The sequence below is a fragment of the Methanocella arvoryzae MRE50 genome (assembly GCF_000063445.1).
Classification (GTDB): domain Archaea; phylum Halobacteriota; class Methanocellia; order Methanocellales; family Methanocellaceae; genus Methanocella_A; species Methanocella_A arvoryzae.
The window spans coordinates 2,448,355-2,563,697 of sequence record NC_009464.1 but is presented as its reverse complement, the minus strand read 5'-3'; the positions used below and the strand labels follow the sequence as shown (position 1 = coordinate 2,563,697).

Below are 115,343 nucleotides of genomic sequence, written 5' to 3'. Positions count from 1 at the left end.
GGAGCATAAAAAGTGTTAGACACCGATCTTCTATTGCTGATACTGCTGGCACTGGCCGGCGGTAAAATCCTGGGGATGATCTCCGAACGGTTAGGCTTCCCCTCCATCATCGGCGAGCTGACAGTGGGCATCGTCATGGTGCTCCTCCTGCCGGGCATGGTACACGAATATGAAACAGACCTCGAGTTCATGGCGAACCTGGGCGTCATGTTTATGATGTTCATCATGGGCCTGTCCATCAACATCGAGACTGTGATGAAGGCGAACGCCAGGAGCGCCACTGCGATCACCCTGATAGGCGCGTCGCTGGTCTTCGTGACGGCCGCGTTCTTCACCCTCGTCACAGGCCTGGCCATGGGTCAGGAGTTCTACTATTCGCTGGCGCAGGCATGCATCATAGGCATCGCGCTGACCTCCACATCCACCGTCATCGGCTTCAGGTACCTGACAGCCATCGGCGACCGGTTCTCCAACGTCTTCAAAACCCTCGTGGCTGTCGAAGTGACCGACGGCATCTTCTCGATAGTGCTCCTGGCTGTATTCCTCTCCGTCATCGGCGTCTACACGACTATGGTGGCCGGTGGCGGAGCGGACTTAGGAAAGCTGCTGTCGGAGATCGGCTGGTCTTCGTTCAAGCTGCTCCTCCTCATCCTCGGCTTCATGATCCTTGTGATCAAGTTCGGGGGCAAAGTCGCCAACTGGATGCTGGGCATCACCCGCAAAGAAGGCGAGAACGACACGATCATCACCCTGTCGCTGGTCCTCCTCTTCGGGGTAGCCTGGCTGAGCGAGTGGCTCCAGCTTACGCCCGTGATCGGCGCGTTCCTCGCGGGCGCCATCCTGGCCGGATCGCCGTTCTCAGAGACCGTCATCGCCCCGAAGATCAAGGCAGTCGGCTACGGGCTGTTCATCCCCATCTTCTTCGCCTTCATAGGCATGAAGATGGACTTCGGAGCCATCTTCGGCGGAGCCTCGCTGAACGTGCTGGGAATCGGCATACCGTACTACTTCCTGCTCTTCCTGCTGCTCCTGGGAGGCGTGCTCGTATCCAAGTACGCAGGAGCAATCATAGGCTGTGCCTACGCCGGGGGATTCAAGCCCTTCGAGGCCGGCAAGATCGGCAGCTCGGCAGTCTGCGTCGGGGAAGACACCCTGGTGATCGCCCAGATCGGCTCCACCGTGCTCTTCGCCGCCGGCACGGCAGAAGGCCAGCCCCTCGTGACGAGCCAGCTATTCTCAGTACTGGGACTCCTCATCATAGCCACCTCGATCATCACGCCATTCCTCCTGAACGTCACGTTCAGCAAGAGCAGATCACAGACACCCCCCATCCGCAGCAGGCACAGACACCGGACCAGAGGCGGAGGCCTGTAAGCACATTTTAGAGTTGAGAGGTCCGATCCCGGGGCGAAAATATTATATCTGATAAGTGCATTTAGGACTCTGCATCACACAGAAATGCGATGCGCCGGTAGTGTAGTGGTTATCACTGTAGCTTGCCAAGCTATAGACTCGGGTTCAATTCCCGACCGGCGCACCACCAAAAAATTAGATTTTAGAAAAATGGCCTTTGTGCCTTAAAAAACGTTATACCGCAATGCGCCGGTAGTGTAGTGGTTATCACTGTAGCTTGCCAAGCTATAGACTCGGGTTCAATTCCCGACCGGCGCATAGAATAGTTTTAGAAAGGCTGTCGGAAAACCTTTTTTAAAAGGTTTTCCTGACTCTCGACACACGATCAAGCCCGAAGGGCATTTTAAAGTGATGTTTTTGAGGGGGCGCAGGGGGAACTTTTTACAAAAAGTTCCCCCGTACGCTAAATATAGAATGGGCTTTGAATGGAGATAATATTTATACAGATCGACGGTCGCCTGACGGCTTCTTACAATAAAACCAATAAACAGCATAATAATAAACCATAGCGGGTCGACGGTCGCCTGACGGCGCCCTACTACGGTTTTTCGGGTGCTACGCCGTCGGGGCCGCGCTCGCACCCTCGGAGGTCCGACCTGGCAGCGCCTTCGGCAGCGCCAGTCGAACCTCCTTCGCAAGCGCTAAGCGATCATCAAGCGCTCGACCCTTCGGTCGCGTAGCCGCCTTTCGGCAGGTGTCCATTGCCCCGCCGCCTCAGCATCCTGCCCTGACGGGCAGGACAAGCCCGAAAAACCTCCGTCGACCGCTAACACCAGTTTCTCTACTATAGTCTTATGAAAAATGTGTTATATCGACTATAGTTATAAGGCCGCCAAGCTCGCCAAGAAGCCAAGCTCGCCAAGGGCTTTATCGATCAGGATCACCAAGAATAGCAAAAAATCTTGGCGTTCCATGAAAAATATCTCTTGGCGAGCTTGGCACCCTGGCGGTCTTGGCGGTATTTTCGACTCACACAGGGCCAACTTTCAATTTTTAATAGACTCTATACGGATATCCCAAGGTCAAGAGATCAGAGAAGAGGATAGTGAGGGGCCAGAGACCCCTCAGGATTGAATGGAAAATATTCAAAAAGTAACAATAACAACTATAATCTAATCATCCTGAGTTCTCTGGTTTTTAACTGCATGATCTGAAGGGATCGTGGTTCTGTTTGTGTTTCTGGTGCCATAATCCTTAAATATTTTATGCGCTTAAATAAGCGCATATGAAGAGTAGTGTGAGGGTTAAACGGATCAACGGTAAGGAGTACCTGTACGAGGACACGCCATACTATGATAAGGAGAAAAAACAGATCCGGCATCGCTCACGCTATCTTGGTAAAAACGTTGATGGTAAACCGGTTAAGAAGGTTAAGGCTCCGAGGAACACGTATCATTACGGTGAGTTTTTACCGTTGCTCGATACGGTGAAGAAACTGGGATTGGAAGAGATCCTCTCCGAGTACCTCAGTGATGAGAAGGCCAGAATGCTTTTAGCGTTGAGCTTTAACCGGGTGGTCCGTCCCTTGCCGTTCTACCAGGCAGCGTCATGGTATGAGACTACATGGCTCCAGAATGAATGGGGACTGGACCTCTCGGGGCCACGGATCAGCGAACTCTTGTCTATGATCGGGGAGAGCAGCATACCAGATAAATTCGCCCGGAGATTGATTGAGAGGGATGCACCCCAGGGCTCTTTAATCTATGATATTACCAGCATATCCAGCTACTCCCGGCAGATCGGGTTGTTAGAGCATGGGTATAACCGGGAACATACTGGTATCAGACAAGTGAACATGGGCCTGGTTATAGATAAAGAGAAGACGATACCTCTGCTGTATGACGTCTACCCTGGAAGTATTACAGATGTGTCCACTCTTCTTAACACTGTTAAGAAGATGAGGGCGATGGGTGTTCAGGATTGTACTCTCATTCTTGACCGGGGGTTCTTCAGCACTGGCAATATCGACGAGCTCATGAAAAGCACTTTAAAATTCGTGGTTCCGGCCACATATCAACTGAAAACTGTCAAACAACTGGTATCCAAGATGCATCGTAGTATCAATGATCCTAACAATCTTCACATGTACGGTAAAGAAACCCTGTTCGTTAAAAGCGTAGAGTTGGATGTGGGAGAACACTGTTTGAAAGGCTATTGTTACTATAGTCTACGGAAAGAGCATGGCGACGAGGACTCGTTCTACAGGAAGCTGCATGACCTGAAAGCACGCCTGGAACGCTTCGAACTGAAAAAATGGATGAAACCCTACCACGTATTCCAGGAGACCTGCGCAGGGTACACGCAATACTTCACATGGAAACTGGTTGAGGGACGGTTCCAGGTAAAAATTAAGAAGAATGCTGTGGCTCAACGGGTAAACAAGATGGGATTGTACATCCTTTTCACTAATGATACCCTGTCATGGGATGAATGTCTCAGCACATATAAAAGCCGTGACCTGGTCGAAAAAGGATTCGACATCCTTAAGAACGACCTGGAAGCCAGACCCCTGAACATACAGAAAGAGAGCACGCTTAAAGGACTCCTGTTCGTAAATTTCCTGAGCCTCATCCTGAAAATGAGACTGCTCCGTATGATGAAAGACACCGGCCTCCACGAAAAATACACTATCGACTCATTGCTGTTCGAACTGGAAAAGATCAAGAAAATAGAACTTGAAGACGGCACCCAGGTGACCACCGAATTGACGAAAAAACACAAAGAACTCCTGAAACCACTAGGATTATGCGCCTAAAACCACGAGAACTCAGGATCATAGCTTGATCTGAATCGCACTCGCCACGATCTCTGGCTCCCCATTATATTCTTGCTCTTTACCGGTAATGAGAAGTATAGCCCCTGGCTCCACTTTTGACGCAGTGCTATAGCAATCGCTGTTGGCAGGGATAAATACCGCTATTGGGCCGTCGATAGTTTTGACCGTCATGAGCACATGCTTGCCCGTGTAAGTGGTCTCTTTGTGGAGCAGTGTTCCCTCTATGGTCACAGATCCATCGTGGCTGGTCTTAGCCGAGGGGATCAGGGAGGAAGGGGTTGCTGCCAGGTATACGAACCCGACTGCGAGGGTGGAGAGCAGAAGCAGGAGTATGACTGCGAGTTCAGATTTTTGCAATTCCATGAATATAAGTTTTGTAACCGGTAATATAAGGGTTTGCATGGTAAAAAATAAAGAAAAAGCCCGGGCAGTAATGCACGCTCGCAACCCACCCCGATACTCTTACTGCCGATCGGCAGAGAAGTCGTAGTCGAAGTCGGTGATCTTCTTAATATTCTTCGCCCACTGGTAGAATTCGGCCTTGCAGGATATGAGGAAGGCGAATACGATGGACTGTACCAGCCCCTGCAGCAGCATGATAGCAAGGAGCGATGGGGCGCTGAAGCTGATGGTTTGCAGGGCAGCCGTGGTGGAGTTGACAGTCTCGTTTAGGAGAGTGGAATTAACCGTACCATTGTCGTAGTAGGTGAGGTTTGCCGCGATGATGGAGATGCCTTTCAGCAGGTAGGCGGTCAGCAGCGGCAGCTGCACCAGCGTTTTTAGTGCCACGACAATGATAAAGAAGGGTATGACGATGGCCACGTGTTTTCTGACAAAGCCGATGCTCTCCCCGAAAGACCTGATGAAGTCCACTTTGCCGGCCACGATGGAGATGTCGTAGAACTCGATGAACATGAGGCCGAAGAACAGGGCGGCGCCGCCGATGAGGACGAGGAGAAACATGAAAAGCGGAGATGCGGAGCCCATGATGATAAGGACTATCATTAGGAGGGACAGGAAATAGTAGACCAGCCAGGCGGCGATGCCTGCCATCAGCATGTTCAGGTAGTGCTTTCTGCCGGTCTCGAAAAAGAGGCCCCAGCTTGCCTTGCCACCCGTAGATTGAGCTACCGCGCAACCGAGAGCGCCGCCGAGGATAAAAGGCATGGCGAACATGGGCAGTACAGTGGAAACTCCGAGGACGAGGATAGTCTCGATTAAATCTGGCTGAGTCGAGTTGACGACGCTGTTCAGGGGGCCGTACTGGATCAGGGTAACTGCCATTACCAGGCCGGAAAGCAGGCCTGCCACTATAAGCACCGGGCTTTTCACGGTGCCCGAAAGCCCTCTACGAAGGGCCGAGGTAAAGTCGTCCATACTGGTTAAACTTCAAGCTTTTCAAGAATATATGGATTTTGGATATACCCCGGGTACGCGAGTGAATAGAAATAGTTATATCCTTAGAAGACAATAGTCCATTAATCATTCGTATGTATACGAATGAATTTGCGCAGACAGGTGATAGGTATGCTCAACGAGTACAAATGCGAAAAGTGCGGCTTCGTAAACAAGGCTGCAATAAGGCCGCATCTCTGCAGGAAGTGCGGCGCTCCGAGGAAGTTTTTGCACAGTGTGACGGTAGACAGATCGCCTGCTGCCATACAGGGAGGAAAGTAACATGAGCAAGCTCACTAATATTATGGAAGCAACGTTTAAGGGAGAGACAATGGAAGTAGGCCTGTACCTAGCTATGGCGAAGAAAGCAGAGCTGGAAGGCCGGGCGGATATCGCCATGTACCTGAAACAGCTGGCCTGGGAAGAGGCGGGGCACGCCTGCGAAGTGGCGACGATGCTGGGCAAGATCGGCGACACAAAGGCCAACCTGGAGATGATGCACCAGGGCGAGACTATGGCTACCAAAGAAAAAGCCGACGCCGCGAGGATCGCCAGGGAAGAGGGAAACCAGGAGGCCGCCACGTTCTTCGATGCCGCGTCGAGAGACGAGAACAGGCACAGGTCTGGCCTTGAGGGTTTCCTCAAAAGCATCTGAAGCCTGATTCGGCTTTAAGACTTTTTAAGAAAGTGGAGGGGCTTTACAGCCCCTTAAAGTGGCTTAACAGCCCCTTAAAGGGGTTTAACAGCCCCTTAAGCATGCATCCGCTTCTTTTGCGATCCGGCAGAGCCGGCGCCCGCCGGCAGCTCGATCTTGAACTTCTCAGACAGCAGCTTGTACGTATTCTCTGAGACATCGCTAAGCACCTGAGTGCTGGCGTTGAGCTCTTCCACAGCCGCAGTCTGCTCTTCGATGGCGGCGCTCGTCTCTTCGGACGACGAGGCGGTCTCTTCTGCGGTAGCAGCGGCCGATTCTATGCTCTTCGCGATAGAATCAAGCGCAGCACTGCCCTTCTTCACGTCGTCCGAGACCTCCGAGCTAACAGCGTTAATCAGGTCGACCGATGCCACGACATCCTGGATCTTCGTCATCGCGCCGGTGATCACCTGCTCGCCTTCGGACGATTCGGCAGTGACCTTGTCGATGGACTGCATGACCCGGTCGGTCTCATGCTGCACATTCTCGATCAGGTTGTTGATGCGCTCCGTGCTCTTTCTGGACTCGTCGGCAAGCTTGCGGACCTCTTCGGCCACGACGGCAAAGCCTCTGCCATGCTCTCCCGCCCTCGCGGCCTCGATGGCGGCGTTCAAGGCGAGCAGGTTCGTCTGGTCGGCGATGCTCTTGATCGTGTCGGTGACTTTTCCGATCTCCTTGACGGCGTTGTTAAGGCCTGAGACGACCTCGGTGGTCTCGCTGACAGCAATGCGTATGTTCTTCATGCCGCTGGAGACGTTAGCGGCCTCGTTGCCCACTTCCTTGGCTTTCTTTGCCCCTTCGTTCGCCAGGGAGGCGGATTTAGTGGCGTTATCCGTGAGCTTCTTGAAGAGCAGGTTAGTTTCCCTCACTCTCTGGGATGCCTCTTCAGACAGCCTGGCGAGGTTCTCCGAGCCCTGCGAGATCTCGTTGGATGCGGCGGCCACCTGCTGAATGCTGGTGCTCATCTGCTCGGCGCTGTCCGCAATTTCCTTAGCCTTAATCCTCGTCTCGTCGGCGTTTGCTTTTACCTCGAGGATCAGCGCCTTCAGATCGTTGACCAGGTGGTTATAGGCGTCTATGGTCCGGCCGAAATCGTCGTCCCGCTCTTTAGCCAGGACTACATTCAGGTCGCCGCTGGCGATCGCCTCGATGCCGCTGATGAGCCGGGCGGACATCCGGCTGTTGTACTCAAGCTGGGCCTTGATCTCGTTTTCCTTATCCTTGAGAGCCTGAATATTCTGGATGAGCTCGATGCCGCCGATGTAGTTGCCCTTTGCGTCCTTCACAGGGATAGCGGAGATGAGGACTGGCTGGAACTGGCCTTTGCCGGTCGGTATCTTGCGCTCCTCGTTTAGGACGCTCTTATGAGTATCGATGACGATGTCCAGCACAGTATCAGACTTGACACCCAGCACGTCTTTGATCTTCTTGCCGATCATCTCATCGACGCTCTTGCCGGTAAAGGCCGAGAAGCCATTGCTGGCGTGGGTGACCACGTGGTTGTTGTCAGAGATGATGAGGCTGGCCGGGATCTCCTTGATGAGATTCCTGATATGCTCGGCCTGCTCTTTGGCAGCAAGTTCCTCTTTCCGCTGGGCAGTGGTGTCTCTGATGATCTCCATGCCGCCGACAAAGTTGCCTTTATCATCCGTCATCACGATGGCGGTGAGCTGGCCATACATGACATCGCCGTGGGCATTTTTGAGCTTGACGTCCTGAATCACTTCTTTCTGGCCGGAGCGGTAGGCTTTTTCTATCGGGCAGCTGGAATCGCAGTACCCTGCAGGGATATTGTTACACATGAAACGGTCGCACTTGAACCCTTCGTGTTCCCCCCTGCCGGTAAGCGCAAAAGCAGCTTTGTTCGCGTAAATGATGTTCCGATCTGCATCCCTGACCATGATAGGATCGGGGATGTAGGAAAGGATCTTTTCATAGTAGGCGCTATTCATCCTGCCAGCGCCATTACGGCTTATGCCGCCTGTCATTATTGCCATGATAGAGGTTAACATTGCCCATACATCCTGTTCCTCCCATATCCAGCCAATGGGAGCCAACGAAATTTAACCGATAATCTCTAATTGCCAGATAATTAACTTTCTGTTTCAAAAAAATAAGCAAATTATGCATTAATTCTTTAAAAAGACTGTAAATATGGCTTACAAATTTGTTAATACTAAGCCGAAAGTAGCCGGCAGAGTGCATGCGGAGGGCTAACGTCCGCAGTACGAGGAAGATGAGCTGACATAACAACTCTGATCGCCATTAGCGCAGCACACCTACAAACCCTTTTATACTATAGGGTAAAGTTTATAGGCTGCCCACTGATCATCTTTTGAATACAGGCGTGGCAATGGCCGCTGGCCCCGAGGGATCGCATGCAGGCGTCGCAAACTCAGACGACAGTACACCCGGAACCTGAAGATTCAGGCAAGGTAAGGGACATTAAAGTATCGGTCATCATACCCACGATGAATGAGCCCGCCATCAGCAAGGTCGTGAACGAGACCAGGCAGGCGCTGAAACACTATGTCACTGAAATCATCGTAGTGGATAAGTCCACTGACGATACGCCCAAGAAAGCACGTAAAGCCGGCGCAAGAGTGATCACCCAGGAACAGATCGGCTACGGCAACGCATACCTCCTCGGTTTCAGGCACGTCAGCCCTGATGCTGATATCGTCGTCATGATGGACGGCGACTACACTTACGATCCTTACGAAATACCCCTCCTCATCGACCCGATCGTGGACGGCTACGCGGACATAGTCCTTGGCAACCGGTTCGGCCACATGGAAGAAGGGGCAATGAACGTCCGCAACAGGATGGGAAACGGCCTGATCACCGCTACGATCAACGTGCTCTACAAACTGAGGCTGCGCGACTCCCAGTCAGGTTTCAGGGCCATGAGCCGCACTGCCATGGAAATGATGGAGATCACATCCGAAGGCATGCCGTTCGCCAGCGAGATGATCATTGACGCAAGGAAAAAGTCCATCCGCATCGCAGAAGTGCCTATCAGATACAGGCAGCGCGTCGGAGTTCCGAAGCTCAAGGCATACAAAGACGGATCGCTGATCCTGGGCCTGGTTATCCGGATGGTCCGGGACTACAACCCGCTCACCATTTTCCTGCCGATCGGCGGACTGCTGATGCTCGGCGGCGTGATCGCCTGGGCCTTCGTCGTGCAGGAGTGGCTGCAGACGGGCATCATCAGCAGGTTCGCCTCAGTAGTAGGCGGCACCATGCTATTCCTCGCAGGGCTGCAGATAGTGTTTTTCGGGCTGCTGGCCGACATCATTCTCGTAGCGCTGCGGTCCAGACGATAGGGTAAAGGAGCCGGGAGGATGAAGATCGTCTTCGTCAGCGACGTCATCTACCCGTACGTCAAGGGCGGCGCTGAGAAGCGCATTTACGAGATAGCCCGGCGCCTGGTGGCCAGAGGCCACGAGGTACACGTTTTTGGGGTGAAGTGGTGGGACGGCGGAGCTGTCCAGAATATCGGCGGGATCACTTATCACGGCGTCTGCGGGAAGAAAGACCTGTACGTCGGCGGTCGTCGGTCGATATTTGAGGCGATCTGGTTCGCCATCTGCCTGTCTGTACCTCTCGCCAGAGAGCGGTTTGACGTGATCGACTGCAACCAGCACCCATATTTTCCGCTGTTCGTCTGCAAAGCTATAGCTGTGATCAAAGGGAAGCGCTTTCTGGCCACCTGGCACGAGTACTGGGGGGATTACTGGTACGAGTACCTATGGGGAGTAAAAGGCTTTGTGGGGCGAACGATCGAGAAGTGGGGTGCCCGGATGCCCGATCGCATAATTGCCGTATCGGACCGGACTGCTCATGCGCTGAGATCATCGGGACTGCCCGGCCAGAAAGTTTTAGTCGTTTCCAACGGTATCCCCTATCGGCACATCCGGGAAATACCGCCTGCGGCAGAGAAGTGTGACGTACTGTTCGCCGGCCGGCTCATCAAGGACAAGCATATAGACGTGCTGCTCCGGGCCTGCAGCCTGGCTGGAAAACCTATCAGGCTCTCGATCCTGGGAGACGGGCCGGAGAGAGACAGCCTTGAGAAGCTGGCCAGAGAGCTCGGAATTGAAGCCACAACGGAGTTTGCGGGCTTCCTTGAAGAGGGAGAACTGATGGCCCGGATGAAAGCTGCCCGGTTATTCGTGTTACCCTCGTCCCGGGAGGGGTTCAGCATCACGACGCTGGAGGCCATGGCCTGCGGCCTGCCGGTGATCACAGTAGACTGCGAGAAGAACTATGCGACTGACCTGATTGCGGAAGGACAGACAGGCCTCGTGGTCAGGCTCGACGCAAAGGAAATCTCCGAAGCGATCGTATCACTTCTGGACGATGAGCCGGGGAGGAGCAGGATGTCGGTGGAGTGCGTCACCGCAACTGCAGCCTACGACTGGGATCTGCTCGTCGGGAAGCTGGAGCAGGCCTACGAAGGAAAACCGGCATGCGACGGTATTGCCAGTGATCATTATAAATAGAAGAGAGGAAAATAATCACCACACCCGAGGTATCACTTTGATCAGCGTCATCGTCCCCGCGTACAACGAAGAAGACCGGATCGAGAAGACTCTCGCAGACTATAGCGAGGGCTTGAAGTCTGCCGGGGATTTTGAGATTATCGTCGTATGCGACGGGTGCAAGGACAGGACGCCGGAGATCGCCGCTAAGTACGCTAAAGTTCTGACTTTCCCGAACCGGTTAGGTAAGGGCGGCGGGGTGCTTGAGGGGTTCAAGGTCGCCCGGGGCGACATTGTCGGGTTTACGGATGCGGATAACTCGCTGAAGGTAGACCAGTTCCTCAAGCTGATCGAGGAGATGAAGAAGACGGGCGCCGGCTGCGTGATCGCCGATCGGAAGTCGAAAGAGGCGATTATTGTGGAGAGCCAGTACCTGATCAGGAGGCTGGCCAGCGAGTCTTTTAATACTCTGTTTCCGAGGCTGCTGTTCGGGTTGAAGATTAAGGACTCCCAGTGCGGCGGGAAGATTTTCAAGAGGGAGTACGTCGAGAAAGTGGCGCCGCTGATGGTTTGTAGTGGATTCGAGTTCGACGTGGAGCTGCTCTGGCGGATGAAGAATGCCGGGTGTGTTATCAGGGAAGTGCCGGTTGTCTGGAAGGACGATAAGGGGAGCAAGTTTAGTTTTAAGTATATTCCGGCGATGGGTGTTAATTTAATTAAGACACGGTTTGGGATAATGAAGAAAAAATAGCAATCCAAATTTTGACTGAACCTGATAAAAAATTAAAATGAAGCTTATTCTTCCCGGGCCCTGACTTTCGTCCTCCGGACAAGCTCGCTCGCGCGGTAGAGGGACTCAAAGGTGCCCGCATCACTCCAGTAGCCGTCGAGGATCGAGTAGCTCAGTTCGCCCATATGCAGGTACTTGTTGTTGACGTCGGTGATCTCCAGCTCGCCGCGGCCGGAGGGCTTGAGGTTCCTCACGATGTCGAAGACCCGGCTATCGTAGATGTACAGGCCGGTGACAGCATAGTCTGACTTTGGATTCTTCGGCTTTTCCTCAATGCCAAGCACCTTGCCAGTCTTCTGGTCTACCTCAGCTACACCGAAACGCTGTGCATCAGGGACCGGCTTAAGGAAGATCCGTGCACCCTTGCTAAAGCTCTGGACGGCCTCCCGTACGTTATCTTCGTAGATGTTGTCGCCGAGGATGACGGTCATGTTGTCGCCGTTGACGAAGCTTTCGCAGAGGCTCAGCGCCTGTGCGATGCCGCCGGCTTCCTTCTGGATCTCGTAGGATAGCCGAACCCCGAACTCTGAGCCGGAGCCCAGCAGCTCTAAGAAGTGGCCGACATGGCCCTTGCCGGAGACGATCATGATATCCTTGATGCCGGCGTTGATCAGAGTCTTGAGCGGATAGTAGATCATCGGCTCGTCGTAGACTGGCAGTAAGTGTTTGTTAGTCACTTTAGTGAGCGGGAAAAGCCGGGAGCCAGTGCCACCTGCAAGAATAATACCTTTCATTCGAATCCACCTTTTTCATGACAGATAATCGCGTAACGCGTCTTTCCAGTGCCTCAGCGGAGACGTCTTCGTATTCACCAGGACCGAATACCTGGGCCGCTTCGCCTTCCGGGGAAATTCGGCCGTAGTGCAAGGCACCGCGTTATCGATGAAAGCGGAGGCGAACTCGAACCACGAGCATACGCCTTCGTTTGAGATATGATAAATGCCTGCCGGTAACGTAATAAGCTCTTTGGTCTTTTCTGCCAGATCAACAGTATAGGTGGGCTTACCCACCTGATCGTTCACCACTTTGACCGTCGGCATCTGCTTTGAGAGGGAGAGGATCGTATCGACGAAATTTTTCCCGTGCCTGCCAAAGAGCCAGGACGTACGAACAATACGGTAATCGTCCATGTTATACTGGACGTTCTTTTCACCGGCGAGCTTGGACTTACCGTAGACACTGATAGGGTTTGTCGCGTCTGACTCCCGGTACTCCGGCCGGCTGCCGTCAAACACGTAATCAGTGCTGTAGTGTACCAGAGTCGCTCCGACTTCTTTACACGCTTCAGCCAGGTAAGCTGGTCCCAGTCCGTTAATCGCGTAAGCTTTTTCCTGCTCGTCCTCGCAGCCGTCTACATTGGTATAGGCTGCGGCGTTGATCACGGCATCGGGGGCTGCCTTGCGGATGGCTCTCATGACCGCTTCGCGGTCGGTAATGTCCATATCCTTGTGAGTTATCGCCAAAGCGTCTGGAAAGGCTGCACGCAGGTCTGTCCCCAGCATGCCGCCGGCCCCGACGATTACCGTTTTAATTTTTCCCACCACCAGCGGTTATCGACGTACCATTTAACTGTGGCTTCCAGAGCGTCCTCGAACCTGTAGGACGGGGACCACCCGAGCCTCTTCAGCTTAGAGATGTCCAGCGAATAGCGGAAGTCGTGGCCAGGCCGGTCTCTGACGTACTCGATCATGCTCTCGTCTTTTTCGAGAAGCCTGAGGATCATGCGAGTGATCTCCAGGTTAGTCTTCTCTTCCCCGCCGCCGATATTGTAGATCTCACCATCGGTGCCGTTCTGCAGGATGAAGTCGATGGCGCTGCAGTGGTCGAGAACGTACAGCCAGTCCCGGATGTTCTTCCCGGTGCCGTAAACCGGTACTCTCTTGCCCTGCATCAGGTTGGTGACAAACAGGGGGATCAGCTTTTCCGGGAACTGGTAAGGCCCGTAGTTGTTGGTACACCGGGTGACGATCACGGGCAGCTTGTAAGTGTTGTGATAGGCAAGAGCCAGGAGGTCTGAGCCGGCTTTGCTGGCCGAGTACGGGCTGGATGGCTCGAGGATATCGGTCTCTTTGAACGAGCCCTGCATGATGCTGCCGTAGACCTCATCGGTGGACACGTGGATGAAGCGCTTAATCTTATGTTCCAGCGCTGCTTTCAGGAGAGTATGCGTGCCGAGCACGTTAGTAGTGACAAAGGCGTCACCATCCAGGATAGAGCGGTCGACGTGGCTTTCTGCCGCAAAGTGGACGACAGTGTCGACGTTCTTCATGACGTTGTTTACTATGGAGGCATCGCAGATGTCGCCCCGCACGAACCCGTAGCAGGGATGGTCCTCGAGATCACGGAGGTTGTCAGGGTTGCCTGCATATGTGAGCTTGTCAAGGTTCAAAATGTTGATATTCGGGTGTTTTTCGAGCATGTGGCGGATGAAGTTGCTGCCGATGAAGCCGCAGCCGCCGGTAACCAGTACATTTTTCATCATGATAGCTCCTTTAGCCGTGTTTTAAGCCAGGTAGTAAGCCCCAGTCGTAAGGAATCTCTTTAGAGTCCGGGGGCAGGCGGTATTCGTCCGGCTCAGCATAATTATAGGGTAATGTCGGCACGCTCAGGAAGTAAGCGGTTTCAGTGCCGATGCCCTTGAAGCCGTGGTAGACTCCGGGAGGGACCGAGATAAGGATGGGGTTCTTCTCGCCAACGAAGAGTTCCATCAGGTTACCCCTGGTGGGAGAGCCTTCTCTGGCATCGTAGAGCGCGACCTTCATCATGCCATGGATACAGGTGAAGTTGTCAGTCTGTTTCTTGTGATAATGCCAGCCTTTTACGACGCCGGGATAAGCCGTGGTCACATAGACCTGGCCAAACTGCTTGAACATCGGATCATCACAGCGCAGGATCTCCATAAGCCATCCACGCTCGTCGGGGATTACCCTGAGCTTTTTTATTACAACGCCTTCGATGTCAGCCATGTTAAAATCTTCCTGAGTTATACAGAATAGAGGTAATGGTATTATTTAATAGTATTTGTATTAAGCTATAAAGGCGATATGAACGATAAAGAAGACGATTTCGGGCAGTACGGCGAATCGACAGGCTTATTTTGTGTTGCAGCCTTTACTGTTTTATTCCAAGCATATTTGGCGGATATCGAGAGATTACCATGACCAAGAAGAGCGCGCTCATCACAGGGATCACCGGTCAGGACGGCTCATACCTGGCGGAACTGTTACTCACAAAGGGTTACGAAGTCCACGGCCTCGTCAGGAGGACAAGTTCGATCAACACCGCGAGGATCGAGCACATCCTTGATAAGATTCAGCTAGTGCAGGGGGACCTGACCGATGAAAGCTCGCTGGTTTCGGCGATCAGGCAGACGAAGCCTGATGAGATTTACAACCTGGCCGCTCAGTCATTTGTCGGCTCTTCGTGGAGCCAGCCGATCTTCACCGCAGAGACCACTGCGATCGGAGTGACCCGGCTTCTCGAGGCGATCAGGACTACAGGAAGCGATGCTAAGTTTTATCAGGCATCTTCCAGCGAGATGTTCGGCAAGGTACAGGCGACGCCTCAAAATGAAAAAACTCCGTTTTACCCCAGGAGCCCGTATGCAGTCGCAAAGCTCTACGGCCACTGGATTACAGTTAATTACAGGGAAAGTTTCGGCATGTATGCGTGCAGCGGCATCCTGTTCAACCACGAGTCTCCCCGCCGCGGTATAGAGTTCGTGACCAGGAAGATTTCGGACGGCGTGGCGAGAATTTATCACGGCCTGCAGGACGAGCTCAGGCTTGGAAATCTGGACTCCAAGCGTGACTGGGGCTTTGCAGGCGACTATGTAGAGGCGATGTGGCTCATGCTCCAGCAGGAGAAGCCTGATGACTATGTCGTGGGGTCGGGCGAGACTCACTCGGTCAGGGAGTTCTGCGAGCTGGCGTTCGGGGCGGCAGGCCTGGACTGGGAGAAGTATGTGAAGATAGATCCGAGATTCGTGAGGCCGGCTGAAGTAGATCTGTTACTGGGGGATGCCTCGAAGGCAAAGAAGGTCCTGGGCTGGAAGCCGAAAGTCACGTTCCCTGAGCTAGTTAAGATGATGGTTGAGAGCGATATCGAGCTCGTGGCCGGGGAGATGAAGAGGAAGGGCAAGATACCCCGGAGCAATTGATCGGTTCGGGTGTACGTAAGATGTCATGGTCCGGAAAGAGAGTACTGGTCACAGGTGCGAAAGGCTTCATTGGACGCTACCTGGTCGATGCCCTGCTGAATGAAGGAGCTGAAGTCACTGCGCTGTCCACGGACGGAGCAGGCCCGGAGAAAGAAGGCCTCCGCTGGGCTGGAGGAGATATCACTAAGCCCGTCTCGATAGAAGGCCTCTGTAAAGAGGTAGATATCGTCTATCATCTGGCTGCAATTTCTAATGTCGATGCCTCGATCAGGAACCCTATAAGGACGTTTGAAACAAATGCTATGGGTACTGCCAATGTACTGGAAGAGGCCCGGAAAGCCGGCGTGAAAAAGTTCGTTTATGTAAGTAGCGCTCATGTATATGGTGTTCCGCAATACCTGCCTATCGACGAGAAGCACCCGGTAGTGCCGAGAGAGGCGTATGCTGCCAGTAAGATTGCAGCTGAGAATATCGTTCAGGCTTATGGGAATAGCTATGGGATTGAGTATGCGATTTTGAGGCCGTTCAACATCTTTGGTCCTGGGCAGGACCCGTCGTTTCTGATTCCGGGCGTGATTAAGCAGGCGCTGGAGAATGGTGTTATTAAAGTGGGTAATACAGAGCCGACGAGGGACTTTCTTTACATTGAGGATGCTGTGAGAGTGATGTTATTAGCAGGCGAAAAGGGAACAGGTATTTTTAATATTGGATCAGGACAGCAAACAAAAATATTGGATATTGTACAGAGGATTAGAGATGAGATTGATCCGGCGATACCGATTGTGAGCGATCAGGATCGGATGAGAGCAGGGAAAATTGAGATACCGTACATGTACGCTAATGTATTGAGGATTGAAGCGATCGGGTGGCACAACTCGATTAGCTTAGATGATGGCCTTTCTAAGACCATAATAAGCACGAAGTCAGCCACGTTTAAATGATACTAAGGTTGGAAAAGAGTGTTACATAAAAGCGCAGAACTACTCACCAAATATAAAAACATAATAAAAATTAGCATTTCTCTGCTGTTTTTTTATGTATTATTCGTGAAAGTCATAAACGTGGAAGAACTGTTATTAGCAGTATCGGGAATTAGATACGAACTGTTAATATTGTGTCTATTTATAGCGATTGTATCGTTGTTACTGAGGTCAGTTCGATGGAAATATATGATATCTCAGTCATACACAGTTAAATATCTTGATCTTACGCGATTGTATTTCATAGGGCAATATTATGGATCTATTACACCGGGAAAAGCAGGAGAATTCATCCGCGGTTATCAATTGCAATCGCTGACAGGTATGACAAAAACTGAAGGTTTGATTAGTGTATTCTTTGAGAGATTGTATGATATTGTCATACCAATAATATTCATTTTTACAGCGATATGTTTTAAAACTTCTCTCACAGTGACATTTTGTATAACATTAATACTAGGGGTAATAAGCATAATATCATTATACACCATATATAACAGATTCGTGGTAAAAAGATTCAGATCTCTGCAAACGGCGGCGGGTTCGGTCCGGACGATTGTAATTGCCTCAGCACTTACCATTGGCGTATGGTTGTGTTATGATATAATTGCCTATATTATATTATATTCGCTTAACCAGAACATAGTATTTGATCTGGTCGTATTTTCGGTTTTTGCGGCGACGCTTATTAGCTTAGTGCCGATAACGATTGGAGGATGGGGACTTCGCGAAGGATCGTATATTATGCTGCTGACAAGCGTTGATCCGACAATAGCGGTGATATTTTCTATCATTTTCGCACTACTCAGCACATATTTTTTGGGCTTAATTGGGATGATTATTGAGTGGCTTCATGTAGGAGGACAAAGAGAATATGAGAGTGATGGTGTTAAACCCGCCAAGCCGGGTCATTAAGAATGTCGTCAGAGACTTGATCTATGGGTGCTGGTGTAGTGGTAAGCGAATTGGGGGAGCATCTACTCCCCCGCTGAACCTACTGTATATTGCCACAGTATTGAAGTCAGCAGGCCATGAGGTGACACTGCTGGATGCTATCGGGGAAGGAAGAACACTTGAATATGTAAAAAGTAAAATCTGCAACTATGACTGCTTGATTATATCTACTTCAACTATGAGTTTCCATGAAGATGCAGATATTTTAAAAGAACTAAAATCAGCTAATCCATTGCTGACAACGATTATATTCGGATCACATCCAACCTTCATGCCTGGACATTGCCTATCTGAGGAGTCAGTCGATGTCACAGTAATTAACGAACCAGAGATTACGATAAGAGAGTTAGTCGAACAGATTGGGCAAGGAGATGATAGGTGGAAATCAGTAAAAGGCATAGGGTACACTTACAATGGTAGACCGATCATTAATGAATCCCGCCCGTTTATAGAAAACTTGGACGAATTGCCGTTTCCAGACAGGACACTACTACCGCAATCTATCGATTATTTCCACCCGCTAGTTCGAAAGATGCCGTATGCTACAATGATGACCTCGAGAGGATGCCCAGGTAGCTGTAATTTTTGTACAGTCGGAAGGTTTTACGGGAAAAAGATCCGATCCAGATCAACTGGAAACATCATCTCCGAGATCGAAATCATCCATTCTCAGGGTTATCGTGAGATATTTTTCCGTGATGAAACATTTACATTCTTCAAAGATAGAAATAAAAAATTTTGTGAGGAGCTAATCAATCGTAAGTATAATTTAAGCTGGATAGCTAATGCTCGTGTAGGCACCATAGATTATGAGACAGCCCGATTGATGAAACAAGCCGGATGCCATACGATCAAGATCGGAGTCGAATCCGGAGTACAAAGGATATTAAATAATATCAAGAAGGGCATCACGGTCGAAAACACGAAGAAAACATTCAAAATATTAAAAGAAGCCGGCATTGATACTCATGCGCATATGATGATAGGATGCCCAGGGGAAACCCGTGAAACGATTGATGAAACGCTTAAGTTTATTAAGGAAATCTGCCCTACAACGGTGACTATGGCGATTTGTACACCTTATCCTGGCACCGAACTATTTGATATTATCATGAGGGAACACCCGGAAATAGGAGACGGCAGCGATAGAAAACTTTCTAATGTACACGTGTCCGGATACTATAACCAATACTTTACAGATCTGAGCAACGAAGATATCGAGAAGTACCTGAAGAGAGTATACCAGTCGTTTTATTTAAGGCCGGCTTACTGGATGAAGTGGATGGGAAAAATTCGGAACGCAGATGATGCAAAAAGGATTATGCTGGCAGGTTTAAATGTGTTTAATTTTGCTCTGGAAAGATGATAGTATCGCTAATATCTTGAAATAATTGCTTGGAGACGTGTTCAGAAAATTTTTAATTGATTCAGAGGGTAGTATATGAAGAGGATAGCCTGCATGCATGAGTCGCCATATATTTCTATAATTGTACCTGTGCTAAATGAAGAGGGAAGTGTCCGTGAACTATATGGTGAAATAAAAACGGTCCTCCAAGAACTTGATGTCAGTTACGAAATAATTTTTATCGATGATGGATCTACGGACAGTACAAAGGATATACTAGACGAAATAAAAACGGTAGATAACGGGTTGCAGGTAATATCCCTTCAAAAAAATTATGGTAAAGCGGCCGCCCTTTCCTGCGGTTTTACCCTAGCTAAGGGTAATATCGTTATAACCATGGACGGAGATTTACAAGATGACCCGAAAGAAATACCGCGGTTTATCGAAGCCTTAAAACAATATGATATGGTGTCTGGTTGGAAACAAAAAAGACAGGACCCTCTGACAAAGACTTTACCTTCGAGCGTATTTAACTTGCTTACAAGATGGTTAACTAATGTCGAAATACATGATTTTAACTGTGGTTTTAAGGGCTATAGGAGCGGCGTTGTAAAATCTATAAACCTCTATGGCGAATTACACCGGTATATCCCTGCCCTTGCCCGTATCGCTGGATACAAAGTAGGTGAGATATCAGTAAACCATAGGCAGCGGGTTCATGGTAAGTCAAAATATGGCGCAAAAAGGATCGTCAGAGGATTTATAGATCTGATCACAGTTAAATTTCTAATGTCATATAGTCAGAAGCCCCTACATTTTTTTGGCGGTATCGGCTCAATATTTGGTATAACGGGATGCGCAGTTTTAACGTTCCTTGTATACCAGTGGTTAAATGGAATAAGGATAGGCGACAGACCTCTGCTTAATCTAGGGATTCTGATGATCATTATCGGGATGCAGTTTGTTGCGATAGGATTAATTGGTGAACTGATTGTAAATTTGATGCCTAGAAAATACTGGATAATAAAACATGAATAAGAAACCATGAATAAGTATAGATAAGCCAAGAACACATTTATTTTTTCTTGCATAACACAACGATCCAAGGGAACGGCGTTTTTACATCGACGATCTCAAAATAAGGCTCGATAAGACGACACAAATCGGTACGACCCCATTTCTGAAGATGTTCAACATCATTACCAAGCCGGGAGATATTTTTCCCCCGTAGAAGGTTCATCATACAAAAAAATGGCTCGTTAGGTACACTAACTATGCAATACTTTTTAGTCACCCTTTTTAGTTCCCGGAGTGCATTTTCAGGTGCATACAGATGTTCGAGAGTTTCGATTGATAAAATAAGATCAAAACTTTCGTCTTTAAAAGGCAGCGAATATAATGTTCCACAAAATACGTTTGAGCCAGGGTTCATCTCTTTGGCTAACGCAATTGCCTTTGTGGAGATATCTATGCCACAGAGATTTCGGCCATGGAGGCTTTTCATTATAATCCCTTCTCCACACCCAGCATCAAGGATATAATCTACATCTAAAGAATATATGTACGCATGTATACTTTTAATAAACTTTTTTATTAAAATCTGAAGCAGCGGATTTTTATTCCGATACTTACGCAAATTACCACTTTCTTCTGGCATAAAGATAAACCTCAAAGACAGACGTATCAGCACATCGGGCTCTAAGTTTGTAAGTTTGGTAACTGCAATATAGATTGTGGTAATGAGGGTGATAGTTGTGATATTTTGCTTATACAGTACGTTAAGGTAAGTATATAGAGAAAGGTCAATTTTGAGTGACGATAAAATATCTTAAACAGTTTTTCTCGATGACATGATCATTATTAACCCGTCGATATACTACATTACAAATGGGCTGCCTATAGCCCATAATGCCATCAAATAGCACTGGACAATAATCAGTAATGCGGTGAGTATCATATCAGTGTATTTATTTTTTGTAAGTTTAGCCATGATAATATAGAGTGGAAATACTGCCAAAAAGTATCGAGGCATGGATGCTATGCCAGAGGAGAGAGGGATAATAATGGAATATACACCTACAAGAAGATACGAAGGCCTGATTAAACTACTTCCTGCTATCAGTAGAACCGTAAAAACCACAGTAAAGAATGCCCAGAAGAACTCTTCCGCATGATTACTAAATAACCCATGTAATAAATAATTTAGCGGATTATCAAGATGCCTGCCCCATGCGGATTGTATATGAATAAAAGCAAAAAAATCCCCAGTAAAGTAAAAGTTATATACCGAGAAAATTGCGAGGCCCACTGGAATAAGTAGTAAATACAATACATTAGACTTTACCTTAGTTACTTTATAATCTCTTATGGCAAGATACTCTAACAACATGGGAAAAATGACAAAAACACCGAGTGATCGGGTAAGCGAAAGAAATAAGCCGAGTAGTCCTACGATATGCCACTGTTCTTTTCTCGCATAGTAAAAACACATAATAAGTAAAGCCAGATAAAGTGATTCAGTAAATACCCCAGAATAAATGAATGCTACAGGGAAAAGAAAAGTGTATTTTATAGCTTTTTTTGCTATTGTCGGGTCGTTCTCGATGAGGATAAGTTTATAGAGGAAAAAGCATGCGATTAATAATGTTATATTCGAAATGATAAGTCCAGCAATAAATGTGCTGCCAATAATACTTCCTATAAGCTTCATCAGTAAAGGGTATAGAGGAAAGAAAGCATAATTACCCTGATTCAACGTTGTTGGATAAGTAGATAGATGGCTAGAGTACCAATTATTAGCTATACTCACATACCAACCCGAATCATATACACCCCAGACGTTAAGCCATATAAAATCGGTAAAGTGAAAAAAATCACTACCACAATATCTGAGTCGAGAGTAACAACCGATGATTATAAGTATGAACCTTGAAAGAATGAAGAGTAATAAGATATATCTAATCTCTTCAGGAACCATCTTACTCAAATTATTATATGCACTTTTTAGATTATTACCAAAAAGGCTATACACATATCTATTAAAATAGCCTCAAGTATTTATACCATTTCGTAAACTTCTTTCGTAACGATAAGAAAATATAAAGATTAATGTATATTTCTATTTTTTATTGGTAAATATAAATAATATAGATTCCTTTATAATATTCAACTTAATTACCCAGTCATAGACTAATTAGCAGTGACTTTCGCGTAAGTCGAGAGCAAGTATAAGGGTATTGCAGCCATTGGCATTTTTATGAATAGTAAAAACGTTGTTACAGGCTGGTATATGCTCGTTTATTGCTTCGATTGACATAGAAAATTCTTTCTGACGTGTGTCTCGTAATGCTGGAGGCAGTTGACTATCAGCGTTTCCAGTACCTTGAGAAAAATAATAAGATGGGCAGACCTCCCCAGTATAGTCGGATCGCCTTGCTACGAGCAATTCCCCATATGGAGCTGGCAAATTTACCGAGCGTTCGCGAACTGGTAAGAATGCTCCGCAGTGACACATATAAAATGTGGATTCTCGGCTTCGACCATCTGCCGAGTGAAGCACGATCATCATTTGGAAAAATCTCCTATTCATCATATCGAATACGAGTTTTTAGAATGGATATGTTTAAATATCAATAGCTAAAAGAACACACAGGTACTATAAAAATGCATAGTCAAATTAATAGAAAAAATTTAATAATAGTAACGGTGCTATTTTCCATTGCACTTCTGATTCGGTTATTTCTAGTATCCAAGTATTTAGACGAATGGGACAGCGTTCAATATGCTCTGAGTTTACACGAATTTAACTTAGAGATTCATCAACCACATCCTCCAGGATACCCGAGTTATGTATTCCTTGCCACAGTAATAAATTGGATACTTCAAAACGATACGCTAACATTAAATATGCTTAGCGTGTTTTCTGGAGCTTTATCAGTTGTTTTTACATATCTCCTAGGAAAAGAGATGTATAATGAAAAAGTTGGGATCATATCAGCTATCATTATTTCTCTTACTCCGGCCCATCTTGTATTCAGTATCATAGCAATGACTGATATTGTATTTTTAATGTTTTTAACTGCATCAGTATATTGTTTGTATATCGGCTTGAGATCTAACAAATTATTATATATAGGGGCGTTTCTAGCAACATATGCAGTTGGAATTAGGCCACAAAATTTTATTCTGGTAGCCATACTACTAATAGCATTTCTGTACTGGAAAAAAGAGATAGTACCAATAATAAAATCAATAATTTTTGCTGCAATAGGGGGCTTGATTTGGTTTGTACCGGCTTCACTGCTAAGTGGGGGAGTTATAAATTACCTACGTCTGGCAAGGACACAAATCGATGCTATAGAAAGATTCGTATATACAGTAAAAACGATAGAAAATTATTTTACTATATTACTGGATGGATGGACTATCAGTATACTGATATTCGCAGCTATTGTGATTATGGCTGGAGTAATCGCCATAAGAAAGAATGTAATAACTATTAAACATATAGAAAAGAATAGTACGTTATTAATACTATGGATAGTAATAGCATCATTAGTATATATTTCCATATATCAGCTTTATATTTCCAGATATCTCCTCCCGATATTCGCACCACTTTCAATTATATTTGGTGCATCAATAGTATGGTTAACTGACAACATAAGATATAGTAACATAAAGAAAATTATATATGTGTGCGCTTCGATCGCAGTTATTATCATGGCATACCAAGCGCTCAGCCATGCATATTTGCTTTCAAATATTACACCCGCGCCAATTCAAGCTTGTGATTATATAAAATACAATTATTCGCCACATGATACAATGTTAGTTGCCACAGATTCATACAGACATTTCCAATACTACCTGCCAAATTTTAACGCACATTATAATTTACCGAAGTATGCCAATATTTTAAATAAGAATACTTCTACTATTGTTAGTGACATCCCCCTATCGATCGCAGATCCAGTAGTAGTCCAGAAATATCATCGTTCATATGATATTTACCAAAAACATGATAATGTCAGCCTTTATCAGACAAATTTATATCTTGAGCCATTTGCGAGTACAGGTTTTTATTACCCAGAATATGATGGTAATTTTTTCCGGTGGATGACCAATGATTCGGAAATTTGGATTTATTCACCTACCGAATGTCAGGGCGTATTTTGCTTTGAGATACGATCGATAAACAAACCTCGGCATTTGTTCGTAGAATTAAATAATGCCACAGTATATGAATCGATAGTAAGCCCAGAGTATTCTGTTATTACCATACCAGTAAACCTGGTCCCGGGTGATAATACCATCAAGATGTTTTCAAATGAAGACAATATACGACCCTGCGATGTTGAGGGAACAGTTAGTAACGATGACCGTCAGTTAGCATTTGCGATTAGAGGTACTTCTTTTATTGAAGCTAATAAAACATTATATATAGATATTGGAAAATACAAGTATAGTCCATGTCTGCGTACTGGATTTTCGTCTCCGGAGAAGTGGTCCGACGAACTTGATATTGTTTGGTCATCGGGCAATCAATCAGAGTTATTTATTGTATCGACACAGTTTTTGGACAATTCATCCCAGACTATAACGCTAACTATGAAATGTTTACCATTCCTGTATGACTCTTCGAACAGGATGATTGAGATATATGTGAATAACAATTACGTCGGTCAGATAAGTATAACAGAAGGATGGAATCAGTATACGGTAGAAATATCTCGTGAATACATTGTGGAAAATGGGTATAACACAATCACTTTTAAATATGGTGATACCACGTCCCCCAGAGAAGCAGGAGTTAGCGATGACCCGAGACCCATTGCCATTGCCTGGGATTGGGTAGAACTTAAGTAGATAGGAATTACTGTATCAAAGGATACCTTTTTAAAAAGCTGCTGTGATGAGTAAAAAGTTTAAATGCAATTTTTTGAGATGTTCACATACCGTTTACCATTATACCCTAAGGCTGCCCGGACAGGCTCATTTGTAGTAAATAATTCTATACAGGCAACCGCCTCAAAAGCATCTTCATAATAAAGGCCGCAGTTACCTGAACGGCACAAACCTTTCAGCGTACTGTCATCCGCAGGAACAAGGAGCGGAATACTTTTAGATAGAGCGTAATCCAATGTACTCATATCCTGGATATCTCCGACTACCCAGAAGAATTTTGAATTTTCGATCTGATCAGCCTGAAGCCAGCTGCTCATTACGATGAAAAATGTTTGATCATTATCATCTGTGGAGAGCATTTGAATTGCATTCAGAGAGTGAGAGTTCAGACGTTTTCCGCAGCAGGCGAATATCGAGAAACGGTTATCGACGGAAGCAGAATGATGAGATATGCGATCATATAACTCTACAATTTTAGAGACCTGACGCTCGGTTGTGTTGCTGACAATCTTAGCGTATGCATTTTCACCAAAGTTGCATATTTTCCCGGGGTCCTTGATAAACTCCGCCATTTTCTGGGATAGATCCGCTGCATCGCCAGTCTTAAATAGATATCCGGTCACCCCATCATCTATTAATTCAGAAACACCCCCGTTGTTTGAGGCAATGACAGGGATCCTGCCAGCCATCGCTTCGGTTATAGTGACCGGTTGATTCTCCGGCCATATAGAGGGCAGGATGAAAACATCGGTTTCCCGGTATGCATCATCGATATTATCAACCCGGCCCCAAAATTTGACTGTGTTAACCAAGCCCATCGTAGCCACCTGCCGCTTTAGAAGGTCCATTTGATCGCCACTTCCTACTAGGTTAACAAAAAATTTGTTAGTATCTTTGAGGTATCCAAGCGCCTCGATCAAGGTGTTGATGCCTTTATGGTGTCCAAAGTAACCAATAAAAGTAAACCTGATGCGGCCTTTACACGGTATTTTTTGTAGCCGGTAGAAACGCTCGACATCGATTCCATTCCAGATAACATTAAATTTTTCTCGGGGTAAACCCGCCTCAATGTACCGGCTGGCAAGATAGTTGCTGGGAGATATGAACGCATCGATATCGTGCATCTGCAGCCTGATGAAGTCTTTTCTCATCCTGATCGGAATATTTTCATGGTTTTCACCAGGTATTATAGGCATACATTCTTCACAGCGTGAATAATCTGTACATATCGTTGAATTGCGTTTAATAATCGTATTTTTAAAGCAGAAGCCCCAGTGATCGTGAAGGGTTAAAACAGTTTTAGCACCCTTTTGCTTGGCGATGTGAATGATACCTACAGAGAGCCCGATAAGGTTATGGAAGTGTACTATATCCGGCCTGAAGTCATCCATCAGGGTTTTAAAATATTCATCGACTTTTGGATGAGAAAAGTTGACGAATTCGTTATTGTAGTCCTGAGGAGTCAGGTGTATACGGTAGACTGTGAGACCGTCGTACACCTCTTTCCGTAGAGACTGCCTCTCGCCGCAGGTTTTTGTGTCACCGGTAAAAACGATTACATCGTTTCCCATTTTTACCAGCGCTTTTGCCTGTTGATGTGCAACAAGCTCAGCCCCGCCAATAAAATTTGGGGGATACGCATTACAGCATATTATAATTTTTTTTCCCATGAAGACTATCTCCCATTATTGGGACTACTTGAACAGACTCTGGGTTTTCAGGTGTTCAAAAACACCGCTCGAAGACTGGTTGATACATAGCGGCTGTTGTCGAATGGCAGGTTTCAGATAGGCCAGTGCCAGCCCTCCCCACATTTCCCCTCTTGAAGCAGGGTCAGCCTCGATAACTCGACCAGGGATAAAGTCGATGTCAACCCACTCCACGTACGGTGATTTATCCCATGGAGCTTCTATCATACCCCTGCGGCACTCTGGGTTGAAGCTGTCGTGCATCATGACAAACAAGGGTTTCTTGGGAACGTATGCCAGCACAGATTCGATATCCCTTTTAATGCCTTCAGCAGAGTGATCACCATCAATCAGGATAAAGTCTACAGGTAAGTTTTCCTCGTCCAGGCACTTTAACAGTGCGGGCAGAAGTACCGATGATGGCCCCGTCAGGAATCGCACATTGTCAAAGTACCCAAATTTTTCAGGGATACCCGGATCGATGTCTATAGAGAAGACAATGTCAGAGTATTGCGAGATGAGCGATAAGCTACCTCCTTTATACGTTCCGACTTCAATACAGCAGGTCGGTTTAATGCGCGATAGAACTCCGAGGATAGCTAATCGTTCGGAGTGGTTCATCTGCCAGTTGTCGCACAAACAATTCTCGTAGAGAATGTTTTCCCAGCTTTTACTTACCATAACATCTCTCATTTTTTTACCATTGACATTCAACATAACCGTCCGTGAGTCGAGAATCGAGAGGAATTGTTGTACATACTGATCCCATGTTTTTACTTTACGCTGTAAAGCTTCCTGCGACAGCCTTGCACGCAGGCTGGAGTCGGTTGCAAGCCGGTATAGATCACGGGAGAGGACTTCCGGGTTAGTAACATCCGTCGTAAGGCATCCCCCTTCGCTCGCAAGCTCTGCCATCACTCCGCCGTTCGAGCAAATACACGGCCGCCCATACCAGATGCTCTCGATAATGGGCATACCAAAGCCTTCGACGATTGAGGGGTATACGGTAAACGTCGCTTCAGCATACAGTCGGTCAAGCGTCGCATCGTCGACAATTCCGAGCCACTTGATCCGGGGATTTGTCGCTGCAACCCGTTGTACATATTCAGCAATATCATAAGCTCCTGCATACCTGTTGCCAACGAGGGTAAGCTGCCAGTTTAGCTCTGGATGATTTTTCTCCATAAGCAGACATGCCTCGATTAGCATACGATGATTCTTTCTCGGCTCAAGGGTCGATACACACAGCATTTTTACTGTTCCCTGACATGCTTTTGGCTCCGCCGGCCTTTTAGAGCCGCCAAACTCACCGGGCAACAGATCAGAGATTATGGGACATCCTTTGACATGGTGATCTTCCCAGAAGGTTTTCAGGCAGGTGGCAGAAAAACCAGATATTGGAATTACAACATCGCATTGTGCAAGGCCCAGCATGTAATCACTGTGATTTTCACGTACAAGAGTATCCTTACAAAGTTCAGGGTGTTGTATCGGAATCGAGTCGTAGAAAATTGCGGCAAGCTTAATACCATTATCTCTGGCCCACTTCCGGATCATTCGGCCGGAAGATTCCATTACCGTTTCAGGCAGCAATAGCCAGCGCGAAGAATTCAGGCCACCCATGAGATAGTCGCTTAGCAGCGTTCTCTTTCCTGGCTGAGAAACAGCATCCGGATTCGCCAGTACCGGTCCGTTGAATTTACCCAATGTTTCATATTCTTGCCGGTTTAATAAAACATAGCTGTCTTGTTCATTGTCCCATGTAACGAAAATCGGGTTCAGGTACGCCTGTAAGGTTCGGCTTAGCCGTCGCGTAACCCGGATTACGCCCGAGTTTGCGGGATCCCGGCTGGCGTTGGTTACATCGATGATAATAGACAGCGGCTGCTGCTTTATGCTATAATGCGTCCTGGCAAGTTCGATAAACTTTTCGTGATATTTTCCGACGGTCGTGCACCACTTGAAAGATTCATGGAACTTTAACAGGGATTGGGCTTTAGTGACAGAGTCCAGATCATTACCAATAAGAATATCACATGCTTTGCCAGCCATATCCGTAGTGTTTTCACAAAGATACCAGGGATGGAGGATAACTTCGGGATGTGCGCCTATGTTGAAAGCGAGTACAGGTTTTCCTATCCATTGCATTTCCGCTATTGGCAGGTTAAACCCTTCCCAGAGCGAAACAGATATCCCTAAATCGACCTGCTCCATCAGATTTTGCAGTTCTGTGTCATCTGGGTAACCAATCGGTATAAGGTAGCCTTCGAGTTCAGCCGGCACATTTACGCTTTCCCGATCACCAAGGACCAGTACTGCAATATTATTTACACGGCTCCTGATCAATGGCAATAGCTCAAGAATAGCTTCCGAGTTTTTATAGCAGCCAGGCTCCCACCGTCCCAGGAAAAGAATTAGTTTTGTGCCATTCTTCTGCAGGTTACGGACAGTGTCCTCGGAATACCGGGAGGCATTATCGATGCGTAGCTGCAGTTTTGGCCAGATTTTCATATCCATATGGTCTGCACCGTTCAGGATGTATGAAATATCCACCTCGCTGCCAGCATCCGGAAGGCTTTGCGACCGGACAATAAAATCACTTACGCCGATGATGGCCGAGCATTGGCTGGTGTAGGCTTTTCTAAGGCGCTTAAGTTCCTGTAGCACAGAAAGGTGATACCCCGAGTAGCCGTCCATGGGGCACATACCGTGATCGGAGAATACAACGATACACCCCTTCTCGCGGAAGAACGGGATGGAGGAAAAGAATGGCCAGCCACCAAACAGCACTATGTCAGGCGTATCGTCCTTGAAATACTTATCCCAGTTAGCCTTCAGCCACTCGAGCGTGAAATCGTTTCCATTTCGATATTCTTTATCTGTCGGTACAGTAATGATTTTTGATGCAAACGTCTCGACAATCTCCCGATCGAAGTGGTTTCCCATGACCGATACAGTGTAGCCAAGTTCATTCAGCCCTTTACCAAGGATCAGTAGTACCCTATCAACTCCGTATCGGAAGAGAAACCGTTCATTGCAGATTAGAATTTTCATACTAAAAGTACCCCTGGTATCATCCTATCCCATTTACATCCGAACCTTTGAGCTTCAACAATGCGATCGATCATTCTAATCACTTTATACTGATAACAGCATAATCACGGTATCCGAACAGAAGTTTATTCAAGATGTCGACATTGTAGTTGAAGTGTTCGATCACAGATCTTTGTTCATCGCTAACCGTGATATTACTCAGATCGATCTTTTTCAACTGGACACTTTCGGACACAGGCTGATAATACCGGTCCTCGAGGTTTTTGAAGTCGTTGCTTTGTAGCAGGAACTTTAGTACTTCCGGATGTAGATGAGTCTTGTGTGTCGGGTCCAAGTAAAAGAGATTAGTAGACACAAGCATGCTGGTGATATTCGGCATGGCAATTACCAGATGTCCTCCGGGCTGTAGTTTCATATAGCTCAGCTTGATAAGCTCGTCAAGGCTTTTAATGGGTAAATGTTCGACGACCTGCGAGATAAATATCCCGCCTAGAGAATTGTCTTTGAGAGATTTTAAATGGCTTATCGCATCTACACAGATAACCCTCAAGCCCAGAGAATTACAATATGATACATAACTTTCACAGACATCGATACCATACCCATCGATGCCATTTTGTCGTAGTTTTTCCAGGAATTGGCCTGTGCCTGATCCGATATCCAGAACATTATTCGATTTCTTAAACAGCTTAACCGAATCATCGAATATGTTAGAGCTAACTGGAGGATAGCCGCCGATTTGTAGCCAGGCTTTGCCAATCTCGTCGCTGAAGGAAGGATAGTCAAGCGAAGAAAAACCTTCGTCGATGTTGTAGGGGTTTTGTTGAGCGGCTCCCCGGGTACCGTGGCCATCCAGTAAATTCAATAACCACTGTTTATTGTTAATCTCTTTATCTATTATTGCGAGTGAATCATGAATACTCTTAGCAACCTCGCGATTAGCTTCTGTTTTTATATATTTTAAACGCTCTGTCTTTTCCTGGTTAAGCGTTTGTGCCAAGGCAGTCAACTTTTCATCTGTACTGATGATTCTGCGTTCTAAGATAGAGAATTTTTCCTCGAGATCATTATACAGCTCGTGGCGAAGCTCATCCCTTGCCGTCGACTGGTTCGCTTCGATTGCTCTGACGAGGCTATTTAAATAGCCAACTACGAGGTTATTAAATACCGTCTGTTTCTGGACGATTGGATCGACGTAGCGGGCTACTTCCCCGTTCACGATCTGCCGGGCCTTTTTAAGAAAAATTCCAACAATCTTTCGGTGGGAGGTAATCCGGTAGGAGTCATTTTTTATATCGCTGCTGATTCGGAGGTTATCGGTGTCAGGATACTTAACTGAGGCAAGTGTGCAAGAACTTTGAAAAATACGCTTTGAGTATCTACCTTCTTTTTTATATTTTTTAATGTCAGACCTGATCTGAGACATTATCTCGTCAACGTTGATTTTAGAAGCGTCATCCATCCTAACACCTATTCATTTTTATTTTTAAACGGATAATGTATTGATTTAGTAATTTATAACTAGTAGAATATTACCAATACCCGTATCGATATATTGTTAAGTACTAGATGATTGGTTATAAATATTTTTTGATATCTAAACTTTTGCCCCGAGGCTTTTTCGATGACACTGCTACCCTATTGATGCCCATGCCTACGAAAAGAGTATTTAGACAATAATCCACTCGCTTTTAATATTGGTCATTCCAATCTTACGCCCGGTATTGATCACCGTGAAATAGTACTTTTTATCAAGCCAGTCGTAAGTCACATTATTTTTCGAGTGGGCTGCAACTGTGATGTAGAATTTACCATTCAGCAATGGCATGAAGGGTATGACTATATCGATCGATCCATTACCTGATACTGTACCCAGATCTAAGCCTTCGATATCAGTATTAGTCCCATAGCAAAGAATATCATTGTCTGATGAGATAATTATGCCGAATACAGGTTCCTGAATTGGTTCATGTGCAGTATAGTGAATCTTAATCGTAAGGGAGTCACCAGTGCTAATTTTATTATTCTGATGGCCGTATTTATCGAAGAGTTGTACATCACTAATGACAATTTTGTGGTTACCCCATCGGCCATCTACCTCCATTTGTTTTTTATCAGTTTCCTGCTGCAGACCAGAGGCTATGGAATTACCCGGGGCGTCGCTTTCCTTATGAGTGATGTTTTCAGGTGCGATCTCTTCAGTTTTAGCCCCGTACACGTATTTATCGATGATCTCGCTCGTTTTACCGAACGCTACCACCTTACCGTTCTTTAACAAGAGGGTTTTGTCACAGAAACGCCGGACTGCACTTAGATCGTGAGATACGAACACCATCGTAATGCCTTGCTTTTTATAGTTGGTAAATATGTCAAGGCATTTTTGCTGGAAATCGATATCTCCGACCGCCAGGACTTCATCTACCAGCAAGATGTCAGGAGTTGACTGGATGGCGGTTGCAAATGCCAGTCTTACTTGCATACCTGATGAAAAATTTTTTAGTTTCGTATCCCTGAATTTTGACATGCCAGCAAAGTCAAGTACATTATCTATGTTTTTTGCGATGTCTTTCCGGGAGATGCCCATTATCGTACTGTAAACTTCTATATTTTCTTTGGCGGTGAGGTCTGGCTGAAACCCCACACCAAGCTCTAAGAAGGGAGTTATTTTACCGTTGACTTCAACGCTACCGGTTGTAGGCCTGAGAATTTTTGCGATGATTTTAAGAAGCGTGCTTTTACCGCTACCATTATCACCGATGATACCAACAGATTCCCCACGCTCAACGACAAAGTCCACATTTTTCAGCGCAGTGAACTTCTCATAGGAAGGAGGGCTAAATATACCCTTGATATTCTCGAATAAGGTCGTCCTTTTTTCATGAGGTATCACAAATTCCTTACTGACGTTTCTTACGACAATAGCAGGTGTCTCATCGGTCCGATTTATTTTACCAGTAAGCATTGTTAAACCTCTTCAGCAAATTCTGGCTCGATCTTGTTAAAGATCAGCCACCCTGCTCCAAGCACGATCAAACATACAAGAACAACAAACCATATCAGATTGAGGCTAACCGTGTTGTTTATCCCATAGATCAGCGAGTCTCTCATCAATTCCATTAGTACGCCGATCGGATTCGATGCCAGAATCCAGGCATACTGGCTATCTTTAAAGATGTCGATAGAGTACATAATAGGCGTGGCAAAGAAGCCTGCCTGCATGATGACGCCCCAGATCCACTGGACATCACGATACTTCACGTTTAGCGAAGCTATCCCTAGAGAAATTCCTAGCACTATAAAAAACTCGATCAGCAAGAGCACAGGGAACAAGAGTATACTAATACCAGGCGAAATAATCGTCTGCCGGATACACATATATGCAACCATAAAGCCGCCAAACACGACAAACTCGATTGCAGACATCATCAGCGCTGTTAAACATGCGCTGATTACCAGGACCTCTCTAGGGAAATATATCTTTTTTATGAGGTTACCCTTACTGACAATACTGTTCAGGCTAAATCCAGTGCCTTTATCCAGAAATCCCCAGGACACTATACCTAAAAGTAAGTATAGAGGGTAATATTGGATCTGGTTATCCTTGAAGATAGTTGAAAAGACAAAGAATAATATGAGGAACATCAGTAATGGCTGGAGCAAAGACCAGAACAGGCCAAATACCGAGTTTTTATATCTGAGCTTTAGATCTGTAACGGCAATCTTACAGATCAGGCCCCTGTATTCCCAAATATCAAACATGTTTATACCTTTATTGCAAAAGCATTTATCGGGATGACGATTTCAATAACTATGGCTTAGTTGTAAGACCGTCAAGCAGCGATATATATTTTTTCCCCACTACATCGCACGAATAATTCTCATTAACATATGCAATACCCAGCAATGACATTCTCTGCCTTAAGTCAGCATCATTTATCAGCCGATCCATAGAGCTTTTAAAATCCTCGTATGAAAAAAACGTCATTCCGCCACCGCTTTTCTCACAGTGCCCTTTCAGCACAGCACATTCACCATTCACAAGTACTGGTGTACTGCAAGCCATAGATTCAATAACAGATATTGAATAGCTCTCATAGCGAGAGGGCTGTACGGTGGCGAGAGCCGCATGCATAATACCAAATTTATCAGCTTCAGGTATGAAACCCAGTTGATATATCTTTTCAGAAGAGGGAATTTTGAGCGGACCGCTGCCACAGAGAACAAGACTTAGCTCTGAGTCGCTTTCGGACGCATAGCGGTTAAAGTATTTCACCAGCGTATCCACGCCCTTCATGACATCGATTCTGCCAATATATGCGATGAAGTTTCCTGTTATACCATATTTTTCTACAGCGCTCCGGGAGTCTCCGAGGCATTCGCCTATCGGCACTCCGATGACTGATAATCGGTCGTCTCGGAGCCTGAAATTTTTCTTGACAAGCACCAATTCTTCATCGGTCAAGCACACTACATGCCGGCTGCTTCCGAAAGTCTCCTGGAAGAACCTGAACCTGATAAACGGCTCATCGTGGGCGGTCGGTACGAGTAAATAACGGCCTTTAACTTTTTTCGAACCGTAGTAGGTTGTCCCGTACATGTAGGTCATGAAGATGAAAGCTTGATAGTTATCAGCAGCTGCATCAAGATAGTTTAAAAAATCTGAGGAATAAGGCCCCTGCATCCTCATCCACAGCTCTTCCATCCACCTGGTGTGAGGCACCTTTAGCATCAGCGCATTATAGATATTAAACCACTTACTCCGCTGCCGGTCCACTTTAAACCGCAAAACCCTGACCGGCCCATCCATAGACTCTCCGGCGGGAAACTCATTTTTCCAGGTAACATAGTCCTTCGCACACGTCGTGAGCACATCGATATCATATACGTCGGACAGCAGATGAGCCAGTGATCTGGCCAGGCTCTCCGAGCCCCCAAGGACTTCAGGCCCATACCGCTGAACAACGATAGCGATCCTCTTACGTGCCATTTTCGCCCACCGCCTGCTTCACGATACTCGTGAAGTTGTCCGCCATCCTCGCCGGCGCATACCGTTGTACCATCTCAGCGCTCGCCCCGGAGCCGGCGGGTTCCGTCGTCAGATACTTCACAAGCGCATCTTTAAACTCAGACCTGTTCCATGCGAGCGTACCATATGCCACCACTTCAGGATGAGAGCAATTATTGAAAGACACCACCGGTTTACCCGCATACTGCGCCTCGATCACGGGCCGGTCCTGACCTTCCCACCGGGAGCAAGTCGCATAAACACTCGCCCCCGCATAATAAGGCCAGATATCCGGCACGAACCCCATAATATGAACATTGCCCGCCCTGGCCGCCTTCTGCTTTAGAATCTCCATATAACGAGGCTCCCCGAGCCCGATCGTCACCAGGTGTACATCGTCGCCGATCTCTTTTCTGGCTTCGGCAAAGATGTCGATCAAATCGTGAACGCTTTTGTAATGCGTATGCCTTCCCACGTACAGCACGTACTTCTCGAACGGAAGGTCAACCGGCTGCGGAACATGCTCAGGAAAATCAATGCAGTACGGCAGAATCTCTGTTCTGCCCCGGTACAGATATTTTTTCCTGAACTCGGCTGCAAGGTACTGCGATATGGGCAGTACGACCCGGGCTTTTCTGGCAGAGATGATCCTTGCAGTGTTAACCAGCGACCACAAGTATACATCGGAGGGTTTCCTCGTCGTCGTTACCGGAGGCACCCCGGGGTCATGCAGGAAATGAGGCGTCCGGCAAAGCGATGCCACCATGTCGAACGGAGTATAATGCGTCGAGATCAGATCGAACTTCTGCTGATCGATGTCTGCCGCGATTTGCCTCATTTTACCAGGCCGGTTAGCAGGTAAACGCTGAACATTAAGGTCTTTGATGCTATCGCTGGCATCGACGGCCAGCACTTTAACATTGTGCTTGCGTGCGAGTTCTTTGGCGAACTGTATGACAGATACGTCGATGCCATTACCCTCAAACAGCTTGTACGTAGCCACACAGATGTTCATCGTTTCCATAAGTTTCACTCAAGCCTGTTAATAGCCTCTCGGCATGCACATATAAATTTTGACGTGTCATACGCTTCGCTGCGTTTCTTGCATTCGTCCTGCGACCACGTCCAGCCCCTGCCTGCATCTTTGACCGAGCGCACGATATCCTCGGGGATGCATTCAATAAACTTTCCGGTTACACCATCTGCGATAGTCTCAAGATAACCGCCTTCAGCTACAGCGATTACTGGCTTTCCCGCTGCCATCGCTTCTATTACAGTCATACCGAAATCCTCATCAGCTGCTGTGATAATCAGCCCCCGGCACCGCCCGTAGTAGTCGATCAACTGCTCCTCCGCCACATCGCTGATCACCGTGACATTCGGTGGCAGATCCTTCTTCAATCCTGCCGCATATTCCACAGAGTGATCCCCCACCCCGCAATTGCCGATGATGACCAGCTTTTCCTCCGGCATCCTTCTGAAAGCCTCTATCTGCACCTCGATCCGCTTCTCGGGATAGAGCCGGTTTACCGAGAGCCAGAAGCCATCGTCGCAGATATACCTGTACCTCGAAGTATCCACCGGAGGATAAATCACCGTGGCATCCCTGCTGAGATACTTTTTAATCCGCCCTGCCGTATTCTGGCTGTTGCAGGCAATCCGGTCGACCCTGCGGACAGATCTCCTGTCCAGCCAGCTATGGGCTGCCGTCCACCCCAGAAACGCTATTCTGGCGACAGGATTCATAGACTTCGCCATCGTATCCCGCTGATCATAGAAAGCCCTCACAGGAGTATGACAGTAGAACAGGTTTGGCTTATGCTTGTTAGAGGCGTGGTGCGCCCAGTTGCCGCTGAAGATGAAGAAGTCATACTGCTTCCGAAAGTCGCACGATGCAAACTTGATCGTCGACTGGATCTGCCGCAGCGGCGGAGTGCGACACAACCGCCCGAGGCTGATCACCTTCACGTCCCCGAACCCCATTAGCTCGATCAGCCGGCGGTCGACGTCCGTAGAGATGACGTCTGCGCCAAGATGCCTGGCCATAGTGAGCACGAGCTTCTCCCCTCCGCCTATGAAGGAGAAATGGTCGTGAAATATGGCGATCTTCATGGCACTGGCACCTTTATCGATGATAATGCCTGATGATATAAACACTTATTGTTGAGTTAAAAGAAGAGTAAGCGCAGGATTAGCCCTGCGCTGTCGGCTTACTGCGACGGCCCCCACTGCTTTAACGCGCCCGCCAGCTCCTTATGCGTCTTTGCATACTCCTCGAGCGTCTTCTGCTGCTGCCACGCCTCCACGGCCTGGAACATAGCCTTAACACCCACGGTCGTCCCTTCCGGATGACCGTGAATCCCGCCGCCCGCCTGCAATATAACATCGATGCCGTAGCAGTCCAGGTTCTCCCTGACCTTCTGCGGGTACAGACCGCCGGACGATACGGGCCATACGCGCTTATACCCGGCCCAGGGCTTCCTTAAGATATCCCTCGACGCGTCGATCTCGCAGACGTTGCGCTCCATCTTGCCCGCATAAGTACCGGTATGCAGGTTAGTGCCGCCGCACATCCTCGTCAGCTTTGAGATGACAGGCATGGCGATGCCGTATTTGCCTCTCGTCAGGGCCCCGTGCATGGTTCTATGAATGTGAATGGGCACCCCGATTTTCTCGTCGGTCAGCGCCTGCACTGCAGAAAAGCCCGCGGTCAGGATGTCTACCATCACCATGTTGGCGCCGAGCTCGACCGCTCTCTCCGCCCGCTCCACGATCATGTCTGCGCCGCAGGTGACGTTCACCGCATAAAAACACGGTTTGCCGATCCTGTCCTCGACTTTGTGGAGCCTGTCCATGACCATGGTCAGCCGCTCCTCCAGCGGGCAGAATTTCTGGTCGGTCAGCGTCTCGTCATCTTTTATAAGGTCCAGTCCGCCCAGCGCCGCCTGTTCAGCGACCTCGGCGGTGCGCTTCGGGCTGAGTCCGACTTTGGGCTTGATAATGGTGCCGACCAGCGGCCGGTCGTAGACGCCGAGGATCTTCCGCACTTCCTCGATGCCGAACTCCGGGCCGTTATAATATTTTGTCAGCGGGCCGAAGTCGACGTCCATCAGACGGCAGGCCTTCAGGCCTCCGAGGCCGAAGAGGTTGCCTGCGACTACGGAGAGTATCTGGGGCACGTTGTCTGGCTCGAAGATCTCAACAGGAAAGTCGATCACCACGGTGTTGCCCTCTGCGCTCACCACGTGGGCGCCGAGTTTCTCGTGGACTTCTTTCTCCGCGGCCACTTCCGTCCATGTGCCTGTAGACTGTTCGGCGGCGATCTCCTTCGCCACCTTCGCTATGGGAGCGTCAGCCTCCACATAGTAAGTCGTGCGTACCATAGTCATGATATTGATCAAGGTTAGAGGGACTTGAATTATTAAATCCTTGTCGCCATGTATAGCCAATCAAATATCCGAAACCATTTGCCCCGCTCCTACCGCTCGCCCGGTCAGGGGAAGTCTGCTTTTCCGCGGAAAATGGCAGGCGGCTTTACTGCGTAGCATGCAGGATATGTCATGGGCTGGGGTAGCAGGACAGTTGACAGTATAATTATCTGGCAGTGATAGTATTACCGGATGGAATAATCTGACATGTTAGATGAACATTTGACGGAAGAATTTATAACGATTAAACGTGTAATACATATCAGGATAAAAATGAGAATGATGAGGGCATCAGCCCACACATGGATGGGATAGACATGAGATCGATTCTGGTAAGTTCAACAGAACTCTATTCAGGCAAAAGCGCCCTCTGTATGGCGCTCGCAATGAAGCTAAAGGAAAACGAGCTCAAGGTAGGCTACATGAAGCCGGTAGGTAACATCATAGTGGACGTGAACGGCGAGCTCGTGGATGACGACGCGCTGAACATGAAGAAGATGCTGGGCCTTGACGAGAGCCTCGACGAGATCTCGCCCATCCTGTTCACCCACCAGCTCCTTGAAGACGTGCTTGAGGGCAAGGATAAGCAGTTAGTTCCGAAGCTCGAGAAGACGTTCAAGCACGTGAGCAGGAATAAGGATGTAGTCATCCTCGAGGGAGCAGGCGACGTGAGCGGCAGTTCCGTCCTGGGCCTCTCGGACTCGGAAGTTGCCCGGATCACAGGGAGCAAGATCCTGCTGGTCTCCAAGTACTGCGACGAGTTCACGGTAGACCGGATCACCACTTACATGAAGCTGCTCTCCAAAGATGTGGAAGTGCTGGGCATTATATTCAACAACACCAGCATGGAGCGGATGAACTTTGTTAAGGAGAAGGTCGTCCCCTACTTCGACCGCAAGGGCATCAAAGTCCTGGGCGTCCTGCCAAGGAACAGGGCTCTCCAGACCATCTCGGCCAGAGAGATCGCAGAAGGCCTCAATGGCGAAGTGCTCGCCGGCAAGAACAACATGGACGTCACCGTCGACGGCATCGTAGTAGGCGCCCTGGCAGCAGACAGCGCCATCAAGGTCTTCAGGAGGAAGCACAACCGCGCCGTAATCACGGGCGGCGACCGTGCCGACCTGCAGATCGCAGCGCTGGAAGCCCGGATGAGAATCATGATCCTCTCCGGCAACCTGTACCCGCCCAGCCAGGTGCTCGGCAGGGCAGAAGAGCTCGGCGTGCCAGTCATCCTGACCAGTGACGACACCACCACCCTCGTAGACAGGATGGAACAGCTCCTCCGCACGGTCAGGGTCAAGAACGTCCAGAAGATAGACCTCATGAAAAACATGTTCGACGAGAACGTCGACACTGACCGCATCCTCAAATCTTTAAGCGAATAAGAAACCAGCGTACAGGGCGTCCTTAAACACCGGACGCCTTTTAACTATTTTTTCACTTTCGCCCTTTTCACTACAGAGACACACAGAGATACTATTTTACCACAGAGGCACAGAGACTCACAGAGGTTCACAGAGTACTGGTTACCACAGAGGCACAGAGACTCACAGAGGCTTACTCGCTAAGGGATTGCTATTTTATTATTTTTAGAAAAATCTCTGTGCGTCTCTGTGCCCTCTGTGCCTCTGTGGTAAAATATCTGTGCGTCCCTGTGCCCTCTGTGCCTCTGTGGTTAATCGTTCTCCGTGCACCCTGTGGTGAAAACTCAGGTCTTACTTGCTGGTCTCCATGTCAAGGCTAAAGTCGAGCCACTTCGCATCTCGGGTCAGCGCCCCGAGGGAGATAACGTCGACGCCTGCCCGGGCATAGTCACCGATATTATTCATCGTTATGCCGCCGGAAGCTTCGACGATGACGCGGGGGTTGATCTTCTTGACTCTGGCCACGCCTTCGGCGATCCTGTCGGGGGCCATGTTGTCGAACATGATGATGTCGGCGCCGAGGGAGGCGGCCTTTTCGCCGTCTTCCACGGACTCGACCTCGATCTCGATCTTCTTGGTGAAGCTGGCCGCCTTTTTGGCTGCCGCTATCGCTCCTTCTATGCCCATGATCGCGATGTGGTTGTCCTTGATCATGACGGCGGCGGAAAGGTCATAGCGGTGGGTGTCTCCTCCGCCGAGCTTGACTGCCTTTTTCTCGAATGACCTGAACCCGGGCGTAGTCTTCCGGGTTGCGGCGATCCTGGCGTTGCCTGCTCTCGATACACAACGCCGGGTAAGGGTGGCGATGCCGCTCATCCGGCCGAGGAAGTTCAGCGCGAGGCGCTCGCCCCGAAGGATGTCGGCGGCGTCGCCAGTGATGGTCATGATGACGTCGCCTGCCTTAATGGGGTTGCCGTCAGCATAATGGGATTCGAGGCTCAGCCCGAAGTACTCGAAGACCTGGAGGGCTTCGTCGAGCCCTGCAAGCACGCCATCTTCCTTGCATACGATGTTAGCACTGGCCGCCACGGGCGGGACGATCCCGGTGGAGTCGTCGTCTTCGCCGAGGTCTTCCAGTATGAAGCGCTCGAGTTCAACAGTGAGCATACATGCACCGTAAATCATTTTAGCAATAAAAGTATATGAGACCTGCGAGGAACATGTTCAGGATCGGTATAGTTGGCGCGGGGGCGATTGGCAAGGAAATCGCCCGGGCTATCGACAATGGCACGGTCCCCGCTAAGCTCGAGGCGATCTACGACAGGGATACTGCGGAGGCAACCAGCTTTGCCGCGTCCCTGAAGTCGAAGCCCAGAGTCCTGCCGCTCGAAGAGCTGGTCGAGGCTTCCAACTTCGTCGTGGAAGCAGCAGCGCAGTCGGCCGTCAGGGAAGTGGCGATCGCGGCGCTCTCCAGGTCCAGAAGCGTCATGATCATGAGCGTGGGAGCACTGGCAGACAAAGAGCTGCTGGAAACGATCCGGACTATGGCAAAGGAGCACTGCTGTAGCATTTACCTGCCTTCCGGGGCGATCGGAGGGCTGGACGCCGTCAAGGCGGCATCCATCTGCAAGATAGACAGTGTCACCATCACCACCCGGAAGCCCAGGGATGGGCTGCGGGGCGCCCCGTTTATCGTCAGGAACAACATCGACGTCGACAGCATGGACGAGCCCACGGAGATCTTCAGCGGGCCTGCCGCCGTCGCAATCAAGGAATTTCCGGCCAACGTCAATGTGGCAGCCTCGCTGAGCCTCGTAGGCATCGGCTTCGAGAGAACGCTGGTCCGGGTCGTGGTAGACCCCACGATCAAGCGCAACATCCACGAGATCTCCGTCCGCGGCGAATTTGGAGAATTGCACACGGTCGTTGAGAACGTGCCTGCCCGGTCCAACCCGAAAACGAGCTTCCTGGCCGCCCTTTCGGCAATAGCCACCCTGCGGCAGGTTTGCGAGCCGCTGAAGATCGGCACTTGAGCCACTATACCTGTGCCGATCAATTAGTACATTATTTAGCCTCCGACGCTGCCAGATATGGCGATAACATCCATATCTTCTATTAAGAGACCCATTTTGCTATTATCGTGAGCACAATTTATATACTTATATAAAAATCTCTTAATAAAAATTTAGTCGTAATTTAATTGCTTTCTAAGGAGGAGAATAAATGAAGAGTGGATACATTGCAATCGCCGTGGTGGCGATGATCACAGCGGTCACGCTGCTCAGCGGGTGCACTAGCGGGCCTGCGATGAACGCTACAGTTACACCGACAGTCATGGCGACTGTGGCGCCGACCGCCGAAGTGGACGGGCCCATGACCAGCGTAGATGCACAGAATGTCAGCATGGCTGGCACCGTTACCCCCTGGCCGGATGTTCTTAGCGGCAACAACACCAGCATCATCAACACTTCCGAGGGCATGAGAGAAATACCTAACGAAATGCTGGCAGGAGTTGCCGGCGTAGCCGATGTCGCCAACGACACCACTATGGGCGATGACATAGCCGCATCGCCAGTCGTATCGCCTACAGCAATGCCGTAAGCAGGCCCGATAATCTGAAACTCATATAAAAGCAGAATATCGCCCTTACGGGCGATCTTTTTTATCAGTCCGGTTCAGAAATTATTAAGCTTAAGCCCAGAACCTGCGGGTCCGGACGTAGTCTCTCTCGGCCTTCAGGATATCCCGGTAGAAGTCCTCTTCATCCTCGCGCTGTCTGCCGATCACCCGTGAGGCGGACTCGGGGCCGAGGCCTCTGGATGCCAGTGCGATGACGGCGACGCGGCCGTGAGAGAGCACCAGGTTGCCATTACGGTAGACTCGTTTTACCTTGACCATTTCGGGCTCGGCAAGCTTATTCTTTGCCGCCTTCTTCACCAGGTCGGCCTCTTCCTTCTCCCACGGCTTGAGCGCCGCTATAAGCCTCGAATTACATAGAGGACAGACAGGCCGCTCCTCGACATCCTTTACTTTTCGTTTGGATGAAAACTGCTTGCAGTTCAGGCAGAAGAGGATCACGTGGTCGTTCATGATCCGCTCCTTCAGCGCCAGCACTATAGACCGGTCGGCCGATTCGGGCGCCATCAGCTCTCTGCCCCCGGTGAAGCCGGCGTCTCCGATTGGGCTGAGCCTGCCGGTGAGCACCTTGATCTCCCCGGAGCGGATCTTCTCCAGCACTTTGATGGCATTATCGATGTCCAGCTTGTCGTGCAGGATCTCGTTAACCGCTTCCTCGTACATGGGCGTGCCTTCAAAGACGTTCAGCAGCTTCTCCATGCTGATGCGCTCGTAGTCCACGTCTCTCGACAGGGCGCCGAACTTCCGGGCCACGTGGACCATCTTCCACTTGAGCAGCAGCGTGTTCTTGAGCGTCTTCTCGATGATCGGCTCCACGAAGATCGGCTCGAGGTCGGCGATCATCTTCGCCACGTCAGCGGCCCGAATGCGCTTCGGCAGCTCCAGCTTGATCCGGTACGGATCGATCTCCATGGCCACACCGCCTCCGAACCGGGAGGCAAGCAGGGCGGTGACGACTCTGCCCAGGGTCTCGTTTACCTTGTGGCCGAAGCACGCGTTGATCATGATCGTCCGCTCTTCTTCCTCTACTGTAACCAGCTGATCGGAAGGAACAGGGTAATTGCCGGCCACCTGCTTTTTCACGTACCGTACGTAAGACCTCGCGGTAGCCTCGTCCGTAGGATATGCTGAAGTCAAGTACCTGACAATGTCGGCTTCCGGCGAACCTGCCATCTCTGCCACAGTTCTCCGGATGGCGCCCACTTCCATGGCTACCGAGAAGGGAACAGGGATTTCTTCCCCAGTCCAGGAGGGAACCTCTCCCTGCGGGTTCTCGATAGGCTCGACCCGGACCCGGTCTTCGGTGACTTCCACGATCCGCCACATCTCGCCCTTGGTGATGAAGATGGCGCCCACGTCGGCGAAGTTGACGACGAAGGCTTCGTCCAGCGTGCCGATCATCCGCCCGGTGATCACGTCGTACACGTCGAAGCGCTTCTCGTCCGGGATCATGGAGAGGTTCTCGTACATGTATGTGCGGGTCTTCGCCTTTCTGCCGATGAGCCCTTCGGGGCTTAAAAAGATCAGGCGTTCTTCGACAAGCTGCTGTAGTACCCGGTCGAACTCTTTCCGGGATAGCTGCGCATAGGGGTAAGCCTTGCATACGGTCTCGTAGACGTAGGTAGCGCTGATATCGCCGTACTCCAGAGCCATGGCACAGATCTGGTTGGCCAGCGCGTCGTACGATTTTTTATACAGGTTGATGTTCTCGATCTGGCCTGCTGAAGCCCTGCGGCAGATGGCCCATGCCTCAGCCGAGTCGTCTTCGTTGATGGTGATGATTGTGCCGCTGGATGTCTCCCCAATGCTGTGGCCGGCACGGCCGACACGCTGCAGCAGCCGGGAAACTTCACGGGGCGACATGTACTGGATGACGTGGTCGATGTCGCCGATGTCGATGCCCAGCTCCATGGACGAGGTGCAAACCAGAGCGTTGACTTTGCCGTCCTTGAACGAGTCCTCTGCCTCGATACGGGCCTCTTTGGATAAGGAGCCGTGGTGGACCGCTATGGCCTGGTCGAGCTTCCTGAAACGGGCGCCGATAGCCTCGGCGGACTGCCGGGTGTTGACGAACATCAGGGTGGAGCGGTTCCTCTTGATCAGGTCTATCATGGTCCGGATCTGGGCGGCGATATCCGGGTCGGTGAGGAGCTTCTTAGACAGAGGCTTGTCGCTGTCGATGGTCTCCGGGTAGGTCACGTGAAAATCGAGAGATTTAGCCAGTTTGACCTCGACGATCTGCGCTTCCCGGCCGGTGCCTGCCAGAAATTTGGCCACTTCCCCGGGCGTGCCCACAGTGGCAGACAGGCCGATCCTCCGGAACTCAGTGTATCGGCCCAGCCGCTCCAGTGCGATGGCCATCTGGGTGCCCCTTTTGGAGGAGGCCAGCTCGTGCACTTCGTCGACAATCACCATGGCGAGGCTTTTGAGGTTCTCCCGCATCCGGCTGCCCATCAGCATAGCCTGCACAGTCTCCGGAGTGGTGATCAGGATGTCGGGCGGCTTCAGCGCCTGCCTCCGCCGCTCGTGAGTGGTGGTATCGCCGTGCCTCACGTCTATGTTCAGATCGAGGCGCCCCGCCCACCACCTCATACGCTTCATCATGTCCCTGTTCAGCGCCCGCAGCGGAGTAATGTACAGGACCTTGATGCCTTCCCGCTCCTCAGAGCTCATCCGCATCAGCAGATCAAACGCCGGCAGCAGGGCGGACTCCGTCTTGCCCGTGCCCGTCGGCGCAATCAAAAGAACGTGGCCCCCGCTCAGAATGGCAGGAATAGCCTTCTGTTGCGTCCCCGTCGGCTCGGTCATCCCGAGTTCGGAGAGCGCCTCCCGTATACGGGGATCTAACAGCTCAAAAACATTACCCATCTTTGCGAAATTAAAGAAGGACGCATACCATTTAGCCTTTCTGGTTACAAGAGAAACACGGCCCAGTATGCCGATTACCCCTTATATGCCAGCATATCGGCGGCGCTTCGGTAAACCCATTACAAGAAATATGTGATTGTAACCACAGAGACGCACAGAGAAAGGCTTACCACAGAGACACAGAGGGCACAGAGATTTTTGGATAAATAAGGGGATAGTAACCCATTAATAAGTAAGCCTCTGTGCATCTCTGTGAATCTCTGTGCCTCTGTGGTAAAATCTCTGTGAACCTCTGTGCCTCTGTGGTAACAAGTCGCTCTCTGAACCTCTGTGCCTCTGTGGTAACCAGTCGCTCTCTGAACCTCAGTGGTTCATCTACGGCGGCAGCAGAGGTTGGCCGCAGCCATCAAAGAAACTTGCAGCTCATGTTCCCGGGCGGCGATGATCTGGATGATGTCGGCGGCCTCGGTGAGTGCGGAGCACCCGCACCGGACTTCGGCCAGCACTTTGCCAGCCTGTGCCCACATGTTACCTACTCTTCGGTAGCCGTCTGCAGTTTCAGCTATGCCGGGGAGGTCGAAGTTTTCGGCCGCGTACTGGAGGAAGTCAGCGTAGAGGCAGCGGAAGCAGCTGCCACCCGTGCCGGGGCCGGCGATTGCGTCGTGGACGATGCGGCAGGCGTCATCCAGTTCCTTTTTGCTGTATTTTTCCTCCCACCGGTACATGCAGTTGGCGAGATAGTAGATTCCGCCTACGCCGCAGTTGCGGACGGGGGCGTTGAGCATTTCCATAGTGTTGCGCCCGATGGCGGCCATGATCTGCTTGCTGTCTGCCTTTATATCAGAGGGTATGCCGAACCTGAACCAGCGGTGCCTGGCCGGGAACGGGCGATGGATCGAAGCCCGGGCTTCGGCCAGCTCGGCCAGCGGGACCTCAATAAGGTTTTCCCGCATGTGGTCGGCCACGTGCGCGATGCCGGCTTCTTCGTCGATGCCGGCGACTACGAGAGAGTACGCGCCGAAGTGGGACGGGCTGCGGAGGTACTTGAGGTAGTACTGGTCTGCGTGCAGCATTACGGGCTGGCCGTTTGCCAGCATAGAGGCCAGCGTCTCCCGGGCACGGCGGGGGCTTGAGGAGGTAGAGATCTTCAGGTCGCAGCCCAGCAGCCTGCAAGCCCGCCGTTCGATCTCCAGGACACCGGTTCTGCCGGAGGCTACCGGAGGCTTGCCAGATCTGCCGTCGCGAAAGAAAAAGCCGAGCCCTTCCCCGATCCCGAAGAAGAACGGCTCGGGGAAACCATGGCCCGCGTAAGCGAAGACGTCCCGCAGGGACGAGGTATCGCAGTGCAGGCCCTTCTCGTGAGAGAAGTCTTCCAGGATTGTTTTCATGGATATACTCTTGTCGTATCTCTAATTAAATCTTGGCAAGTGTATCAGCCGGTTACCCTGCAGCACAGGGAAACTATACCCCGGGCGGTTTCCGGCCGATAAAATTATATATTGGGCCTATTATTTTTAGTATGGCATCAGGCGTGAAAAGGCCGGTAGCCAAAAAGGCTTTAAATAACAACCTTTACAGCACCACGGACGGTGATTCTCACTTGTATATTCCGCTCGCAGTCCACAAGAACGAACTGGTTGTCATCGACAGCATGGAAGCGTTTTCCCACTACTTCTGCCTGGCCAAGAAACAAAAGATGACCCCTCTGGCATGTGAAGTGGCAGTCGCCAGGAGCGACGAAGACATGGAGGAAGAGGGCAGAGAGTACTTTGATGAGGGAATCGAAGTCGCGGCCATAGACGAGGACGACGAGCTGTGAGCCGAAGGCTCACTTGAGGGCCTTCGGCCTTGGCCGTCCATACATTTTGAGCCTTCGGCTCAGGTGTTGTCATCGTAAGAATAAAGCACGCGGTAAGACCTTACAAAGAGCTGAAATTTAAGCCACGGTTGTGCTGGCATAGGAGTATACTGGCGCAACCGCATTTTGATGAATACTCTGGCGTCATAAAGCATGCTTCGCAAACTGACCGACGCCACACTCGCAGCCCAATCGCTTTGTACCATCAGGTACACGCTTTTTACTTAACGATGAGAAGCCCGAGCCGAAGGCTTTCGATAAAAAAACAAAGGCCGAAGGCCTATAACTTCTTAACTTCTCTTATTTTCTGCTGTTTGAACAGATACGCGAAGAACAGCGATCCTGTCACGATGACCAGCGAAGCTGCAACGATGAATACGAGAACCAGATACTGCTGGTCGTTGAGCGCGGAGATTATGGCGCCGATCATGAGTAGTGCGGCTATTGCTACGTAGACGGCCTTGACATACCAGATGTTGAGCTTGGTGAGATCCATAGAATTACCTCTGTAAGATGCGGATGGCCAGGTGGGCGGCGTTGTCTCCGTTGTCGATGCCGACGCAGGCTACCGGGACGCCTTTGGGCATCTGGACGATGGACAGGAGGGCGTCGAGGCCGCCGAGCTTGGCGGAGACCGGGACGCCGATGACCGGCTTTTTGGTCCGGGCGGCGACGACGCCGGGCAGGGCTGCGGCCAGGCCGGCGATGGTGATGAAGACCTTTGCATCGCTTCCCCTGACGTATGCATCGAGCTCGTCGGGGTTGCGGTGAGCTGAGAGCACCTGCAGGTCATACGAAACGTTGTTTTTGGCGAGAACTTCGATCGCCTTGTCTGCGATCGCGCGGTCCGAGGCCGAACCGAGAATGACTGCGACGTCCACCATAGGTATCACTGAATGAATGGGCAAACGGCTATAAAATATTTTTGAGCTTAAAAAGGAGTGGGCGCCCGGCTATACGTTGGGCGCATACTCTTTGAATTTCTTGTACGATAGCAGGAGATCCAGCGGGTGTGACTGCCGGATGTCCTCGAGAAGCCGGTAGAAGGCCTCTTTGTCCTTTTCCTTGAGCTTGACAAGTCTCTGGATCTCTTCGGTTGTTAACATGCTCAAGCCTCGACAGTTGATGGGCTATGTCATGTATCGTTGTAATGTGAAGCGATACATCAAACAGCAATAGCAATATCTTGGATATGGTACTTAAATCTTTTCCTAATTTTTCAAAAAAATTGCCATATACCGATATACAAGTGAATTTATTTTATCACCTTCACGTGCGCCACATACATAAATATATAAGTTAATTTATTTATTATGAGAAGCCAGGATTTGAGAAAACTCGGCCCGGAGATTGATCCGCTCAAGCTTTCGATGGACTGGGGAGTGGTAGATCTTGAAAAGCCCCAGATCCTGGTCGAGGACGTCTGGGGAGATGCGCTGCCGGGCAGCTATCACTTAAAGGATTTATCGGATATGGTGGCCAGGGGAGTCTACGCCAGCGGAGGCAAGCCTGCGCACCACCACGTCACGGACATGTGCGACGGTATTGCACAGGGGACCGAAGGGATGAACTACTCCTTGCTGTCACGCGAGCTCATCTGTGGCATGATCGAAGTACACTGGAAGGCGCAACCGGTAGATGGCCTCGTGCTGCTATCGAGCTGCGACAAAGGTGTGCCCGGACAGCTGATGGCTGCAGCGCGCCTGGACGATGCGCCGGCCATACACGTGCCCGGCGGCACCATGATGGAAGGGCCCGGCATGTTCACCCTCGAGCAGGTCGGCACGATCTACTCCGATCTAAAGCGGGGAGAGATCCCCCCTGACGAGTACCGGTTCCTCCAGCGGAGCGCGTGCCCCACCGAAGGCTGCTGCTCATTTATGGGCACCGCCAACACCATGCAGTCGCTCTCCGAAGCGATGGGGCTTACCCTCCCCGGCGCGGCCTCGATGCCGGCGTTTACTGCAGGCATCCGGCACAAGGCGGAGGAGGCCGGAATAAGGATCGTGGAGATGCTGGACGAAGGCCTGAAGACTAAGGATATTCTCACGAGAGACTCTTTCGAGAACGCCATCATGGTACACGCGGCCATCGGCGGCTCTACCAACGCCCTGCTCCACATACCGGCGATGTCCCGGGAGGTGGGAGTGACGATCAAGCCGACGCTCTGGGACGAATTGAACCGGCAGATACCTATGCTTCTCAACGTGCGGCCCAGCGGGCACCACCCGGCAATCCTGTTCTGGTACTCCGGCGGCGTCCAGGGCATCATCAGGGAGATCAAAGATCACCTGCACCTCGACGCCATGACGGTTACTGGCAGGACTCTCGGGGAGAACCTCAAAGAGATGGAGCGCCAGCACTTCTTCGAGCACGCGCGCAGGCATCTGGAGAGCTATAAGATAAGGGCGGAGGAGGTCATTTATCCCGCCTCGAAGCCCAGAGGCGAAGGCTCTCTCGCCATCCTGCAGGGGAACCTGGCCCCCGGCTACGCCGTGACGAAGTATGCCGCAGTTCCCAAAGAAATGTTCCGCCACGTCGGCCCTGCGATTGTGTTCGAGGATGAGCTCCATGCCAGGGACGCCATCCTGGACGGAACTGTGAAAAAAGGGTCGGTCATCGTCATACGCTATGCCGGCCCCAAAGGCTGCGGAATGCCGGAGATGTACTACCCGACGGAAGCCCTCGCCTCCAGCAAAGAGCTGTGCACCACTACAGGGCTTATCACCGACGGCCGGTTTTCGGGGGCTTCAAGAGGACCCTGTATCGGCTATATCTCCCCGGAGGCAATGAGCGGCGGGCCTCTCGCAATTGTGGAGAACGATGACCTGATCAGGATCGACATTCCCGGCCGACGCCTGGACCTTACAGGCGTCAGGGGAAAAGAAGTCAGCCTGGACGAGGCTGCCCGGATCATAGAGGAAAGGCTGAAAAAGTGGAAACGCCCCGAGCCCAGGTTTACCGGTGTTCTCAGCATGTACACCACTCTGGCCTCCTCGGCGATGGAGGGGGGCTACATGGTAACGGACAGGTGCGAAAAGTAGCGGCTTTAACCTTTTTTCTGCTGCACGGTCAGGAAATTGTAGGATCTCTGGACCCCATCGAGGTTCAGGATTTCCTGGACGGTGGATTCCAGCTTTTTTAAATTTTCCGCCCGGACTTTGACGAAGAGATCGAACGGCTGCATCATAGTGTAAACTTCTGCCACGCCATCCATGCCGATCAGAGCTTCTGTCAGCCGGTCTTCCCGGTCGAGGTCGATGCAGAGTCCGATAAATGAGGTATACATGATCGATCATGCCCCGCGGCAGAATAGCTTTTATGTACGTCTGGATAGATAACACTTATCTCTTATTATTATATCTGAATTATATAATTACATAGATTCACGAGCCGGCGATATGGCCCCGCCCCCGTTGCGCGGCCGGCTTTTAAATAATACGCACATATACTTTCCTGATTTTATTTCGGCGCGCTTTAACCGTACGAGAGACGAAATGATAATGACCCGGATGAGCGCTGAACAGTGTGAACCGAAGAAAGTTTTCATCCCGGCACCGGACCGGCTGCTGAGAAGGATTATCTACGTCGTGCTGATGAACAGAGCCGTAGAAGCAGTCCTGGTATCGTTGATAGCCATCGGTTTCCTGCTCACTTCGATCATTGACGGCATCATCGGGACAAGGGTGGAGAGGCAGTTCATCGCCAGCCTTCGCAGCGTGTCGAAGGACAGGCTGAGCCCATTGCGGCGGGCGCAGATCAGGTACATTTTCCGGTGCCATTACGGCCTCTCCCGGATAGGGATAAAGCTTGCCGGAGGCTCTTACTGGCTGTCGATCCCGTGCGTGGTGAAGGGCAGGAGAGAGGGCAGGCCGGTGAAGTACCTCGCCAAGATCATCAATGACCAGAGCGCTGTCAAGCACAGGTATATGACCATGCTGCGCAACCTGGGGATCATCGCCGGCGGCGCGGAGATGTGGTTCGAAACCTATGAAGACGCCAGAGACATGGCGAGCTTCGAGCGCCACTGCCTCTCCCGGCTGAGAGAAGAGGGAGTAAATGCTCCGGCAGTCCTGGGAATGCACCAGCTGAATGAAGACGACTATATGCTCGTGACCGAGTTCATCGAAGGCAGGACTCTTTCAGATGTAGCCATGGGCGTCGAGGAGATCTCGGAAGTGCTTGCGATCCTGAAGAAGATGCACGACAGCAAGGTCATCCACGGGGACATCAAGCTCGATAACTTTCTCTACTCTGACGGGAAGATCTACCTTGTAGACTGCCTGAAAATCGGCCATACAGCACTCCCGGTGGCACAGGCCTTCGACCTGATCTGCGCATTGTGCTCGCTCTGCGAAAAAGCGCCCGTCGATACAGTGATCAGCCTGGCCCGGAGCCATTTTACCGAGAACGAGCTACTCTATGCCGGCACCCTGCTGGACATTGCGGTCGCCAAGGCCGACATCGACCTGTCCCCGGAGAAAAGCCGGGAGCTAAGGCGAGAGCTGGGGAACCCTGTGTAGATACCGCCTGGTAGAAAGATAAACGCTAAGCTGCCACTATTTATTTAGGATGGCGACGCCTTGTAGCGAATGTTATGATCTCCTGGAGAGATGCCCTGCTGAAAGTTGCTTACAGGGTGCTGAACAACGCCGTAGTCGAAGCCCTGATGGTCGCCTTTATCGCGATAGTCTACATAGTGGTCAAGGCTGCTGACCGGGTTTTGCACACTCACATCAGGCGCCGGCTGATCGACTGGATCCACGGCATCTCCCGGGACGACCTGAACGTGTTCCGCAAAGCCCAGATCAGGTACGTGTTCCGCAAGAAGTACGGGCTGAAGAAGATAAAGATCGGGCTGGCCGGAGGCTCCTACTGGATGTCCATTCCCTGCGTGGTGGAAGGCGTGGACAGGCGGACGAAGCAGCCCAAAAAGTTCCTGGCGAAGATCATTAATGACCGCAGTGCCCTGATGCACAGGTACATGACGATCCTCCGGAACCTGGGCGTGCTGGCAGAGAGAGCGACCCTGGCCTTCGACGGCCATGAGGGAGCGCAAGACATGATCGAGTTCGAGCGCAACTCCCTGATGCTGCTGAAGAACCGCCGGGTGAACGTGCCCGAGGTCTTCGGCACTCACAAGCTCAACCACGACGACTATGTGCTGGTCATGCAGTTCATCGAAGGCAGGCCGCTGTCCAAAGTGGAGCTGACCGACGAGGTGATCGGCCAGGTATTCTCGACACTGAAGGCGATGGAGGATACCGGCGTATTCCACGGGGACATCAAGCTGGATAACTTTTTGTACTCCGACGGCCGCCTGTACGTCGTCGACTGCCTCAAAATAGATCGCAGGGAGCTGTGGAGGGCGAACGACTTCGACCTCATCTGCGCCATCTGTGCGCTATCCCAGCAGGTGCCTGTCAGCCGGGTTTTTGAGCAGGCGCTAAAATATCACCCGGAGGAAGAGCTGCAGAGGGCCGGGAGCCTCCTCGGGGTGGCCGTGAACAAAGTGGACCTGGATCTACCGGTAGAAACTATAGAGGAGATCAGGGCCAGGCTGAAGATCAGGCAGCCCGTCCCGGCCAGGTAAGGCTGCTGGCACGTTTTTACATGGTAAGTGCCCGCTTGCAGGATAGCATAAAATTTTCAATATAAAAAACTTTATAATATATCAGGCGATACTTTACTCTATATCTGCAGCTCAACCGCCGGCCGGACAGCGTCTGCGGGCAGGCTAAGAATGAGGCCGGAACATGGCAATGTGGAGCATAGAGAATTTTGGGTTTGTCAGGGACATCCGGACAAAATTTCGGGGGAAATTCATCCTCGACCTGTATCTAATCATACTGATATCCGTGCTGATGATTGTGCTCACCTATACGCCCTTCTTCAGCGACAGCATCTTCCGGGCAATCCTGGCTTTTCCGGCAACCCTGTTCGCCCCGGGATATGCGATGGTCACAGCCATGTTTCCCAGGAGGAGCGACATGGGCAACATCGCCCGGATGACGATGTCGGTGACCCTGAGCATCATTATCGTCCCCCTGATCGGGATGGCGCTGAACTACACGTTCCTTGGAGTGCACCTCGACCCTATCCTCATCTGTGTCACAATCTTCACCCTCGCCTGCTCGGCACTGGCGATTGTGAGCCGGTTTAAGGTGCCTGCCGACGAGATGTTTTACCCCGACATACCTGCAGCTGTAAAATCCTTATTTTGGGGAGACAGGAGCCAGATCGATAAAGTTTTAGGCATAGCGATCGTGGCAGCCCTTCTCGTCTCCGCGGGCACTGTCTCATATATGGTGTTCATGCCGGGGCAGGTGGAGCAGTTTACCGAGTTCTACCTCACGGGGCCTGAGCACAATATCGGCGGGTATCCCTCCGACTTCGTGCTGGGCGAGCAGTTGCCTGTGATCGTAGGTATCGTCAACCATGAGAAACGTGAGATGACGTACGACTTACAGATTCAGCTGGTCGACAACAATACGACGACCGTGCTGAGCACGGAGCGCGTGGTGCTGGGCGATAACCAGACGTGGGAAAAGACTGCCCAGATCAAGCCGGACCGGTTGGGGACCAGGATGAAGCTGGACTTCCTGCTGTACGCGGACGGTAATACGGCAATACCATATCACCAGTGCAGGCTCTGGATCAACGTGACCGACCAGCGGAAGAACACCACTGCCAGTGCCGGAAATACGTCAATGAAACCCTCTCCAGGGGCCCGGTAGCGATGGCCTGTCACGTCAGCGAAGTGCTCCGGCATAACCGGGAGCTGTGGGACCAGTTTTCTTTTAAGGGCATCTCCACACTGAACCAGGAATACGGGCACGTCCGCAACGTTATCGGAGACCGCTTTCTCACCCGGCCGTACATGTCGGAGTACCTCAGGAGGGAAGGCTTCTCTCTCGAATACCCGGACGGCAAGGGATTTGCCGTCTGTCTCACCCACGACGTGGACGAGATTTATCCCCCGCTTCGCCACACAGCCCTTTCCTCTGCCAGCAGCCTGACCCGGGGAGACCTGGAGGGCATGAAAAAGCACCTCTTGTGGAGGCTGAAGGGGAAAAAGTACAGCCCCTACATCAACTTCAGGGAGATCATGGAGATCGAGCGGCGCTACGGTGCGACGTCGTCCTTCTACTTCCTGGCCACTGACAAAGACGTGCTGCGGTTCCGGTACGATATAGAGGATCTGGAAGGAGAGCTGGGAATCGTGGCGGATGGCGGCTGCGAGGTGGGATTACATGGAGGCTACTACGCGTTCGACAGCCCGGAAAAGATCAGTGAGGAGAAGCGCAGGCTGGAAAAAGTGTTCAACGGCAAGGTTACCGGCTACCGGAACCACTACCTGCGGTTCAGGCTGCCAGAGACATGGGAATACCTGCGGCAGGCTGGCTTTAGGTATGACACCACTATAGGCAACAACCGGATCGCAGGCTTTAAGAACGGGCTCTGTCACCCCTACAGGCCATATGATGCCATTAAAAACAGAGAGATCGATATCGTGGAGCTACCCCTGACTCTGTCGGACTTCACGCTGATGAATACGAGAGTCCCGTTCAGCAGGAAGTGGGAGATAGCGAAGAGCCTCATCGATAGTGCCGAGAAGTGCGGGGGCGTGCTCACCGTGCTGTGGCACAGCGACGCGTTCAACAACAGCCACCTGAGCGGCTGGGTGAAGTTTTACGAAAAGATCCTGAAGTACTGCCAGAGCAGAAATGCATGGATGGCCTCTGGCAGGGAAATTTCGGGCTGGGTGGAAGATAAAATATAAATAATCTAGTTTTTCGACAGGTACTTGTTAATCAGTTCCTGCCTTGTCGGGTTGCCCCGTTCCAGGATGTCCCGGGACTTTTCCCCGAAGCAGAAGAGTAAGTCTATGATGGACATGTTGGGCGCGAAGGGCCCGTGAAGCTGAGGGTATTTCGGATGCTTATACTTCTGGAAGTGCAGCAGCTTTCCCGCCTCCCGGTATTTGGCCAGATCAGCGTAGGTTTCCCCGCTCTGGCCGAAGATCAGCAGGTCTGCGTTCATCTTCATACACATGTCAAGGATGCGGTCGTTTTTCCGGCCCTCGAAGCCCAGATCGGAGGCTTTCACATAGTCCACGCTAATCTTGAGCTCCTTGAACAGGTACTTCAGGAGATGCTCATCCAGATCCATGATTTTCTCCCACTTCCGCCTGTAGACATCCTCGAAGAAGTCCCGGTAGCATTCAAAATATGGAGCGCTGGACTCATAGGCGGTCCTTATAGTATTCCAGTGCTTGCTCTGCCAGGCCTGAGTATTATCGATGGTCATGTCTTTGATCGTCTTGTTCTGGAAGCCTTCCATGTGGATGGGTACGGTCAGCAGTGTCGGGCCGTTTGCGGTCTTGATGCTGTTCCGGTGGATGAAGGAATCGCTGGTGAACTGCACGTCGTCCCACAGGCAAAAGGTATCGCTCATACATACTTTCTGGAAAAACCCGAGCCATGGGAGATACAGTGGCTGATGAGCGGTTAAAACTCGGACCATATTGATGAGATCTCCTATGAGTAGTTTCTATATATCAAATAAATATAATATTATATATGATATAGTTACCGATCGGGCGGCGAGCCCATAGAAACAACCATAAGTTTATCCGCTGTGCTTTAACGCGAGGTACAAAAATATTTGTAACAATTTATACTCTCAGCCTGACGCACTCAAACACTTCCGAGTACTGCGCCCCTATATTCATACCCCGGGTGAGCAGGTGGGCGTTGATGTACTCGTGGCTGAAGTAGTCCCGCTGGCTCTGGGAGCCGTACTTTTTCAGGGCTGCAACTTTTTTCCGGACGTGGCGGTCCTCCAGCTGGATGAAGATGTCTGTCCGGAAGTTGAGGTTGTTCCACGGGTGCTCCATGCCCCAGAGAGAAGAGGATTTTTTAAACGCCCTGAGGGACTCGTTGTATATGACCTGGTGATCCTGGTGAGTATCGAAGGAGGAGGGGGTGATGACCAGGTCGGGCTCGATGTCCTTTTTTATCCGGATCATCTCGTCGAGGATTTCCTGCCGGTAGCGGTGGAACTCCCTCACGTCGAAGTCGAGCAGGATGTTGTGGCTCCGGGGTATGCCCAGCTCGGCCGTGGCCTCCATGCATTCTTTGATCAAGGTATCTCTGGGCAGATCGTCGGGTACAGACCTTTCACAGCTCGAAAAGGCTACGTAAAAGAGCTCTTTGCCCTCTTCGATGAACCGTACGATGGAGCCCCCGGCGGAAATCTCCCCGTCGTCGGTGTGAGGTGATAAGACCAGAATCCTGCCTACCATAGCTTAAGCCCTTTCCCGGATATCGATCGATATATCATTATTATATTATTACATTAATAAATCCTCCGGTAGGAAGGCATGTGATCGATAACAGAGGCGCGTGCGATCCAGGTACCATAAACAAGGGAGAGCTGCGACAGTTCTACTGGAAGACAAATCTTTATGATTTTGTATGAATAAAAATAACAATATATTTATACTATCAATAATATATAAACCTTTATTATCCGACCCATGGGTACGCGATAGCAATGCCCCGTTTTGGTCGATGCAGAGAGGTAATACCATCGAAGACCAGAGCATTTCCATTACTGTCGACATCGAGGACTGGTATCACGTACCGTCGGTTTGCGGCTCGCCATATTCAGAATTCAGGGATACGGTGGACTTTTTCAGCAAGTGGAAGGACAGGTACGATTACCTGACCGGGCCTACGATGAGGACTCTCGACATCCTGGACCGCTTCGATGTCAGGGCCACTTTTTTCGTCGTGGGAGAAGTGGTCGAGCACTATCCGGGGCTGGTGGAGGCGATCTCGGCAAGAGGCCACGAGATCGCCTGCCATAGTCTGCGTCATCCCTGCATCATCAACCCCAGGACTAAAGAGCCGGCCATGGACCCCGAGGTGTTTAAGGCGGCCACTCTGCTGGCGAAACGAATGCTCGAGAAGGCTTCCGGGAAGAAGGTCATCGGGTACCGGGCGCCGAATGCTCTGATCTCGGGCTGGATGATCGATGCCCTGGAAGAAATTGACTTCGAATACGACTCTTCCGTCAACGTGAACTCCTTTTTCCATAAGACCGGCAGCCCGGTCGACGACGTTACCACAATTCCATACTACCCGCGCAGGTCCAGCCTGAGCGTCGGGGAGAAGCGCGGCATCGTGGAGTTCCCCTGGGCCCGGTTCGAGGCGGGGGTGAAAATACCGGCGTATGGAGGGCCCATATTGAGGTTCCTCGGCTCCAGCATCATCCTCTAGGGGCTCAAGCAAAGTCTGAAGCGAGGCCATACCGTGTTCTACTTCCACCCCATCGACATCTCTGACGAAGAGTTCCCCCGGGTGGGAAAGAACAGGCCAGGGTACTGGATGATCAAGGGAAGCATCGTAGAAAAGCGGATCACCCGCATCTTAAGCTCGCTCAAGAAGGTCACCAAGATGACCCTGAGCGAAGCGCTGGTAAACTGCGATATCGCAGGATGCAAGAGAGCCATCACCGGGGTCCCGAGCGAAGCTGATAATGTATTATCAGCATAGTATAGTCTTTACTGGAACTTTTTGGATACGAGTCCGATCAGGTCATGGGACGCATGCCCTTATAAATTCTCGTGTGAACGTACGCGAACGTTACGCTGTGCGTTCTCTGATTGCCTGGATTCGGTGAGACAGCAACACGAACGCTGCGCTGTGCAGAACACAGATTGCGCAGATGACACAGATTTACACAGATTCTAATCGATAATAATCGGAAATGGCTTCCCGTGCTCCTATTTTTTATTCCGGTAGTTATCTGTGCCAATCTGTGTCATCTGCGCAATCTGTGTCCCGGCACAGCGCAGCGATCGTCTACGAATCGCCTTCCAGAACGCCTGCCAGGGCAGGCGTTCAAAAGGCGAACACCCAGGCACAGAAACTGTCCAAATAGTTTCAGGAATAACTATACTCCTGGTACTATGCTTGAAGTATATGGAATATGCTTCAGCATATCTCACTTGAAGCTATGCTGCCTGGCCGGATTCTGCCGTACCTCTGCCAGGCTGGCCGGATAGTTTTCCAGGAACCATGCCATGAACGAGGTCACGTCGATCTTGTCCTTTAAAAACCGCTCCCGTTTTGCCATCCAGTCTCTCTTCGCCTTTCCGAGGTCAGCCATGATCTCGTCCAGCTTAGCCAGCAGCTTTTCTTCTTCATGGAAGCTGTATATCAGCCCGTACCGGGCCTGGAGCTCTGCCATAATTCCGCAGATCGCGGTGGCCCCGTAGGTTTTGCTGCCATCACTGAGCCTCTCGAAGTGCAGGGACGGGACCCCGAGGATGCCCGCCTCGTTAGCGCTGGATGAGCCTTCGCCTACGTAGAGACTTGAGTAGGCCATCAGGTCCAGGTACCTGGCGGGGCTGAGGTTGCGCTGGTACTTCTGAAGGCTGTGGCTGAGAGGTACTTCAGAGGAGATGATGATCTCCCCGTGCTTTTCTAGCCGCCTGATGAGCTCCGGAACGTATTTTGCCCCGAACTTCTGGCTCCGGACGTCGTGGCCTGCGTTGAAAGCGGCGAACCTCAGCATGAAAATGTTGTCATTTTTAGACAGCCCCAGCTCGTCCAGTACTGTGGGGTCCGGCTTGAAATGGTTCGGGTGCAGATAAGCTAGCTCCTTACAGCCCTCGAACCTGACCTGCTTGGCTCCGAGGTCGTTCTTGAAGCTGGAGGGGGTCAGGATCACGTCTGTGGCAGGATAGGCAAATGCATTCGAGAGGCTGGCATGCTCCGTATCGGTTATTCCTATATGGGGCTTCCTGAATACCAGCTTCGCTGGTGCCACGATCTCCGATGTGGCGCTGAAGAAGATGTCGGGGCGGAAGCCCGCGGTCAGCCTGAGCATCTGGACTTCCCCCAGCGCTGCTACCACGGCCTTTTTGTAGAGCGGGCCGCCTTCGTTGTTGAACAGCACGCCGTAGTCCAGGCCATATGAGTCCAGCAGGTCGAGCATCACTTCTTTGACACAGGCGGCGATCTTCACCTTGTGCCCCCGCCCCTCCATCTGCTTGATCATGTTCCTGTACAGGTGGATCTGGGCCGGGTGATCTACGAGGATGAGAACTTTGATGATAATCAACTCCTTATTGTCAAATAGCCAGAAATATAGTGCCTGAGGCCGGTTCACTCCCCGGCACGGGCTTTCAGCGGCTGTCTCCTGATCAGGTTCTGGTAGGACCACCTTGCCACGCTGCCTATGGCGTTCATCTTCTGGACCGAGAAGTACATGCTCATGGACGGGTTAAACTTCGACTGGTAATGGCTGATGCGCCGGGTATTCGCCCCGACGATCTCGAACTCCTTGAAGCCCCGCTCTTTAGCTTTCTTGATCAGGTCCCAGGTGTGGTATTCCTGGTGGCCCCGGTACTTCTCGTTGGAGATGCCCCAGAGGAGCTTGAAGTGGTTCTTGTAGGCATAGGTGCCTTCGATGTCGACGATCTCCCCGTCCCGCCTCAGGAAGTACATTTTCAGGTTGTCGGGGAAGAGGCGCATGACTTCCTCGAGGTACTGCTGGCCGAGTAGAGGAAGGCTAAGGCCCTGCTGGCCGTAAAGTTCCTCCGAGAGGCGGTAGAAGGTAGTCAGGTCGTCGGATTCTTCCTGGGTGAAACTGACTCTGGAGAAGTCCCTGATGCGCTCCCGGCAGTCTTTCCCGAAGCCTTTCCAGATCTCGTCCAGCGGCCGGGTCAGATCGATGGTGTAGGTAAACAGCGATTCTGCGCTATAGCCATTCCATTTGAACGGCCTGACGTCAAGCAGCCCGGGGACCCAGACAAAGTGGGTGTAGCCCGGAGAGATCCTGTCGATCTGCTCATGGATATCGCCGGCCACCATCGACATGTAGTGCTCCTTGCTGCGCTGCCTGATCGTGTCGTAGGCGGGCGTCATCACGGGCCCCAGGTATGGGACCGCTGTCTGGGGCGGCGGGGAAAAGACCATCTTCAGTCCGGGGTACTTGCGCAGGAAAAGCGGGAACACGCAGATGAGCTCGTTCCCAAGGTAAACCCCGTAAGGCAGCAGCTTATAGCCGGAATGTTTCTCTATCAGCTTTAAAAATTCCCAGCGGTGAAAGAGCAAACCATAGGGGCTGGCTTCGACGAAGTCGTCCCACAGCTGCTTATCGTCTATAAGTTCGATTGTCAAGCAAATACCCTGATAGTAAAATAAGTCCATTTATATATATAAAATTTATTATTATTCATGCATCTGAAAGATAATGGGTTGCCGGTGCAGGCCATATCCACTTCCACCGCCAGGCGAAGAAAAGTATGGCCGCGTCTACTGCGAGGAAGGTAAGAATTAGTGCATAGCCGAACCCGTTGATGCCGAACATCCCCGTAAGCGGCCAGGTAAGCCCGAGCAGAACTGAAAACAGGATAGCGTTGAGCACTATGATGGTGTTGACATTCATCCGGATGTTCAGGACCGGGATGAACATGGAGTACAGAGTATACAGGAAGCTTGAGATCACCACCAGGTTCAGCAGGTCTGCCCCGGCCACATAGCCAGGCCCGAACAGGCTGAGAATGAAGCCCCCGAACAGGAAGAAGAATACGGCTGCCGGGACCAGGATCGAGTAGACCGTCAGGGCTGCCTTGATGAAGTTCTTCCTTAAGCTCTCCCCGTAAACGCCTTCGACGAAGAACGAGGTGCTCAGCGAGATGGGGATCTGCAACAGAAAGTTGCCCACGGTGAAGGCCATATAGTAAATGGCTGCGTCGGCTTCTCCGAGCTGCATGGAGATGATGATAGGCACGGTGAGAAAGGCGGCGTTGTAGAGGATGCTGGCCACGTAGTTACGGGAAGATGTCCGGAAGGCCTTCTTGATGTACTCCATATCTACATGAAGGTCGACTTTGACGAACTTGTTCAGGATCAGTAGCACGAAGAGGAAGGCGATAACATAAGAGAACACGTTGGCGCTGAAGATGCCGAAGAACCCCATGAAGGTCAGGAAGAAAAGAAGCGGGATTTTAGAGCAGTAGAGGACGTTCTGGAAAAAGGTGTACCGGGCATCCCTCATGGCTATGAAGGTCTGGGAATTGACAAGGCCGATAGCGCTGAGGACGATGTAGAGCAGAAAGATCAGCGCGTACACAGGAGACTGAAGCCATGCCTGATCCGGGGCCACGTATTTTACGGCCACCACGTACAGGACACCGACAAGGAACGCCGTGGATACCATGACCACCAGCGAAGTATTGAAGACCTTGTTCTTGTCGTAGTGGTGGAAAAACCGGACGAGGGAGATGTCGAACCCCATCATTGAAAAGGCAATGATCAGCGAGGCCGCAGAGATCAGGACAACGGCATTGCCGACCTCATTCACCGTGTAGAACCTCGCCGCCAGCGCCCAGAACACGAAGCCGGAAACTACGCCCAGCCCTTTGTTCATGACCATGAAAAAGGCGTTCTTGTAAAACGGATCGTACAGGCTGCTCTTCAGCCTGCCGTAGCAGTTCCCGACGGCCAGAGACATGAGATATATCAAACATTATATTATATTACTTACTATATAATTGTAATTCATAGGGTATGCCAGCTATAGCTTATCCCAGGATACGATGCTACCACCCGGTTGCCTGGGCGTGGTGTGACTGCAATACGAACGCTGCGCTGTGCTATTCCTCACAGATGCCACAGATTGAAACTGATTCCACAGATTACGACTGGATAGCAGAGATGACGACGGATTTCACAGATAAAAATAATCCGATCGATTATCTTATGATTGCTATGGTGATCAAATAATATTGGCGTATTCCTTCTGTGCTATCGAGTAGTCTGTGGATTCTGCAGGGGAATCTGTGGAATCAATCAGAATCTGTGGCATCTGTGAGGATTGGCACAGCGCAGCGTTCTTCTTGCTGTCTCGTGAGAGCCTGTACAATCAGGTGAGGCACAGCGCAGCGTTCTTCTTGCCGTCTCGTGAGAGCCTGTACAATCAGGTGAGGCACAGCGCAGCGTTGGTGTACGTTCGGTAGAGAAGATGCAAGAGCCATTCACAATAGAATAGACAACGATTCCAGCGCATGTCGTTACACAGTTAGATATTAATATAATAACGTCAATATTAATATCTCGGCGGGATTCCCATAGACCTCAAAGATTACATCATGACCGCTGCGGAAGTTGCCCGTGGTCGGGGCATAGTATATCTTTTGACCTACAAGGTGACTACTGACACGGAGATTTTCCTGAGGAAGCTGAATCACTTTTATTCGTACGTCTACGCGAAAGTCTTCAACAGGCCCCTGTTTCACGTGATCGGGGACAGCCATACCTGGGCTTTCAAGCGGCAAAGGTCGTTTATAGTCCACAATATCGGGCCGGCGACGGCGTATAACTTAGTCAACAAGAACAGCTCAGTCCAGTCCAACAGGAAACTTTTCGAGGTCATTCGCCGGATCGACATTAAAAAAGACGTCGTCATCATGGTATTCGGAGAGATCGACTGCCGCGTGCACTTCTATAATCAGCACATGAAGAGCGGGGGTAAGGTCTCGATAGAAGAGCTGATGGACAGGACGATCGCCAACTACGGGGAAGTCCTTGCACAGCTGAAAGGCATGGGGGTCAACTTCGTGGTATATGGAGTGCTTCCCGCTTCGAAGCACGTCTTCCGGTTTCCCCCGTACGCTACGGAAAAGATCAAAGAAGACCTGTTTAGCGAATTCCGGAATAGCTACCCCTTCCTCGCATCCCCGGAGGTGCGCAGCCCCATCAACCGCCGGTTCAATCAGAAGCTGAAGACGTTTTGCGAAGCGCACGGCTACAGGTATCTTGACATATACCCCGTCGTGGCAGACGACAGGGGACTAATCAAGGACGAGTTTGCCGCAGACGAGATCCATGTGACGGGGAAAATTATGCCTTACGTCAAGAGTATGCTGGAGAAGCAGGGCTGCCCGAAGGCCTGAGCTTTCGAACAGCGTACATTATCCCTGTCTGGGACTAAGGGAAAATTATTATATATAATAATGCTATGTATATTATTATGCAAATGATTGGGCAGGTATCGTTTGACATTTATAACGTTATACTCATTATAATATTAGCGATACTATCTATCAAAGTCAAGGCTGTTATCCGGATCTCCCGGCAGTTATGGAAGAAGACCTCGAACTACGAGTTCGTCCGAAAAGCGCTGATATACTCATTACCGGTCGCCGGGCTGCTGGGGGTCACCATCCCGACCCTGTTCGGGCTGCTCAACCTCACGATGCTCGGCATCTACCTGGCTATACCCATGATATCGGCCCCTCTAATCTACCACTTCGTTTTCGTTAAAAGGGCAGACTCCGAGAACATCGACGTTATAGGTGTATAAGCCATGGCATACGCGAACGTGATCTCTGCGCTGAAAGAGAGGCCGATGAAAACGCTTACCCTGCTCTATGCAGTTCTTTTTGGCCTGTCCCTCATGCTTTTGGCCGCCAGTCCGGAAAGAACCGTCCTCTACTACATAGTCATAGCGGCTCTGGCCACCGTAGTCATGCTGCAAATTATGACGAAAGAGCATACGGATACGACTGTGGTCATACTGCTGCTGCAGATCATGTTCCTGATGCTGAACGTGCTGTGGGGAGCCACGCTCAAGTACTATTACTACATCGGATATACAGATATTCTCGATCACACCCGCCTGATGAACGATCTGCTGACGTCGGGCTACGTGACGGAGGCGTTCGGCATATACATGCCGTTTGCACTGTGGCACATCCTCTGCGACTACCTCCTGCTGCTGACGGGGCTCGGCCTGCCGGTCAATAAGATCGCTTACATAACCTGCGGCCTGATCTTCGCCTTCGTGCCCCCGGCCATATACCTCGTATCCGAACGCCTGTTGAAGCACAGAAAGATCGCCCTCCTCTCTGCGCTGGTCGTGGTGTTCTATCCGATCCTCATCACATATGGCATGTATTCCATACCCAGGTCGGTTTGTTCATTCCTCTTCATCGTCCTGTTCTGGCTCCTGCTGGAAAGCCCAAAGCATATCAAGTACTACCTGCTGGCCTTGCTGGCCACGCTGGCCATCATCATCTACCACACAGTCTCGATACCATACGTGCTGGTCATGCTGCTGTTGATGTACCTGCTGTACCAGATCTTCGCTAAGGAAGAGAAATCGCCGATCACGTATTCGTATCTGATCATAGCCTCCGCAATGACGCTGCTCTACTGGGTGATCAATGCCCAGGAGCTGGTGAGGACGCTGCTGGTCAACATCATGATGCAGGCCCCTATAGGCGCTTTTACCAAGTCGATCTACACGGCCCCGCTCAACGAGCTGTTCAACTATCTCCAGTACTCGCCGACGGTCCTGTTTGTGATCCTGGCGACCCTGATCGTCATCGGCCACAAGAAGATCGGCACCAACGTCAAGATCCTGTGCCTCGAAGCGCTGCTGCTGGTGCCTGTGGCTTTCCCGGGGCCTCTGATGATGGTCAACAAGCTCTCCGGCAATTTCAACTTCCAGCGGTTCGAGGAATACACGTTCCTGTTCGTCGGCATTGTGGCCGCTATCGGCCTGTACTACCTGTACACGAAAGTAAAGACGAACGTCAGGCCCTTCCTGATCTTACTCTTCGCCATATGGGTGGTCCTGTCGGTATCCAACGACAGGGTAGCGCTGGATAACCCGATCGTGAAAAGGCCATTCTACACCTTCTACGTCACTGAAGAGGAAACGACCAGCATACAGTTGCTCAACAATATGAAGATGGACTCCACCTACATGCTCTCAGACTACATCACCGTCAGATATCTGGAGTCGCTGCCCACGTTCGATGCCAATTACACGAGGATGCTGCAGGTATACAATAACGAGCGGTTCCTGACCAACCGTAGCGAGGACGTGATCCTTATCAGGGACGGGGAGCTGAAGAAGAGGCCGATGCAGCTGTACTACTCACCCGACGGGGAGTTCTCGTCCAGAAACGAGAGCCTGTATACCCTATCCAACTACTACTATAGAGATAACCCCGTCTTCTCCAGCCTCGCCAGCCAGGACAAGATCTTCAGCTCAAAAACGATCAGCGCCTACACTGGCCTCGATAGATATGTGCCGCCCGAGCCAGAGGTCAATGAAACCGTATCGAATCAGAGTGGCAATGCCACCTACAGGAACACCAGTATGCTGATGGGCCCCAGTAAGACAGGGCCGGGCAGATAATTTTTTACCGGGCGCGGAGGGGTTTTCTGATAAAGAATAAGCTCATAATCTCAGGGTTAGCCCTAATTTTGCTGGCATTAATCATCCTGGTGATGAAACCCCTCGTGACGACTGACGCTGGCCCGGAACCGGTCACTAACAGGACAGTCGTGCCCGGCACATTGCCCGGACCGGTCACCCATCCATACCTGTTTTTCAACGACATCAGAGAAACTCCGGGGTACCAGAACCGCAACCTGACCCCGTGGTCTGGCTATGAATACGAGATCATCAGGGGAGCCAACATAGTCTACGATCGTGATTTCAGCGTACCATGGCCGGGGGACCCCCGGGAGGACATCATGAGCCGGGCAGGCTATGCGAAGACCTTCGCGATGGCGTGGCATATCACCGGAGACGAGAAGTACGCGAAGAAGGCCGTGGAGGCGCTGACGAACATCGGGGTCGGTGACCCTTACAGCCCTCACCGCAGATCTGTCGCTGTCAGGGATTATAGCATTGCTTATGACCTGGTGCAGCCGTACATGAGCGAGCAGACGGACGCGAAGGTGAGGGATAAGCTGGCGAAGCTGGCAGATCAGGTCTACCGGGAGCTGAACTCGGACGGGACCGATACAGACTACGTCACCTTCTGGGACTACCATGGCCAGGCATATATCAACGTTGCCTTCGCAGGCCTTGCGCTCGCTGACTATGACAATCCCGGCCGGCTGAGCCTGAAGAGCGGTCCCTCCGACTGGCTGAAGTGCGGCACCGACTACTTCTTCGTTTCCGACCCGCTCCACGACAGGCATAAGCCCATCGTCTACTATGGGTTCGATGCTGCCACAGGCAAGGATCTCATCGGCTACAATACCTACACGCTGGAGAACATGGTGCTGTTCGCCCAGGCATACACCCACGTCACCGGGGAGAACTACGTCGAGAAGTACCCGATCATGAAAGGCCACTTCACCGCAGAGGTATGGGATTCCTACCCGAACGGGGTGGAGGCCACTTATGAGACGCTGCTAAACCTGCGGTTCAACTATCACGCCTGCATCGCCAACCTGCTGGACGAGGTGAACAGAAGCGCCGTCCTGAGGCACTACGACAACGTCAACGCCAACATCCGGTACATGCCCGATCCGAGCACGGAGTGGAACGGTGGCTACACCACAGCCTACCTGTGCGAGCACAACTATAACGACCTGCCCAGAAACCCTCCGCCTTACACCAGCCACCTGAACCCGGACGCCATGTTTCAGACCATGAGAAACGGGTGGTCTGTAGACAGCGACTTCCTCAGCATGGTGACCACCCAGCCCGTCTCCACAGGCACCACGAGGCTGGAGATCAGGGCTGACCAGCTGGGAATACAGTACTACGGCAAAGGCAATATCCTGCTCGCCGACGGCGGGGAGAACAAGTGGGTGAGGAACCCCGACTACGGCATGGCCCCTGTGTACCACAACGTAGTAGTCTTCGAAAACCCCCGGCAGCCCTTCCCGGTCGATGCGGCGAGCGGCGGAAGGTTTGTCGGAGGCTCCAAGGGAGACGCCTCGGGGGTCACCACTCCGGCCAGGGTCTCAAGGACTGTCACAACCCCATGGATGGACATCCTCACGGCGGAGGAGCACATAACCGGTTCTCCTAACTGGACAGGCGAGAAGGAGATACCGTTGAGCTCGCCCATAGACCTGGAGCGCACGGTGCTGCTGCCTGAAGACGGGTACTTCCTCGTGATCGATCGTGCCGAAGGAAGCGAGCCGTGGATCTACCGCAACATATGGAGGCCCGCAAGCTTCGAGATTGTGAAGACCCTCAGCCCGGGGAACATCGGCCGGGTGATCGGCGATCTCAGCCTCGGAGGGTACAGGTACGACTGGCAGGCTGCAGACTACGCAGTCGACGTAGACACCGGTATCGTGACTGAGCACTTCGAGTGGAGCACCACAAACCCCTATGGCAATCCCGTAGAGCTGAAGGTCTACTCGGTGCCGGCATCAAAGGTTTACCTTACAAAGTCCCTGAGCGTGATAGGCGGCAACGACATGGCTTCGGACGTATACTCCCCCATCGTTTATTTCAGGTCTCAGGAGCCGGAGAAAAACATGTACAGGGTCACCGCCCTGATGTCCCGGTACCAGTCGGATCCGGAAGCATCTGCCGCGCAGGTGAAAGTTACGGGCACCGGCAATGCCCTGAGCATTTCTGCCCCCGGCTACGTAGACACCGTATATACCGGCGCTGGCGACAGCCGGTTCGGCAAATTTGCCACGAACGCAGATACAGCCTACATCCGGGCATCTGGCGACGGGTATACCCGGTACACGATCCTGAACGGCACGTACCTCGACGCAGGAGAAAGGCCTCTCGTCAAAGCTACCGGGCCGATGGACTACCTTACAGTAGACAGTTCCGCTGAAGACGTCTCCCTGCGGGTCAAGAGCGATACTTATGTGACCATTACGCTCAGCCAGCTAACTTTGCCTGCAAAATACCGGGTACTCACAGACGGCGTGCAAAGGGACAACTGGGAAGCAGTCAACAGTGACACGATCAGGATCAAGGCCAGCCACGGCGAGCACACATATCAGATATTACCGGCATAGAAGGGAGCAATAGTGCGCATAGGGATCAGGCATCTGGAGAGAAAGCTAATAGTCTACGGTACAATATCGGCTGCGCTGGCAGCGCTGGTCCTCTCCCCGGCATATGCAGGCATCGACTGGATGCACGTAGGGATTATATTGCTAATGGTCGTCGCAGCAGGGCTGGCCACGTATGTACTGTTTGATCGTGCTGCTATTCTGCTGCTGAGGGCAAAGCCTGCCGGGGAGGCAGATGAGCCCCGGCTGTACAGAATCACAAGGAAGATATGCAGCAAAGCAGGCATTCCTGCGCCCCGGATCGCGATGCTCCGGGGCCCGGCTTTTCAGGCATTCGTTCTCGGCATGACAAAGGGCCGGACAGTCCTCTTCATTACCAGGGGGCTGCAGGAGAGGCTAGACGACGAAGAACTCGAAGTGGTGTTAGGGCATGAGCTATCACACGTCGAAGAAATGGGCCTGCTGCCGTATAACGCGGTTATGCTCGGGATCTCGATGCTGCAGGCGGCAGGAAAGCGGCTGACCGGCGTTTTTGCTCCGGGAATTGTGGTATATGCAGAGGTCTTGCGGAACGGGCCTGTCACAGTAGGGAAAGCAAGCCCTTCTGATGTCCCTGCTGCCCTGAAGTTGCTGGTCAGGCATGGCATGTACAGCGTGGTGTACCTGAACGACCTGAGCAGGCTTGCCAGGTCAGGTTCCCCGTTATTCCTCGCCGCCCGATACGATGGCAAGCCGGCAGGGTTTCTGATTGGAGAAATCATCATGGGGCGCTCTGGCAATACAGGGCACATCCTCAAGATCGTCGTAGATGGAAACTACCGGAGAAAAGGCATCGGAGACAGCCTGATGCAAACCTTCGCCGACACAGTGGCAAAGGCCGGGTGCAAAAGCTGCTATATCGAGGTGAGAACCGACAACGCCGGGGCGATCTCGCTGTACCGGAAGCACGACTACCGGGAGAAAACGATAGTGCCGCACTATTACCCGGATGGCACAGGGTGCCAGATCATGGTGAAAGCTCTCTGAGAACAAATCCGGCGAGTGCAGCGCGTTCTACTATGCTCATTGGTGGTGAGCCTGCAAGACGAACGCGGGGCTGTGCGTTTTCTAGTTGCTCTTGTGTGGTGAGACAGCAATACGAACGCTGCGCTGTGCAAAACCTCACAGATTTCACGGATTGAAACTGATTCCACAGATTACGACTGGATAGCACAGATGACGATGGATTCCACAGATAAATAAAAAATATTCTGATCGACTGTCTTATAATTGTAATCCGTGATCGAATAGTATTAGCGTATTCCTTCTGTGTTATCGTGTAGTAATCTGTGGATTCAGCAGAGAAATCTGTGGAATCAATAAGAATCTGTGGCATCTGTGAGGATTGGCACAGCGCAGCGTTCGACATGCGGTCTCGAGTAGCCTGTGCAATCAAGTGAGGCACAGCGCAGAGTCCATCTATTCTTTATAGTACGGAAAGAAAATATTAGAAAATCGTCTTCCTGACGAACCCGAGGTAAGGGCTGGCGAGGATATTGTCGTACCCCCACTCTGAGATCGCTCCCAGCCGGTCTTTCTTCCGGACGTGGAAATAGGGCACCAGGGTCGGGTTGAACTTGGACTTGAACTGGTTCACCCGCTTCATGTCTGCCCCCCAGTTTTCGAGCCGCTTGTAGCCCTGGGCTTTGGCCATTTTGATGAATTCCCAGTTCATGTACTCATTGGAGGCGATCTCGCGGTTGATGGTGGCATCTCCGAACCACCCGGTATACTGGTCTTTATAGCAGCAGTTGATGGCTGCGCCCACGATATCCTGATCTTTGTACATGAAGTACAGCTTGATGTTCTCCGGGAAGGCGGTGAGCAGGTCACGCAGGTATTCGGGGCTCTGCCGGGTGAAGAAGTTGTTGCCGTAGCCCTTGAGGCGGCCGACCATGATGTTGAAGAAAGTATCCACGTCCATAGACTGCTTAATGGTGAGGTTATGTTTGGCGCTGGCCCGGACTTTCTGGCGGCAGTCGTTGTCGAAGCTGTTCCAGATCTCTTCCTCGGTCTGGGTGAGATCGAGGAAGTAGGTGTAAAGTAGCTTGATCTCGTAGCCGTCCCACATGAAAGGCCTGACGTCATACATGTCGGGGACCATGGTGATCGAGACTATGTTAGCCCCTATTCGTTTCAGTTCCCCCGACAGATCGGCCCAGGCATTATCCAGGTACTGCTCTCGTTTCCGCTGCTTCAGGGTCTTGTAGTCATGCCTCATGGCCAGCCCCATGTAGGGTATGTAGGCAAGCGTCCCCTGAGGCGGCGAATAGACCATCTTCACCCCTTTTATGTTTTTGAAAAAGAGAGGGGCGACGGCGTACAGGGTATCGTTTTTAAAAAGTCCGTACGGCCGCATTTCGTAGCCGGAGTGCTTTTCGATGATCTTCAGCAGGTCCCACTTGTGAAAGAGGGTGCCGTAAGGGCTCTGATCTACGAACTTATCCCACAGTTCTTTGTCTGTAACTAACTCGATGGTCATTTGTTCGACTCCTTTGTCCGATCGACGTGAAAGTGAGGTTCACCCATCACCGTCTCACCGCCCCAGTATCCTTGCTACCTTCTCCGAGCCATAGGTGGCTACTTTGAACAGGGGATTCTTTTTAGTGATGTAGAAATACGGCACGAGGTCCGGGTTGAACTTGGACTTGAACAGGTTCAGACGGGCTTCATCGGCCCCGAGATTTTCGTACGTCCGGATCCCTGCAGCTTTTGCCCTGTTGATCAGCTCCCAGAGCAGGTACTCGTTCGCGCTCATGCCGTCTGTCAGCACTGCCGTGCCCATCCAGGTGGTGCACCGGCCCCGGTATTCGTAGTTGACGTCGGCCCCGACAAGCTCGTCGTCCCTGTATAAGAAGTACAGCTTGATATTATCGGGGAACGTAGCCAGCATGTCCTCCAGGTACCGGTAGGTCTGGCGGTGGAAGAAGGTCGAGCCTTCGTCGGCAAGGCTGCCCTGCATGACATCGAATAGCTTCTGCGCGTCTGTGGAACGGACGAGAGACAGGTTTTCCTTTCTGGCACTGGTAATGTTCGTCCGGCATCGCTTGTCCAGGCCTCTCCAGAGTTCCTCTACAGGCTTCGTAAGGTCGAAAGTATAGGTGTACTGGAGCTCCATTTCGTAGCCGTTCCAGAGGTACGGCCTGACATCTACGTCTCCCGGGGCTACCGCGAACGAGGTGTAGCCCGGGGAAAAGCGCCTGAGGAAAAGGTCAGTCTCGCCGATGATCCGGGACATAAGGCTTTCTTTTTCCACCTGAGGCAGATCGTAGTAGGCGGGGCTTAGCGCGAAGCCCATGTACGGCACGTACGAGAGCTTGGCCTGCGGGGGAGAGTAGACAAAGTTAAAGCCTTTCTTTTTCTTGTGGAACAGGGGGATGACACTGATCAGCTCATCATTCCGGTATAGCCCGCAGGGATGCGCCCGGTAGCCGGTATACTTCTCCAGGATCTGCAGGAAGTCCCATTTGTGGAAGAGCTGGGAGTTAGGGCTGGTATCTATGAACCGATCCCATGTGTCTCTGGCAACGATCGGCTCTACGAAGATCCTGGCATTTCCGCCCTTGCTGAAGGTATTATTCTTCATGTCATTTCACCCTGATGGCTTTGGCGAAGCTCTCGACCGCATTGTAGCTTCGCCACATGGTTTCGAACAGAACGTCTTTCTTCTGGGCGTAGAAGCAGGGCTCGAGGGCGGGGTTGAACTTAGACTTGAACAGGTTCAGGCGCTGGTTGTAGGTGCCATAGTTCTCGTGCCTGGTGTACCCGTCAGCCCTGGCCTTCTTGATCAGCTCCCAGTAGAAGTACTCGTTAGTGCTCAGCTCTTTTTGGACCGCTACGTTGCCCATCCAGGACATGTACCATTTCTTATAGCCCAGGTTGATCTTCACCCCGACGACCTCGTCTCCGTTGTAGAAGAAGTACAGCTTGATATTCTCGGGGAAGGCGCGGAGAAGCTCTCCCAGGTATGCGGGATCCCGGCGGTGGTAGAAGGTCGGCCCGTCTTTGGTAAGGTGCTCCTTCATGGTCTCGTTGAACCGGTCGACGTCGCTTACCTCCCGGAAAGACAGGGGATGCTTTTTGGCCTCGTTGATGTTCTTTCTGCAGTCCCGGTCGAAGCCGTCCCAGATCTCCTTGAGAGGCCTGCGCAAGTCCAGCACATAGGTGTACTGCTGGTCGACCTCGTACTGCTGCCACTCGAAAGGCCGGATGTCGCTGACGTCGGAGGTCTGGCCTATGCAGACATAGTTTGGCGTGGGCTTCAGGCCCCTGTGCATGTCCCTCACGATCCAGTCCCATGCGACGAGCTTCTCGTGGGGCGGCAGCTCATGGAAGGCCGGACTCATGGCGAAGCCAAGGTAAGGCACGTTAGCCATGGGCAAAGGCGGCGGGGAGATCATCATTTTAAGCCCTTTCTGGATCCGCAGGAAAAACGGGATAATGCTGATCAGTTCGCCTTCCCTGTAGATCCCGTATGGATAAAGCCTGTAGCCAGTGTACTTCTGCACGATCTGCAGGAAGTCCCACCGGTGAAAGAGCGTCCCGTTAGGGCTTTCTTCCACGAAGCTGTCCCATTTGTCCTGGTCGAGTATCAGTTCCATCCGCTCACCTTCAGGCATGCCTCTTGATCTTTTCCAGCGTGGTCAGGCCATATTTAGCCGTCCTGTACAGCGGGTCCCGCCTGTAGATATAAAACCAGGGAACCAGCGCAGGGTTGAACTTGGTCTTGGAAAGGTTGAGGCGCTTTTCGTCCGCGCCGGTGTTCTCGAAGGTCCTGCAGCCTTCTCGCTTGACCCTCTGCATCTGCTCCCAGAGCAGATACTCGTTCGCGCTGAAGCTTCCCCTGACGGCCGTGTTTCCCATCCAGCCGATGCAGTGCCCGTGGAAGCAGCAGAGGACATTTGCCCCGATGAGGTCTTCTCCGTCGTACAGGAAGTACATCCTGACGTTGTCCGGAAAGGTATCGAGGATCTCCGTCAGGTATTCCGGCCTCTGGCGGTGGAAGAAGGTCGTGCCCTGATTTTTCAGCCCCTGTGCCATTTCACGGGCGAACGTGGCCGTATCGGTGCTCTGGACGATGGACAGGGAATGTTTTGAAGCTTCCTTGATGCATTTTCGAGTATCGCGCTCGAGAGAGTCCCATATAGCCTGGACAGGCCGGTCCAGATCGATGATGTAAGTATACATGAGGTCGGCCTCGTAGCCAGTCCTCTCGAAGGGCCTCACGTCGAGGAAACCGGGGGAAAGCCCCAGCGCCACGTAATTGGGCGACAGCCGGCCGAATTCAGCGCAGATCTCCCCGATGATGGATCTCCATGCGCTCTCCCGGTCGTGAGGCTGTAGCCGGGCGATACCGGCGCTGGTTGCAGGGCCGAGGTAAGGGATGTAGACGAGGGAACTGCGTGGCGGGGAGTAGAGCAGCCTGAGCCCGTTCTGCCGGGAGCTGAAGACCGGCAGGATGCAGGTCAGGTCATTGCCATCGAAGACACCGTAAGGCAGAAGCTTGTCGCCCGTGTACTTTTCCTGCAGTTCCAGGAAAGCCCATTTATGGAAAAGCATGCTATTAGGGCTGTCGTCGACGAACCGGTCCCACAGGGCTTTATCTTCGACGAGTTCTACGGACATGTCAATCCCTGCCTGCCTCTCGCTTCGCTTTCCAGAATTCATGAGGCCTCACGAAACCGCGGCACCATGGCGGAGGCTTCCGGCGATCGAGCCCAGCAGATCGCTTTTTCTTATCGAGAAATGGTATTCGAGAGGAGCGTTGAACATCGACTTGAAGTAGCAGAGCTCCCGCTGCCCCGATCCCGGCAGCTCCAGTGTCGCCAGCCCTTCCGCCTGCTTGCTCCTGATGAAGCTCCAGGCAACATACGCGTCGTTTCGAAGCCCTGAATCGCTGATCCCCCATCCGAGCCAGAAGGAGAACCGGCCCTTATACTGGTAATAAACGATCGGTGCAGCGATCTGATCCCCGTTCCGCAGGTAGCAGATCTTAACGTTATCGGGGAAAGCGGAGATGACTTCTTTGAGGAACTCTGGAGAGGGCGCAGCCTTTGGGGTCCCGCTCCTGCGATAGTGGCTGGCCAAAGCCTTGCAGAACCCGCCCATATCATCGTCCGCAGGGACAATCGACAGGGGGAGCTTTTCAGCTTCCGCTATCAACCCTTTCAGCTTTCCGTCGAACCGGTTCAGGATTTCATCCGCAGGCTGTTTCAGGCTCACCGCGTAGGAATATTGCATCTGGACGTGGTAGCCGCTCCACTTGAAAGGCCTCATGTCTACGAAGCCATTGACCGTGGTAATGCTTATGGAGCCAGCATGCAGCTTTTTGATCTCGGCTTCCATCTCCTCCACGACGTGGTTGAGATAAGACTCCTTCTTGCGCTGCCGGAGCTTATCGTAGATAGGGCTCATCACTAATCCGAGATACGGGATGGCCATGTTTGGAGGAGGCGAAGCTATTGTAACCCAGCCCATGGCGCTCCTGGCGAACACCGGGAACAGACAGACCAGCTCGTCTCCCCTGTAGATACCGTAGGGATAAAGACGGTAGCCAGAGCACTTCTCGATGATCCTCAGGAAGTCCCACTTGTGAAAAAGGGTGCCGTAGGCACTTTCATCCATATGCTTATCCCATAGATCCTTGTTATCGATCAGCTTAACGACCATTTTCGGCCACCATCAGGTATTTTAAAGTTTGAGCTGTAAGCGAGCTCTAAGCTATAGATATATAGGCAATATTTTATCAACTTATTATATAAATTTAACCATATAATTTTGTCCCGGCTGGAACAGCAAAGAAACATGGTCAGGGACTCCTCGCTATCCATGCCTTCTTTTGCCAGAAGCAGTCTGTATAGCCCCCTACGCCCTAAATATTTATATAATAATAGCATAATACTAAACTTAAATATAAAAGGCATATCCAGAAACACCCATAGCAGCTTTCAGTTATTCAAAGAGAGCTAAATCGACGGGGGTATACATATTAAAAGACTAAGACAACTCTGTACAATACTGATTATAATTGGACTAATTGTAGCGTTGATAGTGCCGGCAACAGCCACTGCCGCAAAGCAGGGTAAAAGCGACACTTCGCACAGGTATATAGTAACCTACAAGAAGACGATAGATAACCAGAAGCAGGGAGCCTCGCTTCTATCCCAGGGCGCCGCCTCGAAGGAGGCGAAAACCCGGGACCTCGTCAAAGCAGGCGGAAAAGTCAAGTACAACTATAATATCATCGACGCTGTTGCAGTCGACCTGCCGGACAGCGAGGTAGCAGCGCTCAAGGCGAGGCCGGACGTGGAAAGCGTAGTAAGGGACTCGATCGCTTACGCAGACCTGGACGAGGTACCCTACCACGTAAACGCTTCAGTCGCCTGGTCCACAGTCCCGGGCTACACGGGTAAAGGGGTCAACGTAAGCGTGATCGATTCGGGCATCGACGCCACCCATCCTGACCTCGCAGGCAAAGTGATCCTGTGGAAGGACTTCCTGAACGACAGGGCAACACCGTACGACGACTTCGGGCACGGCACCTTTGTCGCGGGCATCATCGCAGGATCCGGAGCCATGTCTGGCGGCGAAGTCAAAGGGCTGGCTTACGACGCCAGCCTGTTCGGCGTCAAAGTCCTGAACCCTTCAGGCACCGCCTACGTCAGCGACATCATCGCTGCCATAGACTGGTCGGTCCAGAACCATGCAGACGTAATCTCGATGTCCCTGTCTAACCCCACCCACATCCAGGCGCTCGACGACGCCGTCCACAACGCCGCAGAAAATGGCGTGGTCGTAGTCTGCTCTGCGGGCAACACAGGCCCCTATAAAGGCTCCATCAGATGCCCTGGAGACTCCCCGGACGTGATCGCTGTCGGCTCGGTGAGCATGAGTGACAGGCTATCTAGCTTCAGCTCCCGGGGCCCGACCCAGGACGGCCGGATCAAGCCGGACATCGTCGCTGTCGGGGAATACGTCATCTCTTACAGGTCCAGCGGAAGTACGATGGGGAACCCGCTCGGCCAGTACTACTGTTATGCCTCGGGCACAAGCGCCGCCTGCCCCCAGGTAAGCGCGGCCAGCGCCATCCTGCTGCAGGCGAACGGCAGCCTGACCCCGGAAGAGATCAAGGACGTGCTGATAAGAAATACCTACCACCTCAGCGATACATACCCGGAGAACGGCCAGGGCTGGGGACGGCTCAACATAGCCCCCGCGTTAAACGAAGTACTGCAGGTGACGCCAACACCTACACCAACACCTACGCCGACAGCAACACCAACACCAACTCCGACCCCGACAGCAACACCTACAGCAACACCTACAGCAACACCTACACCTACGCCAACACCTACTGTTACACCGACAGTAACACCTACACCTACTGCAACCCCGACGCCTACACCAACACCAACACCAACACCCACGGTTACACCGACAGTAACACCAACACCTACGCCGACGGCAACACCCACGGCAACACCCACGGCAACGCCTACGCCGACACCAACACCAACACCCCCTGTATCGAAGACATTCGTATCTAACTACGGTTCGAACACTGTGAGTGTAATCGACCAGTCTACTAATACTGTGACGGGCACGATCATCACAGGCTCCAGGCCATATGGTATCGTCCACAGCCCGGATGGCTCTCTCGTCTACGTGGCAGTAGAAGGACTGAACCGCGTGGCGATCATATCGCCGGCGAACAACACGGTATTACGTATTATCAACGTGGGCAGCGAACCTCACGGTCTGGCCATATCGCCGGATGGTACCCGCCTCTATGTAGGCAACTACGGCAGTAATTCGATCACCATCATCGATACGTCAGACACCAGCCAGCCCAGAATCATAAAAACTATAAATGGAATCACCAAGCCTCACCAGCTATGGCTGCACCCTGACGGCAACCGCCTCTACGCAGGCGCATACCAGGCCAACAACGTCTACGTAGTCAACGTAGCAGGCGACAGCGGCATCATCGAGGCAACCATCGCAGGTAACAAGCCCTACTTTATATCGCTTGACCCGGCTGGCGAGAAACTGTTCGTGGCCAACTACGGAGCTAATAATATTCAGGTCTATGACGCGAGCTCTCTCGCCCTGCTCAGCACAATCAATACCGCCGCAGGCCCACTAAGCCCCATAGTCAGCCCGGACGGCAACCGCCTGTACTACGTGACCGACAGCAACAGCAACCTCATAATCGCCGACGCCCAGGACTACTCGACCATCAAAACAGTAAAGTGCGGCGCCGGAGTCAGAGGCATAGCCTGCACCCCTGACGGCTCCAGGGTCTATGTGACTAACATGAATAGCCACAGCGTGACGGTTGTCGACGTAAGCGATGATGCTGGCACAGTGCTTAAAACGATACCCGTCGGCGCCTACCCGTACGGGTTAGAGCAGTTTGCGGGCCGTTATTAGAAGGTTAATACCAGACCGCCACCTCGTGGCGGTTTATCTTTTTTATTGTCGTTACTGAAACGTTTCGTACGAGTGCCAGTACCATTTACACGAAGTACCCGAAGTACACGAAGTACTCAAAGTTAGATAATAACGGCATGCTGAAAAATAATCATAAAGTAAAAACTTCGTGTATGATCTTCCTGAAACATTTCTGACAGTTCCTGTGCTATGACGTTCGCCTTTTGAACGCCTGCGAATGCAGGCGTTCTCAAGGCGATTCCCGACAGCCGGTTTTCCCTCTCCAATCCTCCGGGCACTCACCTTCCTCCTCTCAGACCTCCAGACCTCTCTGACCTCCCAGTTTGAAAAAAGTCTCCCTGATCTCCGGGCACTCCCCAACCTCACATTTTCCATGGTACGTCTACGCAAGCATGACAACCGAGAGGTTTCGGAGGCCCCGGAGATCAGAGAGAACGATCTCAGGGAGAGGTCAGAGAGGTCAGGAGATCAGAGAGGAGAACAGTGAGGAACCGGAGGCCAGGGAGGACTTGAATTAAAAGGCGCGGGGGCAAAGAGTCAGATGATGATCGGAGCCTTGATCAGGCATAAGTGATGAAAAACTGGCAGTTTTCAGTTTCTGAGCTTGTAAAGCCGCCAAGCTCGCCAAGGTGCCAAGCCCGCCAAGATACACATTTTCATAGAACGCCAAGATTTATTTTAGCGATATCTTCTGATCCTGATCACAAAGTCCTTGGCGAGCTTGGCTCCTTGGCGTGCCTGGCGGTATTTTCGACTCACACATGGCCAACTTTCGATTTTTCATAGCCTCTACCTGAATGTTCCATTTTTCATAATGCGAGTGCTTGGCGGCCTTGCAGCCCTCGCCGAAACAACAAGTTTCATAGGACGCGAAGGTTTTCTGATTAGACTTTGCGTCCTTGCGCCTCTGCACCTTTGTGAACTAAGTACAAGGCGGCCCGGCGCCGGCGATATCCAGACTTTTCACAGGACTATAAGCAGATAGGCCATTTAAGGCTATAATAAGAATCAGCGCAGCACTGCATTGTAGACGTTGTCCGTCGTCCTCGTGATCTCAGCCGTAATATGAGAGCCTACAGGCTTATCGGTGAGCACTCCGATGACTCTCCCGCTGGCTACGGCCAGCATCTCTCCGAAAACCCGGCCGGGGGCGACGATCTGTACCTTGACGAGGTCGCCCTTCCGGAACGCTCTGGGCAGGGACTTCGCCTTGTGGATGCCGAAGTCCTGCGGAGTGAGCCTGAGATGCAGATCATATTTCCGTTCGAACTCCTCCAGCTTCTCGAAGAACTGATCGAAGCGCAGCGGTTTACCTCTGACTTTTTTCCCGAACTGGTACCGGACGTAGTTCTGGATGCCGAAGCCGGGGTACTTGCGGCCGACGCCGATTTCCAGGCCGAATTCGATGATCTTCTCGATTTCGCCGTCGTTGAAGCCGGGGACCCAGACAGGGGCGAGCAGCACGTCGATGTCGTTCTCCAGGCACCAGCGGGCCACGTTCTTCACGTGCTCTACGCTGAACTTCTTTGTGCCCGCCAGGATCTGGCCGGTGCGCTCATCCATCGAAGAGAGCGAAAGGTTGATCCGGTCTAACAGGCCTGACATGGCCTTGATCTTTTCCTCGTCCAGAACCATGCCGTTGCTCTGTGCCGAAATGACCTTTACACCGGGGACTTTCCGAAGCTTTTCCAGAAGTTCTACCATGTAAGGGTATAGGAACGGCTCGCCCTGGCCGTCGATGTGCGCTTCTATGTCATCACCCTTGAGGGCAGCCAGCTTAGCGAACTCTTCCACTAAATAGTCAGTATCGACGATGAAGTCAGTCTGCCTCGTCTGAGTATGGCCTTCGTCCACGCTGCAGAAGATGCAATTGAGATTGCACCCGGATATTGGGCGAACCTGGATGAGGTTCGTGCCCCTGTCGATGAGCCCGAAGGCGGTGTGCCCTATGAGCGGTATTTCGGACTCCTTCGTGACGTAGACGAGCGGCCGGTGAGTGCAGTGGTGCTTCAGGACCTTGGGCTCGTGCATGGACACGATCTCCTCGTCGGAGTACTTCTTGCTAAGCTTTGTGTAAAACTGGTGGGGTACCCTCACCTCGATGGTGTCCCTCAGCACGAACACCCTGTCGTTGCCCTCGTCGTAGACTTCTGAAAAAATCATGTTCCTCTTAACTCGTCCCGTTGTAAAATATATAATTTTTGTATCTGGCCATGCGCCGCCTCAGCCTGCGACTTCTGTCCCGTTAACCCGGCTTCTGAAGACGTCCTCCGGGTACGCCTGCGTCCCGTTCAGAAGGGGGGAGTCCAAACCAGTCAGGTGCCGGTCGAAGAAGGCCACGAGATAGGCGTTGATGATCCTGCTCGCGTGCCTGCCGTCGACGGGTCCGGCATCTATGGGCAGGCCCAGCGCGCCCAGGTCGTTGAAATTGCCGTGCTCCGTGCCCTTGATTCCCACGTAGTATGCTGTCGAGGGGGCGGTGTAAACCTGCATCTGGTAGCCGTCCCAGATCGTCTTCAGCTCCTCGAACTGCTCCCGGGTGAGCAGACCCTGGTTGACGGCATCGTATGGCCGGTCGTAGCTCAGCCGGGACCCGCGGAGGAATAGCAGCGTCGGCTTGTCTATGCTCACGTTATGGTACAGCGCCCCATCGAGGTCTGACGCTGCCTTGATCCGATCATCCCTCTCCGCGCTGCTGATGGCTGCGGCGCCGCCAAGGGAGAAGCCGAGGGTGCCGGCCCGGGCAGTGTCGATCCTGCCCCTGAACAGGTCATCAGACTGGTTTAGCGCTTCCATGCGATCGAGGACGAAGGATACGTCGTCCGCTTCCCGGAGCTCTACCTCTGCGTTGTGACGGGCCCAAAGCTTAGCGTTCTCGTAGTAGGACAGGTTGAAGTCGTAAGGATCGTTCTGGATCAGAGTATAATTGAAGTCACTCTCCAGGATACGCCCGTCCGGAAACATAGTGCCCCGGGAGTTATACGTATGGGAGATACCTGCGACGACGTAGCCGTGGCTGGCCAGATCGGTGGCTGTGACAGCCATCAGCAGGGGGGAAGAGCCGTCCCCGTGGGACATGAGCAAGACCGGATATCGAGACCGGCCGGCAGCTACCGGCGGAGCGGGATACGCGTGGTCGCTGAGGCCCTCGAGGAAAGCGGTCGAAAAGACGTTCCCCGCCCTCACGCCCCTGGCCGTGGTTGCGTCCATGGCAGGGGCTTCAGTCAGGTTTCCGGGCACGTCGGCGGGATACCAGACGTATACCATCAGTTCCCGGTAAGTAGAGTTGCCTGTGGCGATCTCGGTCCGGTTCTCGTCTACCCAGTCATAGGCTACTTTTCCTACTTTGTACGGCCCCGAAGGTTCCGGATAGCTGATGCCTGTATTTACAGTTGCAATACACACCGCCGATGCAAGGGTGGCCAGAACGACCAGAGCTGCCAGAAGCGCGGGCATTCTATCCTTGTATTTGTCCGACATAGCCCCGGCTGCCATGATGGCTGCGGACGCAAGGTAGAGTGCGACCCCGACAATTCTGGGCCCGGGAAAGCCCCCGGTCAGGTACCAGTTTACGGGTGACAGGAGTTGAAACGCCATGAAGCAGGTGAGGAATAGCCCGGGAATGAGCAGACTTTTCTCCGCCTTCTCGTAGATCCACAGCGCGATGAAACCCGCAGGGATCAGGCCGGCGAAAAGCCACACGTTGTTGCCGTCGGACACCAAGGCCGCGACGATGAAGAGGGCCATGCTCAGGTACAGCGAGCCCGTGAAGATCAGCCCCTTGATTACGACAGCGTGCTTCTCCGAGGCCCGGGTTAGCAGGAACCCCGAGAATGCCGTCGTGATGGCCATGACATAGAGAATTTTGATAAACATGCCCGCAACGTTTGCCAGGTCCCAGAAGTTCAGGCTGAGCGGGAGCGATAGGCCGTGGTACAGGCCATAAATAGCCAGGGCGGCGACCTCTACTCCAAGAGGAAGCAGAACTGCCAGCACGTACCATACGGGGCGGACTTTCCACCGGGCCATGCGACCGAGAAAGTCTTTCAGGCCGCTCCAGCCGTACCCCGGCACTGCCAGCGCGATCGGCACCATCACTATACCTGCGATGCCCGCGAGATGGACGAGCAGCCCCGAGCCTGCAAATACGATAGCCATTGCTATCCACGCGATGACTATGCCAGCGAGAGCACTGGCAATCGGGACTACCTTATTCACAACACACACCTGCAGCCGGTCTGCCTTTCAATGCACCCGCTATCTCTCGGCTTCCCTGTATTTAACCATTCAGCCTCGCCTGCCTCGCCGGGTGCGGTATACAATGAAAGAATGATATATTATGACAGGAGAAATATACCCGACGTCAATTCATTTTATCAGAGTGTGCGGATATGGAAAACAAAGAGGATATTCTTCGCCGCGGGCGGCTGGCGGCCGAGAAGAAGAAGGAAGTGGGCGAGTTCACCGCTTCTATACCGGCCGACCGGTGGCTTTTCCCGTCGGACCTGCTCGTGGACAAGGCGCATACAGTCATGCTGGCCCGGCAGGGGATAATCGCAAAAGAAGACGCGGCGGCCATCCTGAAAGCGCTGGCAGCGATCGAGCATGAGGGCGTTGACGCTGTGAACATTCCGGCGTTCGAGGACGTCCACATGGCGATCGAGTCGAAGCTGATCAAGGCCGTCGGGGAGAACGCCGGGGGCAGGATGCACTCGGGCCGGTCCCGCAACGACGAGGTGGCCACATGTATCCGCATTTCCGCGAGGAAAGAGCTGCTCGGGCTGATGGCTGACCTCCAGGATCTCCGCAGCGCCTTACTGGCCCTGGCAGAAGAGCATAAAGAAACGCTCATGCCCGGCTTCACTCACCTGCAGCACGCCCAGCCCACCACGCTGGCCCACCACATGCTGGCCCACGCGTCCTCGTTCGGCAGGGATTTCGAGCGGCTGGCCGACGCGCTGAAGTTCGTCAACATCAGCCCCCTCGGCAGCGCCGCGTTCGCTTCCACAGGCTACAACCTCGACAGGGATCTGACCGCAAAGCTGCTGGGTTTCGATCGCCCCATGGATAACTCCATGGACGGCGTCTCTGCCCGGGACTTCATCCTCGACCTCACTTCGAGGATGGCCATCATAGAGGTGAACCTGAGCAGGCTGGCGGATGAACTGGTACTGTGGAGCACCTCGGAGTTCGGCTTCATCGAGCTGAGCGACACGTACGCTTCCACGAGCTCGATCATGCCCCAGAAGAAGAACCCTGACGTGTTAGAACTTGTAAGAGGCCGCAGCGGCACAGTGATCGGCCACATGATGGCTGCGTTCACCATTGTGAAAGGCCTGCCATATAGCTATAACTCGGATTTACAGGAAGTGACGCCGCAGCTGTTGCGGGCTTTCGAGATCACCAGGTCCTCGGTCAGGATCATGGCCGGGGCCATCCAGACCATTACGGTTAAGAAGGAAGAGATGAGGCGGAAGAGCACGATGGGCTTCACCACGGCCACGGAGATCGCCGATACCATCGTCAGGTCGACTGGCCTGCCATTCCGCACCGCCCACGGCATCGTGGGCAGGCTGGCCAGAGAAGGCGGCAATCCGTCGCTGGCCGACGTCGACAGAGCCTCTGTCGAGATGATCGGCAAAAAAGTCAGCGAGATGGGCCTGACCGAGAAAATGGTCGAAGAAGCCAAGGATCCATGGAGCAACGTGGAGCGCAGGAGCATCGTGGGAGGCCCTGCACTAAAAACGGTTGAAAAGAAGATCAGCACAGAGCGCAAGAAGATGCTGCTGGACGCAGCGTTGCTCTCGAAGATGAACGACAGCCTGGAAGAGGCTTACCGCAGCCTCGACCGGGAGGTCAGGAGCATGACGGAGGGACAAGAGTGATCATCAACGGCCAGGAGTTCGCCGAGGGCGACCGGGTAAAAGTGCAGAAGGGCGGCAGAAGCTACGAGGGTATCCTGATGCCCTCCCGCAGCGGAAACATCGTCCTCAAGATGAGCAACGGCTACAACGTAGGCCTGGCACCGGAGGGCTCGACTGTCGAATTCATCGAAAAGTCAGCCCCGCCGGCTTTCCGGTTGGCGCCCCACGTTCACATAGAGAACAAGCAGTTGCCTACAGTCTCGATCCTGTCCACCGGCGGCACAATCGCCAGCAGAGTGGACTACAGGACCGGTGCGGTCTCCTCCCAGTTTACCCCGGACGACATCATGGACTCGATCCCGGAGCTGACGGAGATCGCCAACTACAAAGGCGAGGTCCTGAGCATGATCTTCAGCGAGGACATGGACGCCTCGATCTGGCAGAACCTCGCCCGGGCGGTGCACCGCCACATCAAGGAAGGTGCCCATGGAGTCATCATCACCCACGGCACCGACACGCTGATGTACACGGCCGCCGCGCTCTCCTTCATGGTGCAGTCGCCTGTGCCCATCGTGCTGGTGGGGTCCCAGAGGTCCTCAGACAGGCCCTCGAGCGACAACGCGATGAACGCCATCTGTGCTGCCGCGGTAGCGGTATCGGACATTGCGGGCGTAACAGTCGTGATGCACGGCTCCACCTCGGATGACGTCTGCTACGTGCACAGGGGCACGAAAGTCAGAAAGCTGCACACCTCGGCGAGGACGGCTTTCCAGTCGGTGAACGAAGCGCCGATCGCTAAAGTGGACTACGCGACCCGGGCGATCACGGTCTCCGGGGAGTACCAGAAGAGGGGCGAGAAGAGCCTGGAGCTACGTGATAAGATGGATGGCCGGTGTGCCCTGGTTAAGTTCTATCCCGGCATGCCTGCGGATATCATCGACTTCTACTTAGACAAGGGATATAAGGGCCTGGTAATCGAAGGCACAGGCCTGGGCCACGTGAACTCCGGCTGGCTGCCCACAGTGAAAAAGGCCATAGACTCGGGCATGACCATCGTGATGGCTTCCCAGTGCATCAATGGAAGAGTCTGCGACAGGGTATACTCCACGGGGATAGACCTCCTCAACGCAGGCGTGATAGAGGGCCAGGACATGCTCGCCGAGACAGCGCTGGTAAAGCTCATGTGGACGCTGGGACAGACGACCGACCCCGGAGAGGTCAGGAGAATCATGGAGACGAATATAGCGGGAGAGATCAACTGGAGGACTCAGGTATGACCGACAACAACGGTTCTATAGATTACCAGGCCATAGGCCTCAAGTCTGGCCTGGAAATCCACCAGCAGCTGGCCACGAGGACTAAACTGTTCTGCCGGTGCCCGAACGAGATCAGGGAGACAGAGCAGTCGAACTTCGAGTTCTTCCGGTACCTGAGGGCGAGAGAGAGCGAGATGGGTGAAGTGGACCGGGCTGCGGCCGAGCAGGCCATGACCCGGAAGAAGTTCGTATACAAGGCGTACGACACTACGTGCCTGGTGGAGAACGACGAGGAGCCGCCTTCACCGCTGAACTCCGAGGCGCTCGACATAGCGCTCAAAGCCTCCGTACTCTTCAATATGACGCCGGTCGACGAGGTCTTCGCCATGCGCAAGATAGTGGTGGACGGCTCGAACACCACAGGCTTCCAGCGGACCTGCTTCATCGCCTCCAACGGCTTCATCGAGACCCCGATGGGCAGGGTAGGCATGGATACGCTGTGCCTTGAAGAAGATGCGGCATCCAAGGTAGAGGCGAAGAGCGACGCCACGATATACTCGCTGGACCGGCTGGGCATTCCCCTGATCGAGATCGCTACCGCACCCGACATCAAGTCGCCGGCACAGGCAAAGGAAGTAGCGCTAGCGATAGGCACCTTGCTGCGGTCGCTGAAAGTGCGCAGAGGACTCGGAACGATCAGGCAGGACGTAAACGTCTCGATCGCGAAGGGCGCAAGAGTCGAGATCAAAGGCGTGCAGGCGCTGGACCTGATAGAGCAGGTCGTGGAAAAAGAGGCACAGAGGCAGCTAAACCTGCTGGCCATAAAAGACGAGCTGCTCGCCAGAAAGGCCAGTGTCATAGACGAGATCTTCGACATCACTGAGATCTTTAAAGCCGCCGAGTCGAAGGTGGTCAAGAAAGCGCTGGCAGCCGGTGGTGTCGCCTATGCGATCAAGCTGCCCGGCTTCAAAGGGCTCATCGGCAGAGAGATCCAGGCGGGGAGAAGACTGGGCACAGAGTTCTCGGACAGGGCCAAGCGAGCGTCCGGAGTGGGCGGCATCTTCCACATCGACGAGCTGCCTAACTACGGCATCACTCAGGCCGAAGTTGACGCGGTAAAAGCAAAGCTCGGACTCGGCGAGAACGACGCCTTTGTCATGGTCGCAGACACGAAGACGAAGTCGAAGAACGCCATGGAAGCGGTCATCAGACGGGCTAAAGAGGCCTTGATCGGCATACCAGAGGAGACCAGAGGGCCGCTGCCGAACGGCAACACTGAATACATGAGACCGCTGCCCGGAAAGGCAAGGATGTACCCGGAGACCGATGTCATGTCGGTACCGATCACCAGGGCTTACATGGATCAGATAAGGCAGGACATGCCAGAGCTTCTAAGCGAGAAGAAAGACCGGTTCATGAAGCAGTACGGGCTCAACGAAGAGTTCGCGAAAGGCATAGCCTATTCCGCAGACGCCGATCAGTTCGAGGAGCTCGCTAAGAAGTACAACCCTACCCTGGTAGCCAGAACGATTCACGGCACTATGACCGAACTACGAAGAGACGGGGTACAGATCGACGCGATAACGGACAAACACCTGGACGAGCTGTTCACGCTGGTCGACGGCGGCAAGATCGCAAAAGAGGCCATACCGGCGGTGCTGAAAGAGACAGCGGAGCAGCCGAAGAAAGGCGTCGAGGACGCAGTCAAGCGCATGGGCCTGGGAGGCGTCAGCGAAGAGGAAGTCAGGCAGATCATCGGCTCCATCGTCGCCGAGAAACGAGACTTCGTCAAAGAGAAGGGCGATGCTGCGATGAGCGGCCTGATGGGCCTGGCCATGCAAAAGCTAAGAGGCAAGGCTGACGGCAAGCTGATCAACAAAATACTGAGAGAAAAGATCCAGGAAGAGCTGAAGAAATAGGCTCTTCCATTATCCTTTTTTAGCGCGGGCTAAATACGTCCGAAAACTTCTTGATCCCCAGCACGCCCTTTGCATACCAGAGCAGGGCCAGTCCTATTAGTGAAGATACGATGATCGGCAGAGTGCCGACGGCCATAGCCCCACGATTATATGCAGAGAACAATGGAAGGGCGATACCTGCGAAACAGATGAGTAACATGAACAGCCAGCCGCCATACTCGAGGCTCCAGAGCTTCATAGACACGAAAGCACCGCCGGCCACGAGGATGAAGAGGATGGCCAGGAGGACAGTGCGGTCCATACCGGAGGCCTCGACGTTGAGCATAGTCAATATCGAGAAAGCGAGCAATGCTGCGATGAAGACGAATGCCATTGCCCGAAGTATGATCACTTTAAGGCCTGCGTGCTTCACGCTCATATCCAGCCGCCTGCCAGGGGGCGCCCGGGCAGGAATCCTCAGGCTTCCCATATCCTTTTCAAGGTCATCGATGCCCATATCTGTCACTACTGATAATGTCGTCAAAGTTAAGAAGTTTACGATAAAGCTAATTCAGGCTAAGAGAGATTACTTTTGCTGCGGATACTGAAATAGCATATGTGACAGAACGTTATCATGTTAGATGAGAGAATGATATGCCAGAATTACCAGAGATATACAATCTTGCCATGCAGATGAACAAAGAGCTCCAGGGTAAGACGATAGCAGATATAGAAATAGTACAGGAAAAGTGCCTGAACGTGAACAGCGCAGAGTTCAGAGACCTCCTTACAGGAAAGAGAATAGGAGAAACTAGATCAAGAGGAAAGTGGATCTTCACGGCGGCTGGAGAAGATAGGACACTCCTGCTGAACCTCGGCATGGGAGGAGATGTGCTATATCACAGACCGGGATCTGAACCGGAAGGAAAATATAAGCTAAAGTTCACATATACTGACGCATCGGCACTGTCGATCAACTTCTGGTGGTTCGGTTACGTCCATATTGTCAAGAATAATGAGCTCAAAAGCCACAAGATGACTTCAGCACTCGGCATATCCCCTATTGAACCTGAGTTTACCTTTGACTGTTTTAAGAAACTACTGTCCGGCAAGAGGTGCTCACTCAAGACGCTCTTGCTGGATCAAAAAATCATTGCAGGAATCGGCAACGTGTACGCCCAGGACATCCTATTCACAGCGAGGCTGCACCCGGATAGGAAAGTCCGCCAGTTATCAGATGACGAGATAGAGAGATTATTCAAATCCATCATAGGCAATCTGCATAATGCCGCTGCCCATGGCGGCTTGAAGTTCGAAAAAGATCTCTATGGCCACAACGGAAGCATCGATAGCTTTTTGGTCGGCTACAAGGAAGGCCAGCCATGTCCAGTATGTAATACTACTATTGAGAAGATTAAAACAGGCAGCACTGCTTCATATATTTGCCCGAAATGCCAGCTGTAAGCGTAAATGGATGGAAACTTATTTTTTACCATATAGTAATCTAAAGGACATGCGGACTGCATTACTACTTATTGATATTCAGAACGATTATTTCCCGGGCGGAAAGAGCGAGCTTACCGGGGCAGTAGAAGCTTCCATGAATGCCAGAAGGCTGCTGGATGCTTTCAGGTTAAACAAGCAACCGGTTATTCATGTTCAACATATGTCAACACGCCCCGGAGCCTCATTCTTTATACCAGGGACTGCAGGAAGCGAAATACATGATAATGTCAAACCGGCGGCTGGGGAGATTACGATAGTGAAGCATTATCCTAACAGTTTTAGAGAAACTACGCTACTGGATAAGCTGAAGCAATTAGAGATAGAACAATTGGTCGTATGTGGTATGATGACTCATATGTGCGTAGATTCAACAGTCAGGGCTGCTTATGATTATGGTTTTAAATGTATTTTAGCCTCTGATGCTTGTGCTACTAAAGATTTGCAGTTTAAGGATCAAATTGTTGATGCAATTGATGTTCATAATGCATTTGTGTCTGCATTAAGTGGCATGTTTGCTGTTGTTAAGTGTACTGATGAGTTATTGTAAAAGCAATTATTTATTTTTTAATAGCTATTGCTATTACAAGAATTGTAAAAGCAATTATTTATTTTTTAATAGCCTATTGCTATTACAAGATAATTACAAAAAAAAGTTGTTTTGGTTATTGTTGGTGGGTTGGCAGCGTATTATGGTTCCCAGGGACTCGCGTACCTTAGTACAGCATATTACGTGACCAGGCTTAACTTCCGGGTTCGGAATGGGACCGGGTGTAACACTGGTGCTATGGCCGCCAAAACCCACAAACAATTACAATGATTTATGAGTTAAGGATTCGGTTGGTTGAACTGTCTGTGTAAAGCTTGTTTCGCTCTGGATTTCGCTTTGGAATGAGAACCCCGACTATAACAAGTTGTTAGTTATAGTTAGTGTTTAGGACCCGGTACTCGTTGTTGTTTTTTGGCGGGTTGGACTTTTAGTGGTTGCAGGCTGAGCACCTCGTTACCTTGGTGTGTACACCTCAACTCTATCTAACTCATCTTTTATGAGTGTCCGTGTGAAAGTCTCTTTTCAGGGTGTTTTTCGGGCTTAGATGCTTTCAGCCCTTACAACTTAGCGTGTGGCTGCCCAGCGATGCCCTGTCGGACAACTGGTAGACTAGTGACGCCGTTGCCTTGTTCCTCTCGTACTAAAAGCAACTTCCCCTCAGACTTTCTTGCACCCCTAACAGATAGTAACCGACCTGTCTCACGACGGTCTAAACCCAGCTCACGATCTCCTTTAATAGGCGAACAACCTCACCCTTGGCAGCTGCTGCACTGCCAGGATGGAAAGAACCGACATCGAGGTAGCAAGCCGCCGGGTCGATATGTACTCTTGCCGGCGACGACTCTGTTATCCCCGGGGTAGCTTTTCTGACATCAATAGCCCTCACTTAGAAGGCGTAGTGGTTCGTTAGGTCCGACTTTCGTCTCTGCCAACCTCATTATGCGGTTGCCAGTCAAGCCAACTTATGCCCTTACACTCTCGGTCGAGTTTCTGACTCGATTGAGTTGACCTTAGAGCGCCCTCGATATTTTTTCGCGGGCGTGCCGCCCCAGCCAAACTGCCCACCTATCGGGGTCCTCATCTCTGAGTTAGGGTCGTAGTCCAAGAAGGGTAGTGTCTCATGAGCCCCTCCACCAAAACTAGCGTCTTGGTTTCGACGGGTCCTACCTACGCTGCACATCCAGGGCCACAACCCAGCGACAGGTTGCAGTAAAGCTCCACGGGGTCTTCACTTCCCATTAGGGGTCCCTAGACTCTGCACTAGGATGTAAAGTTCACCGGCGCGTGGCCAGGGACAGTAGAGCGCTCGTTGATCCATTCATGCAAGCCGCCAATTAAGCGGCAAGGTACTACGCTACCTTAAGAGGGTTATAGTTACCCCCGCCGTTGACAGGCCCTTCTTCCCCTTGAACGAGGTTTTCAGGTACCTGCACTGGGCAGGATTCACTGATCGTACTAGACTTTACAGTTTGGCGATCAGCTATGTTGTTATTAGACAGTCAGCGCTCCCTCGTCACTGCGACCTGCCATCTTCATGGCAGGCACCCCTTATCCCGAAGTTACGGGGCTAATTTGCCGAATTCCCTTGGCCACGGTAAACCGACACGCCTTAGTCTACTAAACTAGGGGCACCTGTGTCGGATCTCGGTACGGTTCTTGCATTCCCTTTTCATGGGCTCCAGGGTGGCATTTCTTACGTCATCACATGTTACCCCGCTTCTCACCATTACGGTTCTCCACGAGGCTATTAGCTTGAACAGGCAGACGAGCCTGCAAATGTTAACCTGAAGCGTTGGTTTCACTATGCAAGAGTACAGGAATATTAACCTGTTTCCCTTTTGACACATTCCGGTTAAGATGTATCTTAGGACCGACTAACCCTCGGCTGACGATCATTGCCGAGGAAACCTGGCCCTTTCGGCGGCAAGGATTCTCACCTTGCTAAGCTGCTACTAATGCCAAGATTTTCGTTTCCAGGTGGTCCACAAGACTTTACAGCCTTGCTTCTACCCACCCGGAACGCCTCCATACGCGATTACCTCTCGGTACGCCTGGGTCTCGGTTGTAGGCTTGAGCCCCGTCCATTTTCGGGGCCCCAAACCTCGACTGGTAAGCTGTTACGCTATTTTTAAAGGGTAGCTGCTTCTAAGCTCACCTCCCAGTTGTCTAGGGCTTGGGACGCCCTTCAGTGTTTACACTTAGCCTACAATTAGGGACCTTAACCCAGGTCTGGGTTGTCTCCCTTACGGACTAGAAGCTTACCCCCCAGCCCGGACTGCCCACAGTCTACAGCGAAAGCCGCTTTGGAGTTTGACAAAAGGACGAGCAGTTTCCCGCCCGGCTCCCTTAATCAGTGCTCTACTCGGCCTCCGGCCTCGTGTGAGGTCATACTACGATATGTTTCTGGAGGAACCAGCTGTTTCCAAGTTCGATTGGACTTTCACCCCTAGGCGTAGGTCACGGGAATGATTTGCACGTCAAAACCCCTAACGATCCTCCACGTAACTTTCGTTACGCTTCAATCTGCCCACGTCTAGATCACCTGGTTTCGGGTCGTACCCTAATGACTCCACGCACTTGTATACGTCGCCTCTCATTGCTTGCAGGCTTGTTGGTTTCCCTACGACTCCCCCACTACTGGGTTAGCCTCGCCATTCGAGTACACTCCTTGGCCCGTTCTTCAAAACGTACGACAAAACATTGGCAACCACTCTCGTACAACAACCTCGCGGTTGCTTCCTTCAAGTGGAAGATCCTTTAATGCCTTGTCCCTCCATCGCCGTCTCGTTTCAGGCTCTTTTAACCTCCCTTCTCAGGGTGCTTTTCAGCTTTCGATCACTCTACTATTGCGCTATCGGTCTCAAGATATTTTTAGCCTTGGAGGTAAGTGTCCCCCAATATTCCCGCGAGATTTCCGACCCACGGTACTCAAGCACACGCTACAACCACCAGATAGCGACTACGGGACTATCACCCTCTACGGTACCCCGTTCCAGGGGACTTAATCTTATATCTGGCCGATTTAAAAAGCGGGCTTAAAACACCACATCTCCCTTCCTCTTACAAGGAGGGATTCAGTTTAGGCTGTGCTGTGTTCACTCGCCGTTACTAACAGCATCACAAAGTTTGTTTTCTCTTCCTGCCCCTACGCAGATGTTTCAACTCAGGGCGTTCCCAACCCTTATCGGGTCAACACAAAAAGTGTTAGGAGTTCCTATTAGGAGATCCACGGATCAACGGTTCCTTGCGCCTCCCCATGGCTTATCGCAGCTTGGCACGTCCTTCATCGGTTCTTGAGCCCAGCCATTCACTAGACGGCATAGCAACGCCAAAAGACAATCGGAATTACCGAATCTTATCTCTTTGCAGTAACTAAACTATGCTAACATTAATTGCTATTATCGGAACATATTCACATTCCAATACAGCGTCCAGAGCAAAAATTCCTTTACACAGCATCATCGATCGCAAACTGGAAAGAAGACCAACTATTTTTTAGATCCCTTATTTGCGAACATCAACCCTTCCCACATAAACCCCAGTCTACGTGGTGCACCGATCATCTGTGAACTTTTAGATGAATATTACTACGTTATTTTCGCTTGCAACACTTTCCTTGTTTTGGGGTGTTGCGAGCTCCATACAAGTCGTGCTTCCTATTTAAGGATTACGCCCAGTGTATGGTAGTGGACTTGCTGGGATTTGAACCCAGGGCCTCCGCCTTGCAAAGGCGGCGCTCTTCCAACTGAGCTACAAGCCCCCGAGGCAATCAAGGCCTGGCACTGCGCTGAGCAGCTCCAGCAAACCATTCATACTTGATTGGTTGTTTATCGACTCCCCGACTGGTGACATAGGATCTTGATTCTATTAACCCGTTTTGGGGTTGTTCGTGTCCTGGGGACACGATTCGTTAGGAGGTGATCCAGCCGCAGATTCCCCTACGGCTACCTTGTTACGACTTAACCCCCCTTACAGAGCATGAATTCGAGCCTCTCAATGAAAGAGGCCCTCATTCAAACCCCACTCGGGTGGTTTGACGGGCGGTGTGTGCAAGGAGCAGGGACGTATTCACCGCACTGTTTTGAAATGCGATTACTACGGATTCCATCTTCATGAGGGCGAGTTACAGCCCTCAATCCGGACTAAGAACTGGTTTAAGAGATTGACCTCACCTTTCGGTGTCGTTACCCATTGTCCAGTCCATTGTAGCCCGCGTGTAGCCCGGGATATTCGGGGCATACTGACCTACCGTCGACCACTCCTTCCTCTGACTTAGCGCCAGCGGTCTCCACCGTGTACTCACCATCTATTTCTAGAAGTGTTAGCAACAGTGGATATGGGTCTCGCTCGTTGCCTGACTTAACAGGACGCCTCACGGTACGAACTGACGGCGGCCATGCACCTCCTCTCAGCTAGTCCGGCAAGGTCTTCAGCCTGGCCTTCATACAACTGTCGATCCCGGTAAGCTGTCCGGCGTTGAGTCCAATTAAACCGCAGGCTCCACCCGTTGTGGTGCTCCCCCGCCAATTCCTTTAAGTTTCAACCTTGCGGTCGTACTTCCCAAGTGGCTCGCTTCACGGCTTCCCTACGGCACCACAACAATTCACGATTGTTGTGACACCTAGCGAGCATCGTTTACGGCTAGGACTACCCGGGTATCTAATCCGGTTCGTGCCCCTAGCTTTCGTCCCTCACCGTCGGACCTGTTCTGGTAAGACGCCTTCGCCACCGGTGGTCCCCAAAGGATTACAGGATTTCACTCCTACCCCCTGAGTACCTCTTACCTCTCCCAGTCCCAAGCAATGTAGTATCTCCTGGCCGCCCAACGGTTAAGCCGCTGGATTTCCCAAAAGACTTGCAAAGCCGGCTACGGACCCTTTAGACTCAATAATATCGGCCACCACTCGAGCCGCCGGTATTACCGCGGCGGCTGGCACCGGTCTTGCCCGGCCCTTGCTAACCACCGTTTTTTAGACGATGGGACAGCCCACCAAAATGATGAGCACTCGATGTTCCCCTATCGCAGTTGCCTGCATTGTAGAGTTTTCGCGCCTGCTGCGCCCCGTAGGGCCTGGATTCGTGTCTCAGAATCCATCTCCGGGCTCTTGCTCCCACAACCCGTACGGATTACAGGCTTGACGGTACGTTACACCGGCAACAACCTAATCCGCCGCAGACCCATCCAAAGGCCCCGGAAGTTTCAACCACAAAACAAATTCCAGTATTTGTGACCTATCCGGTATTATCCCCAGTTTCCCGGGGTTATCCCGAACCTTTGGGCAGGTTGTCCACGTGTTACTGAGCAGTACGCCGAGGCCATGACGCCTCTCGACTCGCATGGCTTAATCGAACACCGATAGCAGTGACCTCTGGCAGGATCAACCAGAATTAAGCACACAAAAGCTTATCTATTTTAATCCCACACAAGAGAAGTCTAAAATCTTAGTTCAAGGAATCAGATGCGGTACACCAACACACAGATTACCATGTGCATGTACACACACTAACTTATGTACTAACATTCAATACTAACTTCAACTGGTGAAATGACAAAACCCAAATCACCAATCAAGGAAATATCGAACAACCAACCAACATCAAAGCCACGACCACACCACAAAAAGGTGCGCCCCTCAGCTCCTCATTAATATGCCGCAGCCTTAGAACAGCCACTCATCCCGTGCTGTCGCACTGGGTCAGGGCCGCATGAGCAGACTACGGCTATGTGATTTTAAATTATACCCGAATTTCTCGGGAATTTATTATTAGTCCGCCATCGTATTTATAACTTACGATTTGTGATTCAAAATTTTTGAATCATCGGAAGATTAACTTACGACAACGTTCCCGCTCTCGCATTTTACAGCGTTGTGCTGTGATGCCGTGCGGGATTACCTAATAGTACGTGCCTGGTATATATAACTTTCCGGCATCGTATTTTGCAGGTAATTTATTATTTGCCAGACATATAATATTATGACTGACTTCACAAATCCCATGTTCTGGCGAGCATTTGCCTGCTGGCAATTACTGGCCTCACATGCATTTTGTGCGAGACACTAAAAGGCATACTCTGTATATATAGGTTTCGACCTCTGCGATAGTTACAGATAGTTACAATATATAGTTATAGTTACGTATCGCAGGAATCGATTGATATTCAATATACTCATAGACAGCATCTGCGATACTGTCGAAGATTCTGCCGTCAGAGATGCAGGACCCTTCAGGTAGATGGGTATCCTCAATCAGGGATTTCAGTGAAATGTCCCGGAGTAGGATGCCTGTATCGGGCAATCCCTGTGATCCGGATTCTGCACAGTGAACCAGGCCTTTTTCGAAGCTCGATACCAGACAGCTTAAGTCAAACCTGCTTCCGGATCTGACAAGCTTATAAAGTGGCATATGCATGCCAGCATTAAATAAAGATACCTGACCGTCACCCATTAGCAGATATTCTTTGCCGATCACAGAGCACTCTTTAGCTCCGAGGTAGGCTACCAGGACCGGATATCCCCGGGCCAGAAGCCGGTAAAAGTTCAGGCTGATATCCATCGCTACCTCGTCCGTTACCTTGTACAGCGTCGAAATGCCGCAGATCGAGCCTTTTTCGAGCAGTTTCATGCCCTGCAGGTAGCTGGAGCAGGAGTTAAAAAAGAATACAGGCGTCCGGTTGTACTCGACTATCGAGAGGTCGGCATAGCCGTCCTGGCATTTAAAACCCCTGTGATCACAGTGGCCTATGAACTGGACTATATCATAGCCTTCTTCCAGGATACAGGGGATATCGTCGCAAGTGACATTTCTCATCAGAGCGATTGAAGCAAGATCTTCCAGGGTATCACGCATGGCAACTGTTTCCCGGATCATTGTATCCTCGTTACATATGATCGCTATACGCGGGACCTGCCCGATCCTGAAGCTGGCTGACTGGCTCAGCATGGGTGTCCGTATCTGTTTTATGGCGTCGATCGGATAGCCGTCCGAGATCCACTGGTGTACGAAGGCATTTTCCAGGACGGGCATTATTACGTGACCCCGTCTGCCGGTACCTGTCTCTTCTGTCCTCTGGCATCTGCCCAGGAACTGTCGCACCTCCAGCAGGACGACTTCCCGTTCGGTAACCCATCTGCCTGCAGGGCTGAAGATAGCAGTCAGAGACTGGAGTAGCGACGGAATATATGCGATGCTGGAGGGTACCGGGTCAAGGTAAGTGGCAGTATGCCATGGCGACTGCAGGTGGTCTTCGCGGATGCCATCCCGGAAGTATGCGAGAAGCCGATCGGCAAGGCTCATGGACAGCAGGTCTTTTGGTTGTAAGCATGTCTCCGCAGTCACATCAATGCCAGCCAGCGGCCTGCCTGTAGTAAACTCATATCGGGCGGCGCAGTCTGCATGGAAGGCAAATCGTAGCATACCGCAGGCCTGTCTGGCGAACTGGTACGGGTCTCCGGAAAGTGGCAGCAGTTCTCCTGAGAGAGATATCGCCGGGCTTCGTCCGGTTTTGATGTCGGCTCCGGCGTAGCATGCCAGAGGTGCGGCAGCATAGAGGTATTGGAGATCATGCGGCAGGTAAAAGGTCACGTCAGAGCTGCAGCACCGTTGAGCTGCGGCAGGAGCAGCACCTTTTTCTGGATACGCCCTCAGAGGTCTCCTGAAAAAGGGATGGCTCCGCATCACAGATTCATCTCCCGTCGCACGGCATAGCGTAGATATGCAGCTGAACAGATCGCCAGTGGAGGGCGCACACGGTATGGAGGCGCTTACGTGGGACAGGATTCCCCAGGTTATCCCGGCCCAGGATTTCCCGGCGGGCTCGACACGTATCGCAGTGCTTTCCATGTCGACGATGCAGTCATCCTCGGGCTCGATAAATATCCGGTCAGTACATTCCGCCACGATGATCTCCTGCCCGCCCCGGATATGGTGCCTGCCGAAACGCAAAGGAGTCACGGATTCAGGTCTGTCCCGCCTGAGCAGGTATAGCCTGTCTACATTTCCGTTGAGTTCTTTAAAAGCGGAGCGAGCGCTGATGTCCAGGGGGAAGAAGTAGTCTTTGAAAAAAGGAATGCCCAGGTCGGGGCGACACCGGGTTCGATCGCGTGCGGTGAAAAGCTGCTTTTCAGCAGGTGGTGAGTCAGATAGTGGTAAGTAAGCGCCCGGGAGCCTCGCCCGTGGTTGTTCTGACAGAAGTGGATCACAGTGGGTGTACAGAATTTAGAATGCCCCCGTCGTTGGCGCTTGTTAGCTAAATGCTTGTGAGGCAGCATATATCTAATCGGTGTAAAAGTTTACGTGAGAAGATAAATCTGCTTAAAATAAGCATGCTGTAACATATGCTGTGAAAAATTTTACCGTTTATTCTGGTATAAAAAGAATACCGCCCGCTTATAGTTAATGCAGCGGAACTCTGAAAAATGGCGGCTGAGGTCGGTCTTTTCGGATGAGAACGGCCTGATCAGGAGGTCGGCTCCAACCCTGTTTGCGATCGCTGCGATAGAATCCTGGAGGTCCACGGGCGGCCGGATAGAGTAGATGAGCGAAGCGCCTTCGTACAGGCGCATATCAGGCTGGAAAACGTCGTCCCGGACATAGTTCAGCTTTTCCGGGCCTTCCGGCATTACGTCAGTGCAGGTAAAGTCACAATAGCGTGATAGCAGTTCTGCCGTATCAGGGTGCCTGCCGATGCCCACTTCAATGATTCGTGAGCCCGCGGGATAATGCTGCAGAATGTACTCTGCGAGGTCATCATAACCTATAATGCCCATGAGGCACCATATAGAATAGCTGTCTGAAAATACTTACGGGTGACTATTCTGATTCACATCAGGCCCTTTGAACTGGATGATTCCCGGACGATTCTCGAGATGGAGGAGGAGATCTTCCACGAGCCCAATCCCGTATTGTATAGCGTGATTGAGAATTATCCGACGGAGGGGTTTCTCGTCGCCGAGTATGACGGCGTAGTCTGCGGGTATCTTGTCGGCGCCCTGATTATGGACGAGGCAAGAGTACTTCTGCTGGCGGTCAAAGAAGGCTACAGGAAAAAGAAAGTCGGCACGTCGCTTATGGAATATTACATCGATACGGTGCGAAGCAGGGCAAACCTGATCAGGCTGGAGGTCCGGGTTAACAATCTGGGAGCCCAGACGTTCTACTTCAAGCTGGGCTTTAAATTTTTAGGAGTCGTCAGCAAGTACTACCGGAACGGGGACAACGCATACATTATGCTTAAGCCTTTAGATCAGCTAACCCTTTTTCTTTGAGGCCTGTTTCCACGATACGCTTCGAGCCTTCCTGCCGGCCTACGGCCTGGACGATGGCTTCGCCCAGTAAGAAGATGGCCCGCTCATGGTCGGTCTTGTTACGGTGGATGTGTGCCGGGCTGATGTGCATTGCCTCGTACCTGGAAAAATCTGCCGTGGCGCCTTCGGACTCCAGGTGACGCTTCACTTTCGCCAGCACGGTATGCAGGTAAATGAGATCCTCTTTTTGCATTTGTATCAACTAGGAATCTTTTTAACAATCGTTATTATGGAAGCAGCATATACTTATTGGTAAGAAATGCGCCTTAATACATGCTTTAATCGCTTGATAGAGCACATTATTGCCAGTACTGGCAATAATACCTGAGAAATTAAAGTAAAATAAGAAATAGGACGGAGTTTGTACTCCGTCTCAGGGTTTTACTCAGTCGTAATTACTTTCACGCCTGCGGGCTGCTTGACTACGCTGCCCATCTTGACGCCTACGAGGGTCTCAAGGTTCTTCTCTGCGGCGATGTCCAGCATGCGCTGGGTAATCACGCCGTCAAAGACGACGCTCTTGACGTCTCCGTTGCTTTCCTTGAGCGTGTTGGCGAGGTCGCGGACGGCGACGGTGTTGATCACGTTCTTGTTGGCGTCCAGGAGCCTGGCGCTCAGCGTTCCCGACAGCTCTTTCATCATTTCGTCGAACTCGGAGGGCTCGCGCTCCTTTCTGGCCGGAGCCTGCTCCCTCTGCTCACGGGGCTCACGAGGCTCGCGGTATTCCCTGCGCTCCCGGTATTCCCTGCGCTCGGCCCTCTCGGACCTCTCGGGCCGCTCGGGCCTCTCCTGCTGCTCCTCGGTCCGCCTCAGGCTCTTGCGCCTCGGCACCTCGCCGCGCGGCTGCTCGGACCTTTCTCTGCTCTCCCTCTGGGGGTACTCTTTCTGCTGGTACTCGCGCTGTGGCTGAACGGGCGCGGCTGCCGCCGGGGCTTCCGCCTTCTGGGCGGCCTCTGCCTGGGCCTGCTTCTCTGCGGCCTGGGCTGCCAGCTTGTTCCGGCGCCTGCCCTGGGGCACTTCGATGACCTGCTCTACGGGGACCTTGCTGCGGAGCGACTTGACGACTTCCTTCTGGGTGAGTTCTTCCACACCCTTGCCGTCAGGAGCCCTCGCGACGTAGTCTACGTCGGCAACCTGGAGCAGCTCTTTCAGGATCAGCTCTCCGCCCCGGTCTCCGTCCGTAAACACAGTCACAGTCTTCTTCTTGCTCAGCTCGGCGACGAGCTGGGGCACGTTGGTTCCCTCGACGGCGATGGCGTTCTTGATGCCGTACTTGAGCAGGTTCAGGACGTCGGCCCTGCCCTCTACTACAAGGATGGCATCGGAGTCGAGCACATTGGGCCCTGCGGGCAGGTTGTCGATGAAGGTGACTTCCTCTACCCGCACCGCGGCCTTGACGGCGTCAGTGATCTCCTGGCTCTCCGGCACGGAGTTGTCGAACATGTCAGTCAGGATGTGCTTGGCACGGTCGATGATCTGCTTCCTCTTGGACGAGCGCACGTCCTCGATCTTGGTGACTGTGATCTTGGAGATACAGGGGCCGACACGGTCGATGGTCTCGAGCGCTGCCGCGAGGATCGAGGTCTCGACTTTGTCCAGGCTGCTGGGGATGAGGATGTTGCCATTGGACTTGCCGTACTTGGAGGTGATGTTCACCTCGATTCTGCCTATCCTGCCGGTTTTCTGTAGCTCTCTGAGGTCCAGGTCTGCTCCGAGCAGCCCTTCGGTCTGCCCGAACACTGCTCCAACCACGTCGGGGCGTTCGACGACGCCTTCGGCGCTGATGTGAGCGTGAATTACGTATTTTGTGGTGTCAGATTCTTCCATTTTTTATCACTCCTAAAGTTCCTGACACTGTAAAAAATAGCCGGGGCAATACAATAGAGTCCTGGCGTTCGCAGGACGTGCTCGTTTAACGCAAGGCAGGCACATTTCGGTGAGTGCGTATCTGCAATGCGCTCATATGGTTCAGCAAAACGGCTTGCCGTGGCTCTTTAAAACCTGCCGGGCCGTTTTCATGAGATATGATGAAAGATGATTATTACCCTGACTATTCAAGCGTAGGGAACTTATGTGTGTCTACGTCGTGAAGCCCGGACTCGCTTCGCTCGTCTGAGAGAATAGCGTAAGTGCGGGCTGTTAACATTGTAAGATGTGTGCTATTGGTTTAATAAGGTTGTGGTTTCGTCGAACAGATCTCCCGAAGCCGGGCGATGTAACGGTGGAGGTTTTCCACGTCCTTGATCTCTTTTCGGACCAGCTGCCTGACCTTATTCCGGATCTCCAGATCCGGGCGCAGCCCGTCTGCTTCCAGGTAGGTCTGCACCAGCCCGGCCACTTCTTCACCCCGATCGTCCCAGTCTGACAGGATGATCACGTCGCCGCCTGATCTCGCCAGCTCTTCGCATAACGTGAACAACTGCTTCTGTGAAGTCATCATAATCTCGCCCCGGATACCTAAGGCATCCAGCGCCTCCCGGTCACGCCTCCCTTCGACGAGGATGACAGACCCGTTCAAGGCCCTGTGGGCCAGCTCATCGATCAGGAGCTGAAGTTCGGCCAGGCGCTCGCAATCGTCCATCAAGAGAGCTTACCCCGCAGTATATCGATCACTACGTCAGTGCTGATGCCGTGGACTTTAATCGACTTTCTACTATTAGTTGCCCCCGCAGTGATCTCGATGCTCGACGCCGGCAGGTGGAAAAGGTCAGACAAGGCCTCGATCAGCTCCTCATTAGCACGGCCTCTCTCAGGCGGTGCTTTGAGCTTGACCTCGATACGCTTCCGCCACACACTGTAGCCGCTGGGCACGACAGTGCTCTTTGCGCCAGGCGTTACCTCAAAATCGATGACGACGCCGTCCCTGGTCTGTTTCACCGCGTCCTCGAATGACATCAGTGTAACCTTGTAATAATATGATAAAAAGGTTCTCTCAGGTTCAATATGGTGAATGGAAACTATCCCCGGGTCACTAACTCCGGGAGATCATCCTAATGAGTAATCTCGCCGTCCTTCCCAGTTACCCTCGCGACCGGGGTTTATACCGCGTTGAGGTTGTCTTGTCCTTCACAGACAGGAGTACCCATTAACTCAGGCAAGGACCTTACAACACGATTTTACTTTAGCTCTCCATATGCACGGACGATCACAAAATCTCATTAGCTGATGAATTCACGCCCGTCCTCGTAAAGAGCAGAGTATACTGCATGTTGCGAGCTTATAAAGGTTGTGATGGACGCTCAGTAAATGAAAAACCGGCCCCGGGAGGCCTTAGTTTTAGTTCGCAAAGAATAATAAATTATGCGATTTTACTTAGCGTCTCTGCGACCTGGCGCCTTTGCGATTTAGACACAAGGCGGCCTGGCGCCGAGATGAGCCCAGTCTTATGTTCTCTTTCCGGCCCTGGCCATCTTCAGGACGTCAGACAGCCGCTTATAGCCTTTGCCCGGGATGAACTTGCCGGTACCTCTCTTAGCGTAGAAGTCTTTACCATCCAGTACGATATCGCCCCGGAGCATGACGGCCTCGGGGAAGATCGCTTCGAAGCCCCTGTACGGAGTCCAGCCTGCCTTGCTGTGCAATCCGGCGGGGGTGATCTGCCTTACTTTCGCCATGTCGACAAAGACCATGTCGGCATCATTGCCGGCGGCGAAGCTGCCTTTGCCCTCGATCCCGAAGATTCGGGCGGGGTTGGCAGAGGTCATGTCAATCAGCCGCTGTAGCGGGAGCCTTTTATCCGCTACCGCCTTCAGCATGAGCGGGAGCATGGTTTCGACTCCCGGCACGCCCGACGGGGCTTCTCTGACAGGCAGGTTTTTCTCGTCCAGCGTGTGGGGGGCGTGATCGGAGGCCAGCACTTCGATGGAGCCGTCGTTGACCGCCTTCCACAGGGCGTTCCTGTCGCTGTCGTGGCGGATGGGCGGGTTCATCTTCGCGTGAGAGCCCAGACGGTCCCAGTGGTCCATAGTCAGTAAGAGGTGGTGGGGCGTTACGTCGCAGGTGATGCCTTCCCGGGAGATCAGCTCAACGGCCCGGGAGGTGCTGATGTGAGTGATATGCATGGCCACTCTGGTCTCCCTGGCCAGCCTGATGGCAGCCTCGACCGCGTTGATTTCCGACTCCCTGGGCCGGAGCTTGGAGTGGATCGAGGAGGAGGGGTCGTGCTTCAGCGATTTCTTTAGCTCCTCGTGCAGGGCCTCGTCCTCGGCGTGGATGCTGGCGGTGGCGCCCATCAGGGTGATCGCCTTCAGCGCCTCTTTCAGCGCAGGCTCGTCGATGCTAAAGCCGCCTGTGCTCTTAGCCATGAATATCTCTCCGAAGGCCAGCGCTCCGAGCTTCCAGAGCTGCGGAAGCTGCGGCAGGTTATCCCCGACTCCCGCGTTGAGGGAAAAGTCAACCATCGACCGGTTTGCGGCTACAGTCTGCTTGACCTTGAAGGCTTCCGCGTCGAAGGTCGGCGGGTCCGAATTAGGCATGTCTACGACAGTGGTTACCCCGCCGTACAGGGCTGCCTTTGACCCGCTGAGCCAGTCTTCCTTTTCTTCCTGCCGCATGTCCCGGAAGTGCACGTGGGAGTCGATGACCCCCGGCATGACCAGCCGTCCTCTGGCATCGTACTTTTCCTCGCCCTTGAGGACCTTGGCTATCCGGGTGATTTTTCCTTCATCGATGCCGATGGAGCACGCTAGGATCTCGCCGTCAAACGAGACCATGGCATCTTCGACGACCAGTTCGTGCATAGATGTAGAGAACTCCTGTCATCATAAATAGGTTTTTGCGCCCGGGCGGAGACTCTATATATTTTTAGAGTAATACCTTTTATAGTCCGTTTTATAATAGTCCCTCGCGATAAATCGGCATAGGAAAAAGTGATCGTTCGTTATAGAAAAACTATATAGATTATATAGTTATATATAGCAAGGGTTATAGGCAATACACTTCTCATAGGATTCCGAAGTTCGAGAGTGGTACCTGTTGATAGACCCGTTTGTCCTGATGGTCATCGCGATCATCGTAGCGCTGATCTTCGACGTCATGAACGGATCTAACGACGCGGCCAACTCCGTCGCCACAGTCATTTATACAAAGGCGTTGCCGCCTTCCGTAGCGATCGGCATAGCGGCGATCATGAACATAGTCGGCCCCTTTTTACTTGGAACGGCAGTCGCCCAGGTCATAGCGACGAGCATTATCCCGACTGAAGCGCTTACTATTAAGATCGTCATGGCAGGCCTGATGGGGGCGATTATCTGGGATGTCTTTGCATGGCTCAAGGGCCTTCCGGTAAGCTCGTCTCACGCACTTATCGGAGGCCTGGTGGGGAGCGGCATCATCGCCCTCGGAATCTTCGGAGTGACATGGGGCGGGCTGATCAAGGTCGTGATGGCCCTGTTTATTTCTCCCATCGTGGGCATCATCCTGGGCCTCGTCATCATGTTCTTCCTGGGCCGGTACGTGATCAGCCACCTGGGCCACGATAAAAGCAACTCCATTTTTAAAACTCTTCAAATATTATCTTCTGCGTCCGTCAGCCTCTCTCACGGCTCCAACGACGCCCAGAAAACGATGGGTATCATAGCCATGTTCGTAGCAGTGACCTATGGTTATGATCAGATAGTTATCAAGCCCTGGATGATCATCGTCTGCGCACTGGCCATCGGGTTCGGCACAGCCTTCGGGGGCTGGAGGATCATCCAGACTCTCGGGGAGCGCCTGAGCAGCCAGGAACTGTCGCCGTCTCAGGGCTTTGCTGCCGAAACTGGCACAGCTATTACCATAGCTGTCGGCTCACATCTGGGCGCACCTATAAGTACTACGCACGTCTTATCTTCTAGCGTAATCGGTACAGTAATGGCCGGCGGTACAGGCGTGCTGAACAAGAACGTGGTCGTCCAGATCCTGATGGCCTGGGGACTGACAATTCCCGTAGCAGCGCTTGCCGCTGCAGGCTCGTACCTGATACTCACACTGGTGGGAATATGACAGACTTTCGACGATCCATCCTCGACTTATTTGCCAGATCGCCTTTTAAGCCGCTCACCGAACACTCCCAGAAAGTCAAGCTGACAGTGCTGAAAATGGACGATGCGGTCAAAGCTTACGTCGACGGGGATCAGGCCATGGTCAACGCCCTGTACGACGAGATCAGCGCCCTGGAGCACGAAGCCGACACTGTCAAGAACAACATCAGGGTACAGCTCCCGTCAACTTTACTGATGCCGGTTGACCGCACGGACATCCTGACATTCCTCAAGCAGCAGGACGATGTTGCCAACAGCGCCGAAATGGTCGCTCAGATGCTCACCCTGCGGCCGGTAAGCATGACACCCCGGGTCAAGGAAGTCATCCTGAAGCTGGAAGCAGCGATCCTGACCACAGTCGATGAGCACGTCGAAGCCGTCAGCAAGATCGTAGATCTGCTCGACTCTTCGTTCTCCAAGAAGAGGGTGAACGAAGTGCAGGAGATCATCAGCAAGGTCGACTCCCAGAAACACACCGTCGACGTCATCCGGCAGGAGGCCATGAAAGTCATCTACGACAGCGAGAAAGAGCTCGGCCCAGTCGGAGTGTACCACCTGATCGAGCTGGTCAAGGAGATGTCCTGGGTAGCCGGCCACGCCGAAAACTCGTCCGACAGGCTAAGATTAATAACCGTCCGCCGCTAAAACCACAGAGGCATGGCCCATCTTTTTTCTCCAGAGAATGCACTGAGAAACGGTTAACCACAGAGACACAGAGACTCACAGAGACTCACAGAGAAACGGTTAACCACAGAGACACAGAGACTCACAGAGGCTTACATTATAATCGGTAACTGGTGTATCCCGGTAAGTTTCCATGCTCCTATGGAAAATCAATCTCTGTGCGTCTCTGTGGACTCTGTGGTAGCGAGTACTCTGTGAACCTCTGTGCCTCTGTGGTGAATAGCCTATGCGGTATTAAGGTAAAGAGTTAAGCGATCTTCTTCTCTATGACCGGGCCCCCGGGCTCGGTCTCCTCAAAGATCTGCCCGCCGAAGGTGTATATTTTCGCCTTTTCTTCGACCCAGGCGTCGGGAGAGATTCCCGCCTTCAGGCAGAGGTTCTCCAGGAACTCTGTAGCATCCCAGTGCCACTCCACAGGAACCTGCGGGAGAAGCAGTCCCTTGTGCAGGCCGTACTCGATGATCAGTCCGTCCCTTCCGATCTTGATGTGGTGCGGCCTTTCTAGAGGCTTACATTTCAACAGCTCGGGCTGGCCCAGGATGGTGACCTCCACTCTTATCTGGTCCAGCTCATTCTTGTGCACCCGGGGAAACCTCGGGTCCCTCGTGGCTGCGCTCATCGCCGCATCGGCCAGCGCCTCGCCCAGACTCATATCTTCCATCGGGTATGGATAGCCTATACAGCCCCGTAGATCGTGGTTGATGCTCAGCGTCACGAACACTCCGCCCGGGCGGTCGAAAGTTTTAGGCAGCTCGAATTTCGAGTAGTTGCCGGTCTTCACGTATTCTTCGATCACGTTGCGGGCTGTCTTTACGGCAAGGGTGCCATCTTCAAGGCTGAGCATGTATAATATGTATGATGTGGCTGGTTAAAAAAGTAATCTGAAAGCCGCAGTTTTCCGATGCATAATCTTTATATAATGTGGGCTGACGTTATTGTGAAACAAAGACGTCAGATCTTTATACTGTGAGAGAGGAGGGACGGCTGCCGCTCTTTTAGAGTGAGGAAAGTCCCCCCACCGCCTGGACACACAAATGCCTGTAAAGGGCATACGGCGAGAGTCGTGGCAATGTCACAGCAACGGAACGGCCGCGGGCCTGTGCGATGATCTGGAGACAGTGAGGTCGCCCGCAGCGCCGATGAAACGGTCAATCCTTGTGGGTGCAAGCTAAGAGGGATTACCAGGGAGTCCAGCCCTGTCCCCGGTTACAGCGCGTAGATGAATGCCGTCGGCCTTAGGGCCATGAACAGAAGGGGGCTTACTATCCTCACTCACAGCACTGACTCATAATATATCTGGAAGACTTCATCAGGGAGCCATCAGTAATCTGAATTATTCTCTCATTTTTGAGTTAAATATATAGCAGCTTACTCCATAGTAGCATATGAATAAACAATCGGAAGCGGCTATTACATCGAGTATTAGGGTATTTACGATTATAGCCATTCTTGAAATATATTACTCGGCCAGACATCGTATGACCTGCCCGGCCGTATAAAAGTTTCACAGATGACTATAATTAGCCTGTAACGTCTGATTCTGGGCTTACTGGCTCTCAGGTACATTAGTGTGGTTATCCGAACAAGGATAGCGGTAGTTCCGGGCAATGCCGCGGGCCGGTTTCATGGACTGAGGATAAATATCCACAGGGAGCGGCATATGATCAAGACTGGCATTCAGGCGCTGGATGAATATCTTAAAGGTGGCATCCCCACCGGTAAAACTCTCCTGTATTTTTGCGAGAGCGGTACTCCGGGGGACGTCTTTTGTATCCAGACAGTATATGCCAGCCTTGTGGAGAATAATGTCTGCTATTATGTGGCGACCAATTCTTTCCCGAACGTAGTCCGGGACAGCTTCCGGGAGTACGGGTGGGACCTGCTGCCTTACCAGGCTCATTTTGCCGTTGTCGACGCGTATTCGGGGCTGGTCGGAGTGCCGTCGGACGAGCAGTTCCAGATCGACGATCCAGGCAGCATCGATTCGGTGGACGAGACTATCTCCCGGATCATCGACATCCTGTCCCCCGGGGACATGATAGTATTGCCTTCGCTCTCTGCCGTTTTCGACAACTGCAGGAACGCGAGTACCTCCGAAGCAGACATTCTGGAGCGGGTCAAGAAGTGGAACAAGATGGCAGTGCTAAACGGCGGAGTTGTCCTGTATAGCTTTACGGACAGGGAGGACTACGACCGACGCCTGGTCGATCAGATCAGGAACGGGCTCTGCAACGCCACGGTCGTGATCGGCAGCGCTGCCGGTAAACAGTTCTACAAAGACTATTTTAAGCTGTACGCCTGCGACTGGACTAACCTGCCCGAGCGGCCTATGATCCTGTACAAGATCATGAAGCCCGGAGGAGTCTGGGTTTACATCCCCAAGATCGTGGTGACAGGCCCCCACTCTTCCGGAAAGACGACATTCGTCAAGACTGCGTCGCTGCTGTCCTCCGGAAAAGCGGTCTCCGTGGACAGGTTCAAGACCACGGTGGCGATGGACTACGCTCACCTCACCCTCCGGGGCTTTTCTGTCGACCTGTTCGGCACCCCCGGGCAGTCCCGGTTCGACCCGCTGATCAGGACGCTGGCCAGGGATGCGATGGGAGTCATCCTGGTTGTCGACTCGACTACCACTGAAGGCTTCGAGCGTGCCGCAGACATCATCAGGATGGCGTGCGGCAAAACCACCCCGTACATAGTGGCGGCCAACAAGCAGGACCTGCCCGACGCCATGGAGGTCGACTACATCCGCAAAAAGATGGGATTGCCGGCCAGCGTGCCGGTGATCGGCACGGTCGCGCACGATCCCGCCAGCGTCGTAAGCGTAATCGAGACCCTTATCGACAGGATAGTCGGGGGTGTCTGAATGAGCCCGGTAGAGGAGGTCAGGAGAGTGATCGCAGATCTCCGGAGGACCGGAGGCTTTAGAGCGCTGGCGGTAGTATCCCGGGAAGGGATTCTGGTCTCCTCTGAGATCCCGGGGGATGCCCACCCCGAAACGTTTGCAGCCATGTCAGCTGTCATGCTAAGCGCGGCGGAGACTGCCTATATAGAGATCGGCCAGGCGATACCTGACAGGCTCATCGTCGAGACGGACGAAGGTAAGCTGATTATCATGGGCGCGGGAGAAAGGTCGATGCTGGTGGCGCTGGCTGACGCTAAGGCAGGTTTAGGGCACCTCACAGTAGAGATGAACCGGGCCGTGGCCCGGCTAAAAGAATTGTTCGGCTGAGAAAAAATTACCGGTTTTTCCGCCTTTCGCCGCCGGAGCGGGACTGCGTTCCCGGGTGTTTCTGAGAGCGGTCGCCCTGGTTTCTGCCGGGCTGCTGGTTTTTCTGGGCCTGTACCACGCCGCTGCCCCTCTTTCTGCCTCCGGGCTGTCCGCCGGCCTGGGAAGCTTGCTGGACTTTTCTCTGCGCAGGCTGGCTGCTGTGCGGAGCCTGAGAAGGCTTTCTCTTAGCCTGAACATCCTCACTTCTGCCTGCCTGGGCTGCAGGCGCAGGCTTCCTGGCAGGGGGGTGCTGTGGCTTCCGGTGCGTGCCATGAGCAGGGCGCCTGACGGGCTCAGCCTGCGAAGATGAAGATTTCTGGGCCGCCTTAATCTTCATGACCGATTCTTTGGTCTTAAGGGGTATGAAGCTCGTGTGAATGTGAGACTTGCGTCTGACCTCTTCCGTGTCTGCGCCCCTTTCGGCACAGAGCTGAAGAGCTGCCGCGGCGATGTCTTCCACATAATAGTAGTTTTTGAGCTCCTTGACTACTTTCAGGTGCTTCTCGTCTACACCACCCTTGATTGTGTCCTCTATGCGCTGCTTGAGATCTGATGAGTTTGAATCTGCGATAGCTATTCCACCTGATTGACGTTATTAACAAATCTGTTTAAGACGGGATATAATATCTGTGGCACATTCTTAAAGTTAATGGCCGAAGGCCAGTAAGTGCACTAAGAAAGGACGTTTCACCAAAGTTACAGGTTCTGCACAGTAAAATGGTGAACGGAGGAGGAACCCGGCCAGGGCCCCCGGATGGTGTGCGGGGGCGAAGGCGGGATCAGAGGTTTCCTCAGTTAATCGGGATGCTGCTTCCGCGGCGCTTTTCCAGTTTCGGCAGGGTGATCTCGAGCACGCCGTTGTTAAAGCGGGCGTGGGCTTTCGTGTCATCTACCTGCGCGGGCAGGCGGATAGCCCGGTAAAACCGGTTGTAGCCCCGCTCTCTCCTCAGGTAGCCTTCTTCCTTCCGCTCGCTCTCCGACTTCTTTTCAGCGTTGATCTCGAGCGTGTTGCCCCGGACGTTGATCTGGATGTCGCCTTTCTCCACGCCCGGAAGGTCGGCGGTGACGATGACCTCGCTGTCCCGGTCCATAACGTCGACATAAGGTACCTGGGCCATCTCCTGCTGCACCGGCAGACCTGACGGCTCGAACATCTCGGGGAGCTCGTCCAGCATCCTGTTCATCCTGTACTGCATTCTCCTGAACTCGTCAAAGGGGTCCCATGTGTATCTCATATTCTTACCCTCCTGTATGACGCTAAGAAATGGTTAGTATTGCATGTATATATAGCTTTCTGTGATGTTGGGGTGCCACAAAATGCGACTATGACAGCGGATTTATTACAGGCATGATCCTCCCCGGGCCGGTGACGGTCGCAAAAAGACGGATTAAACCATATATACATAACAGATAGAGAAATTTATCAATGGCGGACGAGGATTATTCAGTAGTGCTGGCACCTTTAGAGGACCTGTTTGGCGGCGGCTCCCGGACAAAGCACGTAATCCTCAAGCGCAGATCTGCTTCTCTCGCCCAGTCCGCGTTCTCCTGCCCGGTCTTCGAAAAGATCGCCCCAAACAGAGACTACTCATACGAAGGCCTGTTTGCCCTGGTCGGGACCGACTACTGGAAATTCCTGGACATGATCGCCCTGGGAGTACGCTCTGGCGACAAGGAGATAAAGCTGAGGCCGGCCGAAGTAATTGCAACGCCCTGGAGCTGCGAGTACCGGTACGATGCCGGCGGCCGTACAGTCAGGGCACAGTACTATCTTTACCGGACGAGCTACGGCGCAGCAGGCCACCTGGACGTCAGGATCGAAGGCTCCGAAAACAGGCCATCGACGATCGTGTTCGAGCCGTTCTTCGATATCAGGTTTATGTACGGTCCCTCGGAACCGGGTAACCTGGATGCCACGGTCTCGGAGGATGTCCTGTACGTCACGGCAGGAGGCCCAGCCATCTGTCTCTCTTCCGCTGGCGCCAGGCTCGAAAAAAAGGGAAGGCAGGTTTCGTGGAAGTACAAGCTTGGCTCGGGCTACAGGTGCAGGAAGGGCGATCGCCTGCAGTTCAAGCCTGAAAGACGCACTGTTTCCTCATTGTATGAGATAGAGGTCGACGGAGCGGCGGCCAGACTTTGCTTCTCGTGCGGTCCGGACAGGGATACGGCGCGGAAACTCCACGGGATACCCGCCTCGGCGACCGGCTCTGGCGAGCCAGCGTGGGTAGCCGACGTTGCAGAAGCAGATCAGCTGCGCCGGGCGATCTTCCCCGACTACGCAGCCAGTAAGAGAGATATCCTGTACAGGGTGCTGGGCATGGCCCGGTTCGGCACCATGGTAGACAGCGTGGTCTTCCATGAAGCCGGGGACTTCTGGTTCCGGAGCGTGTGGTTCAGGGATGAGTTCGAAGGCCTGATCCATAACTATCAGACGCTGAGGAAAATTTCCGGGACGGACGGCATGAAACAGGTCCTGCGCAAAGCGTTCGAACTCCAGGACGAGCACGGCCGGATCCCTAACCGGCTGGTGCCGGGAACCGGGGGGAAGGCTGATTATAACAGTGCAGATGCTACACTGCTGGGTTTCATACTCGCTGGCATGGTGGTGAGAGACACCAACGACGGGGACTTCGCACAGGATGCAGCTGCAGCTTTTAAAAAATACCTGCAGGGCGTGCGGTGTGCCGGGCTGGAGGCGAACGGCCCTCCGCGGGTCCGCCCTAACGGGCTGCTCAGCGTGCCCTCGTGGCACTCGTGGACGGACGGGAAGCGCAATGTGGACGGCCAGGCATTACCGATCCGGGTCAGCGAGGCGTGGGAGAGAGAACTTCTCAGCATGGGCGCTGTGGCAGATCTGGACCTCCAGATGTTCTTCCTGCCGGAGATCAACGCCCAGTGGATGCGGTCCCTCGAAGCCGGCTGGCTATTTAGCAAGTACGTGCGGAACTTTTCCATGGCGGACACCTGCAAGATGCTCTACAACAGGGCACTCGAGGCATATAAAAAAGTATTCCTCAACCCCGAAACAGGGTTCATCAACAACCTGGCCACGACAGACGACTTCGCCCTGGGCCCGCGAGCGGACCCCATGCCGGGATCGCCAGGCGTCGTGGCTGCGTCGATGCTGGGGCTGGATGTGTTCACCATCCGGGAGCTCGATGCAATAGCCAGATATGCAAAGGACAGGCTACTCCGGACTAAGTGGGGCCTGCCGTTCGGTATTGTGGTCAAGGAGTCTGGAACGGGGACCTATGTCGGGGACGAAGAGTACCACGAGGAAGTCGTCTGGCCCCGGGATACGCCCTACCTGATCAGGCTGCTGCAGATTACTGGTGATCAGAGCACGGTAGAAGGCCTTCTCGAAGCTAACCTGAAACACCAGATGGAAGAAGGTTTCGTGTTCTACAACCACGAGCTCTTCAGCTGCGACCATGACCTGCTGCCAGTGAAAAACCCGGTGCAGTGGTGGTCTCAGTGGGTGGATCCATATCTGGATCGGGTGTAGCAGTCGCAAATACAGATATATATTCGAAAGTAATATGGTCTTGGATAGCAAGCAGTAGACAATCGTCGTGGCTTTACTCTAATTTACTTATTCAGACAGAATTGGTTCAGGAGGAATTTACTGGTGAAAGCATGTATTCTCTGCGGGGGCACAGGCACCCGCTTAAGGCCTCTTACATTTGAAAGGCCGAAGCCAAGCATCCCTATCTTAAATAAGCCGTCAGTCGGGCACCTCGTAGAGCACCTGTCGAAAAACGGCTTCAATGAGATCGTCATCACTCTGGGCTACATGGGCGAAGTCATCGAGAACTACCTAGGGGACGGATCGCTGTTCGGAGTGGACATCAAGTACGTCTACGAAAAGGAAAAGCTGGGCACGGCGGGCAGCGTCAAGAACGCCGAGAAATACCTGGCCGGAGGCCCGTTCCTGGTGGTCGGCGGCGACCACGTGCTGAACCTGAACCTCAGAGAGCTATACGACTTCCATAACCGGACAAACGGTATGGTCACGATATCTGTGCTCAGCATCGACGACCCGAGAGAGTTCGGCATCGTCGACCTGGACAATAACCACGTGATCCACCGGTTCAGGGAAAAGCCGGGGCCGGGCGAAATCTTCTCCAACCTGGCCTCCACGGGCATCTATGCGCTGAGCCCCGAGGTCTTCGACTACATCCCGAAGCAGAAGTACGACTTTGCCAAGGACCTGTTCCCGAAGCTGCTGAAAGAGGACAAGAAGATCAGCGGCTGGCTGGCCAGAGGCCAGTGGACCGACGTCGGCAACCCGCAGGCCTACAGGGCCGCACAGAAGTGGATGCTGGAGAACATGCCCGGCACATATATCCACGGCCGCCTCCTCGTAGAGGGCGCCAAGCTGAACGGGCCGCTGGACGTGGGCAACAACGTGTCCGTGGGCAAGAACTCAGTGGTAGTAGGGCCAGTGATCATCGGCGAGAACACGGTGATCGGTGACAATGTCCTCATCGGCCCCTACACGTCTATCGGCAAGTCCTGCAACATTGGCAACGACTGCCGCATCCTGGCCTCGTACATCTACGACGGCGTCAAGGTCGGCGCCGGGTGTTCCGTCTCCGGAGCCATCATCGACGACGACGTCTCCATCGGCAAGTCCTGCACCCTGGAGAACGGCACGGTGATCGGCCCCAGAACCATGATCGGCAACGACGTGACCGTCCACTCGGACGTGCGCATCTGGCCCGAAGTGGTTATCCAGGCAGGTGTCAGCGTCGCCGAGGACACGATGAACGAACAGTTCGCCACAGACGTCAACGGCTCGTAACAGAGCCGAATCCTTTTTTACCTTACAACCCAAGACTACAAGCCTGGTCGTAGTTTAAGCCATTTATAAATAATCGAGCGTATAACTAGTTGATTATGAGATCAAAGCTACTATTACCACTCATCGCCATAGCTATCATACTCGTTGCAGCCGCTGCCGCGGGCTGTACGAGCATGAATGGCGGCACCGGGCTATCCTCCGGGGACAGGCCCAGCTCATACGGAGAATCCTGGAATGGCCCGCAGGTTGCCCCGCAGTACCCTGGGGCTTACGATAGCAAGAGCTCTGGCACCGCCGGTGTAGCGCCAGTGCCGACTGCGTCGGGTGAAGCCTATTCTGACATTGGGAACCGCAAGGTGATCATGACCGCCTCCATCCAGATCGAGACCACTAAGTTCAACGAGTCGGTAGATAAAGTAAGGTTCCTTGCTACCTCCACCGGCGGGTACGTCCAGTCGTCCAGCATGAACATGTACGACCAGAACCGGAGGAGCAGCACTATCACCATCAAGGTCCCCCAGTCGGCTTACGAGCAGACTCTATCCGAGATCCGAAAGCTCGGCACTGTGAAGTCCGACAGCTCTACTGGTTCGGATGTTACATTACAGTATGTCGATGTGGAGTCGAGGCTGAAGAACCTGAGAGCTGAAGAGGCGAGGCTCATCGACATCATGGATCAGGCGAAGAATGTCACGGAAATACTGGCAGTAGAGAGGGAACTGTCCCGGGTGCAGGGAGAGATCGAGTCCTACCAGGCCCGGCTGAACGTGCTGAACAGCCAGATCGACTTCTCCACAATCACGGTCTACGTTACCGAGCCTGAGCCGGTTGTATCCTACGACTGGGGCATCGGGGACGCGGTCACTGAAGCGGTCCACGCTTTCGTAGGCATGATTGGCGGCCTCATCGTGCTGACAGGCTACCTCATACCGCTGGTGCTCTACCTGGCGCTCGGCCTCGCGGCCCTCTACCTGCTGATCCGCGGCGCCCTCTGGCTGTACAAAAGGTCTCAGAACAGGAAGACAGAGGCCGCAGAGGAGAAGAAGGAGCGGCCAGAAGAGAAGAAGTAATTAAAAGATTGATGGTCACAGTGGTCATCGAGACCACTGTGATCCCGCGCTTTTTCGACGAATGTCAAATAATCCGGGAGCCGGATACTGTTTTTCGCTTTCAAGCCTGTCTTTACACGCCGTTGAAATCTGGCGCCGACGGCGCTTCAGTGAGCCGCAGGCTTACAGGATCTCCGCGCCGTCGTCCATCGGGGTCTGGGTGGGCTTGCCATCGTAGGCGTTGATTTCCATGTAGCCCTTGTGGCTGCGGACCGACCAGAACGGAACGTACAGCATTTCCATGGCGAACTTGATGTCAGTGGGCTTGGGGCTGAACTTCTTGTGCTCCACGATCGCCGCTTCGCCCTGGGTACCCTTGAGCCGGATAGTCCGGGTGTGATCGTCGATGATGGACTTGATGGCCATTGCCCGGGCTTCTTCCTCGGTCAGAGCCGCCTGCTGGATGTGGTACGGTGCGTCGGGCACTTCAACGCCGTCGATCAGTTTCAGGTTGGGCACTGCATCCACGTTCCTGTTGATCGCGTTGATCATCTTCGAGCCCTTGCCGGTCATCGGCACGGTCAAGTCGCGGTACTTGCCCATGACGTCCAGGGAGTAGTCGTACTTCCAGTAGGGGATGAAGTTGAGGGTTACCTCAGTGTCTTCCGCCCTGCCGATGTTGCCCGATATCTTGACAGCGTCGGTAGCCTTGATCTTGACGGGATAACACTTGATAGGCAGTTTCAGTGGCTCTTCCTCTACCTCGGGCTCTTCTGCCACCGCCACATCCGCGGCGACTGCCGGCCCGTCTTCAGCCTCGAAGACTTCCTGCCGGGGCTCCGGCCTCGGCTCGGCAGCGACTGCCTTCCCTGCAGCCGCCCTAGCAGCTTTAGGCTTCTCCGGGGCGCTGCCGTAAAGCTCCTGGGTCAGCGCTGACACGGAGACTTCCTTCTTCTCGGCCGGGGCAGGCTCCGGCGAGGACGCAAACGGATCGCGGTCCGCGTCGATACGGAGGAGGACCGCTTTGCCGATCTGCTTCTCGAGCTCCGCCCGGTCCCAGATCATGACGTCCCTTACCCTTGCAGCCTTTTTCACGTCCTCCGTGAAGTAGGTCATCGAGACGATGAGGGCTTTGCAGCCCTCGGCTTTCGCCATGTCGGCGAACTGCCTGACATCCTCCGTACCCGGGTTGTCCATGACTCGGATGGCCACATTATTGTTCGGCTTCTCGGCGACGAGATCGAAGTCATTCTTAGCACCCACCGTATAGTTGTAAGTGCCAAAAATCTGCTCCAAGACATCTATCAGATTATTTGACATCGTAACTCCCTTTATGATTTTTTACGGATACAGCCAATAACAGGCTCATGTCGCCGGCGTACCGCCTTCGACACCCACCAGACCTGCCTGTGCCTCGCAGCCTCGTCGCCCGGGAAGGTTGTTTCCGACCAGTTTAGGGTGACAGGCAAATCGGCTTGACTACGGGGTTATTTTAAACTCAAGATATTTAAGCTTGGCTCTCTTTCGCCGAAAATTGCACCGAAACGGGCATAATCGGCAGGTTCCGGGGTGCCTCCGGGCAAGATCCGCCGGATTCCCGGACGGCCGGGTTTTAAGCCCGCGAATCCAAAAATAGATAACTGATAGATTCCAAGTATTTTTGATTCCCATGCTTGCTCAAGACGAAGAGATGATGTTCACCGACGCCAGGATCGACTCCATCATGTACCAGGTGACCTTCAATCCCAAGACCAGAGAAGGCGACATCATAGCCAACCTGTCCCTGGTCGACAAGAAAGACCTGGACGAAACGCTGGAAATCTTCCGGCAGGTCATGTACAGCGGCCTGTCAGTCTGCTCGTACGTCAAGCTTTTCGACGAGGGAGATATCTTCTCGGGGCTGACGATCCCCGCGGGCAAAGCTGGCATCACTACTGTGTGCAGCATCACGATAGACGGCGTGCTGCTCAAGTCCGGAATCCCCGCGAAACCCATCTTCGGGGGAATCGTACAGGTGAAGGACAGA

95 protein-coding genes, 3 tRNA genes, 3 rRNA genes and 1 other RNA gene (1 of these 102 running past the window's edge) are annotated in these 115,343 nt (G+C 52.3%); 49 read left to right on the top strand and 53 right to left on the bottom strand.

Annotated features, from left to right (window positions below; translation table 11 throughout):
• Nucleotides 1-12 precede the first annotated feature (12 nt).
• From RCI_RS12570 to RCI_RS12555, 4 genes are all read left to right on the top strand, one after another.
• Nucleotides 13-1,374 (top strand): cation:proton antiporter, encoded by a 1,362-nt coding sequence (locus RCI_RS12570; RefSeq protein WP_012036829.1) that lies wholly within the window; start codon nt 13-15, stop codon nt 1,372-1,374.
• 91 nt (nt 1,375-1,465) lie between these two features.
• A tRNA-Gly gene (locus RCI_RS12565) sits at nt 1,466-1,540 on the top strand.
• Between the two features lie 59 nt (nt 1,541-1,599).
• Nucleotides 1,600-1,671, top strand: a tRNA-Gly gene (locus RCI_RS12560).
• Between the two features lie 967 nt (nt 1,672-2,638).
• On the top strand, nt 2,639-4,168 hold the full coding sequence (locus RCI_RS12555; RefSeq protein ID WP_012036828.1) for an IS1634 family transposase: 1,530 nt from the start codon (nt 2,639-2,641) through the stop codon (nt 4,166-4,168).
• An 18-nt stretch (nt 4,169-4,186) separates the two neighbouring features.
• On the opposite strand, the gene RCI_RS12550 is transcribed toward RCI_RS12555, so the two are convergent.
• Nucleotides 4,187-4,552 carry an OB-fold nucleic acid binding domain-containing protein gene (locus RCI_RS12550; RefSeq protein WP_012036827.1) on the bottom strand — a complete coding sequence of 122 codons (366 nt, stop codon included), beginning with the start codon at nt 4,550-4,552 and terminating at the stop codon, nt 4,187-4,189.
• Between the two features lie 99 nt (nt 4,553-4,651).
• Nucleotides 4,652-5,566 (bottom strand): DUF7847 domain-containing protein, encoded by a 915-nt coding sequence (locus RCI_RS12545; protein WP_012036826.1) that lies wholly within the window; start codon nt 5,564-5,566, stop codon nt 4,652-4,654.
• 150 nt (nt 5,567-5,716) lie between these two features.
• On the opposite strand from RCI_RS12545, the gene RCI_RS17075 reads away from it, so the two are divergent.
• Both RCI_RS17075 and RCI_RS12540 read left to right on the top strand, forming a co-directional pair.
• The gene (locus RCI_RS17075) at nt 5,717-5,866 is read left to right on the top strand and encodes a hypothetical protein (protein ID WP_158308916.1); all 150 of its coding nucleotides are present in this window, start codon (nt 5,717-5,719) and stop codon (nt 5,864-5,866) included.
• A gap of 1 nt (nt 5,867) precedes the next feature.
• The gene (locus RCI_RS12540; RefSeq protein ID WP_012036825.1) at nt 5,868-6,239 is read left to right on the top strand and encodes a ferritin family protein; all 372 of its coding nucleotides are present in this window, start codon (nt 5,868-5,870) and stop codon (nt 6,237-6,239) included.
• Between the two features lie 95 nt (nt 6,240-6,334).
• On the opposite strand, the gene RCI_RS15950 is transcribed toward RCI_RS12540, so the two are convergent.
• On the bottom strand, nt 6,335-8,290 hold the full coding sequence (locus tag RCI_RS15950) for a methyl-accepting chemotaxis protein (protein ID WP_081477344.1): 1,956 nt from the start codon (nt 8,288-8,290) through the stop codon (nt 6,335-6,337).
• Between the two features lie 366 nt (nt 8,291-8,656).
• Between RCI_RS15950 and RCI_RS12530 the strand changes: the two genes are divergently transcribed.
• The 3 genes from RCI_RS12530 to RCI_RS12520 are packed head-to-tail and all read left to right on the top strand — an operon-like array spanning nt 8,657 to nt 11,516.
• Entirely contained in the window at nt 8,657-9,607 is a 951-nt protein-coding gene (locus RCI_RS12530; RefSeq protein ID WP_012036823.1) for a glycosyltransferase, read from the top strand.
• An 18-nt stretch (nt 9,608-9,625) separates the two neighbouring features.
• Nucleotides 9,626-10,786, top strand: coding sequence for a glycosyltransferase family 4 protein (locus tag RCI_RS12525; protein ID WP_012036822.1), 1,161 nt, complete (start codon nt 9,626-9,628; stop codon nt 10,784-10,786).
• A 37-nt stretch (nt 10,787-10,823) separates the two neighbouring features.
• Entirely contained in the window at nt 10,824-11,516 is a 693-nt protein-coding gene (locus tag RCI_RS12520) for a dolichyl-phosphate beta-glucosyltransferase (protein ID WP_012036821.1), read from the top strand.
• Nucleotides 11,517-11,560: 44 nt separating this feature from the next.
• Here the strand turns inward: RCI_RS12520 and RCI_RS12515 are convergent, their stop codons facing one another.
• Genes RCI_RS12515 through RCI_RS12500 form a run of 4 tightly spaced genes read right to left on the bottom strand, consistent with a single transcriptional unit; the run spans nt 11,561 to nt 14,521 of the window.
• Entirely contained in the window at nt 11,561-12,289 is a 729-nt protein-coding gene (locus RCI_RS12515) for a sugar phosphate nucleotidyltransferase (protein WP_012036820.1), read from the bottom strand.
• A gap of 15 nt (nt 12,290-12,304) precedes the next feature.
• Entirely contained in the window at nt 12,305-13,102 is a 798-nt protein-coding gene (gene rfbD / locus RCI_RS12510) for a dTDP-4-dehydrorhamnose reductase (RefSeq protein ID WP_048198580.1), read from the bottom strand.
• Complete coding sequence (gene rfbB / locus RCI_RS12505) at nt 13,075-14,037, bottom strand: dTDP-glucose 4,6-dehydratase (protein WP_012036818.1); 963 nt, start codon at nt 14,035-14,037, stop codon at nt 13,075-13,077. Before rfbB ends, rfbD begins: the two co-directional genes overlap by 28 nt.
• 10 nt (nt 14,038-14,047) lie before the next feature.
• The gene (locus RCI_RS12500; RefSeq protein ID WP_012036817.1) at nt 14,048-14,521 is read right to left on the bottom strand and encodes a dTDP-4-dehydrorhamnose 3,5-epimerase family protein; all 474 of its coding nucleotides are present in this window, start codon (nt 14,519-14,521) and stop codon (nt 14,048-14,050) included.
• A gap of 191 nt (nt 14,522-14,712) precedes the next feature.
• On the opposite strand from RCI_RS12500, the gene gmd reads away from it, so the two are divergent.
• The 5 genes from gmd (at nt 14,713) to RCI_RS12475 (ending at nt 20,031) form a co-directional block, all read left to right on the top strand.
• Nucleotides 14,713-15,714 (top strand): GDP-mannose 4,6-dehydratase, encoded by a 1,002-nt coding sequence (gmd, locus tag RCI_RS12495; protein ID WP_012036816.1) that lies wholly within the window; start codon nt 14,713-14,715, stop codon nt 15,712-15,714.
• Between the two features lie 20 nt (nt 15,715-15,734).
• A complete protein-coding gene (locus tag RCI_RS12490) occupies nt 15,735-16,655 on the top strand; it encodes an NAD-dependent epimerase/dehydratase family protein (RefSeq protein WP_012036815.1) in 921 nt (306 codons plus the stop codon).
• An 18-nt stretch (nt 16,656-16,673) separates the two neighbouring features.
• Nucleotides 16,674-17,609, top strand: a complete 936-nt coding sequence (locus RCI_RS17620) for a lysylphosphatidylglycerol synthase transmembrane domain-containing protein (RefSeq protein WP_012036814.1) — start codon at nt 16,674-16,676, stop codon at nt 17,607-17,609.
• The gene (locus RCI_RS12480; RefSeq protein WP_012036813.1) at nt 17,569-19,014 is read left to right on the top strand and encodes a B12-binding domain-containing radical SAM protein; all 1,446 of its coding nucleotides are present in this window, start codon (nt 17,569-17,571) and stop codon (nt 19,012-19,014) included. Before RCI_RS17620 ends, RCI_RS12480 begins: the two co-directional genes overlap by 41 nt.
• A 75-nt stretch (nt 19,015-19,089) precedes the next feature.
• Nucleotides 19,090-20,031, top strand: a complete 942-nt coding sequence (locus RCI_RS12475) for a glycosyltransferase family 2 protein (RefSeq protein ID WP_197535223.1) — start codon at nt 19,090-19,092, stop codon at nt 20,029-20,031.
• A gap of 37 nt (nt 20,032-20,068) precedes the next feature.
• Here RCI_RS12475 and RCI_RS12470 read toward each other — a convergent pair whose 3' ends face one another.
• Nucleotides 20,069-20,650 (bottom strand): class I SAM-dependent methyltransferase, encoded by a 582-nt coding sequence (locus tag RCI_RS12470; protein WP_012036811.1) that lies wholly within the window; start codon nt 20,648-20,650, stop codon nt 20,069-20,071.
• Between the two features lie 219 nt (nt 20,651-20,869).
• Nucleotides 20,870-21,703, bottom strand: a complete 834-nt coding sequence (locus RCI_RS12465; protein WP_052309977.1) for a hypothetical protein — start codon at nt 21,701-21,703, stop codon at nt 20,870-20,872.
• Nucleotides 21,704-22,338: 635 nt separating this feature from the next.
• On the opposite strand from RCI_RS12465, the gene RCI_RS17580 reads away from it, so the two are divergent.
• Nucleotides 22,339-22,629: a transposase gene (locus RCI_RS17580; RefSeq protein WP_331436966.1), complete on the top strand. Its 291-nt coding sequence runs from the start codon at nt 22,339-22,341 to the stop codon at nt 22,627-22,629.
• Nucleotides 22,630-22,656: 27 nt separating this feature from the next.
• Entirely contained in the window at nt 22,657-24,861 is a 2,205-nt protein-coding gene (locus RCI_RS12460) for an ArnT family glycosyltransferase (RefSeq protein WP_012036808.1), read from the top strand.
• Between the two features lie 59 nt (nt 24,862-24,920).
• On the opposite strand, the gene RCI_RS12455 is transcribed toward RCI_RS12460, so the two are convergent.
• From RCI_RS12455 to RCI_RS12415, 9 genes are all read right to left on the bottom strand, one after another.
• Nucleotides 24,921-26,570 carry a glycosyltransferase family 4 protein gene (locus RCI_RS12455; protein ID WP_012036807.1) on the bottom strand — a complete coding sequence of 550 codons (1,650 nt, stop codon included), beginning with the start codon at nt 26,568-26,570 and terminating at the stop codon, nt 24,921-24,923.
• A gap of 24 nt (nt 26,571-26,594) precedes the next feature.
• Nucleotides 26,595-29,642: a glycosyltransferase gene (locus RCI_RS12450; RefSeq protein ID WP_012036806.1), complete on the bottom strand. Its 3,048-nt coding sequence runs from the start codon at nt 29,640-29,642 to the stop codon at nt 26,595-26,597.
• Nucleotides 29,643-29,721: 79 nt separating this feature from the next.
• Nucleotides 29,722-31,104 (bottom strand): class I SAM-dependent methyltransferase, encoded by a 1,383-nt coding sequence (locus RCI_RS12445; RefSeq protein ID WP_012036805.1) that lies wholly within the window; start codon nt 31,102-31,104, stop codon nt 29,722-29,724.
• Between the two features lie 207 nt (nt 31,105-31,311).
• The gene (locus RCI_RS12440; protein WP_012036804.1) at nt 31,312-32,604 is read right to left on the bottom strand and encodes an ABC transporter ATP-binding protein; all 1,293 of its coding nucleotides are present in this window, start codon (nt 32,602-32,604) and stop codon (nt 31,312-31,314) included.
• 2 nt (nt 32,605-32,606) lie between these two features.
• Nucleotides 32,607-33,401 (bottom strand): ABC transporter permease, encoded by a 795-nt coding sequence (locus RCI_RS12435; RefSeq protein WP_012036803.1) that lies wholly within the window; start codon nt 33,399-33,401, stop codon nt 32,607-32,609.
• Between the two features lie 49 nt (nt 33,402-33,450).
• Nucleotides 33,451-34,629, bottom strand: coding sequence for a glycosyltransferase family 4 protein (locus tag RCI_RS12430; RefSeq protein ID WP_012036802.1), 1,179 nt, complete (start codon nt 34,627-34,629; stop codon nt 33,451-33,453).
• Nucleotides 34,619-35,671, bottom strand: coding sequence for a glycosyltransferase family 4 protein (locus RCI_RS12425; protein WP_048198577.1), 1,053 nt, complete (start codon nt 35,669-35,671; stop codon nt 34,619-34,621). The genes RCI_RS12430 and RCI_RS12425 overlap by 11 nt, the downstream gene beginning before the upstream one ends.
• Before the next feature lie 5 nt (nt 35,672-35,676).
• Nucleotides 35,677-36,759: a glycosyltransferase gene (locus RCI_RS12420; protein ID WP_012036800.1), complete on the bottom strand. Its 1,083-nt coding sequence runs from the start codon at nt 36,757-36,759 to the stop codon at nt 35,677-35,679.
• A 98-nt stretch (nt 36,760-36,857) separates the two neighbouring features.
• Entirely contained in the window at nt 36,858-38,036 is a 1,179-nt protein-coding gene (locus RCI_RS12415) for a RuBisCO large subunit C-terminal-like domain-containing protein (protein WP_048199334.1), read from the bottom strand.
• A gap of 341 nt (nt 38,037-38,377) precedes the next feature.
• On the opposite strand from RCI_RS12415, the gene RCI_RS12410 reads away from it, so the two are divergent.
• Nucleotides 38,378-39,460 carry a phosphotransacetylase family protein gene (locus tag RCI_RS12410; protein WP_012036798.1) on the top strand — a complete coding sequence of 361 codons (1,083 nt, stop codon included), beginning with the start codon at nt 38,378-38,380 and terminating at the stop codon, nt 39,458-39,460.
• 330 nt (nt 39,461-39,790) lie between these two features.
• Here RCI_RS12410 and nadC read toward each other — a convergent pair whose 3' ends face one another.
• The gene (nadC, locus tag RCI_RS12405; protein WP_012036797.1) at nt 39,791-40,606 is read right to left on the bottom strand and encodes a carboxylating nicotinate-nucleotide diphosphorylase; all 816 of its coding nucleotides are present in this window, start codon (nt 40,604-40,606) and stop codon (nt 39,791-39,793) included.
• A 53-nt stretch (nt 40,607-40,659) separates the two neighbouring features.
• On the opposite strand from nadC, the gene RCI_RS12400 reads away from it, so the two are divergent.
• Together RCI_RS12400 and RCI_RS12395 are read left to right on the top strand one after the other, a co-directional pair.
• Nucleotides 40,660-41,472 carry an aspartate dehydrogenase gene (locus RCI_RS12400; protein ID WP_012036796.1) on the top strand — a complete coding sequence of 271 codons (813 nt, stop codon included), beginning with the start codon at nt 40,660-40,662 and terminating at the stop codon, nt 41,470-41,472.
• Between the two features lie 190 nt (nt 41,473-41,662).
• Nucleotides 41,663-42,040, top strand: coding sequence for a hypothetical protein (locus RCI_RS12395; RefSeq protein ID WP_048198575.1), 378 nt, complete (start codon nt 41,663-41,665; stop codon nt 42,038-42,040).
• Between the two features lie 90 nt (nt 42,041-42,130).
• On the opposite strand, the gene RCI_RS12390 is transcribed toward RCI_RS12395, so the two are convergent.
• Nucleotides 42,131-44,944, bottom strand: a complete 2,814-nt coding sequence (locus RCI_RS12390; protein ID WP_012036794.1) for a DEAD/DEAH box helicase — start codon at nt 44,942-44,944, stop codon at nt 42,131-42,133.
• A gap of 371 nt (nt 44,945-45,315) precedes the next feature.
• Nucleotides 45,316-46,332, bottom strand: coding sequence for a BtrH N-terminal domain-containing protein (locus RCI_RS12385; protein WP_012036793.1), 1,017 nt, complete (start codon nt 46,330-46,332; stop codon nt 45,316-45,318).
• Between the two features lie 131 nt (nt 46,333-46,463).
• Between RCI_RS12385 and RCI_RS12380 the strand changes: the two genes are divergently transcribed.
• Nucleotides 46,464-46,763 (top strand): hypothetical protein, encoded by a 300-nt coding sequence (locus RCI_RS12380; protein WP_148266623.1) that lies wholly within the window; start codon nt 46,464-46,466, stop codon nt 46,761-46,763.
• A 319-nt stretch (nt 46,764-47,082) separates the two neighbouring features.
• Here the strand turns inward: RCI_RS12380 and RCI_RS12375 are convergent, their stop codons facing one another.
• The 3 genes from RCI_RS12375 to RCI_RS17070 all read right to left on the bottom strand — a co-directional run bounded on the left by RCI_RS12375 (nt 47,083) and on the right by RCI_RS17070 (nt 47,908).
• Nucleotides 47,083-47,298 (bottom strand): hypothetical protein, encoded by a 216-nt coding sequence (locus tag RCI_RS12375; protein ID WP_012036791.1) that lies wholly within the window; start codon nt 47,296-47,298, stop codon nt 47,083-47,085.
• Nucleotides 47,299-47,302: 4 nt separating this feature from the next.
• The gene (gene purE, locus RCI_RS12370) at nt 47,303-47,686 is read right to left on the bottom strand and encodes a 5-(carboxyamino)imidazole ribonucleotide mutase (RefSeq protein ID WP_012036790.1); all 384 of its coding nucleotides are present in this window, start codon (nt 47,684-47,686) and stop codon (nt 47,303-47,305) included.
• A 69-nt stretch (nt 47,687-47,755) separates the two neighbouring features.
• Nucleotides 47,756-47,908, bottom strand: coding sequence for a hypothetical protein (locus RCI_RS17070; RefSeq protein ID WP_158308915.1), 153 nt, complete (start codon nt 47,906-47,908; stop codon nt 47,756-47,758).
• Nucleotides 47,909-48,115: 207 nt separating this feature from the next.
• Between RCI_RS17070 and ilvD the strand changes: the two genes are divergently transcribed.
• A complete protein-coding gene (ilvD, locus tag RCI_RS12365) occupies nt 48,116-49,846 on the top strand; it encodes a dihydroxy-acid dehydratase (protein WP_012036789.1) in 1,731 nt (576 codons plus the stop codon).
• A 5-nt stretch (nt 49,847-49,851) separates the two neighbouring features.
• Here ilvD and RCI_RS12360 read toward each other — a convergent pair whose 3' ends face one another.
• The gene (locus RCI_RS12360; protein ID WP_048198570.1) at nt 49,852-50,091 is read right to left on the bottom strand and encodes an Lrp/AsnC ligand binding domain-containing protein; all 240 of its coding nucleotides are present in this window, start codon (nt 50,089-50,091) and stop codon (nt 49,852-49,854) included.
• A 208-nt stretch (nt 50,092-50,299) separates the two neighbouring features.
• On the opposite strand from RCI_RS12360, the gene RCI_RS12355 reads away from it, so the two are divergent.
• The 4 genes from RCI_RS12355 (at nt 50,300) to RCI_RS12340 (ending at nt 54,585) form a co-directional block, all read left to right on the top strand.
• Nucleotides 50,300-51,325, top strand: coding sequence for an RIO1 family regulatory kinase/ATPase domain-containing protein (locus tag RCI_RS12355; protein ID WP_158308914.1), 1,026 nt, complete (start codon nt 50,300-50,302; stop codon nt 51,323-51,325).
• A gap of 74 nt (nt 51,326-51,399) precedes the next feature.
• Entirely contained in the window at nt 51,400-52,395 is a 996-nt protein-coding gene (locus tag RCI_RS12350; RefSeq protein WP_012036787.1) for an RIO1 family regulatory kinase/ATPase domain-containing protein, read from the top strand.
• A gap of 163 nt (nt 52,396-52,558) precedes the next feature.
• Nucleotides 52,559-53,539, top strand: a complete 981-nt coding sequence (locus RCI_RS12345) for a DUF1616 domain-containing protein (RefSeq protein WP_012036786.1) — start codon at nt 52,559-52,561, stop codon at nt 53,537-53,539.
• Between the two features lie 2 nt (nt 53,540-53,541).
• Nucleotides 53,542-54,585 (top strand): polysaccharide deacetylase family protein, encoded by a 1,044-nt coding sequence (locus RCI_RS12340; RefSeq protein ID WP_012036785.1) that lies wholly within the window; start codon nt 53,542-53,544, stop codon nt 54,583-54,585.
• A gap of 5 nt (nt 54,586-54,590) precedes the next feature.
• Here the strand turns inward: RCI_RS12340 and RCI_RS12335 are convergent, their stop codons facing one another.
• Entirely contained in the window at nt 54,591-55,328 is a 738-nt protein-coding gene (locus RCI_RS12335; protein WP_012036784.1) for a WbqC family protein, read from the bottom strand.
• A gap of 151 nt (nt 55,329-55,479) precedes the next feature.
• Nucleotides 55,480-56,109, bottom strand: coding sequence for a PIG-L deacetylase family protein (locus RCI_RS12330; protein ID WP_012036783.1), 630 nt, complete (start codon nt 56,107-56,109; stop codon nt 55,480-55,482).
• Nucleotides 56,110-56,377: 268 nt separating this feature from the next.
• On the opposite strand from RCI_RS12330, the gene RCI_RS12325 reads away from it, so the two are divergent.
• The 3 genes from RCI_RS12325 (at nt 56,378) to RCI_RS17535 (ending at nt 57,752) form a co-directional block, all read left to right on the top strand.
• Nucleotides 56,378-57,088, top strand: a complete 711-nt coding sequence (locus RCI_RS12325; protein ID WP_012036782.1) for a polysaccharide deacetylase family protein — start codon at nt 56,378-56,380, stop codon at nt 57,086-57,088.
• A 33-nt stretch (nt 57,089-57,121) separates the two neighbouring features.
• Nucleotides 57,122-57,364, top strand: a complete 243-nt coding sequence (locus tag RCI_RS17265; protein ID WP_012036781.1) for a polysaccharide deacetylase — start codon at nt 57,122-57,124, stop codon at nt 57,362-57,364.
• 265 nt (nt 57,365-57,629) lie between these two features.
• A complete protein-coding gene (locus tag RCI_RS17535; RefSeq protein ID WP_269446475.1) occupies nt 57,630-57,752 on the top strand; it encodes a hypothetical protein in 123 nt (40 codons plus the stop codon).
• A gap of 63 nt (nt 57,753-57,815) precedes the next feature.
• Here RCI_RS17535 and RCI_RS12320 read toward each other — a convergent pair whose 3' ends face one another.
• From RCI_RS12320 to RCI_RS12310, 3 genes are read right to left on the bottom strand one after another with little or no spacing between them, the layout of a single operon-like run.
• Nucleotides 57,816-59,039, bottom strand: a complete 1,224-nt coding sequence (locus tag RCI_RS12320) for a DUF354 domain-containing protein (RefSeq protein ID WP_081477343.1) — start codon at nt 59,037-59,039, stop codon at nt 57,816-57,818.
• Nucleotides 58,982-59,998 carry a GNAT family N-acetyltransferase gene (locus tag RCI_RS12315; RefSeq protein WP_012036779.1) on the bottom strand — a complete coding sequence of 339 codons (1,017 nt, stop codon included), beginning with the start codon at nt 59,996-59,998 and terminating at the stop codon, nt 58,982-58,984. The genes RCI_RS12320 and RCI_RS12315 overlap by 58 nt, the downstream gene beginning before the upstream one ends.
• A gap of 55 nt (nt 59,999-60,053) precedes the next feature.
• Nucleotides 60,054-61,334 (bottom strand): lipopolysaccharide biosynthesis protein, encoded by a 1,281-nt coding sequence (locus RCI_RS12310; protein WP_012036778.1) that lies wholly within the window; start codon nt 61,332-61,334, stop codon nt 60,054-60,056.
• 637 nt (nt 61,335-61,971) lie between these two features.
• Here RCI_RS12310 and RCI_RS12305 point away from each other — a divergent pair.
• From RCI_RS12305 to RCI_RS15945, 5 genes are all read left to right on the top strand, one after another.
• Entirely contained in the window at nt 61,972-62,775 is an 804-nt protein-coding gene (locus tag RCI_RS12305; RefSeq protein WP_012036776.1) for an SGNH/GDSL hydrolase family protein, read from the top strand.
• Between the two features lie 77 nt (nt 62,776-62,852).
• Nucleotides 62,853-63,185: a hypothetical protein gene (locus tag RCI_RS12300; RefSeq protein ID WP_148266621.1), complete on the top strand. Its 333-nt coding sequence runs from the start codon at nt 62,853-62,855 to the stop codon at nt 63,183-63,185.
• Nucleotides 63,186-63,188: 3 nt separating this feature from the next.
• Nucleotides 63,189-65,030: a hypothetical protein gene (locus tag RCI_RS12295; RefSeq protein WP_012036774.1), complete on the top strand. Its 1,842-nt coding sequence runs from the start codon at nt 63,189-63,191 to the stop codon at nt 65,028-65,030.
• Nucleotides 65,031-65,134: 104 nt separating this feature from the next.
• Nucleotides 65,135-67,624: a hypothetical protein gene (locus RCI_RS12290; protein WP_148266620.1), complete on the top strand. Its 2,490-nt coding sequence runs from the start codon at nt 65,135-65,137 to the stop codon at nt 67,622-67,624.
• 12 nt (nt 67,625-67,636) lie between these two features.
• Entirely contained in the window at nt 67,637-68,647 is a 1,011-nt protein-coding gene (locus RCI_RS15945; protein ID WP_012036772.1) for a GNAT family N-acetyltransferase, read from the top strand.
• Nucleotides 68,648-69,107: 460 nt separating this feature from the next.
• On the opposite strand, the gene RCI_RS12280 is transcribed toward RCI_RS15945, so the two are convergent.
• From RCI_RS12280 to RCI_RS15940, 5 genes are read right to left on the bottom strand one after another with little or no spacing between them, the layout of a single operon-like run.
• Complete coding sequence (locus tag RCI_RS12280) at nt 69,108-70,142, bottom strand: lipid II:glycine glycyltransferase FemX (RefSeq protein ID WP_012036771.1); 1,035 nt, start codon at nt 70,140-70,142, stop codon at nt 69,108-69,110.
• 54 nt (nt 70,143-70,196) lie between these two features.
• On the bottom strand, nt 70,197-71,246 hold the full coding sequence (locus tag RCI_RS12275) for a GNAT family N-acetyltransferase (RefSeq protein WP_012036770.1): 1,050 nt from the start codon (nt 71,244-71,246) through the stop codon (nt 70,197-70,199).
• Between the two features lies 1 nt (nt 71,247).
• Complete coding sequence (locus tag RCI_RS12270; RefSeq protein WP_012036769.1) at nt 71,248-72,261, bottom strand: GNAT family N-acetyltransferase; 1,014 nt, start codon at nt 72,259-72,261, stop codon at nt 71,248-71,250.
• Nucleotides 72,262-72,271: 10 nt separating this feature from the next.
• Complete coding sequence (locus tag RCI_RS12265) at nt 72,272-73,327, bottom strand: GNAT family N-acetyltransferase (RefSeq protein WP_012036768.1); 1,056 nt, start codon at nt 73,325-73,327, stop codon at nt 72,272-72,274.
• Between the two features lie 6 nt (nt 73,328-73,333).
• A complete protein-coding gene (locus tag RCI_RS15940; RefSeq protein ID WP_052309972.1) occupies nt 73,334-74,329 on the bottom strand; it encodes a GNAT family N-acetyltransferase in 996 nt (331 codons plus the stop codon).
• Nucleotides 74,330-74,710: 381 nt separating this feature from the next.
• Between RCI_RS15940 and RCI_RS15935 the strand changes: the two genes are divergently transcribed.
• Entirely contained in the window at nt 74,711-77,092 is a 2,382-nt protein-coding gene (locus RCI_RS15935) for a S8 family serine peptidase (protein ID WP_148266619.1), read from the top strand.
• A 1,029-nt stretch (nt 77,093-78,121) separates the two neighbouring features.
• Here RCI_RS15935 and RCI_RS12250 read toward each other — a convergent pair.
• Complete coding sequence (locus RCI_RS12250; protein WP_012036762.1) at nt 78,122-79,276, bottom strand: radical SAM protein; 1,155 nt, start codon at nt 79,274-79,276, stop codon at nt 78,122-78,124.
• A gap of 60 nt (nt 79,277-79,336) precedes the next feature.
• A complete protein-coding gene (locus RCI_RS12245) occupies nt 79,337-81,331 on the bottom strand; it encodes an alpha/beta hydrolase family protein (protein ID WP_048198560.1) in 1,995 nt (664 codons plus the stop codon).
• A gap of 173 nt (nt 81,332-81,504) precedes the next feature.
• Here RCI_RS12245 and argH point away from each other — a divergent pair, with 173 nt between their 5' ends.
• From argH to gatE, 3 genes are read left to right on the top strand one after another with little or no spacing between them, the layout of a single operon-like run.
• Nucleotides 81,505-82,998: an argininosuccinate lyase gene (gene argH / locus RCI_RS12240; protein ID WP_012036760.1), complete on the top strand. Its 1,494-nt coding sequence runs from the start codon at nt 81,505-81,507 to the stop codon at nt 82,996-82,998.
• Nucleotides 82,995-84,254: a Glu-tRNA(Gln) amidotransferase subunit GatD gene (gatD, locus tag RCI_RS12235; RefSeq protein ID WP_012036759.1), complete on the top strand. Its 1,260-nt coding sequence runs from the start codon at nt 82,995-82,997 to the stop codon at nt 84,252-84,254. Before argH ends, gatD begins: the two co-directional genes overlap by 4 nt.
• Nucleotides 84,251-86,152: a Glu-tRNA(Gln) amidotransferase subunit GatE gene (gene gatE / locus RCI_RS12230; protein WP_012036758.1), complete on the top strand. Its 1,902-nt coding sequence runs from the start codon at nt 84,251-84,253 to the stop codon at nt 86,150-86,152. Before gatD ends, gatE begins: the two co-directional genes overlap by 4 nt.
• 19 nt (nt 86,153-86,171) lie before the next feature.
• On the opposite strand, the gene RCI_RS12225 is transcribed toward gatE, so the two are convergent.
• The gene (locus tag RCI_RS12225; RefSeq protein ID WP_012036757.1) at nt 86,172-86,648 is read right to left on the bottom strand and encodes a hypothetical protein; all 477 of its coding nucleotides are present in this window, start codon (nt 86,646-86,648) and stop codon (nt 86,172-86,174) included.
• Between the two features lie 137 nt (nt 86,649-86,785).
• Between RCI_RS12225 and RCI_RS12220 the strand changes: the two genes are divergently transcribed.
• Nucleotides 86,786-87,595, top strand: a complete 810-nt coding sequence (locus tag RCI_RS12220; RefSeq protein WP_012036756.1) for an Fpg/Nei family DNA glycosylase — start codon at nt 86,786-86,788, stop codon at nt 87,593-87,595.
• Nucleotides 87,596-87,644: 49 nt separating this feature from the next.
• The gene (locus RCI_RS12215) at nt 87,645-88,184 is read left to right on the top strand and encodes a cysteine hydrolase family protein (RefSeq protein WP_012036755.1); all 540 of its coding nucleotides are present in this window, start codon (nt 87,645-87,647) and stop codon (nt 88,182-88,184) included.
• A gap of 127 nt (nt 88,185-88,311) precedes the next feature.
• On the opposite strand, the gene rrf is transcribed toward RCI_RS12215, so the two are convergent.
• The 6 genes from rrf to RCI_RS12185 form a co-directional block, all read right to left on the bottom strand.
• Nucleotides 88,312-88,433 (bottom strand): 5S ribosomal RNA (gene rrf / locus RCI_RS12210).
• 158 nt (nt 88,434-88,591) lie between these two features.
• Nucleotides 88,592-91,520, bottom strand: a 23S ribosomal RNA gene (locus RCI_RS12205).
• A gap of 351 nt (nt 91,521-91,871) precedes the next feature.
• Nucleotides 91,872-91,944, bottom strand: a tRNA-Ala gene (locus RCI_RS12200).
• 152 nt (nt 91,945-92,096) lie between these two features.
• Nucleotides 92,097-93,573 (bottom strand): 16S ribosomal RNA (locus tag RCI_RS12195).
• The 16S, 23S and 5S rRNA genes sit together here with 1 tRNA gene alongside, the layout of an rRNA operon.
• Nucleotides 93,574-94,298: 725 nt before the next feature.
• On the bottom strand, nt 94,299-96,137 hold the full coding sequence (locus tag RCI_RS12190; RefSeq protein ID WP_012036754.1) for a hypothetical protein: 1,839 nt from the start codon (nt 96,135-96,137) through the stop codon (nt 94,299-94,301).
• A gap of 398 nt (nt 96,138-96,535) precedes the next feature.
• Nucleotides 96,536-96,952, bottom strand: a complete 417-nt coding sequence (locus RCI_RS12185; RefSeq protein WP_012036752.1) for a UPF0146 family protein — start codon at nt 96,950-96,952, stop codon at nt 96,536-96,538.
• Between the two features lie 39 nt (nt 96,953-96,991).
• Here RCI_RS12185 and rimI point away from each other — a divergent pair, with 39 nt between their 5' ends.
• A complete protein-coding gene (rimI, locus tag RCI_RS12180; protein WP_012036751.1) occupies nt 96,992-97,450 on the top strand; it encodes a ribosomal protein S18-alanine N-acetyltransferase in 459 nt (152 codons plus the stop codon).
• Here rimI and RCI_RS15930 read toward each other — a convergent pair.
• The 5 genes from RCI_RS15930 to RCI_RS12155 form a co-directional block, all read right to left on the bottom strand.
• The gene (locus RCI_RS15930) at nt 97,416-97,682 is read right to left on the bottom strand and encodes a UPF0058 family protein (protein ID WP_012036750.1); all 267 of its coding nucleotides are present in this window, start codon (nt 97,680-97,682) and stop codon (nt 97,416-97,418) included. The genes rimI and RCI_RS15930 overlap by 35 nt on opposite strands.
• Before the next feature lie 188 nt (nt 97,683-97,870).
• Entirely contained in the window at nt 97,871-99,316 is a 1,446-nt protein-coding gene (gene dnaG / locus RCI_RS12170; protein ID WP_012036749.1) for a DNA primase DnaG, read from the bottom strand.
• Between the two features lie 340 nt (nt 99,317-99,656).
• Nucleotides 99,657-100,070: a DNA primase gene (locus tag RCI_RS12165; protein WP_048198559.1), complete on the bottom strand. Its 414-nt coding sequence runs from the start codon at nt 100,068-100,070 to the stop codon at nt 99,657-99,659.
• Nucleotides 100,070-100,384, bottom strand: coding sequence for a DUF167 domain-containing protein (locus RCI_RS12160; protein ID WP_012036747.1), 315 nt, complete (start codon nt 100,382-100,384; stop codon nt 100,070-100,072). Before RCI_RS12160 ends, RCI_RS12165 begins: the two co-directional genes overlap by 1 nt.
• 488 nt (nt 100,385-100,872) lie before the next feature.
• On the bottom strand, nt 100,873-102,228 hold the full coding sequence (locus RCI_RS12155; protein WP_012036746.1) for a dihydroorotase: 1,356 nt from the start codon (nt 102,226-102,228) through the stop codon (nt 100,873-100,875).
• Nucleotides 102,229-102,463: 235 nt separating this feature from the next.
• Between RCI_RS12155 and RCI_RS12150 the strand changes: the two genes are divergently transcribed.
• The gene (locus RCI_RS12150) at nt 102,464-103,471 is read left to right on the top strand and encodes an inorganic phosphate transporter (RefSeq protein ID WP_012036745.1); all 1,008 of its coding nucleotides are present in this window, start codon (nt 102,464-102,466) and stop codon (nt 103,469-103,471) included.
• Nucleotides 103,468-104,154 (top strand): TIGR00153 family protein, encoded by a 687-nt coding sequence (locus tag RCI_RS12145; protein ID WP_012036744.1) that lies wholly within the window; start codon nt 103,468-103,470, stop codon nt 104,152-104,154. Before RCI_RS12150 ends, RCI_RS12145 begins: the two co-directional genes overlap by 4 nt.
• Nucleotides 104,155-104,440: 286 nt before the next feature.
• Here the strand turns inward: RCI_RS12145 and RCI_RS12140 are convergent, their stop codons facing one another.
• The gene (locus tag RCI_RS12140; RefSeq protein WP_012036743.1) at nt 104,441-105,037 is read right to left on the bottom strand and encodes a TIGR00296 family protein; all 597 of its coding nucleotides are present in this window, start codon (nt 105,035-105,037) and stop codon (nt 104,441-104,443) included.
• A 124-nt stretch (nt 105,038-105,161) separates the two neighbouring features.
• Here RCI_RS12140 and rnpB point away from each other — a divergent pair.
• The 3 genes from rnpB to RCI_RS12130 all read left to right on the top strand — a co-directional run bounded on the left by rnpB (nt 105,162) and on the right by RCI_RS12130 (nt 107,425).
• Nucleotides 105,162-105,467, top strand: an RNA gene (rnpB, locus tag RCI_RS16035) — RNase P RNA component.
• Nucleotides 105,468-105,853: 386 nt separating this feature from the next.
• Nucleotides 105,854-107,059 carry an ATPase domain-containing protein gene (locus RCI_RS12135; protein WP_012036741.1) on the top strand — a complete coding sequence of 402 codons (1,206 nt, stop codon included), beginning with the start codon at nt 105,854-105,856 and terminating at the stop codon, nt 107,057-107,059.
• Nucleotides 107,060-107,425: a roadblock/LC7 domain-containing protein gene (locus tag RCI_RS12130; protein WP_012036740.1), complete on the top strand. Its 366-nt coding sequence runs from the start codon at nt 107,060-107,062 to the stop codon at nt 107,423-107,425.
• 7 nt (nt 107,426-107,432) lie between these two features.
• Here RCI_RS12130 and RCI_RS12125 read toward each other — a convergent pair whose 3' ends face one another.
• Together RCI_RS12125 and RCI_RS12120 are read right to left on the bottom strand one after the other, a co-directional pair.
• Complete coding sequence (locus RCI_RS12125; protein WP_012036739.1) at nt 107,433-107,924, bottom strand: hypothetical protein; 492 nt, start codon at nt 107,922-107,924, stop codon at nt 107,433-107,435.
• Between the two features lie 331 nt (nt 107,925-108,255).
• Nucleotides 108,256-108,699 (bottom strand): Hsp20/alpha crystallin family protein, encoded by a 444-nt coding sequence (locus RCI_RS12120; protein ID WP_012036738.1) that lies wholly within the window; start codon nt 108,697-108,699, stop codon nt 108,256-108,258.
• A 191-nt stretch (nt 108,700-108,890) separates the two neighbouring features.
• On the opposite strand from RCI_RS12120, the gene RCI_RS12115 reads away from it, so the two are divergent.
• The 3 genes from RCI_RS12115 to RCI_RS12105 all read left to right on the top strand — a co-directional run bounded on the left by RCI_RS12115 (nt 108,891) and on the right by RCI_RS12105 (nt 113,338).
• A complete protein-coding gene (locus RCI_RS12115) occupies nt 108,891-110,969 on the top strand; it encodes a hypothetical protein (RefSeq protein ID WP_012036737.1) in 2,079 nt (692 codons plus the stop codon).
• A 123-nt stretch (nt 110,970-111,092) separates the two neighbouring features.
• A complete protein-coding gene (locus RCI_RS12110; RefSeq protein ID WP_012036736.1) occupies nt 111,093-112,268 on the top strand; it encodes a nucleotidyltransferase family protein in 1,176 nt (391 codons plus the stop codon).
• A 95-nt stretch (nt 112,269-112,363) separates the two neighbouring features.
• Nucleotides 112,364-113,338, top strand: a complete 975-nt coding sequence (locus RCI_RS12105; protein ID WP_048198558.1) for a DUF4349 domain-containing protein — start codon at nt 112,364-112,366, stop codon at nt 113,336-113,338.
• Nucleotides 113,339-113,500: 162 nt separating this feature from the next.
• On the opposite strand, the gene RCI_RS12100 is transcribed toward RCI_RS12105, so the two are convergent.
• Nucleotides 113,501-114,637: a restriction endonuclease gene (locus RCI_RS12100; RefSeq protein ID WP_012036734.1), complete on the bottom strand. Its 1,137-nt coding sequence runs from the start codon at nt 114,635-114,637 to the stop codon at nt 113,501-113,503.
• A 349-nt stretch (nt 114,638-114,986) separates the two neighbouring features.
• Between RCI_RS12100 and RCI_RS12095 the strand changes: the two genes are divergently transcribed.
• Nucleotides 114,987-115,343, top strand: partial view of a DUF128 domain-containing protein gene (locus RCI_RS12095; RefSeq protein ID WP_012036733.1) — the start only. Its footprint extends 393 nt past the window's final position; only the first 357 of its 750 coding nucleotides appear in the window; the start codon lies at nt 114,987-114,989; the stop codon falls past the right edge of the window.

What these genes read in the sequence shown, in the direction of transcription:
- RCI_RS12375 (WP_012036791.1), bottom strand. Translation starts at nt 47,298, where the DNA reads ATGGATCTCACCAAGCTCAACATCTGGTATGTCAAGGCCGTCTACGTA.
- RCI_RS12540 (WP_012036825.1), top strand. Translation starts at nt 5,868, where the DNA reads ATGAGCAAGCTCACTAATATTATGGAAGCAACGTTTAAGGGAGAGACA.
- RCI_RS12360 (WP_048198570.1), bottom strand. Translation starts at nt 50,091, where the DNA reads ATGTATACCTCATTTATCGGACTCTGCATCGACCTCGACCGGGAAGAC.
- argH (WP_012036760.1), top strand. Translation starts at nt 81,505, where the DNA reads ATGGAAAACAAAGAGGATATTCTTCGCCGCGGGCGGCTGGCGGCCGAG.
- RCI_RS12215 (WP_012036755.1), top strand. Translation starts at nt 87,645, where the DNA reads ATGCGGACTGCATTACTACTTATTGATATTCAGAACGATTATTTCCCG.
- RCI_RS12340 (WP_012036785.1), top strand. Translation starts at nt 53,542, where the DNA reads ATGGCCTGTCACGTCAGCGAAGTGCTCCGGCATAACCGGGAGCTGTGG.
- RCI_RS12440 (WP_012036804.1), bottom strand. Translation starts at nt 32,604, where the DNA reads ATGCTTACTGGTAAAATAAATCGGACCGATGAGACACCTGCTATTGTC.
- RCI_RS12455 (WP_012036807.1), bottom strand. Translation starts at nt 26,570, where the DNA reads ATGGGAAAAAAAATTATAATATGCTGTAATGCGTATCCCCCAAATTTT.
- RCI_RS12325 (WP_012036782.1), top strand. Translation starts at nt 56,378, where the DNA reads ATGCAGAGAGGTAATACCATCGAAGACCAGAGCATTTCCATTACTGTC.
- RCI_RS12420 (WP_012036800.1), bottom strand. Translation starts at nt 36,759, where the DNA reads ATGAAGATCGCCATATTTCACGACCATTTCTCCTTCATAGGCGGAGGG.
- RCI_RS17580 (WP_331436966.1), top strand. Translation starts at nt 22,339, where the DNA reads ATGCTGGAGGCAGTTGACTATCAGCGTTTCCAGTACCTTGAGAAAAAT.
- RCI_RS12275 (WP_012036770.1), bottom strand. Translation starts at nt 71,246, where the DNA reads ATGAAGAATAATACCTTCAGCAAGGGCGGAAATGCCAGGATCTTCGTA.
- RCI_RS12515 (WP_012036820.1), bottom strand. Translation starts at nt 12,289, where the DNA reads ATGAAAGGTATTATTCTTGCAGGTGGCACTGGCTCCCGGCTTTTCCCG.
- RCI_RS12305 (WP_012036776.1), top strand. Translation starts at nt 61,972, where the DNA reads ATGACCGCTGCGGAAGTTGCCCGTGGTCGGGGCATAGTATATCTTTTG.
- RCI_RS17075 (WP_158308916.1), top strand. Translation starts at nt 5,717, where the DNA reads ATGCTCAACGAGTACAAATGCGAAAAGTGCGGCTTCGTAAACAAGGCT.
- RCI_RS12270 (WP_012036769.1), bottom strand. Translation starts at nt 72,261, where the DNA reads ATGGAACTGATACTCGACCAGGACAAATGGGACAGCTTCGTGGAAGAA.
- RCI_RS12355 (WP_158308914.1), top strand. Translation starts at nt 50,300, where the DNA reads ATGATAATGACCCGGATGAGCGCTGAACAGTGTGAACCGAAGAAAGTT.
- RCI_RS12155 (WP_012036746.1), bottom strand. Translation starts at nt 102,228, where the DNA reads ATGCACGAACTGGTCGTCGAAGATGCCATGGTCTCGTTTGACGGCGAG.
- RCI_RS12500 (WP_012036817.1), bottom strand. Translation starts at nt 14,521, where the DNA reads ATGGCTGACATCGAAGGCGTTGTAATAAAAAAGCTCAGGGTAATCCCC.
- RCI_RS12465 (WP_052309977.1), bottom strand. Translation starts at nt 21,703, where the DNA reads ATGAAGCTTATAGGAAGTATTATTGGCAGCACATTTATTGCTGGACTT.
- RCI_RS12390 (WP_012036794.1), bottom strand. Translation starts at nt 44,944, where the DNA reads ATGGGTAATGTTTTTGAGCTGTTAGATCCCCGTATACGGGAGGCGCTC.
- RCI_RS12385 (WP_012036793.1), bottom strand. Translation starts at nt 46,332, where the DNA reads ATGAAAACAATCCTGGAAGACTTCTCTCACGAGAAGGGCCTGCACTGC.
- RCI_RS12410 (WP_012036798.1), top strand. Translation starts at nt 38,378, where the DNA reads ATGGATGGGATAGACATGAGATCGATTCTGGTAAGTTCAACAGAACTC.
- RCI_RS12460 (WP_012036808.1), top strand. Translation starts at nt 22,657, where the DNA reads ATGCATAGTCAAATTAATAGAAAAAATTTAATAATAGTAACGGTGCTA.
- RCI_RS12490 (WP_012036815.1), top strand. Translation starts at nt 15,735, where the DNA reads ATGTCATGGTCCGGAAAGAGAGTACTGGTCACAGGTGCGAAAGGCTTC.
- ilvD (WP_012036789.1), top strand. Translation starts at nt 48,116, where the DNA reads ATGAGAAGCCAGGATTTGAGAAAACTCGGCCCGGAGATTGATCCGCTC.
- RCI_RS12185 (WP_012036752.1), bottom strand. Translation starts at nt 96,952, where the DNA reads ATGGGCATTATAGGTTATGATGACCTCGCAGAGTACATTCTGCAGCAT.
- RCI_RS12530 (WP_012036823.1), top strand. Translation starts at nt 8,657, where the DNA reads ATGCAGGCGTCGCAAACTCAGACGACAGTACACCCGGAACCTGAAGAT.
- RCI_RS12100 (WP_012036734.1), bottom strand. Translation starts at nt 114,637, where the DNA reads ATGTCAAATAATCTGATAGATGTCTTGGAGCAGATTTTTGGCACTTAC.
- RCI_RS12225 (WP_012036757.1), bottom strand. Translation starts at nt 86,648, where the DNA reads ATGGGCATCGATGACCTTGAAAAGGATATGGGAAGCCTGAGGATTCCT.
- RCI_RS12105 (WP_048198558.1), top strand. Translation starts at nt 112,364, where the DNA reads ATGAGATCAAAGCTACTATTACCACTCATCGCCATAGCTATCATACTC.
- RCI_RS12350 (WP_012036787.1), top strand. Translation starts at nt 51,400, where the DNA reads ATGATCTCCTGGAGAGATGCCCTGCTGAAAGTTGCTTACAGGGTGCTG.
- RCI_RS12525 (WP_012036822.1), top strand. Translation starts at nt 9,626, where the DNA reads ATGAAGATCGTCTTCGTCAGCGACGTCATCTACCCGTACGTCAAGGGC.
- gatE (WP_012036758.1), top strand. Translation starts at nt 84,251, where the DNA reads ATGACCGACAACAACGGTTCTATAGATTACCAGGCCATAGGCCTCAAG.
- RCI_RS12550 (WP_012036827.1), bottom strand. Translation starts at nt 4,552, where the DNA reads ATGGAATTGCAAAAATCTGAACTCGCAGTCATACTCCTGCTTCTGCTC.
- RCI_RS12265 (WP_012036768.1), bottom strand. Translation starts at nt 73,327, where the DNA reads ATGAATTCTGGAAAGCGAAGCGAGAGGCAGGCAGGGATTGACATGTCC.
- RCI_RS12425 (WP_048198577.1), bottom strand. Translation starts at nt 35,671, where the DNA reads ATGGAAACGATGAACATCTGTGTGGCTACGTACAAGCTGTTTGAGGGT.
- RCI_RS12300 (WP_148266621.1), top strand. Translation starts at nt 62,853, where the DNA reads ATGCAAATGATTGGGCAGGTATCGTTTGACATTTATAACGTTATACTC.
- RCI_RS12445 (WP_012036805.1), bottom strand. Translation starts at nt 31,104, where the DNA reads ATGGATGACGCTTCTAAAATCAACGTTGACGAGATAATGTCTCAGATC.
- RCI_RS15940 (WP_052309972.1), bottom strand. Translation starts at nt 74,329, where the DNA reads ATGGTCGTTAAGCTGATCGATAACAAGGATCTATGGGATAAGCATATG.
- RCI_RS12130 (WP_012036740.1), top strand. Translation starts at nt 107,060, where the DNA reads ATGAGCCCGGTAGAGGAGGTCAGGAGAGTGATCGCAGATCTCCGGAGG.
- RCI_RS12220 (WP_012036756.1), top strand. Translation starts at nt 86,786, where the DNA reads ATGCCAGAATTACCAGAGATATACAATCTTGCCATGCAGATGAACAAA.
- RCI_RS12395 (WP_048198575.1), top strand. Translation starts at nt 41,663, where the DNA reads ATGAAGAGTGGATACATTGCAATCGCCGTGGTGGCGATGATCACAGCG.
- RCI_RS12335 (WP_012036784.1), bottom strand. Translation starts at nt 55,328, where the DNA reads ATGGTCCGAGTTTTAACCGCTCATCAGCCACTGTATCTCCCATGGCTC.
- RCI_RS12135 (WP_012036741.1), top strand. Translation starts at nt 105,854, where the DNA reads ATGATCAAGACTGGCATTCAGGCGCTGGATGAATATCTTAAAGGTGGC.
- RCI_RS12415 (WP_048199334.1), bottom strand. Translation starts at nt 38,036, where the DNA reads ATGACTATGGTACGCACGACTTACTATGTGGAGGCTGACGCTCCCATA.
- dnaG (WP_012036749.1), bottom strand. Translation starts at nt 99,316, where the DNA reads ATGGAAGAATCTGACACCACAAAATACGTAATTCACGCTCACATCAGC.
- RCI_RS12330 (WP_012036783.1), bottom strand. Translation starts at nt 56,109, where the DNA reads ATGGTAGGCAGGATTCTGGTCTTATCACCTCACACCGACGACGGGGAG.
- RCI_RS12400 (WP_012036796.1), top strand. Translation starts at nt 40,660, where the DNA reads ATGTTCAGGATCGGTATAGTTGGCGCGGGGGCGATTGGCAAGGAAATC.
- RCI_RS12555 (WP_012036828.1), top strand. Translation starts at nt 2,639, where the DNA reads ATGAAGAGTAGTGTGAGGGTTAAACGGATCAACGGTAAGGAGTACCTG.
- RCI_RS12435 (WP_012036803.1), bottom strand. Translation starts at nt 33,401, where the DNA reads ATGTTTGATATTTGGGAATACAGGGGCCTGATCTGTAAGATTGCCGTT.
- RCI_RS12165 (WP_048198559.1), bottom strand. Translation starts at nt 100,070, where the DNA reads ATGGACGATTGCGAGCGCCTGGCCGAACTTCAGCTCCTGATCGATGAG.
- RCI_RS12480 (WP_012036813.1), top strand. Translation starts at nt 17,569, where the DNA reads ATGAGAGTGATGGTGTTAAACCCGCCAAGCCGGGTCATTAAGAATGTC.
- RCI_RS12115 (WP_012036737.1), top strand. Translation starts at nt 108,891, where the DNA reads ATGGCGGACGAGGATTATTCAGTAGTGCTGGCACCTTTAGAGGACCTG.
- gmd (WP_012036816.1), top strand. Translation starts at nt 14,713, where the DNA reads ATGACCAAGAAGAGCGCGCTCATCACAGGGATCACCGGTCAGGACGGC.
- RCI_RS12380 (WP_148266623.1), top strand. Translation starts at nt 46,464, where the DNA reads ATGGCATCAGGCGTGAAAAGGCCGGTAGCCAAAAAGGCTTTAAATAAC.
- RCI_RS12250 (WP_012036762.1), bottom strand. Translation starts at nt 79,276, where the DNA reads ATGATTTTTTCAGAAGTCTACGACGAGGGCAACGACAGGGTGTTCGTG.
- RCI_RS12450 (WP_012036806.1), bottom strand. Translation starts at nt 29,642, where the DNA reads ATGAAAATTCTAATCTGCAATGAACGGTTTCTCTTCCGATACGGAGTT.
- nadC (WP_012036797.1), bottom strand. Translation starts at nt 40,606, where the DNA reads ATGCTCACTGTTGAACTCGAGCGCTTCATACTGGAAGACCTCGGCGAA.
- RCI_RS12430 (WP_012036802.1), bottom strand. Translation starts at nt 34,629, where the DNA reads ATGGCACGTAAGAGGATCGCTATCGTTGTTCAGCGGTATGGGCCTGAA.
- RCI_RS12140 (WP_012036743.1), bottom strand. Translation starts at nt 105,037, where the DNA reads ATGCTCAGCCTTGAAGATGGCACCCTTGCCGTAAAGACAGCCCGCAAC.
- RCI_RS12280 (WP_012036771.1), bottom strand. Translation starts at nt 70,142, where the DNA reads ATGACCATCGAGTTAGTTACAGACAAAGAACTGTGGGATAAGTTCGTA.
- purE (WP_012036790.1), bottom strand. Translation starts at nt 47,686, where the DNA reads ATGGTGGACGTCGCAGTCATTCTCGGTTCGGCCTCGGACCGCGCGATC.
- RCI_RS12145 (WP_012036744.1), top strand. Translation starts at nt 103,468, where the DNA reads ATGACAGACTTTCGACGATCCATCCTCGACTTATTTGCCAGATCGCCT.
- RCI_RS12345 (WP_012036786.1), top strand. Translation starts at nt 52,559, where the DNA reads ATGGCAATGTGGAGCATAGAGAATTTTGGGTTTGTCAGGGACATCCGG.
- RCI_RS12470 (WP_012036811.1), bottom strand. Translation starts at nt 20,650, where the DNA reads ATGCCAGAAGAAAGTGGTAATTTGCGTAAGTATCGGAATAAAAATCCG.
- RCI_RS12120 (WP_012036738.1), bottom strand. Translation starts at nt 108,699, where the DNA reads ATGAGATACACATGGGACCCCTTTGACGAGTTCAGGAGAATGCAGTAC.
- RCI_RS15950 (WP_081477344.1), bottom strand. Translation starts at nt 8,290, where the DNA reads ATGTTAACCTCTATCATGGCAATAATGACAGGCGGCATAAGCCGTAAT.
- RCI_RS17070 (WP_158308915.1), bottom strand. Translation starts at nt 47,908, where the DNA reads ATGTTAACAACCGAAGAGATCCAGAGACTTGTCAAGCTCAAGGAAAAG.
- RCI_RS12295 (WP_012036774.1), top strand. Translation starts at nt 63,189, where the DNA reads ATGGCATACGCGAACGTGATCTCTGCGCTGAAAGAGAGGCCGATGAAA.
- RCI_RS12475 (WP_197535223.1), top strand. Translation starts at nt 19,090, where the DNA reads ATGAAGAGGATAGCCTGCATGCATGAGTCGCCATATATTTCTATAATT.
- rfbB (WP_012036818.1), bottom strand. Translation starts at nt 14,037, where the DNA reads ATGATGAAAAATGTACTGGTTACCGGCGGCTGCGGCTTCATCGGCAGC.
- RCI_RS15930 (WP_012036750.1), bottom strand. Translation starts at nt 97,682, where the DNA reads ATGCAAAAAGAGGATCTCATTTACCTGCATACCGTGCTGGCGAAAGTG.
- RCI_RS12160 (WP_012036747.1), bottom strand. Translation starts at nt 100,384, where the DNA reads ATGTCATTCGAGGACGCGGTGAAACAGACCAGGGACGGCGTCGTCATC.
- RCI_RS12545 (WP_012036826.1), bottom strand. Translation starts at nt 5,566, where the DNA reads ATGGACGACTTTACCTCGGCCCTTCGTAGAGGGCTTTCGGGCACCGTG.
- RCI_RS12310 (WP_012036778.1), bottom strand. Translation starts at nt 61,334, where the DNA reads ATGTCTCTGGCCGTCGGGAACTGCTACGGCAGGCTGAAGAGCAGCCTG.